This is a genomic window from Bifidobacterium sp. W8104, from assembly GCF_016100735.1.
In the GTDB taxonomy this organism is placed as follows: domain Bacteria; phylum Actinomycetota; class Actinomycetes; order Actinomycetales; family Bifidobacteriaceae; genus Bombiscardovia; species Bombiscardovia choladohabitans.
The window spans coordinates 749730-865072 of record NZ_JACFRW010000001.1 but is presented as its reverse complement, the minus strand read 5'-3'; the positions used below and the strand labels follow the sequence as shown (position 1 = coordinate 865072).

Genomic DNA, 115343 nt, shown 5'->3' with positions numbered 1-115343 from the left:
CTGGGGGCTGACGGGGATCTGGACCGCCTGGGCGCTGAAGGGCTGGGCCTGGTGGGTGAAGCCCGCCCCGACAGCAGCGCTAGGCAGACAGGTGAACCTGTGCGGCCGGAGCATCAGGATCGCCCTGATCGCCGGGCCGTGGACGCCGGTCATATCAATAGCCAGGGAGCCATGAGCGCCGTCCTGGCCGACACCAGCAGCGATCCCGGGTTCACCCCCAACGTGGACTTCGTGCGCATGGGCCAGCACGAGTTGTTCGCAGCCATCGTCAGGCCGTCCGAATCCAGCCCCTACGCCAGCGCCGACAGCCTGCCCGTCCTGCTCAAACCCTATGGCGGGCCGGGCGCCCAGCAGGTGGTCTTCAACCAGTCCTACTACTGGGAGTCCCAGTGGTGGGCTGATCAGGGCTTCCTGGTCCTGACCGCCGACGGCCGGGGCACGCCTGGTCGTGGTCCTGCCTGGGATCGGGCCATCTTCGAGGACATGGCCCAGGTGACTCTGGATGACCAGCTTGAGGCTCTGGAGGCCCTGCCGGACTTCGCTCCCGAGGCCGACCTGGGACATGTGGCCATGATTGGCTGGTCATATGGCGGCTTCCTGTCGGCCCTATCGGTTCTGCGGGCTCCCGACCGGATTCATGCGGCCTGTGCGGGCGCCCCGCCCACGGACTGGACTCTTTACGATACTCATTACACCGAGCGCTATCTGGGTCTGGACCCGGCCGTTTACCGCCGCAACGGGATCATTGATGACGCCCCCTCGCTGCGTCGCCCGCTGATGCTGATACACGGGTTTGCGGACGATAACGTTTCCGTGGCCAACACCCTGAGGCTCTCCGGCGCTTTGATGGCGGCCGGTCGTCCCCATACGGTCCTGCCGCTGACCGGCATCACCCACATGACCAATGATGAAACAGTGGCCGAGAACCTGCTTATTCTGCAGCGGGACTTCCTGCGGGAGGCCCTCAAGAACAAGACGGACTGACGGAAGGGCTGCTTGGGCTGACGCCCTGCTGGCGGTTGCTTCCGCTAGATTGGGGTTGTGCATATCCAACGAAAGCCTGACCGGACTCCAGGGTCCAATCGCGGATTCCGGCTTCCCCGCAGCTGGGGCCTGGCGGTCTCGGTGCTCTGCCTGGGCCTGTTGGTCGGACTTTCCTCGGGCCTGCTGGCAAGGTTCTTCGAGCTGACCCAGGTCGGCCTGTTGGGTTTCGCTGAGACTCCAGGGACTCCCACGGCTGAGGCGGTGCCCCCGATCAGGAGGCTGGCCTCGGTGACCCTGGCCGGACTGGTGGCCGGTCTGGTCTGGGCCTGGCTTCGGACGAGGACCAGGCTGGTTCCCTCGGTAGGCCAGGCTGTCAAAGGTGCGCCTATGCCCCCGGGACGGACTGTGGTTCATGTGCTTACCCAGATCTTTTTTGTGGCTGCTGGTGGCTCCATAGGCAGGGAGGTGGCCCCTCGCGAGGCCGGGGCCCTTCTGGGCGGTCTCTGGACCAGGATGGGCCGACGGCTGGGGCTGCGTGATCAGGACGGCCCGCTGCTGGTTGCCTCGGCTGCGGGTGCGGGATTCGCCGGTATTTACATTGCGCCTCTGACCGGCGCCTTCTTCGGCATCGAGGTGCTGCTGCGGCGGGTGGATGCCGAAGTGGTGACGGTCAATCTGGCCATGTCGGCCCTGGCCACCCTGGTCGGCGGATCCATCAAGGGGTTCGCCCCCTACTACAAGGTCGGCTCCGAGCCCTTCCAGCCCTGGCTCATGGCAGTGGTCCTCCTGATCGGACCGGTCATGGGACTGTTGGGGGCTGGATTCCGGCGGATGACCTCCTGGGCCGAAGCTCATAGGACCAATGGTCCCGCGGCTATCTGGCAGCTGACAGGGGTTGCTCTGTTGACCGGTCTGGTGGCCCTGGCCGTCCCCCAGGTCATGGGCAACGGCCGGGCTCTGACACAGATGGGCATGGATCAGCGCCTGCCTGCCGGGTTCTCCGGGCTCCAGTTGACTCAGTCCCTTGCCCTCCTGGCCCTCTTTGCGCTGGCCAAGGCCCTGCTGACCACAGCCACCATCCGTGCCGGGGCCTTCGGCGGCACCTTGACGCCTTCCATAGCCTTGGGATCCGCCATGGGTGCTGTTCTGGGGCTGTTGCTGGCTTGCCTTGTGCCCGGCCTGCCGGTCTGGCAGTGTGCCGTCATTGGCGCCGCCTCTCTGCTGGCCGCCTCCCAGCAGGCTCCGCTCATGGCCATGGCCATGCTCATGGAGGTATGCCACCTGCCGGTCATGGCCTTTATGCCCATGGGTCTGGCTGTGGCCCTGTCGATGGCGGTCTCACGTCTGTTCGTGGCCAAGTCATAAACCGTCGTCTGAGTCCGTGTTGCCCTGAGGGTCCGGCCTTGCGCGATGCCGATAGATTCCGTCCTTACTCATATACGATGAAACCAAGACTGGTCGCGTGTCTGCCCTGCCGCCTCCGGCCTTGCATGAGCATTCACAATCAGCTGACCGGTCTGGGCCAGTAAGGAAGGGTGGCTATACTCAGGCCGGACGTAAGTCCGGGGAGGATGCAGCCAATCCGCGTGGAACAGGCCAGTGCCGTGATCCCCCGGACAGACAAGAAGGAGGTGCCTGGCGGTGAAGACCGTGTTGGCCATCTTCAGGCGAGATCTCTGGCGGATACTGCGCAACCCCGTGGCCCTGGTCGTGACCATCGGCGTGGCCGTGCTGCCCTCCCTCTATGCCTGGTTCAACATCATGGCCCTCTGGGACCCCTATAGCAACGCCAAGAACCTTCCTGTGGCCGTCGTCAGCATGGACCGAGGGGCGCAATCGGCGGAAACCGGCAGGATCAACGCCGGCAGATCGGTCATCCAGGAGCTGCGCGCCAACAAAAGCCTGGGCTGGAAGTTCATGGATGATGACCAGAGAGCCATCGACGAGGTCCACTCGGGCCAGTGCTACGCGGCCATCATCATCCCTGAACGGTTCAGCGCCGACCTGGTCGGCATAGTCGAGGGGACCGGGAACAGGCCTGCTCTGAACTATTACGTCAATGAGAAGAAGAACGCCATCGCCCCCAAGGTGACCGACACCGGCGCCTCCACCATCGATCAGGAGATCAACACCGTTTTCGTCTCGGCCGTCAGCGATGCGCTGGCCGGGAAGGTTCTGCAGACCGCCGGCGATGCCCAGGGCGCGGCCGAGCAGAGCCGCAGCCAGGTGGTGGGCGACCTGGGGGACATCATCGGCCAGCTTGACCGGATGGACGGCCAGCTTGACCGGATTGGTTCCACCATGGGCCAGGCCCGGCAGACCGTGGCCGGCTCCAGAAACGACATCAAGAACCTGCAGAGTCAGATATCGGCCACCCAGGCCACCCTGAGCAAGGCCCAGGACCACATGACCAGGACCCGCGATGACAGTCTTCGCTTCTCCTCTGCCCTGAACCAGGCCCTGGCGGACGGGTCGGTACGGCTGTCCAGCGCGGTCACTGATGTGAATACGGTGGCAGGCGGAATCACCGCCGATCTGAACGCCACCCAAGACAAGGTGGACCGGGTCAATTCCGGCCTGAGCCAGCTGGTCGATGCCAACGGGAAGGCCGTGGACCGGCTCCAGTCTGGTTTGGATCAGTCCGGGCTGCATCCCGGGGATCCGGCCTATGAGAGCATCCAGCGGCAGATCGACGATCTGAAAAAGACCAACCAGCAGCAGAAGGCATCCCTGGATGCCTTCAAGAAGAACTCCTCCACGGCTCTGGACTCGGGCAAGCGGGCCGCATCGGATCTGAGCTCGGCCATGACCGACACCGGCGACTCCGGCATCAAGGCCCTGACTGCGGCCAGCCAGAGCCTGACGGGGACCACCATGCCCAACCTCCTTACCGGCCTGGACAACCTCAACGCCTCCAACGGCTCGCTTCAGGGCGCCCTGAGCAGCCTGTCCACTACGGCCGCCCAGACCGACGCCCTGCTGGACCAGCTGGACTCCACCATCGGTCAGGCCCAGTCGACCCTGTCCACCACCAGGACTTCTCTGGCTTCGGTCAGGTCCGACTTGGAGGGGGTTCGCACCGATGTGGCGGCGCTGGGGTCCTCGGCCGCCTGGAACCGGATGTCCCAGACCCTGGGGTTGAGCCCGGAATCCTTCGGGAAGGCCATGGCCTCGCCGGTTGAGCTGGCCTCGCACACGGTCTACCCGGTAAGCAACTACGGATCATCCGTGGCGCCCTTCTATACCAATCTGGCCCTCTGGGTGGGCGGGTTCATCCTGATAGCCATCTATAAGCTGGAGGTCGACAAGGAGGGCATCCGCAAGTGCACCGCCACCCAGGCCTACCTGGGCCGCTGGCTTCTGCTGGTCTTCGTCGGCTTCTTCCAGGCGCTGATCGCTACAGTGGGCGACCTGATGCTTGGCATCCAATGCAAACAGCCGGCCCTGTTCGTCCTGGCCGGGGTCTTCGCCTCCTTCGTCTACATCAACATCATCTATGCCCTGGCCGCCTCCTTCAGGCATATCGGCAAGGCCCTGGCCGTGGTTCTGGTCATCCTGCAGATACCTGGCTCATCGGGCATGTATCCCATCGAGATGATGCCTGACTTCTTCCGCAATCTGAACCCCTGGCTGCCCTTCACCTACGGGATCAATGCCATGCGCGAGACCATCGGCGGCATGTACGGCAACCACTACTGGCAGGATATGCTCCACGTCTTCTGGTACCTTCCGGTGGCCCTGCTGATCGGACTGGTGGTGCGGCGGTACCTGCTCAACCTGAATGCCCTCTTCGACCGGCGGCTGGGCGCCACCGACCTGATGCTGACCGAGCAGAACCATTCTGCTGACCGTCGTCTGAGCCTGGGCAGCCTGGCCCGTTCCATCCTGGGCGAGGGCGACTACCGTGCCGTCATAAGGCGGCGGGCGCATCGCTTCCTGGCTCTCTATCCAACGCTGATCCGGGCTGGTCTGGTCCTGGTTCTGCTGCCGGTGCTCTTCCTTATCCTGCTGTTCAGCACCGAGGCCAAGATCGTCATGCTGATCGCCTGCATCGCCTCCATCGTCCTGATCGATGCCTACCTGATCATCGTCGAGTACATCTGCGACGGCTATGTGCAGCAGCTGGGCCTGGCCGAGCGTCCCGGCTTGGACTTCCACACCCTGATCCGCCCGCGCAGGCAGGGTCCCTCGGCCGTGACCAGGCTGACCACGGCCGTGCGCGAATCAGTCATGAACCACGATGAGGAAGACGCTCACGAGGACGGTGATCGCCGATGAGGAATATCTGGAGAATCCTGCGCAAGGACCTGGCCGACGCCACCAGCAACGTCATCGCCATCATCGTCCTGATGGGCCTGATCATCGTCCCGGCCCTCTATGCCTGGTTCAACATCGCCGCCAGCTGGGACCCCTACAAGAACACCAAGGCCATCAAGGTGGCCGTGGCCAATACCGATAGGGGGTACAAGTCCGACCTGATCCCGGTCAAGATCAACGTGGGGGAGACGGTCACCAGCACTCTGCGGGCCAACGACCAGCTGGACTGGAGGTTCGTCAACCGCGACCAGGCCCTGGATGGGGTGCGCTCAGGCGAGTACTACGCCGCCATCGTCATCCCCAAGGATTTCAGCGCGGACATGATGACCCTCTTCTCGCAGGATGTGAAGCACGCCAACCTCGAGTACTACCTGAACGAGAAGAAGAACGCCATCGCCCCCCATGTCACCGAGCAGGGGGCCGACACCGTGGCCACAACCATCGACAAGACCTTCGTCAAAACCGTGGGGCAGGTGGGGATCGACCTGGCCAGCCAGGTTTTCACATACTCCCAGAGCCCCCAGGTGCAGGATTATCTGACCAGGACGACCGGCCACATCGACCAGATGTCGCAGCGGCTGACCACTGCCTCCAGCCAGGTGAATGCCTATGCGGGCCTTCTGGACTCCTCCGGAAAGATGATCGACTCCACCGGCCGGATTCTGGGCCGGTCCGACTCCGCCATGGCCGATGCCAGGAAGGCCCTGAACCAGGGAACCAAGGGGTCCAAGGATCTGGGCAAGTCCCTCTCCGGATCGGCCCAGGCGGTCGACGCCGCCCTTGACCAGGCCTCGGGCGCCTATGACACTATCGGCTCCAAGATCGACGACGCCTTCGACAAGGTGGGCCAGCAGAGCGATGCAGTCAGTAGCCAGCTGAACGATCTGAGCCAACGGATCAGAGACTCGGCAGCCGACTATGACGGGATGATCGCCAGCCTGGAAAATCTGCGCAGCACTGTGGAATCCGATGCCAATCTGACAGCGGACCAACGCCAGGCCCTGCTGACCGCCATCGATCAGGCCCAGGCCGGAATGCGCACAGCCCAAGCGTCCCAGCGCGACCTGGCCGACCGGATCAGCCAGGCCTCCCAAACGGCCAAGGAGGGCAATGACAAGCTGGGCGGTCAGCGGCAGGATCTGAAGAACAGGATCGCCCAGGCCCGCGCCTCGGTGGACCAGGTCCGCACCCAGTACCGCAAGGATCTGAAGCCCCGCCTGGACGACCTGGCCTCCTCCATGGACACCGTGGTCACCTCGACCGACCGACTGCTGACGGGTCTGGATGGAACCGTCAAGGGCGCCTCCGGGCTGACGGGCCCTATGACCAATGACATCAGCCAGGCCAAGGACCAACTAGGGGAGATCTCCCAGCGTCTGGACCAGGCCTCCAAGCGGCTGACCGACTTGGGGGGACACCTGACCCAGGCTTCTCAGGGCAAGGATATGCAGGAGGTCAAATCCCTGCTGAGCGGGGATTCCGAAACCCTAGCCGCACTTCTGTCCTCGCCGGTCGGCATCCATCGGCATGCGGTCTTCCCCGTAATGAACTACGGGTCGGCCATGACCCCCTTCTATACCATCCTCTCCATCTGGGTGGGTGCCACCATTCTGGCTGCCATGATGAAGGTGGCCCTGTCCGACAAGAAGAAGGCCTTCGTCCTGCACCTGGACTCCCTGCAGGATGCCTGGAAGAGGGCCGACGACCTGGATGAGGATTCCGAGGGCCGCCGCTCCTGGGGAGCCTTCCGCCCGGAGTCGCCAGGCAACGCCCGCCGCTTTGGCCTTCAGCTCTACCAGGAGTATTTCGGCAGGTTCGCGGTCTTCGCCCTGCTGGCCATCCTCCAGGGCTTCCTGATCGCGCTGGGAGACCTCTTCTACCTGAAGGTCCAGTGCGTCCATCCGCTGATGTTCGTGCTGGTGGCGGTCTTCGCCTCCTTCGTCTTCATGAATCTGATCTATACCCTGGTCGTCTCCTTCGGGGACATCGGCAAGGCCATCGCCGTCATCCTCCTGGTCATGCAGGTGGCTGGCTCGGGCGGCACCTTCCCCATGGAGACCCTGCCCGGCTTCTTCCAGGGGGTCTATCCCTTCCTGCCCTTCGTTCACGCCATCGGAGCCATGCAGTCGGCCGTTGCCGGAGCCTATGGCATGGAGTTCTGGCGGGAGATGGCCACGCTGGCTCTCTTCCTGGTGCCTTCTCTGCTGCTGGGGCTGGTCCTGCGCAAGCCCGTCATCCGCTTCAATGACTGGATCGTCAGAAACCTCGAGAGCACCCGGCTCATGTAGGGCCGAGTCCAACAGAAGGTGGTATAGGGTGAGAGCATGAGCGTCCAACTGGTTGAGGAGCGCCGCTACGACCAAATCATGAAGGATCGCGTCCTTCCTGACCTGGCCTCCTGTCGCAGTGATGGATGGATGATCTCCCATGATGGCGGCGAGGACGGGGGAACCTTGTTGGACAAGGCCCATCTCGGCGGCGTGGACCCCTCCCGGCTCCTGCATTACGTCTGTTATGACAGGACGCTGTTTCGCCAAGGTGCGGTGGAGTCCGGCTCGGCTCGTGTGCGCGGGGCCGTAATCATCTCCTTCGGTTTTTCGGAATTCGCCGACAAGTATCAGGAGATGGCCTGGTACTTCCTGATGCAGGGGTACTCCGTCTGTATTCCCGAGCATTGGGGGCACGGTTTCTCCGGCCGTGGTGTGAACGATCCCAGCCTGATCTGGGTGGATCATTGGCAGCGGTATGTGGCGGATCTGGCCGCCTTCTGCTCCCAGGTGGGCCAGCAGTATGCCCAGGACAATCCCATGATGCTCTATGCCCACTCCATGGGCGGCGGCGTGGCTGCGCGGATGCTGGAAACCTTCCCCTCGCTTATCGATAAGGCGGTCCTGTCATCGCCCATGATTGCGCCGCGGACTGGGTTCATGCCCTCGGTGGCCTGGACGGCGACAAACGCCGCCTGCATGATGGGCCGTTCGCGCAGCATGGCTCCGGGGTTCGGCCCATTCCTCCCCGAGCTGGACATGGGCAAGTACCCCAATGGCAGCCAGGCACGGGTGGCTTGGACCCATAAGTTGCGGGCCAAGGAGCTGCACTACCAGACCAGTGCCGCCACCTTCGGCTGGGTAAGGGAGAGCCTGGAGATGAGCCGGGCCATACTGCGGCCCGACCGGTGCAGTCGGGTGGAGACCCCTCTGTTGCTTTTCCAGGCTCAGCCCGACCGGTTTGTGCTGCCGATGCCCCAGAACCGTTTTGTCGACCAGGTTCAGCAGGGCGGCTGTCAGGCCACGCTGGTCCGCATCCCGGACAGCATGCACGAGCTCTACCAGATGCCCGACAAGGTCCTGAGGCCTTACTTGGAACGCATCTTCGACTTTTTCGACCAGCCCTGGTGGCTCGCTGACGACCGCTGATCAGACGTTGAGCAGATCGGCCAGCAGAAAGTCATCACCCTGCTTTTTAGCCGAGGTCACTTCCCTGTACAATTCCCAAGCTCTGACCAGCGCATCAGCATCATTCCAGTATTGATTCAGAAAAGGATATTTCTTGATGTTGCGAAAGTTGCGCTCGTCCCGTCCCAGCTTCTCCTTGCAGAAGAGACTGGGCTTCAGTTTACTGTTTTTTGCGCCGCGATGGTGCGACTTCCAACTGTTGTACTCGTCCAGCTTGTCCTCGCGATAGACGATCAGCATCTCGATCTCGGGATGCGTGGTGACGTTAATGGTCCTGGCGTGCTTGGCGTAAGGCTGGCGCAGCAAGGTGCGGTGGCCCAGCTGGTCCTGTATGCAGAGGATGGTCACGTTTCGCCCGTAGTCCTGGGTCAGGAAGTCCCGAGCCAGGCTCTCACCGCTTCTGTCGCGGGTTGACCAGGCATCGTCGTTGTAGGGATCGGTGATGATGCGATCCCGATCGATGAAGGTCAGGTGCTTGGTGACCAGTTTATCGACAATGACCTGCTCGGCAACGCCTTCGCATGAGAAGAGAACCGCATCGTCCCCGATGGCCCTTGCAAGTTTCTCTCGTCTGCTACGCATGATGTTCTTGCTTGGTGACCTGGTCAGCTACGTATTGACGCATGGCCTTGAGTTCGGCTGCCTTGGGAGCGGTGCCTCCGATGTAGTTGGACAGGAAGACCTCGCTGTGTTTGAGTTCGCCGCGCCTGACTGCCTCTGAGTAGTTGATCGCCTGGATGCCCTTGCGCTCGTCTTCGCCACGTCTGAGGAAGTAAATATTGTCCTTGCGCTGGATCAGGTCGAGCAGTTCCGCGTAGTGGGTCGTGAACACCAGGGTGGCGCCGTGGGGGTTGCTGGTCGTTGACATGAAGAGGTTGATGATCATGCGCACCAGCTCCTTGTTGATGCTGTTCTCGATTTCGTCGATCAGCAGATAGCCGCCGGTGCGCAGGACCCGGATGGCTACTTTGACGATTCGGGATCCGCGGACTGTGCCCAGGGAGAGCAGTCCGCCCGTGTCCATGTTGGACATGACCACCTCTTGAGAGGTGCCGGCGAATCTCAGATGGGCGCGGTGTTCCTGGTCGATGTGGAAGTAGTCGATGCTGTCATCGAAGACGTGCAGCACGGGATCGGCAATGGTGCCGACTGGGACGATGGGGAAGTACGTTTCTGGTCCGATGCGGGCGATGACCTGAGTCAGATCCGTCTTGGTTTTTGGCAGAACGATGCTGGAGTGAGGCGAGAGGTAGTCGAAAGCCTCCTTGGTCAGATAGGTGTCGGTGGATGCATCGCCTGAGGATTGGGCTGCCGGACGCCGGACCTTGATCAGTTCCGAGCGTTGTTGGAAAGCGTCTGTATTGCGAAGCACGGACTTGGGCAGGGACTTGCGTGGATACTTCCAAAGCTGTTCCTGAGAAAACTGATAAGTGCTATCTACTAGCGGGTCCGTGCTTTCATCGGCGTTGTCGTTCCGGACCGCATCCAGCTGTGATTTGAGCAGATAGAACTGCTGATTGGACTCGAATATCAAAGAGATCTGCAGGCTGGGCCCGAAAGCGCTGAGGGACCTGACGGAGGACAGCATAGGGCTGGCATCCCTGCTCAGAATGCTGACAGCCAGAGCCAGGGCGTTGAGTGCCGTGGTTTTGCCAGATGCATTGATGCCTGTAAGGCACAGCACGTTCTGCGCGTAAATGTGACTGCCTGGACTGTTCTCCAGATAAGTCAGTCCGTTGCCAGGGGTTTTCGAGCGGACCTGGTCGCGGGCGTAAAGATCCAGGGCCAGGGTCTGGTTTTCAAAGGGTTCAAGGCCCTCGACGACCATTCTGAGCAGACGCATGATAGTCACCAATATTCCTGTAGACATAAAAAGTGTCTACAGGAATATGATACGCCTGCAATTTTACTTGTTGAGCACCTTCTCTGGATCGGCATCGAAGGTATTGACGCAGTTCTGCGAGCAGAAGTAGTAGGTCTTGCCCTGGTAGTCGCGCTTGGCTGCGGCTGTGTTGGGGTCGATGGTCATGCCGCAGACCGGGTCGGTGACTTTGCCCGTTGTTGCCTGATCCTGCTGCATGTCGCCATGACGATGGAAGAGTCCCATCTCGTTTCCTTTCTCTTGGTTGTGTTCTTGGTGGGTGGAAATACTGAGGTCCCTGGTCAGGGCATCCATGTCGATTGGCTTGGCCTCCTTGACCGGCCTGGCCTTCAGGGGCGTGTGCCGAAGCCGGTTGGCGTTGAGCACCACTGATAGGGATGAGAAGGCCATGGCTGCGCCGGCGATCATGGGGTTGAGCAGGAGGCCGATGAAGGGGTAGAGCACGCCGGCGGCGATGGGGATGCCCAGGCCGTTGTACCCGAAGGCGAACCAGAGATTCTGGTGGATGTTGCGCATGGTTGCGGCAGACAGGTCGATGGCCTTGACGGCCGCGTTCAGGTCGCCCGAGACCAGGGTCACATCGGCGGACTCGATGGCCACATCCGTTCCGGTACCGATGGCCATGCCCAGGTCGGCCTGGGCCAGGGCCGGGGCGTCGTTGATGCCGTCGCCGATCATGGCCACCTTGTGCCCCTGGGCCTGGAGGGCCTTGACGATGCTCGCCTTGTCCTCGGGATGGATCTGCGCCACCACCCGGGTGACTTCGACCTGGCTGCCGACCTGCTCGGCGGTGCCTTGGTTGTCGCCGGTCAGCATGATGGTCTGGATGCCGCGCTCGTTCATGTCGTGGATGGCCTGCTTGGAGCCGGACTTGACCTGGTCGGTCACGGCCAGGACCCCGGCAAGACTGCCGTCGATGGCTACGAAGATGGTCGTGCGGCCCTGATCCTCCCAGCTGCGAGCGGTGGCGAAGAGGGATTGCGGGCCGGCTTGGTCCGCCATTTCGTCCTCAAGTTCGATTCCCTTGCCCTCAAGCAGCCTGCGGTTGCCGACAAGAACATGCGAGGTGCCCTTGCTTCCGTCAAAAGAGCCGGAGGGGAAGGTCGCATCGATGCCGGCGCCGGTGACCGAGTCGAAGTCCTCGGCCGGGACCAGATCCAGATTCCGATCCTTGGCAGCCTGGACGATGGCCTGGGCCAGGGGATGCTCGGAATTGCTCTCGGCGCTCGCGGCCGCTCTGATCAGCAGGTCCTCGTCCAGCCCCTGCACGCTCAGGGCATCAGCCAGTTCAGGCCGGCCCTGGGTGATGGTGCCGGTCTTGTCAAGGACGATGGTATCGACGTCATGTGCCCCCTGCAGGGCCTCCGCCGACCGGTAGAGCACGCCGGCACGGGCGCCGCGTCCGGTACCGATCGTCACGGACAGGGGGGTGGCCAGGCCCAGGGCGCAGGGGCAGGCGATGACCAGGACGGAGACGGCCGCCACGATTCCGTATACTCCGCGGGGCATGGGGCCGAACGCCCACCAGGCCACGAAGGTCCAGAGCGCCACCAGGATGACCCCGGGAATGAAGATTGACGATATCCGGTCGGCCAGCTTCTGGATGGGTGCCTTGGAGGTCTGAGCCGTCTTGACCAGTCGGATGATCTGGGCCAGAACCGTGTCCTGCCCTACCTGGGTGGCCTTGTAGCGTAGGGAGCCTGTGCCGTTGACGGTGGCTCCAACCAGGGAATCGCCCTCCTGTTTGAGGACGGGCATGGGTTCGCCGGTCACCATGGATTCGTCCACTGAGGATGAACCGGAGATAACCTGACCGTCCACCGGCAACTTCTCGCCTGGATGGACCTGAATCACGTCTCCGACGGCCACATCGTCGACGGCGATCTCCTGGGTGGTCTCCCTGCCGTCCTGGCCGGTCCTCACCACGGTGGCGGTCTTGGGCCTCAGTCCGATAAGGGCGCGGATGGCATCGCCGGTGCCGCGCCGGGCCCGTGCCTCCAGGATCTGGCCGAGAATCATCAGGGTGATGATGGTCCCCACGGCCTCATAGTAGGGTTCACGGCTTCCTTCAGGCAGGAGCTGCGGGGCCACGGTGACCACCAGTGAGTACAGGAAGGCCGTGGCTGTGCCCAGGGCGACCAGGGAGTTCATCTCCGGTGCCCGGTGTGCCAGAGCCAGCCATCCGGTGCGGTGGATGGGCCAGCCCGAGTAGAACATGACCGGCAATATCAGGACCAGCTGGACCCAGGGGTTCATCAGAATGTGGGGCATGGGCAGGAACATGCCGAACATGGCCGGGATGAAGACCGGGAGTGTGAAGACCAGGGCCACGATGAATCGCCTGGTCAGGTCACGGATTTCTGCCGTGCGCTCCTGATCCGCCTCGTCCTGGTCGCTGCCGCTAGTGGTCTGAGTGGGTTTGGCGGATTCGGTGGGTTCGGCTTGTGTGCGCTTGCTTTGTGCCTGTTTGGATTGTGCCTGTGCGCTGCCGGTCGTCGGTCCGTCGGTGGCACGGAGCATCCCGTGAAGCATGTTCATCCCGCAGGCGAAGGGGTAGTCGCCGGCCTTGGGCGGGGTCAGCTGGACGGTTGAGGTCTGGAAGGCGGGCAGGGTCTTGTCGATGTTGAAGTCGTTGAAGACCACATGCGAGGAGCACTCTCCGCTCTCCTGGCGGTCGAAGACCAGCTTGACCGGCCGCCCGGCCTGGACCTGGATCAGCTGGGGGCTGTATCCGCCCTTGACCGTGATGTGGACGGTCTGGACGCCGCCCTCATCCCTGGCTTGGGTGGCCTTTCTGGGCGCGAAGAAGTACCGGATGATGCCCGCCGTGATGGCCAGGGCCGCGATAAGGACCAGGATGCTACTCATGTGGCCCACTATACCCCCCAGGGGTATACTGATAGTGAATTTCGAGATGGGTTTCATGAATTCGAGTCAGCCCTGGCTCCGCCATGAAGGCCATGGGTCGACCAGAAATGGAGTGAATCGTGCCCGGATATGCCAAGGACAAAAAGCGGACCATCACCAGACTCCGGCGTGTCGAGGGTCAGGTCAGGGCCATCGAGCAGATGGTCGAGTCAGACACCTACTGCATCGACATCCTCACCCAGATCGCCGCCTCGACCAGTGCCCTGAAGTCAGTGGCCCTGACCCTGCTGGACGACCATATGGACCACTGCGTCCGCGAGGCCGCCGAAAAGGGAGGCGAAGAGGCCGACGAGAAGATGCAGGAGGCTTCCGAGGCCATCGCCCGCCTGGTCCGCTCCTAGCAGCCCTCGTCAGACAGGCTCAGTCCGCCCTGGAATAGCAGTCCATAAGCAGCGGGTATAGGCGTTCTTCCGGGAATCGTTGGACTTCCGCTTCTTTCCTGTTAGATTGAACCCCAACCCCGGGCCGTTCGGTCCTGGGGAGAACGGATCGATGAGGGAGAGGCAATGTCGGAAACAAGTTGGGATTGGGCGGCCCTGATAGTGGTCGTCATTCTCTTTGTGGGGCTGGCCCTGCTGAGCAGGAAGACCAAGGTCAACTTCAGTTGGCGGGTCATCATAGCGACGGTGTTGGGAATCCTGGTGGGTGTGGGCTTTTCCGGTCACACGACCTATGTGGGGGCATTCGGCAACGTCTGGTCCGAGGTCATTTCGGCCCTGGTGGTACCCCTCCTGCTTTTCAGCATCATCGCCAGCATCAGCCGCATCGGGGGGTCTGGTCGGTTGAAGAACATCAGTGTGAAGACCATCGTTCTGCTCCTGGTCAATACCTTCACAGCCGCCGTGATCGCCCTGGTTCTGGGACTGCTTTTCCAGGTCGGCAAGGGGTTCAATCAGGCCCTGCCCAAGGGGACCAAGTCCCACGAGGTGCCGGGAGTGCTCGATACTCTGGTCGGCCTCTTCCCCTCGAATCTTGCGGAAAACTGGGCCCAGAACCAGGTCATTCCCGTCGTGATCTTCGCCATCCTCCTGGCAGTCTCTCTGAACAAGGCCGCCTCGACCCCACGCGGCGAGCAGAGCGTGGCCCCCTTCAAGGCTTTCGTGGAAGCCGGCAATGTGGTCCTGTCCAAGGCCACCCAGATCGTGGTCGGCTTCACCCCCTATGCGGTCCTGTCCCTGATCGCCGCCGCCATTGGGCGCAGCAATCTGAAGAGCCTTCTGCCCCTGCTGGCTGTGCTCTTGGTGGCCTACCTGGGCCTGGCTATTCAGCTCTTCCTGGTCCAACCCCTGATCCTGGCCCTGGTCGGCCGGGTCAATCCTCTGCCCTTCTTCCGCTCCCTTTGGCCGGCGGGCGTGGTGGCCTTCACCTCCGAGAGCAGCATCGGCACCATTCCTGTCACGGTCCGTCAACTGCGCTCTGCCGGCGTTCCCGAAGAGACGGCTTCCTTCGTGGCCAGCCTGGGAGCCAATCTGGGCATGCCCGGATGCGCCGGACTCTGGCCCGTCCTTCTGGCGGTCTTCGCCATCAATGCTCAGGGGATTCCTTACACCCCCCTGCGCTTCGGCCTCCTGATCGTCTTTGCCCTGGTGGTTTCCGTGGGGACGGTGGGCGTGCCCGGCACAGCCACGATCACCGCCACATCCCTCTTCACCGCAGCTGGCCTGCCCGTACCCTTCATCGCTATCATGCAGCCTATTTCCCAGATTGTGGATATGGGCCGCACGCTGGTGAACGTGGCCGGTGCCGCCAATACAGCAGTCATCGTGGCCAGGACCGAGAATGAGCTGGACCTTGACCTTTACCAGGGTCGCAAGGTCTTCGACGACCAGGATATTGAAGCGGACGAGGGGATACAACAGCCAGCAGACTAGGCCCGGACGCGTTCCATCCCTGCGCACATAAGCAGGAAGGCACCCACCCCGTGCATGTCGTTGATGCTGGTGGGTCGCCGGCAGTATTCCTCATAGCTTCCAGGGCCGGTCCCTACGCAGATATCGCCGATGAGGAGGTCATCTCCCTGCCACTCAAGGCTCTTGATGACCCCCTCATACCCCTTGTTGGCCGCTTCCAGATAGGCCTTGTTCAGAATGCCTTGGCCTACGGCCTTGCAGATGGCGGCCACGAAGAGACAGGTGCAGGAGTTCTCAGGCCAATTACCCTCCTGGCCGACCTTGTCGAGAACCTGCCACCAGCGGCCGTCGGGGCCCTGATAGCGGCAGACTGCGGTCAGCAGGTCACGGACCAGTTTTCGCAGATCCTCGCGGCCCGGGTGATCCTGCGGCAGCAGTTCCAGCTCATTGACCACGGCCATGGGCACCCAGCCGATGGACCGCCCCCAGTATTCGGGCGAGAGGCCTGTCACAGGGTCGGCCCAAGGTTCCTTTCGATCAGGATCATAGGCGTGCCGCCAGAGCCCGGTTTCAGGTATGCGGGTTTTCTTCTGCATCAGGAGGGCCTGTCTGACGGCCTCGTCCACCAGATTTCTGCGTCCGAAGCGGGTACCGTATTCCACCATGATTGGGCCACCCATATAGAGCCCGTCCAGCCACATCTGCCGCGGCACTCCGTCGTTGTGCCAGAATCCGCCCTCGTCGTTCTTCGGATAGGCTTCAAGGTCGTCGGCCAACTGGTCCAGGCCGGTCTTGTACCGGGGGGATTCGAAATGGTCATAGAGAGGGAAGAGGAGGATGCCTGGCTGAATGTCGTCCAAGCATACGGGATCATGGTTGAGCACGTGGCCCTGGTCATCCATGTTGGATTCGATCCAACCCCTTATGTACTCCAGATAGGATTCGTCTTTGTTGATCAGGTAGGTTTGGTGCACTCCGGACAGGAGGACGCCCTGATGGTAGTGGAAATGGCGAATCGGCGGCAGGTCGGCCGGGTTCGGATAGGTGCGGCGGAGTGTGTCGACCGCTGCGTGGGCATACTCCAAGGGTGTTGACGGGGTCTGAACCATGGTGCCTTCCTCGTTGATGGGCTGGTTTCATTGAATATCCTACTGTCTTGCAGCCAGGACGGCCCCCTTGGAATTCCAGCCCGGAGTGTTGGAAAGGCGAGGTTGAAAGCGCCTGCAACTTTCTTGTCGCAGAACTCATTGCCTGATATTTTTAAGCCAATTCGGCGGTGGTGCTGTTCGGTTGTACATCTGCAGATACGGCATACTTTACGTTGTTTCCGCAGGCGCAACAGTCGGTGATGAGGAGGTCATCATGGCAGAGTTCTCCATGTCGAGGTTCTCTTTGAAGGGGAAGGTGGCTTTGGTGACCGGCGCCGTGTACGGAATCGGATTTGCGATAGCCTCCGCCTTGCATGAGGCAGGCGCGACCATCGTTTTCAATGCTTCAAGGCGCTCATCGGTGGACAAGGGGACCCAGGCCTACAGGCGGGCAGGCATCCCAGCCCAGGGCTATGTCTGCGACGTGACTGATGAGGATGCCGTGACTGACATGGTCGACCGGATTGACAGGGAGGTCGGCACCATCGACATCCTGGTCAACAATGCCGGCATCATCAAGCGGATCCCCATGCTGAACATGACTGTCGAGGACTTCCGCAAGGTGGTTGATGTGGACCTCACCGGGCCTTTCATAGTTTCGAAAGCCGTCCTGCCGGGGATGATCGAGCAGGGACATGGGAAGATCATCAACATTTGCTCGATGATGAGTGAGCTGGGGCGGGAGACCGTCTCGGCCTATGCGGCCGCCAAAGGCGGATTGAAGATGCTGACCCGCAATATCTGTGCGGAATACGGCGGTGCCAACATTCAGTGCAATGCCATCGGACCCGGCTACATCGCCACCCCGCAGACCGCGCCTCTGCGCGAGCGTCGGCCCGACGGGTCCAGGCATCCCTTCGATCAGTTCATCCTTTCGAAGACGCCTGCAGCCCGATGGGGCGATCCCTCTGACCTTCAGGGTCCTGCGGTCTTTTTGGCCTCGTCGGCCTCGGACTTCGTCAACGGGCAGGTGCTGTATGTGGATGGCGGCATTCTGGCCTATATCGGCAAGCAGCCTCAGTAAGGCCGGGAGTCAGAGGCTTCCGGAGTACCTGCCCGATGGGATGCAGGGGTTCAGACGGGCAATGAAATCAATCAGTGATGAGGGAGAGTAGGCAGAGCATGAAAGTAGCGTTGATTAACGAGAACTCACAGGCCCCGAAGAACGCCCTGATTTTCGCGACCTTGAAGGAGGTCTGCGACCAGAAAGGACTTCAGGCCTTCAACTATGGCATGTATGGCAAGGAGGGGGAGAGCCAGCTGACCTACGTGCAGAATGGCCTGCTGGCTTCAATCCTGCTCAACAGCAAGGCGGCCGATTTCGTCATCAGCGGGTGCGGAACCGGTCAGGGGGCCATGACGGCCCTGAACAGTTTTCCTGGCGTGGTCTGTGGGTTGGCCGTGGATCCGACTGATGCCTACTTGTTCAGCCAGATCAACGGGGGCAATGCCCTCTCCATTCCCTTCGCCAAGGGGTTTGGATGGGGAGCCGAGCTGAACCTGAAGCTGATTTTTGAGCGTCTCTTTGCCGAGCCAGCCGGTGGCGGCTACCCCAAGGAGCGTGCGGTGCCCGAGCGTCGCAATGCCGGTATCCTGCGTGATGTAAAGAGTCAGGTCTATCGTCCGTTGCCGGAGGTGCTGGAGCGGATTGACCAGGGCTTCCTTAAAGAGACTATTTCAGGCGAGCATTTTGCAGAGTACTTCATGGCCAATGCGGAGGGGGGAACGATCAAGGAGATGATTGCCGCTCGCCTGTGAAAGCCACTTGGCTGGCCGGGATATAAAAAGACGCCGTCGACAGGGAGGATTCCTTGCCAACGGCGTTTCGTTTCGTGCGAACGGAGGGAGTTGAACCCTCACGAGCATCAGCTCACTGCCACCTGAAGACAGCGCGTCTACCATTCCGCCACGTTCGCAGACAACTGGAAAGGTTAGCACGGTTGTCTGCGCGGCGCAATAAGGGCGTGTTGGCTCAGCCCTTGGATCCGTGGGCGTAGAACCTGGCCAGGGTCTCCTTCTTGTACTCGTCGAAGTAGCCGCCATCGATGGACTGGCGGATTTCGTCCAGTAGCCTGACAAAGAAGCGTTCGTTATGGATGGTGGCCAGCGTGTAGCCGTTGAGCTCATGGGCGCGAAGCAGGTGGTCGATGTAGGCCCGGGAGTAGTGGGTGCAGGTGTAGCAGTCGCAGTCCTCTTCGATGGGTCTGAAATCAGCCTTGAACTGGGCACGTTTGATGTTCCAGCGACCGTCACGGGTGAAGACTGCTCCGTTGCGGCCGCAGCGGGCCGGGGATACGCAGTCGAAGGTGTCCCCGCCGTTCTCCACACCTGCGAAGATGTCGTCGACAGCGGCGATGCCCAGCACATGCCTGGGCCGGGATTCGGGCATTTCGTCGCAGATCCAGGCACAGGTCTGCCCCAGCAGCCGTTTCTCTATGGCGCCTCCGATGCCCACGCCGTCGAAGTCCAGGGAGGCGATCTGGCGGGCGGCACGTCGGCGCAGATCCTCATAGTTGGCTCCCTGCACCACGCCGAACAGGGCCTGGTAGGGCTTGCCGGTCCGTGCCTGGGTCAGCCTGTGGTGCTCCTCCACGCAGCGTTTGGCCCAACGGAAGGTCCGCTCCACTGACTGCTCCTGGTAGGTGCGGGTATTCATCAGGGTGGTCAGCTCGTCAAAGGAGAACATGATGTCGGCGCCGATGCGGTGCTGGATGCCCATGGAGATTTCAGCCGAGAAGCGGTGCCGGTCGCCGTTGAGCGGGGACTTGAAGGTGACCCCGTCCTCGTCCACGAAGGCCAGGCGCTCCTTGCCTTCGGCGATCACCTGGTCCGACTTCATGCCGGTCACGTCCATGGCCAGGGTCTTCTTGAAACCAGCACCCAGCGAGAGCACCTGGAAGCCGCCCGAATCGGTGTAGGTGGGACCGTCCCAGTTCATGAACCTGGCCAGACCTCCGGCTTGGTCCAGAATGTCGGGACCGGGACGTTCGAACAGGTGGAAGGCGTTGGCCAGAAGGACCTGGGCACCCAGCTGCCGCATCTGCTCGGGCAGGACGGCCTTCATGGCCGCCTGGGTGGCCACGGGAATGAATGCGGGGGTGTGTATGTCTCCGTGCGGAGTGTGGATGATGCCGGTTCGGCCGTAGCGGCGGCCATCGCGTCCCAGGCCATCGACGCTGTCAGGCAGGCGGTTCAGGGTCTCGAATGAGAAAGCGGTGCGATCGCCGGGTCGGCCCGGCGTGGCTCCCAGCGGGTTGGTGATCAGGCTCATGACTCCACTGTATCCAAGACATCCAACCGTCCCGCTGCCGCCCTGTGTACAGTCGATGTGACTTTCATGCAATGTCCAGATAACATTCAGTATTTCGGCTCTAGACTTGGAAGCAATGCATGCGAGGACCCGCTTCGCCTGTCAGCCGGAAACAGCAAAAAGCGCGGGCGACGGGGTAGATTGACAAGCGTGACCGAATAGCAGGCAGCGGCATCGATCCGAAGGAGCAGAAATGGCTGAAGAGCACAAGGCCGACCCTTGGAGGGGCGGCGATGACGGTCAGTCCTGGCAGCCAAGCCACATCGAGCGCGGGGCCGCCAATCAAGAGCAGGAGACGGGAGCTTCCGCAGACCAGACCGACTCTGCTCAAGTCCCCGTGCCGGAAGAAGGGGACCAGCAGACTCAGGCCTGGGATCAGAGGCCCACGACCCCTATTGCCATGCCTGGTGGCGATGCACGGCCCACGACCACGGAAAACGGGTCGAATGGCGATAGCGGCACCGGGACTCCAGCCTCCGCTTCCAGTGGCTCGACCACAGGGCAGGATGCGCCGACGCAGCAGCAGCCTTACTATCGGCCTGCGCCCGAGTATGGAGCCTACGCGCCAGCAGGCTCGCGTCCGTCTGCCAACAATCCTGCCAACAATCAGGGTCAGCAGCAGCCCAACCAGCAGCCGAACCAAGGGTATGGCTCCGGTCCCCAGCAGGGTTTCTTCGGACAATACGGACAGCCAGGCCGGTTCGGGCAGAATGGTCAGCCTGGCCAGCCTCGTCAGAATGCCGGTCAGAACCCCCAGGGTGGCCGACCCTCCGGCCAAGGCCCCTATGCGCCCTTCGGATCCGGCGGTCCCAACGGCCGGCCCGGTCCTGCCTACCATGCCGACAGCAACATGAGCGGCACGGGCAAGTACGTCTTCACCGCCGTGGTGGCCGCCCTGGTGGCCGCCGCCCTCATGCTGGGCCTGGGCTGGGCGGCCCTGTCCAACGGATGGATCACCCTGCCTTCGTCCTCCTCGCTGAGCGGGGTCTCCTCCAACTCCTCAGGCCAGGGCACGGCCAAGGTCGAGGGAGGGCAGGCTCCTGACTGGCAGGGCATCAGCAAGCAGGTCTCCGAGTCCGTGGTCTCCATCCAGGTGCAGACCAAGAGCGGTGTGGGTGCCGGATCAGGCGCGGTCTTCGACACCCAGGGCCATGTGGTCACCAACAACCACGTGGTCGATGGTGCCCAGGAGATCCACGTCACCCTCTCCAACGGGCAGATGTACACGGCCAAGGTTGTCGGTACCGACACCACAGCCGATCTGGCCATCCTCAGCCTGGACCAGGCGCCCTCCGACCTGAAGCCAGTGAAGTTTGCTGACTCCGAAAAGCTGGCCGTGGGCGAGAACGTCATGGCCATCGGCAACCCCCTGGGCTACGAGAACACGGCCACCACCGGCATCGTCTCGGCTCTGAACCGTCCGGTCTCGGTCATGGACGAGAGCAACAACAACCCCATCGTGACCAACGCGGTCCAGCTGGACGCGGCCATCAACCCGGGCAACTCGGGCGGCCCGACCTTCAACGCGGCCGGCGAGGTCATCGGAATCAACTCCTCCATCGCCTCCATGGCTTCCTCCAAGTCCGAGGCAGGGTCCATCGGCATCGGATTCGCCATCCCATCCAACCTGGTCAAGCGGATTGCCGATGAGATCATCAAGGACGGCAAGGCCAAGCACGTCTCCCTGGGTGTCACCATCCAGAGCAGCACGGCCCAGGCCGACGGGGTCACCCGCGGCGGTGCCAAGGTCACCAATGTGGTCTCGGGCTCCCCGGCTGACAAGGCCGGCATCAAGGTCGGAGACACCATCGTGGCCTTCAATGGTCATGCGGTCAACAACAACTACTCACTGTTGGGCTTCGTCCGGGCTGCCGCCTTCGGCGACTCGGTCAAGATCACCGTGGTGCGCGACGGCAAGACCGCCGAGGTGAACGCCACCTTGGATAGCGAGGAGCAGACCGTGCAGGGCAAGCCCAGGACCAATCGGAGGAATTCGGACGGCAGTGGTCAGGACGGCGACTCCGACCAGGGCGGTTCGGGCGACGACGATGACTCCATGGATCCCTTCCGCTTCTTCTTCGGACAGTGATCCGGGACTGAACCCAGGGGCCGCATCCGTCACTTTGACGGGTGCGGCCCCTTGTCATACTCGCCGTCCATCGCTGACTCCCGCGCGGTATAGGCTTGGAATGTCAAGAGCAGAAGAGAGCCGTGATCCGGCTACGGCTGTCAGGTAGACAAGTCCGGAGCGGGGAAGTGGTCATGTCAAAAATCCTGGGTTTCGCCAAGAAGGTCCCCATGCTTTGGGTGGTTCTGATTTGCGGGCTGGTCATGGGCCTGCTCTGGCACCCCTATCGCCAGGCCGCCCAATGGCTGGTCGCCGTCCTGGTGGCCGTCTCGCTGGTCGATACCCTCAAGGGGATGATCGATGACGTGCGCCAGGGCCACGTGGGCGTGGACATCCTGGCCGTGGTCGCCATCCTTTCCACCCTCGCCGTCCAGCAGTACTGGGCCAGTTGGGCCGTGGTCCTCATGCTCTACTCGGGCGATGCCATCGAGCAGTACGCAGGGAACAAGGCGCAGAACAACCTGACCGTATTGGTCCAGGCCGCCCCTCAGGTGGCCCACGTGGTCCAGGCGGACCTGCCAGAGGGGGAGCATGCCCTTCCCAAGGAGAGCGACTGGAGCACGGTGGATGTCGATAAGGTCCGTCTGAACGACCTCCTGGTGGTCAAGCCCGGCGAGACCGTGCCTGTTGATGGCGAGCTGATCAGCCCCACCGCCACCTTGGATATGTCCACCATCAACGGGGAGCCCATGCCCCGCAGGCTCTACCAGGACGCCCAGGTCATGTCCGGAGCGGTCAATGGTTCGGGTACCTTCCTGATGCGGGCCCGCCAGCTGGCGCGGGACTCCCAGTACCAGCGAATCCTCAACCTGGTGCGCTCCGCCCAGAACTCCCGGGCTGCAGTCGTCAGAACAGCCGACCTGATGGCGGTCCCCTTCACCGTGGTGGCCTTCATCATCGCCTGCGTGGCCTGGATCATCTCCGGTGTGCCGACCCGGTTCGCCCAGGTTCTGGTCCTGGCGACCCCCTGCCCTTTGCTGATCGCCGCCCCCGTGGCCTACATGGCCGGGACCGGGAGGCTGGCCAAGGCGGGGCTGCTGATCAAGACCCAGGACGTGATCGAGAATCTGGGCCGGGTCTCGCACATCTTTTTCGATAAAACCGGCACGTTGACCGTAAAACGTCCCCAAGTGGCCAAGATCGACCTGCCTGAGGGTAGGGAGCAGAAGGTCGATACAGACCGGATTCTGGCCATGGCGGGCGCTGTGGAGTCCTACTCGGTCCACATCCTGGCCAACGGAATAGCCGAGGCCGGGGCCGCTGCCCAGGAGCGGTTGCGGGCATGGAGCAAGGGCCAGACCCATCTGCACGCGCGGGAGGTTCGGGAGGACTCCGGCAACGGGGTCCAGGGCCAGGTCGACGGCCACCAGGTCAAGGTGGGCAGGGCCCAGTTCGTGGCTGACGGGCATTCGAGCGATCTGTTCGGCCCCCTGGCGCCTGACGAGATGGCCTCCTACGTCTCTATTGATGGGGTCTTGGCCGCCAGGGTCGTCATGAAGGACGTGCCCAGGTCGGATGCCGCCCAGACCATTACCCAGCTGCGGGAGTTGGGCATCACCCGTCTATCCATGGTCACCGGCGACAAGGAGGACTCGGCCCGGATCATCGCCGACCAGGTGGGCATCACCGACGTGCATGCCGGCCTCTTCCCCGAGGACAAGACCAATCTGATCGCCAAGGCTTCCAGGGAGGAGCCCAATCGGCAGCCATTCTGGGACATCTGGCTGTCCAAATTCCTTGGTGAGTCAGTGACCAAATCCATCACCCTGATGGTGGGGGACGGGGTCAACGATGCTCCGGTCCTGGCTGCCGCCGACGTGGGCATGGCCATCACCGACGGAACCACCACGGCAGCATCCGAGTCCGCCCAGGCGGTAATCATGAACGACGACATCGCCTGCCTGCCCAGGTCGATCGCCATCGCCCGCAGGACCAAGAGGGTCATGCTCCAGGCGGTCATGCTGGGGCTGACCCTGGCCACGGTGGGCATGCTCTGCGCCGCCTTCGACCTGATTCCGGTGGTTGTCGGCGCCTTTACGCAGGAGGCCATCGATGTGGTTTCCATCCTCTGGGCCCTGACTGCGCTGATAGACCGGGACTGAGGCCATTTCGCGACGCTTGGTGAAAGTCCCGGGGATGGAGCCCGACTAACTCTGTTCCCTACCTTTGCTTTGCGTTAGGCTGACAAGCATGAGCGATATTAATGTCAATGATTCCACCATGCCCGCACCGGCCCGCGGCGAGGAAGCCGACTCACCCCTGCGCGTGGCCGTCATAGGCGCGGGGCCTGCGGGGGTCTACGCCTCTGACATCCTGCTGCGGCAACTTCGGGAAAAGGGGACAGACCTGGGTCTGGGCGACCGGGCCCGGATCGATTTGTTCGAGAAGCTGCCCGTTCCCTTCGGCCTGGTCCGTTACGGCGTGGCACCGGACCACCCCAGCATCAAGTACATCGCCGGCGCCTTGGAGAAGACCCTGGACAACCCCGAGATTCATCTCTATGCGGATGTGGAGTTCGGCAAGGACATCAACCTGGATGACCTGCTTGAGCGCTACGATGTGGTGCTCTTCGCCACCGGCGCTGTGGACGACCGCCCCCTGGAGATTGCCGGGCATGAGCTTGATGGCGTTCACGGGGCCGCCCACTTCGTCGAATGGTATGACGGCTATCCCGACGCTGACCAGGACTGGCCCCTTGACGCCAGGCAGGTGGCCGTCATCGGAGGCGGGAACGTGGCCATGGATGTCTCCAGAATCCTGATGCGGCGGGCCGACGACCTGCTGGGCACCGACATCCCTGACAATGTCTACCAGGGGATTCAGGGCAACCAGGCCCGTGAACTGCACATGTTCATCCGTCGCGGCCCGGCCCAGGCCAAGTTCTCGGTCCAGGAGCTGCGCGAGCTGGAGAAGCTGCCCGGGGTGCAAATCGTCATCGACGAGGAGGACTTCGACCTGGATCAGGAGACCATCGACCGGGCCGGTGCCGATAAGCTGACCCGGCAGATGCTGGAGGAGCTCTTCACCATCAGGGAGATGGCCGAGGACATGGCTGAGGACGGCGGCGTCGACTTCGAGGGCAATCCAGCCGACCGCCGTTTCTATATGCACTTCTATCGGATGCCTGCCGCAATCATCGGCCAGGACGGCAGGGTGACTGGCATTCGGGTGGAGAAGACCAAGGTCACGCCCGAGGGCACCATGGAGGAGACCAGCCGGTACGAGGAGTACCCGGTTCAGGCCGTCTACCACGCCATCGGCTACAAGCCTGCCGAGGTTCCCGGCATTCCTTACGACTTCTCCGGCTATACCCTCTCTAACGTCCACGGTCGCGTGACCACTGCTCCCGAGGGGCAGGACGGCCGACCCATCAATCGTCTCTACGCCACGGGTTGGGCCAAGAGGGGACCTGTGGGTCTGATCGGATCCACCAAATCCGATGCCCTGGAGACCATCGGCAACATGCTGGATGACCTGGCCGCCAGCCCGACTCGTGGCCGCTTCGCCAAGGACCGCGACGACGATTCGATTGACCGTTTCTTGGCAGACAAGGGCATCCGGCCCATCGACTTCGCCGGCTGGAAGCGGGTGGATGCCTACGAGCGTGCCGAGGGCGCCAAGGCCGGCCGCGAGCATATCAAAGTCATCGACCCCGACCAGCTCCGCCAGCTTGCTCACGGCGAGTAGGCGATCGCTCTTAGGCCTGTGTTGACAGTGACAGGACCTGGATGAGGCTCATGAATCCTCACCCGGGTCCTATTTTCTTAGTATTCAATACTGGGTGCTTACTGCAGACGGATGGGCCTCGCGTAGCTATCATTGTCATTAGAGCCCATCACGGAATCGAAGGAGCGTGACATGGCTAACTTGACTCTCTATCCGGCCACCCTCCAGTGGGCCGTTGAGGAGGGTGATGCCGATCCAGTGGCCCTGTCTCAGCGCCGAGGGCTTGGCCAGTTGCCGGATTGGCTGGAATCCAAGGAACCCGTGTCTGTATCCTTCAACAAGGTAGAGCAGCTCAGCAGGGCCCTGCATGTGCCCTTCGGTGCCTTGGTCCGGTCGGTTGTGCCCCAGCGTCGTTCTGAGCCTCTGGTTCGTTACCGGACTGTAGGCAATACGTCTGTGCAGCCCAGCAAAAACCTGCAGGACACCATCGACCAGATGCGATTCAGGCAGGAGTGGGCCAGGGATGAATTGCTTGAGTCCGGCCTGGATGCCAACCCACTGGTCGGTTCGGTGCGCGATGCCGACCATGACGATGCCCTGGCTGATGCGCTCCGCTCCACCCTTGGGTTGGATGGGCGCTCTGCCTGGGAGGGCGGCGATTCCAGCGATCGCTTCCGTCAGCTCAAGGAACGTGCCTCTAAAGCGGGCATTATGATCATGCTCAACTCCCAGGTGGGCTCCGTGAGTTCTCGAAAACTGGATCTCCAGGAGTTCCGGGGATTCGTGCTGATCGACGACATGGCCCCGCTGGTGTTCATCAACAGAAACGACTCCTTTGACGGCATGATCTTCACCTTGATTCACGAGGTGGGACACGTACTGCTGGGCACTCAGGAGCTCTTCGACGGCATTGGCGGCCAAGGGGATCGCAAGGCCACGGAGCGCGCGATAAATCGCGCAGTGGTAAAGGCCGTGATTGACGATGAGCGCTTCCGGCGGCTCTGGCAGGAGAAGTTGGACGCGGGCAAGGTGCCGGCGGACGCCGCGGAGTCCATAGCTGGCGACTTCCATCTGAGTGCCTTGGCCATGGGGATACAGGCCCATCAGTTCGGCTTGACTGACGAGGATACGCTCGAGGAACTGCGGGCACGAATGGATCGGCATCTTCAGGACAAGGCCGCTCATCATCAGGAGCAGGAAACCCATGGTAATGGCAACAGGACCAATGCCTCCAGGGTTGACACCGGTTTCGTCCGCCTGGTCAATGCCGCCATGGACGGGGGCAGACTGGCTCCGACTGAGGGCTTCGATCTGGTGGGGGTGCGCTCCCCGCAGTCTTATCAGGGATTGATTCGTGAAAAGAAGCTGATATGACCGCTACCCTCTACCTGCCTGATTCCAACATCTTCATCGCCTCCTACCGGCTCAACCATCCTTTCGACTACAAGGAGTTTCACCCCTTCTGGCGATGGATGGAAAAGCTGGCTGAGGACAAGGCGATTGCCATGGTGGATGTTGTCTACGAAGAGCTGGTCAACGAGCAAGCCGCTGATCCCGACATGCTGGATCTTTGGGTGCGTGCAATGTTCAAAGGCCGCCAAATAAGTCATAAGGACGACAGATATGCGCAGGTCTATGCGCAAATCCAGGATTATTTGGTCACCTGCGGGCAGTATACGGAAGAGTCGCGCCAATACTGGGAGCCGGAGAGCAAGGCGGATCCCTGGCTGATCGCCGTGGCCAAGGTCGAGGGAGCAGTCATCGTGACGGACGAGGCCCGGGTCCCGCTGCAACAGGGGCAGCACATGAAGAAAGAGCCCAAGATTCCTAACATCGCAGACCATTTTGGGGTAAAGACCATGAATCTTCGTCGGTTCTTCGATGTCAACGGGAGGTTGAAGAAGGTCCAATATGTTCCTCCTAAGTCTCAAGGTAAGAGAAAAGCTGTGAGCCAACCAGGCCTATTCTGAATGGGTGGTAGGGGGAGAGTGGGCTCAGCAGCCTCATCTTTTCAGCGGTCGTTCAGCAAAAATTCAGCGGTATTGTCTACCATGGAATCCATGAATGGCAAGCTGAAGGTTCACGGACATTTCAACGGCCTGAAAACGACGCTTTTGTTCGCCCTCATGTGGGCCGTTATCATGCTCATCTGGTGGCTGACCGGCGGTCGCCAGGGCACGCTGGGCATCTATATCCTCATAGGCCTGGCCACCACTTTCGGGTCCTACTGGTTCTCCGACAAGGTGGCGATCGCCTCCATGCATGCCCGGCCGGTCAGCGAGCAGGAGGCCCCCGACCTTTATCGGATCGTCCGAGAACTGTCGGGGAGGGCCGGCAAGCCCATGCCCCGCATCTACATCGCCCCCACCGACTCTCCCAACGCTTTTGCCACAGGCCGTAACGAGCGCCATGCCGCCGTCTGCTGCACCCAGGGGATTTTGCGTATCCTCAACGAGCGAGAGATTCGCGGAGTGCTGGGCCACGAGCTCATGCACGTCTATAACCATGACATCCTGACCTCTGCTGTGGCTTCGGCCATGGCCACGGTCATCACCTACCTGGGATACTCCCTCATGTATTTCGGCGGCGACAGCCGGGACAGGGATAACGATTCCGGCGTCTTCGGCCTCCTGGGTGTGCTGATCAGCTCGATTCTGGCCCCCCTGGGCGCATCCCTGATCCAGATGGCCATTTCCCGAACCCGCGAGTATGACGCCGACGAGGACGGCAGCCGGCTGACCGGGGACCCGGCGGCTCTGGCATCGGCACTGAACAAAATATCCTACGGGTCTCAGGCCGTGCCCATGCCTCAGACCGCTGGCACCCAGAGCGCCGCTGCCATGATGATCGAGAACCCTTTCTCGGTCAAAGGGTTCAGTAGGTTATTCTCTACCCATCCTCCCACCGAGGAGCGCATAGCCCGTCTGATGCAGATGAGCCAGGAGATGGGGCAGCAGACCCAGGTGAATTCCGGGCGTGGAGCCCAGGTGGGGTACTGAGAGACCAACGGGCTCATGCGCCTGTACACCTGTCAATAGCGGTGGCCCTCTCCCCGCTGCCTTGGTCGATAAATTCGGAAACGGTCAGAGGGGCCAGACATCAGGCCGGGCCTTCTGACCGTTTCCGCCTTAATGCCCTCAGCTGCGAAGAATCCAGCTTGTCATAGAGGCAACGAGGAATCGGAGGCTTTTGGTTATCCGTCTTTTAGATCTGAATTCTGCGACCATCGCAGACCACGGTTTTGACGGACCATTCGGCCGGGTTCAGGAGGAGGAGGTCGGCAGCATAGCTGGGTGCCAGCAGGCCCAGCGGAGCACCGGTAATCGGGTTGGGGCGGTCCAGCCCCAGGGCCCGGGCAGGTGTCAGCGTGGCGGCTTCCACGGCCTGGGGGGCTGGCAGGCCGATGGACTGAACAGCTCTGCCGACTGCCACATCCAGGGTCAGGGTTGAACCAGCGATGGCTCCGTTGGAGGTCAGACGGGCGTGGCCGCCCTTCACTGTTACGTCCAGGGAGCCCAGCTTGTAGGCGCCGTCCTCGCAGCCGGTAGCCTCCATGGCATCGGTGACCAGGGCTATCCGATGGGGGAAGAGCCTGAAAGCCAGGTCGACACAGGGGTCCTGCACATGGAAACCGTCGTTGATCAGCTCGGCCGTGATCCGGGGGTCCTCCACGGCGGCCGGAATGGGCCCAGGCTGACGGTGGTGGATGCCGTTCATGGCGTTGAAAACATGAGTGAGTATGTGGGCGCCGGCATTGAAGGCGCGACGGGTCTGATCGTAGTCGGCATCGCAATGGCCGACCGCAGGGATCACACCGGACCCAGCCAAGCGGGATATGGCCTCGTAGCCATGGTCGCGCTCGGGGGCCAACGTCACCTGACGTATGCAACCGTCGGCAGCTTCCAGGAAGCGGTCAAGAACCGCTGGTTCAGGATCGCGCAGGCACTTGGGATCGTGCGCCCCTTTACGGGAGAGGGCGATGAAGGGCCCCTCCAAGTGGGCACCCAGCACATCGGGCCTGGAGTCCATGACCCGCCTGACCGAGCGCAGATTTGCGCACATCGTGTCGACCGGGTTGGTGATCAGGCTGAGCACCTGCCTGGTGGTTCCATGGACCATATGACAGGCCCTGGCTGTGCGAATGGCATCGTCGCCGTCATCGAAGGAGTGAACCCAGCCGCCGTGGGAGTGGATGTCGATGAACCCGGGGGTGAGGATGAAGCCGGCTGCGTCGATGAACTCCACACCGTTCGCATTCACGTCATGGGTATCTGATCCAGGCTGGAAGGAGGGCGGCAGGTTGGGCAGGCCAGAGGCCCTCAGGGCGGATTCCAGGCTCTCCCTGCCTTGCCCGACCTGCTCAATCCTGCCATCCAGGGCCAAAATCCAGCTGTCTTCCCTGATTCCTCGGGCGTCTATCAGCCTTGCGCCTGTCAGGACAAGGGGATGGGCCGGTCCATTCAGGGATGATTCGACCGCGAGCCCCGCCGACTCGTATGCTTCCTTGGACATGTTTGGTTTGCCTTCTAGATGGACTGCCAGTCAGGCTTGTTGGCATAGGCCCACTTGTAGTAGTCGCGGTTGCGCAGGCGGGAGGCGGCCGCCTCGTCCACGATCACGGTGGCGTGGGGATGCATCTGGAGGGCGGAGGCCGGGCAGAAGGACGATATGCCGCCCTCTACGCTCTCGGCCACGGCTTCTGCCTTGCCAGCGCCGAAGGCCAGGAGGACCAGCTGGCGTGCCTTGAGGATGGTTCCGATTCCTTGGGTGATGCAATGGGTGGGCACCTGGTCCATGTCATTGTCGAAGAAGCGGGCGTTGTCGATGCGGGTCTGCTCGGTCAGGGTCTTGATGCGGGTGCCCGAGGCCAGGGAGGATCCGGGCTCGTTGAAGCCGATGTGTCCATCAGTGCCGATGCCCAGGATCTGCAGGTCGACGCCGCCGGCATCCTCGATTGCCTGGTCATATACGCGGCCAGCGTCCTTGATGGTGTCCAGGTTTCCATTGGGAACCCTCACCTTGGTGGGGTCCAGGCCCAGAGGCTCGACCACGGTCCGGTCGATGGTGGAACGGTAGGACTGAGGGTGGGTCGGATCCAGGCCCGCGTATTCGTCCAGGGCGAAGCCACGCACCTGGGAGACGTCGATCCCCTCCTTGTGGACCAGATCGGCCAGCGCCTTGTATGCCGCCAGTGGGCTGGATCCCGTGGCCAGACCCAGCACGCAGTCAGGCTTGCGCCGGATCAGGTCGGCCGTGCAGCGGGCATAGATCTCGCCGGCTTCCTCCTGGGACTTGACGATGATGATTTCGGTCATGATGCGATTTCCTTTCCTATAAAGTCAGATGGGCGACTGTCGGCTGTCATGCGTCCTGCCAGGGCGGCTCCGATGGCTGCGATGGGCAGGTCGGCTGGAGCCAAGCGCAACCGGTCGGGCAGACTCAGCGAGGCGATGAAGTGGCTGCAGGCCGCGCTCCTATTCAGATGCTCGGCGACCAAATCCAGCAGGGGTTGGCCGGTTTTGCTCATGCCGCCGCCCAGGATGATGACTGCGGGATCGATGGTCAGGGCCACGATCTGCACGGCCAGGGCGATACCATGGCCGATGATGTCCTGGACTTCCTGGGCGTGCTGGTTCCCCTGGCTTGCCTGGGCAATCAGGTCAGGCAGAGGGTGGGCGATTCCTGGCCAAAGTGATTCCACTGCGGAGCCTGAGGCCACGGTCTCCAGACAGCCGCACTGGCCGCACTTGCAGGGAAACTGGTGGGCATCCACCGGAATGTGTCCAATTTCGCCGATTGCTCCACTGGCTCCGTGCTCGATTCGGCCCCCGCGGATGATGCCCGCTGCCAGGCCGGTACCCAGGTTGATGAAGACCACAACATGGTCGTCCTGGTCAGGCAGGGCCCTGGGTCTGTCGCGCCCAGGCTCTGACGCGGGGTGTCGGGCCTGGTTCCGGGCGGCCTCGGAGTGGGGTGTGGTTCCAGGGGCCACCAGGGTGTCGCCGTCCTGCGATGCGGCTCCAAGAGCAGCGATGTTGACATCGTTCTCGACACGGACGGGCAGGCCGGTCGTCTTGGCAACGGCAGGGCCCAGAGCCATGTGGCGGATGCCCAGGTTGACTGCGTCATCCACTATTCCACGGTCGGCATCCACGCGCCCCGGGATGCCTAGGCCTACGGTGACAGGACCCCGATTTGGGCCCACCTGATTCAACAAGTGGCGGATAAGTGTCACCGTGTCGTCATGAACCGCCTGGTTGCCCTCGCGTGTGGGGATTCGATGGCAGGCCAGCAGGCGCTTGTCGCCGTCTATGGCCACGCCCTCGATCTTGGTGCCGCCGATGTCAATTCCCAGGCTGATCGGGCCAGCCTGGATGTTATCTGTATCCGCCTCGGGATGCGGGGTCGATGCTGCCATGGATTTCAGCGGGCCTGATTCTGGTCTGCATGTCCCTGTCCGCAGGCCCGCTTGATGGCCGTAGCGATGGAGACCGCCGGGTCGTTGTAGGGAATCAGGGTGGACTGGAAGGCATGGTAGAGGTCGGACTTGCCGGGCCAGACCGTGCCGATGACATGGTTGCTGGCATCCAACTGGTGCCACCAGGACCCGCCCTGGTGGTCGATCAAATAGTGGTCTACATAGCTGCAGAAGGTGGTGTACCAGTCGGCGTAGGTGGCCTTGCCGGTGACTGCGTAGAGGGTGGACGAGGTGTTCAGAGCCTCGGCCAGGGTCCAGTGCATGCGGTCGTGGACAACCGGGCGGCCCTGCCAGTCTGTGGTGTAGACCAGGCCCTCGGCTCCGTCGGCGGCCCAGCCATCCTCCACAGCCCTGGCGAACAGGTGCTCGGCTGCCTCGATGTAGTGGCGACGGTCGGCATCCTGATCGAACCTGCTTAGTGCGTACTGAGTGATCAGCCTGGCCCATTCAATCCCGTGGCCCGGCGTTGCCCCGTAAGGCTTGAACTGGTCGGCCTTGTTGTTCTGGTTGTAGTCCAGGTCGGCCTGCCAGTCGCTATTGAAATGCTCGGGGATGCGCCACTGGTTGTTCTCAGCCCAGCTGATGACCTGGTCGATGATGCGGCCGGCGCGCTCGCGGTAGTCCTCATTGCCGGTGGCATCGGCCACTGCCAGGAAGGCCTCGGTGCTGTGCATGTTGGCGTTGAGCCCCCGGTAGGGGTCAAGACGGGTGAAGCTGCTGTCCCAGGTGTCGACGGCCAGGCCCTTCTCGTCATCCCAGAAGTAGCGGTTGAAGATCTCCAGCGCCTGGTCCAGCAGGGCCTGCCCATCAGGGTCGCCGGCCAGCATGGCTGAGGATGCAGCCAGGACAACGAAGGCGTGTGTGTAGCAAGTCTTGCCGCTCTCGGGCTGGCCCTGCCAGGAGACCGAGGGGTACCAGCCGCCGTGTTCGTCGTCGTGCAGGTTGCCCTGGAGGGCCTGAACACCACGATGGACCAGATCTGATGCTCCCGGGTAGCCCAGGAGGCTGCCGATGGCGTAGACGTGGGTCATCCTGCAGGTGATCCAGGTCTGGATTCCCTGGTCTGGGTCGATGCTGCCGTCGTCATTGAGCCAGCCGGCGCCGCCTTGCTCGGTGGGGAACCCACGCCCGAAGTCCAGGAAGCCGTAGGTCTGCGAGGCCATGAAGATGCGGTTGGCTTCGTTGCCCAGCAGGTATCGGGGATTTATGGCGGACGATGAGACTCCCGAATGGTTCGGTGTCGTGGTCATGGCGATCGCTCCTTTGCTCAGCGAGGGGATGCAGCTGTTTCCGATGTCTGTTTACAGCCTAACACTTAATTGTTAGGAAACTGAACTTTTTATTGGCTGTCCCCGTGGTCTTGCTCACGATGCTAGTGCGCAGTCCTGAAAACCAGCAGCTTCAGTGCCGCAATGGCGAGGTATGGACCTGCCCGGGCAAGGAAGTTTACAATATAAGGTGCAAGCATGGATGGGCGTGATCACGGGGTTCAAGGCCCAATCCCCATGGCGGGTCCCCGTTCCCGCATTATCTATTGTCAGGCGAATCATGACCAGCAATACAGGCAACCTGTCCAAGGCGCTGCCCAAGTCGGTGCGGCACCACAACCGAGCCATCCTGCTCAGACTGCTCTACCCCGATGTCAGTATGACCAGGGCTGATCTGGCCCGCGCCTCAGGGCTGACCAGGGTCGCCATATCAGACATCGTGGCCGAGCTGCTGGGCGAGCATCTGCTCATGGAAGTGGGTTATAGCAAATCCACTGGGCCTGGCAAGCGGGGACGGCTGCTGCGCATCAATCCCGACGGGCGCAGCATCCTGGCCCTGGACCTTTCCACGCCCTACGTTTTCAGGGGGGCGGTGCTCAACCTGACCGGACAGGTGGTGGCGCGTGAGGAGATCCCGCTGACTGCTGACGGCAAGGTCCCCCTGGACTTGGTGGGGGAGTTGACTGATTCATTGATGCAGCGGGCAACCCACCCCGTCATGGGCATCGGCGTATCCAGTCCCGGCATCGTCAGTGCTGAAGGCGTGGTGGATGATGCCACCAACCTGGGCTGGGTTCAGACCGACCTGCGAGGCTATCTGCATGAGAAGACAGGCTTGGAGGTGACGGTCAACAACGATGCCAACAATGAGGTTTTGGCCGAGCGGCAGTTTGGCTCAGGCCAGTCCGACCTGTTGCTGGTCCATCTGGGCGACGGAGTTGGGGCAGGATTGCTGGTCTCTGGCGAGCTGGTGACCGGCTGCAATCGCGCGGCTGGCGAGATTGGCCATGTGGTCGTTGACCCCACAGGTCCGCAGTGTCGCTGTGGCAAGCGCGGTTGCCTGGAATCACTGATCAGCGTTCCCAAGCTGACTGCTGCAATGGACCGGGATCCTGACAATCTGGCCAGCATTCTGAGACGTGCTGGCGAACTGCTGGGTCGTGTTCTGACCATGCCCGCCGGCCTTATGGACATTCCCCGCGTAGCTGTCCTGGGCGACTCCAGGGTGGTCAACCGCATCTTCCTGAGTGCCATGGAGAAGACCATGAACGATGCCCTGGCCACTGATTTTCGGCGCCCATTAGTGGTCGACCGCTCGGCCTTGGGAGAGGATGCAGCCTTGCTTGGAGCCTGCTCCACGGTGGTGGCCGACCTGATCGAGCCTGACGGCACCGTCTGAAAGTGGATTAAAGAGCTGTCTCGCAACCGTGCCCGGAGTTGGTGATTCGCGCACATCGCCGAGACCTGCTACGATGGTGACTCGCATGCGGTTGGCCGAGGTCTGACCCCGGTAGCCGGATTTGCGGGCGTAGTTCATTGGTAGAATGGAAGCTTCCCAAGCTTCAGAGGCGGGTCCGATTCCCGTCGCCCGCTCTTGACTGGAATCCTGAGTTTTCAAGGAAAATGGTTGTTTATTTAGGTCTGACAACTGATTGATGGCAACAATATAGCGCGGATGTACAGGCCCTAGCGTTGACGCATAGCTATTGAATAGGCAAAGAAGCAGCCGACCTTGATTGTTACACAGGCGGAAATGGGCAGCTATAGGTCTTATAGTGCTCTTTTGTCTATATGGGTTGTGCGAAAGTTCAAGACTGATCGTCAACTCAATCTTGATACTGAATCTCGCGGGAGACTCCCTACGCCTTTAATCGCTTATTTGGCTGCTGTTGATATGCACCGCCCTAAATTGAAGCTGGAGAGTTGCTGACTCTACCTCTGGGTCATGGTCGGTGCATAGTCTTATGTCAGGATGAATAGATTCCGAATTTTTCTCCGACCGAACGAAGCCCAGCTTTCACGATACCATGCATTGTGCACTGCGGTTTCTCTTGCGGTTCTGGCTTTACGGCAGGTCGATGAAAGCTATTGTAGCCTATCCAGGATGTTGTCGCCGCCTGGGATGATGTAGTCGCAGTCCATGTTGATGCCGTTGCGGCCTTTCGCACACTGCTCGGCCCGGCATCTACCACCTACCCTGACCTTGACCTCGGCTTTAATCCGCTGTCAGTCACAGGGCAGCCGGCCGCGTCTGCGGAAAGGGAGTAGGGAAAATGTCTGCGGGCAAGTATAGTTAAGGGCCAAAGGCTTCATACCGTCGGGCCTCAACTCGTTAAAGAAATCCAAACATGCCCTATCTGGTGGGTATTACCGTCAGGGTCAGGCAAGGCGCGCGCATGCCGCTGTCATTTTTTGGACAGTTTGCGTTGCTCCCTAACTTTCTTGCGCCTTTCTATGGCTATAGGCTGTTGATACACATAGTCAAGTACGGAATCGAGAAAGCCTAGGATTTCTTCGGCGTCCTCTTTCGACACGGGCGTATTCAGGTCACCGTGGGCCATATCGTTGCCCAGCAGCCGGATTTCATGTGCTTCTTCGGCTAGCTGTCTGGTGATGATGGTCTTTGCTGCCAACTCGTCGATTTTCTCATACAGAGACCCGGAGGTGACGCCTTTGTCTTTGGCGGTCGCTTCCAACACAGTTCTGGCCATGAGCACTGCTGAACGGTAGGCAGAGATCGAGCAACAGGAATACGCCTCGGAAGCAACGGAAGCGATTTCCGTAGGAACGTCCTCATATTCCATCCCGACGGCTGCTTCTGGAATCCATTTAATTTCCTCACTGTCGTTCAGGAAGTCTTCTTGAGCTTGACTCACGTCGACATCCGATAGCGAAAAATTGTAATCAATCATGCCCAATGTCGCGTAGCCGCATGAGTCACACTTGAAGATGGCAAACCAAACCTCTGCATAGACAGGAGCGTTATTGAGGTCACCTGATATGAGCGACCCTTGTGGGGTCATATGCGAAAAACGGCCGCAATGCCAACAGATTCTCGAAGCCATGTCTCAATTATATAGACAGAAATAGCAATATGGACTGGGCATCTATGCTCGACCCTTGCAATAAACAGATTGCATTCACGAGACATTCGTATTTGCTGCTTCTCTTGGCTTTTGGCAATGATTCTGATCCGCTCCCTAGTACGGGCTGGAGGAGATAGGGGGTCTTGCCCGGCTTACGTCCCGGGATAGGTTTGTAGTGTGGCTGGATGGTGCTTACTGGTTCGGCTATTCACGGCAGTTGTCTACGGTGGTCTCCTTTTAGGTGTGTTGTCTAGCTGCTTGGCTGATGTCTTGTTACGGTGAGTCGGGCGAGCCATTCAGGGCGCAGAACCCCTAAGCCTAGGCGCATGGTCAAGAAGTCGTTGAAGTATGCCTGGTCGCCGGTGGCGCTGAGGACCTGGCTGCTGGCGTTGAGCAGGTAGTGCCTGCCGGGGTCTACATGTTCAGGATGATGGGGATCCGTAGATGGCTGGTGTTGGGCTGTTGGCCATGTTGGTGGCGATGAGGGGTGATGTTGAGGACTAATCTAGGCCATCAGTCCGGTTCCAGTCGTCCGTTCTCCTTTCTGGAAGTCGCCAATGGCATTGAAATTTGGATTTGGAAAGGTTTCAGCTTTGGTATGTATAAGTTGTTGATCGCATCTGATCCTGACCGATCTCCTGCCAAGGATGAAGCAGAGGCCCTTGCTCGAGCGTGTGCTGCGTTCCTTGCGAATCCAGATTGTTAGACGTTTGATGAAGCTGATTGACTTATAGGCGGTGAGCGAGCGTCAGCATCAGCGTTTACTCACAGGGGAATATCGCTGACGTCTATCGAGAGGAACAGTACCCCAGCCAGACTATGCAGCAAGATGATCAACGTCACTAAAACAAGCAGGATTTTTGTGACGACGTTCCACCATTTCCGGGCTTTGCGCGAGTTCCGTTTATACAAGGCAACTATATGGACAATGCCGCTTATCAGCCAGCAGACAAGCCCCACAATAGTGGTCGCAATTATCCTGTTCACCCAAGTGTCTGACGCAAAATCAACGGCATACGGGAATGCCATAAAGAACTGAATAGGAATTTTGCTATACCAGCCCCAGCTCATTGGCAGTAACAGAACCAAGCCTAGAAACCATAGGACAAGGTCGGCATGAGCGGGTACATGAATCGTGCGGCGAAGGTCGGTCTTCTCCGTATCCTCGCCTGTTTTATCCGCTTTCCGTCCCCTGCATGCCATAGCGGCAAGGCTACAGCATCTGTAGGTATGAAGAGCCACTTGCGGACGCTTCCTCACATTCCCCGTTAATCCTGTTCCGCTTGACCGCCAGTATTCACTGATGAGTTTCTCATCTGTGAAAGGTTTGACTGCGCAATCCCCAAGGAGAGTGACTATAACAAAAGACGGTACGAATCGTGGTGTGACCTTGTTTTGTTTCCACGTCTGATTGAGGCGTATGCGTGGGCTTTTGCTCGCCACATCCAATGTGAGGAAGTTATATCGCAGCTTGGCTTGTTGGCATGAGATTAAGGATGTGGTGCCTGTCAACTCAATCCGCGACTATGCCGACGTGACGCCTGCTGACCAGCTGATGGAGCGCTTCCTCGAAGCTATTACCAACACTTGGCGGCTTCTGGGCACGCTGCTTTCCGCATCGGCGAACCAATCGCGCCTATGGTTGCAAACAGGACCCTACTCAAACCTCTAGAATCTCAAGGTTAACGGAGATGTGTCCACCTTGCCCGAATATGCATCTACCTCAGGCCCTGTATACAAATAGGTAACTAATCAACCGTAGTTTCGTCCCACTTCAATCACCTCATAGTAATTTGCTCTGGTCATTTTATTCTCTTGCCCATAATCGAATCTTCGATACCTGACCTAAAAAGTTGCCAGCCCGGCAACAGTGGGGAAAGCCTCTCCTAACACCATCATTGATGAACAGTATTCCCGGAAATTCTGGTGTGTCGAAGCACGGTGCCCCAGGTCCGGCAGTGGAAGATGAGGGGGTACAGGGAAGTATCGAAAGGACGGCCATCATGGCTGATTATCACGTGCAATACGACGAGGATCGCGATCTCTGGACAGTCAAGCGGGCCGGGGCCTCACGCGTCTCCCGCACCTTCGCCACCAAGGCGGAGGCCACCAAGCAGGCCAAGGTCTTTGCAGACCGGTCCGGCGGCGGCGAGGTCAATATCCATAACAAGGGCGGCAACAAAATCCGCGACAAGCGCACCATAGGCAAGAAGGATCCCCGAGACATCAAGGGCTGAACGCCAACTGAACTCTGGGGCCTTCCCCGTCATAGGGCCTGTGCTGATGCCGAGCGCCGTGGGGATAAGCAACTATGCACTTCCAACCAGGCCCTTCTATCAGCCCGGCAGGATGTTGGGATGGTGAAGCATTGGCCGCCGTCGCTGGTCTGTATGCGTCCGCCCCCATAGACTGAAACCAACTGTGAAAGGTGGCGAGGTCGATGGCCGATGGATTCAACCAGCTGGATCAGCGGCTGGCGGACAGCGGGTATGACGAGGGTCTGCCAGCCTCCTATCCTCCTCGCCCGGATATTGATGAGCGTCCCATTCAGATAGCGCATGCCAACATCTGGAGTCGGTTTGCCGCAGTCACGGGACTGGTCTCGGCCCTGGCGGGCGCGGCCTTGCTGGCCCATGCCATAGCCCCCTCCAGACTGGGGGTCATAGGTCAGGTGGGCATCTCCGCCTGGGTGGGTGTCTCCGTGGCCTTTGCCCTCTTGACCATAATTTTGGTCATCATAGCCCGTCACTCAGGACCGGGCCCGAACCGGCCATCGGTGGGTTCGGCGGGCATTATTCTTTTGATTTGCGGAATGCTCTTGACCCTGGCAGGCCTGCTTATTGCCAACTCTTCCCCCAAGGGCATCATCAAGGCTCCTGCGCGTGACGAAGCGCCCACCAGCTCGCCCCAGGCCATGACCGGCGGTATCGACAAGGCTGCCGGACAGTGCGCCTCCGGCTGGCATGACATCAGCCCGGGCGGATATGTGGGCATCTCCCAAGCCCGGTATTGCACGGATACGACCATGGCCTACGTCGTCTTCGACAACGATTCGGCTGCCTCCCTGGCCAAGGGGCCTATCCGCGCCCGCGTGCCCGACCTGCTCTCCCGTTACGGAGGCGGATTGCAGCCCCAGGATCTATGGCTGCTGACCGGCAAGCGTTGGATGGTGGTGGGCAGCAAGGCCCAGGTGACCGGGCTGCAGAGCCAGTGGGGTGGCCAGGCCGAGCCGCTCATGGGCCAGCATTGAATGACCGGGCCTGTCGACTATCGTGGCAGGTATGGATCAAGCACAAAAGGATGACGGCGGATTGGTGGGTCGACCCTCCACGGTGGTGCCCGGCCGTTTTGGGCAGGAGCTCAAGGTCGAGCAGGTCCGTTGGTCCCGCAAGCAGGGCACAGCCAACCCCTCGCGGCCCATTTTTATACTCATGCACGGCTGGGGCTCCAACGAGGATGACATGGCGGACCTGATGCGCTACGTGGCCCCCTACAATGACTACGCCTCCCTGCGGGCGCCCATGGTGGTGCCAGGCAGCGAGCGTGGCATGTTCGGCCCGGGCTACACCTGGTTTCACGATATGCGCCCCGAGCAGGAGGACCTGGATCGAGATGGCTACGCAGCGGCCCGGGCAGTGGATGCCTGGGTTTCAGCCAACATCCCCGAGGACCGACCTGTGGTGGCCATGGGCTTCTCCCAGGGGGCCATGCTGGCTGTTCATCTGCTTCGGGTCAACCCTGAGCGTTACCGGGCCTCCATATGTCTGTCCGGGTTTCTGGCCCCGGGCCTGGTGCCAGGCACCGCTCCCGCGGATGAGCGCCTGGCCGGTTTGAACAAGCCGGTCTTCCTGGGGTTCGGCTCGGACGACACCACGGTGCCCAAGTACGAATTCCGCGCTCTGGCCGCCTGGCTGGACGAGCACGTTTGGCTGCACACCACCGAGTACGACCACATGGAACATGCTGTCGATATGCGCGAGATGAACGACCTTCGCCAGTGGCTGGGCGAGATCGATGTGACCTCGGGCCTTATGTAGATCGGCTCACAGGGCCGAGTCGGCATCGACCTGCATGACGTAGACATTGCGGCGCATCTTCCTGGCCGTCGTACGCGAGATCTCCCCGGATTCGACCATGTCCTGGATCTGGCTCAGCTCGATGGCATACCCTTCGCGCTTGGCCTCCTCCACCTGATCCCTGACGGCAGGTATCCCCGCGTATTCGGTCTTTCCCTCCGCCGAGGATTCGATCATCTGGTGGTTGATGATGGTGGTCAGCAGGTCTTCGGTCTTGAAGCGTCCCTTGCCCAGCTCGGAGTAAAGCTTTTCGATCAGGAAGTGGTTCATCTCCGCCTGCAGGTGGCGTCCTGCCACGTAGACCTGGTCCTTGTCAATCGGCTGGGTCAGGTGCTTCAGGCGGTGGAACTGGCTGTGCAGCAGTCCCCTGAGTCGTCTGCGAGCCGTGTAGGCCCTCCAGCGAAGTTCCCCGCCCCTGTCCAGGTGGAAGAGGGAGCCGGATATGGTGGACAGAATCCTGCGGGCGGCCTGTTCCTGGCTGCGCAGATTCAGCAGTTCCTCCTGGTCGTCTCCGCGCTCGCTGCGCTGGTCGATCAGCTGGGCGTCGGCATCCCTGTCGGCTACGGTTTCGGCCTCGGTGCTGGGTTCGGCCCCGGTCTCGTTCCCGGTGGCAGACTGCGTTGGTGCAGGTGCCTGCTCCATGCCTGGGTCTTCGCTCTTAAGCTTCTCCTCCAGCTGATCCTGAGCCTCTTCGATCCGGCTCAGCCGCTCCTCCATGTAGTCCTGCTCCCACTCCATGGTCTGCACCTGCAGGTCCTGGAAGTCCTTGGGGGAGTACTGGCCGATCTGCGACTTGAGCTTGGCGATGCGGTGGTTGTACTGCTTGATCACCTGCTGGATGGCCAGCCGGTTCTCGTCGGTAATCCTGCTTGAGAGCTCACGGACCGTGCCCCTGAGCACCTTGATTGATTTTTCGACCTGCTGGGCCGGGACCTCGCTGCTTTGTGAGGGGGCCAGAAGCGGCAGGGCGAAGTTGGCCAGCACCAGGGTGACGATGATGACCCCGGCGGCCACGAAGATCAGCTCGCTGCGCATGGGGAAGGCGGAACCGTCGTCGGTCATATAGGGGATGGTCAGGGCCAGGGAGAGGGTGATGGTTCCCTTGGGGCCGCCGAAGGTCATGACGGCAGCCGACCTGAGGAGCTTGGACGTGACCCGTGGTCTGCTGCCGGTTCCACGATCCTTGGTGAAGATCAGGACGCTGGCTGTCCAGAGGAAGCGCAGCACGATCACGGTCAGGCAGACCAAGGCGATGGTGGCCACCAGCATCCAGTTGCTGACCCGCCGGTCTCGCCAGCTGGTGCCCATGGCCGCCGGCAACAGCATGCCCAGAAGGACGAAGACTGCGCCGTTGAGGCTGAAGGAGAGCACCTTCCACACGCTGGACGAGACGATGTTGGCCTTGGAGGTATTGGGTCCCACTCCGGTGTGGTCGAAGCGGATCAGCAGTCCGGTGGAGACCACGGCCAGGACTCCGGACACATGCAGGATGTCCTGCCCGACCATGTAAATCAGGAAAGGCAGGAAGAGCTCCAGCAGGATCCGGGTAGTGGTGGTTTCCCAGCCCAGGCGGCGGGCCGACTCAAAGAGCCAGTTGACCACAAAGCCCATGATCAGACCGAAGCCGATGCCACCCACGAATTCGAGGAGGAACTCGCCCAGGGCCTTGGGCAGGGAGAAGGAACCGGTCACGGTAGCCAGGATGGCGAACTGGAAGCCGATGACACCGGTGGCGTCGTTGAAGAGCGATTCGCCGGCAAGGATTGAATGTTCGTCTGGCGTGAGGTCGGCGCTCTCCCCTAGTGAGGAGACGGCCACGGCATCGGTGGGCCCCAGGGCGGCGCCCAGGGCCATGGCCGCGGCCAGTGGGAACATGGGCCAGGCAGCGTGCAGGATAACCCCCACCATGATCATGGTCAGGGCGGCCAGTCCGATGGCCAGGGAAAGAGAGGATCGCAGTCCCTTGAGCAGCTCCACCTTGTTGATGGTGTGGGCCTCGTAGTAGAGCAGGGGCGCGATGAACAGGACCATGAACAGCTCAGGGTCCAGCCGCATCCGCGGGAAAATGGGCAGCAGGGCCATTACTGCGCCCAGGACGATTTGAACCAGCGGGGTGGAAATCCGGGGAATGAACCTGGAGATGAAGGAAGAGACGAGGACGGCAGCAAGTATGCACAGAATGAGGATGAATGTTTCCACGGGCTTCCTTTCCGCCACGCAATCCCGGGCGGGCTGCCGCAGGCCCGACTAGCAGGGTTCGTTCGACCAATGAAGGAATCTCCGAGTGCAGGGTCGCATGAGGATCGACGTCGCACAGTCCATTATACGGAATGGTGATATCCAGGAACAGCATCAATGGACAATGTGCGCCAAGTTGACACCTCAAGCCAAAATGGTGGACAGACTGCGCTCGCGATAGGCGAACATTTGTGAAAATCCGGCCCGGGGACCCCTCGTAAGCGCATGAAAGGCCGGCTCAATCGGTATACTCGTGAAAACCGGGAAGGCTCCGAACCTCCCAGAGGTGCACCGCTTGCGGCGGTTGATCATGGAGCCCCATCTCTTGACCCCGGGGACTTGCGTGCACGCTATTGTTTCCCCGATGCTTTTGGACATCCCCCGGTCCGGAAGGAAGATTGCAAGAACGACTGCAGAGGGTCGCATGCGGGGACAAATGACCGATCCGGTTTGGAAAGGCCAGGTTGACCGATGACATCATCCATGACATCTACAAACATTAAGAATCAGAGCGCAGCGGCAGCAGGGACCGACATGCGTTTCGACGACACCGATTGGCATAGCCTGGAGACTTCGGCTGTGCTGGAGACCCTGCGCACCGGGGACCAGGGTTTGGATACGCAGGAGAGCGCACGCCGACTGGAGCTCTTCGGGCCCAACAGCCTGGCCGAGGCCCAGGCCAAACCCCGTTGGAAGCTCTTCCTGGAGCAGTTCGCCGGCCCCCTGATCGCCGTCCTGATGGTCTGCGGCATCATCACCATTTTTCTGCAGCACTATGTGGACGCTGCGGCCATTTTCCTGGTCCTTTTCCTCAATGCCATCATCGGCTATGTGCAGGAGTCCAAGGCCGACAAGGCCGTAGAGGCCCTGACCACCCTGTCCACCCCCACCACGCGGGTGGTGCGTCAGGGCCGGATGGAGCAGATTGACGCCGACCAGCTGGTGCCGGGCGACCTGGTCCTCCTGGAGAGCGGCGATCGCATCCCCGCCGACCTGAGGCTGATCGAAGCCCTCCACCTGCGCATCGACGAGGCCATGCTGACGGGCGAGAGCGAGGATGCCAAGAAGAATACGGACCCCGTGGACCGCGATGCAGCCCTGGGCGACAGGCACTGCATGGCCTTCTCGGGCACCATGGTCACCAGTGGCCGTGGCCGAGGTCTGGTGGTGGCCACCGGCTCGGACACCGAGCTGGGCGAAATCAACGATCTGGTCCATGTGGCCAAGGGTCGCACCCCCCTACAGCGGATAATCCACCGCACCGAGGTGGCCATCGCCGTCGCCGTCATTCTGGTGGCCATCTTCGTCTTCATCGGCGGAGCCATCCTCAACGGCGACGCTACGGGGGCCTTCCTGTCTGCAGTCTCCCTGGTGGTGGCCTCCATGCCAGAGGCCCTGCCCATCGTGCTGACGGTGGCCATGGCCTTGGGAGTTTCGAGGATGGCCGAATACCATGCCATCGTCCGCTCTCTGCCGGCCGTTGAAACCCTAGGTTCCATCACCGTCATCGGCTCGGACAAGACCGGCACGCTGACCCAGAACCGTATGACCGTGGAACAGTTCACCCTGGGCGGCGGCCAGCCCGTCCCCGTCGAGGGCCTGGACCTGGGCAAAGCGGCTGTATCCGACGACGACCGTATGCGTGGTCTGGCCGCACTTGCCCGGGCCGGGGCTCTGACCAATGAGGCCCACCGGCAGCCGAATGAACAAGGCGGCATCGAATACAGCGGCGACGCGGTCGATATGGCCATGGCCCGCCTGGCCGACCAGACCGGGGCCGTGACCACCGAAGACCTGGAGGCTCCTATCGTCATGGAGACCCCCTACGAGCCGGAGCTGCTCCACTCCATGACCATCCGCCGCAGCCCTGACGGCACCCTGACCCAATACGTCAAGGGCGCCCCGGACGCGGTCATGGCCATGAGCCGAACCATGCTGGACCCGGATGGCCAGGTTGTTCCCCTGGACACCCAGGCCGTCCACAAGTCCTACGAAGCCATGGGCTCCCAGGGGCTGCGCGTCATAGGCGTGGCCAGCAGGGTCCTTTCCCCTGACCAGGATCCCGCTTCCCGCCGTCGACCAGACGATCTGACATTCCTGGGGCTTGAGGGCATGCTCGACCCGCCTCGACCCGGCGTGCGCGAGGCCATCGCCGACTGCGCCGGGGCCGGCATCCGTGTGGTCATGATCACCGGCGACCACCCGGTGACCGCAGCCGCAATAGGCCGCCGACTGGGCCTTGAGCACACCGACCAGGCGCTGACCGGTAGCGAGATGCTGGAGATGAGCGACGAGGTCCTCCGGGCCCGTCTGCGCGAGACCTCCATCGCCGCCCGCGTCTCCCCCCAGGACAAGCTGCGCATTGTGGAGGCCTTGCAGGATGAGGGCCATGTGGTGGCTGTGACCGGCGACGGCGTCAACGACGCCCCGGCCCTGAAGGCCGCCTCGGTGGGCATCGCCATGGGTCGTTCCGGCACCGACGTGGCCCGGGAGGCAAGCGATGTGGTCCTGACCGACGACAACTTCGTCACCATCACCCAGGCCGTGCGCCAGGGGAGGGTCATCTTCAAGGCCATCCGCGGATCCGCCTACTTCCTCCTGTCCACGGCTGCAGCCGCCATGATCGCCGTCGGGGTCAATGTGATCTCCGAGGAGCCCCTGCTCTTCCTGCCCCTGCAGATGCTCTGGATCAACTTCGTGACCAACGGTGTCCAGGATATTGCCCTGGGATTCGAACCAGGCAACGGGGATGAACTGGAGTCGCCCCCACGTTCGTCTGGAGAGGGCCTGCTCTCGCGGGTGCTCTGGGCGCGACTGGCCGTCTGCGGGCTCTGGATGGCCACCTGCATCCTGGTCCTCTTCCGCCTCAACATCAACGCGGGAATGGATCTGGCCCACGCCCGGACCATCGCCCTGACCCTGCTGGTCCTCTTCAACTTCTTCGTCGCCATGTCGGCCAGGTCCGAGAACAGGTTGATCTTCCAACTCAATCCCTTGGACAACACCTTCCTTCTGGTGGCCTCGTTCGTGGCCCTGGGCATCCATGCGGGGGCCATGTATCTGGCTCCGGTTGCAGGCGTACTGGGCATGGCCCCTTTGAGCGCAAGCCAGTGGCTTATCTGCCTGGTGATCGGGCTGACGGTTCTGATCTTCAGCGAGGGCGACAAGATGGTTCGTGCCTTCCTGGCCAAGCGTGGCATCGACACGTCGGGGCGGCCCAAGGGCCATCTGCACCATGTGCGTCGCCGCATCGCGGGCATGATCAACTGAACCGACCTGTCGGGCTGGACTGTCAGACTGAACCCGTGCAAGAACGGTGGAAGGCGCCCATGGAGGAGGCCCTGCGGCTGGCCGGCATAGCCGGAGACCGGGGGGATGTGCCCGTGGGCGCCTTGGTCTTAGATGCCTCGGACCGGGTCATCGGTCGGGGCTTCAACCAGCGGCAGGCCCTGGGCCGTCCCCTGGCCCACGCCGAGATGGAGGCCATCGGGGAATCCGACGCGGGCTGGGATTTGGCTGGGTGCACCATGGTCGTCACCCTGGAGCCCTGCCCCATGTGTGCAGGAGCCCTGATGGCCTGCCACTTCAGCAGGGTGGTCTTCGGCGCCTGGGACCCCAAGATGGGGGCCTGCGGGTCGGTCTGGGATCTGCCCCGTGACCCGCACACCGGAACGAAGGTCGAGGTGCTGGGCGGTGTGTGCGAACAGGCATGCGCCGGGATCCTTGCCGGCTTCTTCGCCCGGCACCGCCGGGACTGAGTCTCGTTTTCAGCGGCGGTTGTGATTGGCCCTGTACCGCTGGAAGGCCGGGGTGACTTGGAGAGCCGCCCAGATGCAGCGCAGGACGATCAGGCAGAGGTAGGCGGCGAACAGGTTTGCGCCCACTCGCGCGCTGACCCCTGAGGCCGCCCAGGTGCCCACCGGCGTGGTCAGAGCGGCCACGATTCCCAGAAGCAGCCCCTGACCGGCGTGAACCAGGTGGTGGCGCAGGTTGGTGAACGTTCCCGACAATGAACTGGGCAGAATGGCCAGCAGGGAGGTTCCCCTGGCGATCAGGTCGCTGGCGCCCAGCAGGGCTAGGGCCGGTACTGCAATGGCTCCGCCCCCAACGCCCAGCAACCCTGACAGGGTTCCGATCAGGACGCCGACCAGCAGAATGATCAGGGCCACCGCCGGACTCAGCCGGATGCTGCTCTCCCTGGAGGGCGTGGACAGCAACTGCTGGGCAATGACTGCCATCAGGAAGCACACGTAGAGCCACCTGAGTATCACCTCAGGAAGCCGGTCCAGCAGCCAGGTGCCGATCTGCGCCCCAATGACCGTGCCCACGGCCAGCAGCAGGGCCGCCAGCCAGTCCACATGCCCTCCAAGGGCGTAGGAGGCCACGCCGGCCAGCGACATGGGGATCATGGAGGCCAGTGAGGTGGCCGAGGCCTGCCGTTGCTGCAGTCCGGTCCACACCAGGGCCGGTACGATGATCGATCCGCCGCCGATGCCGAACATCCCCGACAGGAATCCGCTGATCACGCCCACCAGGACCAGGATGGCCAGGGTCCGCCGGTCCATCCTGCCGGCTCCGCTCTGCTCTTTCTGCATGGGTTCCAGCCTAGGTCGACGTTTTCTCCGGGATGACAGGATGTCCGCGTATGCGGCCAAGTCCTCCAAGGTGCAGGAATCCGGGCGTATTCCAGTCCTTATGTCCACCATGCGACCGTTGCCTCGGTTCCCTTCTGCCGTCTCGGCATACTGCTTGGTATCCCCCGGGCCGGTCCCCGGAGGTGCGTTGCCTAATCAAGAGAACAAAGAGGGTGTGTTTCGATGCGTTATACGGTCATCGGTGCCGGAGCCATGGGCTATCGTCTGGGCGTGCTGCTGCAGGAGCAGGCCGGCCTGCAGGTGGATTTCGTGGATACCTGGATGCCCAATATTGACAAGGTTCATGACCAGGGAGGCGTCTATGTTTCCCGCGATCATGAGAATCGGCATTTGGTGCCCGTCAACATTTACACCCCCGAGGACTACAAGGGCGACCCCGACGTCTGGATCGTCATGCTCAAGCAGATGCAGCTTGAGGGGGTCCTGGAGCGTTGCGCACCGCTCTTCCGCGACCATCAGGTGGTCTTCTCGGCCATGAATGGCTGGGGGCACTTCGACAAGCTGCTCAAGTACTTCCCCAAGGAGCGCATCTACGGCGGCACGGCCATGATCGGCACGGTCCTCAATGGGCCGGGCGACGTGGACTTCATCGGCAAGTCCGGGGGCGGTTCCATGCACCTGTGTGCCATGACCGAGCAGACCACCGACCTGGAGCGCCGGATGGCCGAGGACTTCAAGGCCGCCAACCTCAACCCCATCCTGACCGAGAACTTCGAGGGCACCTGCCTGGCCAAGATCATCTTCAACTCGGTGGTCAACACCATCTGCACCATGTACCAGATCACCATGGGCCAGTTCATCTCCTACCCGGGGGCCAAGGACATGTCCCGCCAGCTGATCGACGAGGCCTATGACGCCTGCGAGCGGGCCGGCAAGCAGTTGATTCAGACCCGCCAGGAGACCCTGGACGAGGTGGACTACGTCAGCCGCGTGGGCAACCCGCTCCACTACCCCTCCATGTACCAGGACATGTCCAAGGGCCGTCCGACCGAGGTGGACTACATCAACGGCTACCTGGCGCGCCTGGGCCGCGAGCATGACTACGTCTGCCGGACCCAGGAGTTCCTGACCCACGGTGTCCACCTGGCCGAGCTGGCCTTCCGCGTCCACCATGAGGAGCAGTCCGATCAGGGGTGATGCCAAGGGGCTACTGAGCAGATTTCCATGAATTACTTTCCCAAGTAAGAAAAACACGCACTTCCAGACAAGTTAGCCGCGGGCCCCTAGCATGGAGCCTGATTTATCAGTGTCGGCGACCGGCATCGCCGGGCTTATGGCGGAGGTGTCATGGAGGATCATCGCGACGGCCCAAGGATGGGGTCTTATCGGAGCAAATCGAATCCGGGGGTTCCCCTCAGGTTGGTTTACATGGAACAATCCGGGTTGTCCCTTGCCGTCCTCTTCCCGGGGAAGGGTCTGCCGCGAATAGTTCACTGGGGCGATCCAGTGGCCGATCCGCAGGCCCTTCTGGGAACCTACGACGCTCTGGCCCCGCAGCGGGTCTCGGGAGGCCTGGATCTGACGGCCTGGCCCAGCATCCTTCCGACCCAGTCCGAGGCTTGGACCGGACAGCGCCGACTGCGTATCAGCCGCGGCGGTGTTGAGGTCTTTTGCTGCTTCCAGGTGGAATCAGTCGATCTGGGTGCAGAACCGATCCGGCCTGACGACTCCGCTGTCCCGACGCTGAAGGTTCAGGCCCGTGACCGGAACCAGGGCGTGGGGCTGACCTGGCGTTGCCAGGTGCTTCCGTCCGGCCTCGTCAGGCAGCGTGCGGACCTGTTCAACCTGGACACGGCCAGAGATCTGGATGTCAACGGCCTGGAGCTGGCTTTTCCTTTGCCGGCCGAGGCAACCGAGATTCTGACCACCACCGGTCACCACCTGCGCGAGCGCAGTCCACAACGTCAGCCCTTGACCGTAGGCCGTCTGGAGCGTCCAAGCCTGGTGGGCCGGCCGGATTTTGACTCCTCCCTGGTCATGTGCGCTGGTCGACCCGGGTTCGGATTCGAACATGATGAGGTATACACAGTCCACTTGGGCTGGAGCGGCAATGGTCTGCTCAGCGCCGAGAGGATTCCTTCGACTCCCGCATCGCTGGGCGGCGGCGAGATTCTGATGGCCGGGGAGATCACGCTTCCTCCTGCTGGCGGTCATTCCGACCAGCCGGCGTATTCCACGCCCTGGCTCTATGGTTCCCGGGGCAAGGGGCTGGACCAGGCGGCCAATCGGTATCATGCTTTCCTGCGGTCCCTGCATCCTGGGTTGGCCTCACGTCCCAGACCCGTCACTCTGAACACCTGGGAGGCGGTCTACTTCGACCAGTCCTATGACAAGCTGGCTGCCCTGGCCGAACAGGCCGCCCATGTAGGTGTGGAGCGCTTTGTCGTTGATGATGGGTGGTTCCAGGGCAGGCGTTCGGATGAGTCCGGGCTGGGGGACTGGTCCATCGATCGGCAGGTATGGCCCGAGGGGTCTAAGAGCCTGGAGGCCCTGGCTGCCAGGGTGCATCAGCTGGGAATGGAATTCGGCCTCTGGTTCGAGCCCGAGATGATCAGTCCGGACTCAAACGTCTTTCGCGAACATCCTGACTGGGTCATGTCCCCGAGGCCTTCCCGGCTGCCCGTCGCAGGACGTAACCAGCAGGTCATGGATCTGACCAATCCCGATGCCTTTGCCTATGTGTTCGAGGCTATGGACTCGCTCATTGCGCTTATGGACATCGACTACATCAAATGGGATCACAATCGCTACGTGACCGAGGCCTGCTCTCCCCGGTCGGGACGTCCTGCCGTGCATGCGCAGACCGAAGCGGTCTATGGAATCATGTGCGACCTGAAAACCAGGCATCCCGGCTTGGAGATAGAGTCCTGCGCTTCAGGGGGCGCCCGCATCGATCTGGGCGTATTGCAATATGCCGACAGGGTCTGGGTTTCGGACTGTGTTGATCCGGTCGAGCGGGCCGACATCCAGCGGTACACATCCCTGCTGGTGCCGCCGGAGATGATGGGTGAGCATGTGGGTGATTCCCCAGCCCATTCCACCGGCCGCGCCACCTCGCTCGGTCTGCGTGCTGCCATGGCTTTCTTCGGTCATATGGGCGTGGAATGGAACCTGCTTGCCGTGCCCCGGGATCAGCTGGATGAGTTGGGGCGCTGGATCGATTTTTACAAGCAGTGGAGGCATATGCTGCATACCGGTCATGTTGTACATGGCGATGCACCAGACCCGGCGGTCCGCTTGGATGGGGTGGTCTCTGCTGACGGATCGCAGGCACTCTACCGCTTCACCCAGTTGACCTCTTCGGTCAATTACCCCCCGCAGCCCTTGGCGCTTCCCGGCCTGGACCCCAAGGCTGACTACCGGATCAGGCCCTTGGACATCTGCTGTGACCTGGATCGGATCGGCAACGGACAAAGCCCTCTGGGCTGGTGGCGTCCCCAAGGCGTAGTCCTCCCGGGTGCGGCCTTGGGCGCTCAGGGAATCCGGCCACCGGTCATCCATCCGGCGGAGGCAGTGATTTTTGAAGCGAGCCGTATCTGAATCCGTCCAGCCGCTTCCTCGCTCATTCGGGCTTATCGGTCTCTTCGGGACCCTGCAGGTACCGGGCGATTGCTCTGGCCGCGGGGGCTTGGGCCCAGCGGAGCCAGTCGCCGTCGATGATCTTCACGGGGACATCGACCATCTGGCTGTGGCGGAATGAGGCCGTGCCCTTGCGTACGGATTCGGTACACCTCTTCATCAGATAGGAGGTCTCCCCGCCCACCAGAACCTTCTCGGGCAGGGCCACGTTGGCCACCAGGGCGATCAGCACCCCTAGCCGATAACCGGTCAGATTGAGCAGGGTCTCCGCCTGCGGCATGTCCTCCTCCAGGTCTTTGACCAACTTGTCAAGGCCGGCGGCCTGGCCGATGGCATGCGAGTACTGCTCAGCCAGGGATCCTGTAGTCAGGCACTGGGCGCAGCCGCGATGGCCCAGATAGCAGACCGGTCCGTCCGGATCCACCAGCTGATGACCGATCAGCCCAAAACCTTCATCTGGTGAGGAGACGGGCATGCCGTGCTCGCTTAAGGCATAGCCGATGCCGGATCCCATGGTGATCAGAGCGAATCGATCCAGCCCGATGCCCTCGCCGAACCATCCTTCGTACAGGGCCAGGGCATCCAGATCGTTGAAGACCAGACAAGGCAGATCACATGTGTCCTCCATCTGGGCGGCAAGATCAACGGGCTCGCTCCAATGCAGGAAGGGGGCGTAGGTGACGACCCTGTCCTGCTCCGCCCGTCCGCCCAGGGAGACGGCAAGGCCGGAGGGGCTGGGCAGCCCGGCCTGGCTGATTTCGCGCATGCAGTCCTGCGTAAGGTTCGACAGCATCCTTACGACTTGGCCCGGGCTTCGTTGTCGAATGTGATGGCTGTGGGGCCGGCCGACGGGTCGGCAGGCCAGGTCCGTCGCCGTGGCCAGCGCAGTGCCACCGTGAAGATTGATGCCAATGAAGGTCTTGGCTTCCCGGCGGATGACCAGGGCCTGCTGCGGTCTTCCTACGCTGCCGGGACCATGCTTGCGGCCATCCTGCCTTCCTGGTTCGTCTGCCTGTGGTAGAGTGCCGGCTTCCCTGATGACCCCGCGGTGTGTCAGATCGTTGGTGATGCGCGATACGGCACCCTGGGTCAGGTTGAATCGCCGCGCCAGAGCCACTCTGGAGATCGGGCCGTGCTGGAGGATTTCAACGGCGATGCGGTGGGTGTATTCGGAGGCTGTGAACCAGGCTGGGAACGACCGTGCCTCTCCTGAGCGGTCGGTGTTCTCGTGGTGGTTGGATCTCTGGTTGTCTCTGTCGGCCACGGCGCCTCCTTACGGACAAACCCCATACACTGAACAGCCTATCCTAATTACTTTCTTAACGAAAGGAACTCGCCGGGACTGGGAATGAAATATCCCGGCCCCTTATGCTGGTCCGCAGAAGCATCTAGGTCATTGCTGCCCGTGCGGATGGTAAAGGAGCCAAATATGAAGGATATCGGCAGTAGGGAAGGATTCGGGCTTGGTCGAATGACGACCTGGATTCGTAACGGAGTCGCCTCACTCCTGGCTCTGTTGACCATCGTGGCCATGGCGGGCTGCGGCTCAGCAGGTTCAGGCGTGGTCACCCTGGACTTCTTCCAGTTCAAGTTCGAGGCTGCGGACCAATTCAAGGCCATGGTGGCACAGTTTGAGAAGCAGAACCCTGACATCCGGGTGAACATCAACAATTCGGCCGACGCCCAGACGGATCTGCGCACTCGTCTGGTTAAAAACCGGGTGCCCGACGTCATCACCTTCAACGGTGACATCAGCTTCGGCATGTTCGCGGCATCCGGGGTCTTCCATGATTTCACTGACGATCCCCTGGTCAAGGAGCTCAATCCGGGCATGGTGTCGATAGCCAGAAATCTGGTCCAGACCAAGGATCCTTCGGCCAAGCGCCTGTATGGTCTGCCCTTTGCAGGCAACGCCAGCGGGTACATATACAACAAGACGCTTTGGCGAAAGGCGGGGGTCGACCCTGACAATCCGCCGCGTACCTGGTCGGAGTTCGCGGCAGTCATGGACAGGTTCAGGGATCAGGGCATCGAACCTGTGCAGGGCACTCTCTCCGATTCCTGGACCGCCCAGGCTCCCTTGGCGTCTCTGGCAGGGACCCTGGTCCCTGAGAGCAGGTACAGGGATCTTCTGGCTGGAAAAACCGATTTCAAGACCCTGTGGACACAGCCGGCTCGGCGCGAGGTCGAGCTCTTCAGCCATTCCACCGGTGACAAGGGCGTCACCTACCAGCAGGGCACTCAGAATATGGCCAAGGGCAAGGTGGCGATCCTTCCCCTGGGAACATACGCCATACCGCAGATCAGGATGATCGATCCGGATGTGGACCTCGGATTCGCCCAGATGCCGGCCAATGATTCCCCCTCTCAGCAGATACTGACGGCTGGCGACGACGTCATGCTGACCATGGGCGCCAACACCAGGCATCCCAAGGAGGCCATGCAGCTGATCCGTTATCTGATGCAGCCCCGGCAGCTGCGCACGTATGCAAAGGCCCAGACGGCCTTCACGCCGACCAGAAAGGTGGAGGCAGGCGATCCGGCCCTGAACGGGGTTCTTCCCTTCTTCCAACAGAACCGCTTGGCCGACTTCTGCGACCATTACATCCCCTCTTCCATCAATATCGGCGGCTATCTGCAGACCATGGTCACCAAGGGGGATGTGGATGGCTTCATCGGTTCCATGCAGAACGAATGGGACAAGGTCCAAGCAAGGAACTTCCAATGATGAAAGGTCAGGACTCAGACATGGCACAATCCAAGACTGTCGGCGTCCACACTGCTGACGTAACAGCCAAGGCCAGAAAGCGGCCTTCAAGGTTCTCCAATCGCAAGGTGGACCGCGCCTTCTACTGGATGGCGGTCCCCGCCGCTCTGATTTTTGCGCTCTTCCTCTATGTGCCCTTCCTCCAGGGTGTGGCCTACTCCTTTACGAATTCCCAGGGATACGGGCGTTTCTCATGGATCGGCTTCAAGAATTACGGCGCCCTCTTCCGTGATGGCCGCGTGGGTCACGCCTACCTGTTCACTCTGTTGATCGCCATCCTGATCACCCTGTTGGTCAATTTCATCGCCCTGTTCATCTCGGTGGCGCTGAATGGAAAGATCGCCTTCAAGAACGGATTCCGGGTCATCTATTTCATCCCCTACACGCTCTCGGTTCTGGTCATCGGCTATGTCTTCAAATACATCTTCATGACGCCCCTGCCGGCTCTGGGCAAGGCCCTGGGCATCGGCTGGCTCTCCCAGTCCCTGCTGACCAGCGAGCACTATGCATGGATCCCCATCGTCTTCCTCTCGGTCTGGCAGGCGGTGGCTTATTCAACCCTGATATATCTGGCGGGTCTGCAGACCATCGACTCGGAGGTCTATGAGGCCGCCTCCATCGATGGCGCCAACGAGTGGCAGAAATTCTGGAGGATCACCTTCCCCCTGATCGGCCCGTTCTTCACCATCAATCTGGTGTTGACTCTGAAGAATGCCTTCAACACCTTCGATCAGGTGGTGGCCCTGACCGCAGGGGGACCAGATTCCAAGACCGAAACAGTCACCTACCTCATCTACAAGGGCGGCCTTACCGGAGGGGAGTACGCCTACCAGACAGCGAACGCGGTCATGTTCTTCATCGTCCTGGCCGTGATTGCGTTCATCCAGCTGGGCATTTCCAGAAGAGGGGAGAAGATCTGAGATGGCACAGACAGCGCTTATGCAGCCGCAGACATCGGCACAATCAGCAGGAAGAGGGGGAAGACGGCATTTGGGATCCCCGGGGTCGCGCCTCAAAAGGGTCAACTGGTGGCTGACGGCCACCGTGGCTGTCCTCTCCCTGACGATTCTTGTGCCGCTCTACTTCACCGTGGTCACGGCTCTGAAGACCCCTGCGGAAGCCGGAACCTTCAGTCTGCCCTCTTCCTGGCAGTGGCACAATTTCGCCGATGCCTGGAACAAGGTCAACTATCCCAAGGCCGCGCTGAATTCGGCCATCGTCACGGTCTGCGCAGTGGCACTCACCCTGCTGACCAACACCTTCGTGGCCTATGCCGTGGCCAGGAATATGGACAAGCGCTTCTTCCGCTTCCTCTACTACTTCTTCATCGCGGCCATGTTCGTCCCCTTCCCCGTGGTCATGCTTCCCATCGCCAAGCAGTTCGGCAGCTGGCACCTGGACAACGTGCCCGGTCTGATCCTGCTCTACGTGGTGTTGGGCCTGGGCACCAACCTCTTCATCGCCACGGGGTTCATCCGATCCATCCCCACTGCTCTTGAGGAGGCCGCCCGCCTGGACGGCGCAGGTACCTGGAGGATATTCTGGACCATCATCTTCCCGCTGATGGGTCCGATCAATGCGACCATCGCCATCACCACGGCCCTCTGGGCCTGGAACGATTTCCTCATGCCGCTGATCGTTTTGACGGATCAGACCAGCCAGACCATCCCTCTGGCGCAGTATGTCTTCAGCTCCCAGTTCGCCACCAACTATCCGATGGCCTTCTCCAGCTACCTGATGGCCCTGGCGCCCATCCTGATCGTCTACCTGTTCGCACAGAAGTGGGTCATCAGCGGCGTCATGAGAGGAGCTGTCAAGTAGCCTCGCCATGACAGGCAGTCAGGTCAGCCTATAGTGGAGGTCACAGAACAAGGAAGTCCAGGAACCCAATCTTCGTGAGGAGGACCATGACCCAGAAAGAACGCATGCAGCTGCCCGATCGGGTACGGACCAACGGAGCCACCCCCAATCCCTGGTGGGCCAACGCGGTGGTCTACCAGATCTATCCGCGGTCCTTCCAGGACACCAACGGTGATGGCTACGGCGACCTGCCGGGCATCACGCAGCGGCTGGACTACCTGGCCGACCTGGGCGTGGACGTGATCTGGCTCAGTCCGGTCTACAAGTCCCCCCAGGACGACAACGGCTACGACATCGCCGATTACCAGGACATCGACCCCATCTTCGGCACTATGGACGATATGGACGAGCTTCTGGACCAAGCCCACCGGCGGGGGATCAAGGTGGTCATGGACCTGGTGGTCAACCACACCTCGGATGAGCACGCTTGGTTCCAGGCCTCCCGCAACAAGGAGGACCCGCACGCCGACTGGTACTGGTGGCGGCCCGCCAAGGCCGGCCACGAACCCGGCACCCCTGGCGCAGAGCCCAACAAATGGGGGTCCTACTTTGGAGGCTCCGCCTGGCAGTACGATCCGCAGCGCGGCGAATATTACCTGCACCTGTTCTCCAAGAAGCAGCCCGACCTCAACTGGGAGAACCCCCGGGTCCGGCAGGCCGTCTTCGACATGATGAACTGGTGGATGGACCGGGGCATCGACGGATTCCGCATGGATGTGATCGTCATGATCTCCAAGACCGTCGACTCCGAGGGCCGCCTGCCCGGCGAGGACGGATCGGCCATCGCTGACGGTCCCGTGGGGCCTGAGGGGTACTCGTCCTCGGTGCCCTTCTGCGTGGACGGCCCCAGGCTGGATGAGTTCCTCCAAGAGATGCGCAGCCAGGTCTTCCAGAGTCGGCAGGGTTACCTGACCGTGGGGGAGGCTCCCAGTCTGGCGCCTGCCCGCAGCGGGCAGATCACCGACCCGGCCAACCACGAGCTGGACATGCTCTTCCTCTTCACCCAGACCGAGGTTGACACCGGGGACAGCAAGTGGGACATCCGTCCCTTCCGGGTTCCCCGGCTCAAGGCGGCCATGGACGAGCAGCAACAGGCTGTGGCCAAGGCCGGATGGGCCAGCCTCTACTTCGACAACCACGACCAGCCCAGGATCGTCTCCCGCTGGGGCGACACCTCCAGCGAGGAGCTGCGCTCGCGTTCGGCCAAGGCCCTGGGGCTCCTTTTGCACATGCACCGGGGGACCCCCTACATCTATCAGGGCGAGGAGCTGGGCATGACCAACGCCGGCTTCACCAGCCTGGACCAATACCAGGATCTGGAGTCCATCAACCTCTACCACCAGCGGGTCGACCAGGCGCACGAGCAGGATCCGGAGTCCATGATGGCCGCCCTGGCCTATATGAGCCGCGACAACGCCCGCACCCCCATGCAGTGGGACTCCACCAAGTTCGCCGGCTTCACGGCTCCATACGCTCCCAAGGAGCCCTGGCTGGCCGTCAACCCCAATAGGGACAAGGTCAACGCCAAGACCGAGCTGCGTGACCCGGACTCGGTCCTGGCCTTCTACCGGGAGCTGATCCGCCTGCGTCATACCAATCCGGTCGTGGCGGCCGGCGGCTTCACCCTTCTGGATCCGGATGCGGACCAGATTTACTCATTCACCCGTTCCCTGGACCAGGCGCCCGAGCCCAAGTCGGGACCCGAGGCTGCCAGCGTTCTGGATGCCCTGCCCTGTCAGCGCCTTCTGGTTGTGGTCAATCTGAGCAGCCGCCCGGCCTCACTGCCGCCTGAAACCGCCGCACTTCTGGGCCTGGACCAAACCGGATTCACCTCCATGGCCCTCGGAGCGGTGGACCCCGATCGGATCCTCATATCCACCTACAGACCGGAGCAAACCGCCAGCTCCCTGCTGACCGGCCGCCTCTCCCCCTGGGAGGGCTTCGTCTACCGACTCTGAGGAAAACCCCGCCGTCGGCACGCTTTCCAGGCTAGAGTGGAAGTCAGCGATGCCCTGATGGGCCTGTGCGGACCGGTTGGGTCCCCGGGTCCCGGGGCGATGGGTTCGCGCTGTGGTCAATCCCGACGATTCCGGCGCGGACGGGAAAAGAAAGCGGGTTGCATGTCTCGTCTGATCATCGTCTCCAACCGTTTGCCCATGTCCTTGCAGGCACAGGAGGACGGTTCTTACACCTTGCGCCAGAACGTGGGGGGACTGGCCACGGCCATCGGCCCCTATCACCGTTCCCATAAGGACTGCCTCTGGATCGGCTGGAGCGGCATCGATCCTCAGAAGTACTCGGAAAAGGAGCTGGACCGCATCCGTCAGGCCTACCGGGAGAGCCGGTGCATTCCTATATTCCTGAGCAAGGAGGAGCTGAACGGATACTACGCCGGGTTCTCCAACAACACCCTCTGGCCGCTCTTCCATGACTTCTCGCATGAGGCCGTCTTCCGCCAGGAGGACTGGGAGATGTACCGCAAGGTCAACATGCGTTTCGCGCAGGTGGTGGAGCCGCTCATCCGCAAGGGCGACACCATCTGGGTCCAGGACTACCACCTGATGCTCCTGCCCAAGATGTTGCGCGAACGTTACCCCGATGCCTCCATCGGCTGGTTCCTGCACGTGCCCTTCCCCAGCGCCGAGATCTTCCGCTCCCTGCCATGGAGCCGCGAGATCCTGGAGGGTGTCCTGGGCGCCAACCTGATCGGCTTCCATACGGTGGACTTCTCCGCCAGCTTCCTGGCTTCGCTGCACAGGCTGCTGCCCGAACTGCCGGTCAACCGGGACGGCGTGGTCGAAATGCCTGACGGCCACCGAGCAGCCATCGACGCCTTCCCCATCGGCATCGACTACAACCTCTACCGGCGTACCGCCCACTCCGGCCTGGCCCGGGCCATGCGTCGAGGAATCGACGAGGTCTGCGGCAAGTCCCCCCGTCATCGCTACCGCACCTCGGTGACTGCCGAGGGCGTGGCGGCCAACGAAGCCGCCACATCGGACGCCAACTGGTGGAGCCACTACATGGAGAAGGACATCCCCGAGTCCACGCTGGCCAAGCAGGCGGCTTCCTCGGTGGGCAGCCGCTCCAACAAGGTCATCGTTTCGGTGGACCGGCTGGATTACACCAAGGGTCTGCCCGAGCGGCTTCAGGCCTTCGGCCGCATGCTGGACAAGTACCCTGAATGGGTGGGCCATGTCACCTACTACCTGCTGGCCACCCCCTCGCGTGAGGTCGTCGAGTCCTATCAGCGGCTCAAGGCCCAGGTGGACCAGTTGGTGGGGGAGATCAACGGCCGCTACTCCCTGCTGGCCTGGACCCCCATCCACTACATCACCCGTTCCCTGTCCATCAAGCCTGTCTGCGGCATCTACACGGCCGGCGATGTAGCCCTGGTCACCCCCCTGCGTGACGGGATGAACCTGGTGGCCAAGGAGTACCTGGCCTGCCATGACGGACGCGACGGCACCCTGGTCCTGTCGGACATGTGCGGGGCTGCCGACGAGCTGACCGATGCCTTCATCGTCAATCCCTACGATATCGACATGGTCTGCGAGGCCCTGCACAATGCCCTGGAGATCACCCCCGAGGAGTCCAAGCGGCGCAACATCCGCATGCAGGCCCGACTCAAGGTGCGCACCGCAGCCAACTGGTGCACCTCGTTCCTTGACTCCCTGCGGCAGGTGTCCACTCCGGGCATGACGGACAGGAGGCTGCGTATGGATCACCACAACGCCATCGTTCATCAGTGGGACGGCGCCCATCGTCGTCTGGTCCTGTGCGACTATGACGGGACGCTGACCCCGCTTGTTCGCCGTCCTGAGCGGGCCAAGCCCACCCAGGCCCTTCGCCGCCTGCTGACCCAGGTGGGAAGCAATCCCGATGTGGACTTCCTGCTGGTCTCCGGCCGCAGCCATCAGATCATGCAGGACTGGTTCGGCGATCTGCCGGTGGGGCTGATTGCCGAGCATGGCGCCTGGAACCGCAACCTGCCCGGCAGCGACTCGGAGGAGTGGCAGCGGGCGAAGGGCCTGCCCGACTCCGATACCTGGCAGAAGGTGATCCGGCCCATCATGGATGAGTCGGCCACCAGGGTCCCCAACTCCTTTGTGGAGAGCAAGTCCGATGCGGTGGCCTGGCACTACCGGATGAGCGATGCCCAGGTGGCCGACCAGGAGCGCCAGGATCTGCTCCGTCGTCTGCGCGGAGTAGTGGTCGGCCTGGGGCTGATGATCATGGAAAATTCCAAGGTCGTCGAAGTCACCCCTGTGGCCACCAGCAAGGGCCAGGCCATCCTGCCCTTCGTCAACAGCGGCGACTACGACTTCATAATGGCTCTGGGTGACGATGAAACGGACGAGACCATGTTCGCCGTCATGCCTGATAAGGGCTGGACCATCAAGGTCGGGCCCGGCCAGACCAAGGCCCGGCTGCGGGTCAACGATCCGACCGCGGTCACTCTGCTGCTGGCCGACCTGGGTGCCGGTGTGGCCCGTGATTCCAATGAGCCCGTGGCTTCCCATGACTTCCGCGACGACCATACCGTGGTCGACGAGGCGCATGCCCAGCTCACTGACGACAAGTAAGACAGGCGACCACTGCCATCACCGGTGACCCCAGCCATCACCGGTGACTGTTCGTGAAGTCCGTCAAGTTCACGGGCGGGCTGGTGGCTCGCTTGGTTATCGGTCTGCTTGTTTCAGGTTTGCTCTCATAATTGTCCGGTCTTCGGGTGCCCAAACGTCCGATTGCCCACATGTTTTGGTTTTCGACACGTTTGGGTGTCCACCATGTTGACGGCTGACCCTATTGGTCGGGCCCGGCCGACCATACTTGGAGCATGGATACTTCAACAATCACCGCCTGTCTTCAGGCCGATCACGCCGCTGATCTGCGCAAAGCCGCCCAACGTCTGGAAGGTGTAGCCCGCCATACTCTTATCGAGCAATCCGATGACCTGGGTGCTCGGATTGGCCATCGCGTTCTGCTCAAGCCGGAGAATCTGCAGCTGACCGGATCTTTCAAGATTCGCGGAGCTTACAACAAGGTGGCCTCGCTGAATCAGGACGAGCTGGACCGCGGCATCGTCACCGCTTCCGCTGGCAATCATGCCCAGGGGGTGGCTTTTGCCGCACGCAGCCGGGGCGCGAAGGCCACCATCGTCATGCCCCGGATCACGCCGCCCCTCAAGGTCGATGCCACTCGGGCCTATGGTGCCGAGGTTGTCCTGCAGGGTGAGGTCTTCGATGAAAGTTCTGATTATGCCTTGGGGCTGGCACGTGATCGCGGCATGACCTTCGTTCCGCCCTTTGACGACTACGAGGTCGTCTGCGGCCAGGGGACCATCGCCATGGAGATTCTTCAGGACGTGCCCGATGTCACCGATATCGTGGTTCCCCTGGGTGGGGGCGGGCTGGGCGCTGGCGTTGCGCTCGCCGTAAAGACCTTTAAGCCTGAGGTCAGAGTCATTGGAGCCACCCCAGTCGGATCTCCGGCCTGGCGTGAATCCCTGACAGCTGGTCATGTGGTCTCAGCGGATCAGATGCGTACGGCCGCCGAGGGCGTGGCCGTCAGGCGTCCCGGCGATCTGAACTACGCCCTGCTCAGCCGCTATATGGATGATCTGGTCCAGGTAACCGAAAGCGACATCTCCGAGATGATCCTATTCATGCTGGAGAAGCACAAACTGGTGGTCGAAGCAGCTGGCGCCGTCTCTCTTGCTGCGCTGGGCCAGTTGGATCTGCAGTCCGAGGTCTTCCGGTCGGCCCCGGGGCCGCATGTGATCGTCCCCATCATCTCGGGCGGCAACATCGACACGGTCACCATGGGTGCGGTCATCCAGCGGGGAATGATTTCCCGCGGACGCATCATGCAGTTCGGCGTGGAGTTGCCCGACGTACCTGGCCAGCTGGTCAAGGTGGCTACGGTCCTGGCCGACCTGCGTGCCAATGTGATCGAGCTCAACCACGATCAGTTCAAATCCTCCGGCCACTATGACAACGGCGTGCTCTTGGAAGTGACTGTGGAGACCAACGGCCCCGATCACATCACCCAGATCCTGGATACCTTGCGCAGTCGAGGCTTCCAGGTCCATCAGAACTACTGAGCACTATGTCCCGATTGGATACGGTGCCTGTGCCTGGCATCCGATGTTCGGGGACAATGATGGACAATGATCATCGCCGAGAGAACAGTCGGAATCGCCGACGCCTTTGCTGGGCTTGGCTGATGGGACTTGCTGGTTCTTAAAGGGCCATTCTATGGCGATTCTTGTGCTGGCTTGCGTCTTATCACAGGCGGAGTCCCTTCCCCGGAGTCGCCACGGTCTGCGGGTGGAGGGTGTGGGTATATCAGCCTATTTCGATGATCGACGTACAGATTTGCTTTATTTCCTCATTGTGTGTTGAGATGATGACGGCAGCGCCTTGTCGGGCAAGTTCGCACAGTATGCGTATTACGACGTTGGCGTTGTCCTGATCCAGCGCAGAGGTCGGTTCGTCTGCAAGAATGACATTCGGCTGTTTGAGCAGGAGCCTGGCGAGGGCGATTCTCTGTTGTTCCCCGCCCGATAGGGTGTATATCTTTTTCTTCTGTGAGCCATTCATCCCGACGATGTCAAGCACGCTTTCGATTCGTTCATCCCATTCTTTGCGATGCTCGCGCTTCTTCATTTTGAGGGGAATCTGCAGGTTATGCGACACGTTCCACTGTTCGACAAGACCATAGTTCTGGAATAGAAATCCTATGTTTTCGCGAAGACACACTCGCTGCCCCTTCCGGCTCTTATGCAAATAACCGGAGCGGAATGTCCCTTCGCTGTAAGTGACCGATCCTTCATCGAAGTCCTCCAACAAGCCGATGCAGTTGAGCAGGGTCGTCTTGCCTGCACCGGACGGCCCGCTCACTGCGATTATGGAACCAGGTCCAGCGTCGAAAGACAGTCTCGACCATAACGTGTGTTCCGCAAATTTCTTGGTAAGTCCTTCGACTTCCAATGTCGGCTGCCTGCCTGCGTCTGTCATATGCATCTCCCTCCGCACCGTGGATTCACGGGCGTTTAATGTCGTCAGCACGGAACCTTGATTCGTATACCGATACGGTAATGGCCATGATGAGGCTGGATACAGCGAAGAGCAATGTTCCAGCCACCAGATCCGTAACCTTGTTCATCGAGCCGATAATGCCGACTGCCATGAGGGTCAGCAGCATCCCGATATTCTGCATGATAAGAAAGCTTCCATGTCTTCTGAAAAACCCGTATCCATGGATGAATTGAACGAAGGAGAGTCTGCGTCGTCTCGCACAATACGCGGCCGAGCACACAAGGATGGCCATCATGGCAGCGGCCAGACCGAACGATATGGCTATGATGTCCCCACGTTGCTCGTTCCGGGATAATGACAGCGTATACGCCACTGAGTCTTTGGCGTTATCAATACCCTGGAAGTATCCGGAGATTCCATAATGGTCCAGCTTGCTTTGCAGGAGTTCCGGATCGGAGAACAATACACTATCTCTTGATGTGTATGACAGGTATGCCATGGGGCTGATCAACCCTGACGATGGGGATGTGACGGCTACCACTGGATCTTTCAAAGACAGCCTCTGCTGATCTTCCGCAGGCATGAACTGCGTTCCCGAGAAGAGGGATATGTCTTGGCCCGAACGTGTACGGACCAAGACGCCGTGGGGGTTGCAGGAAGTTGGTTTCTGTTTCTGGGCAACATCCTCTTGGCACATTCCCTTGAAATATTCGATGTATTCCTTCAACAAGGCTCCGGAGTCCCCTTTATATGATGAAGGCACCAGGAGTGTGAAAGCCCCGATATCTGTTCCAACCACTTTAACTGGTTTCCCATCAAGTCCGGCAATGGGTTGTTTATCGAGATAGTTCGGACTCACTATCATTGAATCGGATCCGTCCGGTTTATAAGGATCATTGTTCCCATCAGTGGAAAAAACGGAGTCACCGTTATACCCGACCAACATCGCCTTCCCCCTGCCGTCAAGATCCTCGATCACTTTCATCAGGGGAGGCGCTGCCCGGAGCATATCCTCCTGTGTGATGTTGATTTTGATTGAAAACCTCAGGACATATTGATCCGAGATGCGAGACCACTGTGCCAAGGACCGGCTGGTGCTCTGTACCGCGCTGATTCTATTCAGAGAACCGCTGATGGTGCCAAAGAGAACAGCCACCACCATGAACTGGGCAAAACCCGCGATGATGCCATCACGGAGTTCGTTACCCTCTCCGTTGAGAACGGCGGGTATTCGATTGCGGAATGTACTGGCACCACCTAAAGCCAACGCCAGGAAGACAAGATACGCCGTCAATACGGTCACGGCGATCAACAGCGCTCGAAGGAGTCGCCAAATCTGGTGGAAGTTATTGATAAACCAGAGGAAAGGCAATCCCACTAAGGCAATCGTCACCAATCCCACGGCGAGTGTGGCGAGCAGTGACACCAGCTCGCCGACGAGTATCCTTCCGCTGGTATAACCGTGCATCGCCTTGACCGCATGTATCTTCCTGTTCCTGGATAGGGAATACGCGGTGGACACCACCAATGTGATGGCGATGATAGCGACTCCCGCCCAAAGGCCACCCTTCCCTAACGCATATATCGTCGCACCTATCCAGAGGCCTCGTGACCAGAGGCTTTGTGGTTCGTCAACCGCTATCCGGGAACGTGACAAAGCCTTGACGAGCTGTTCCATATGCGAACTATCCGCATTGGTCGCATAGCTTCCGCGCAAGTCCTGGGTTGTAATCTCTTTATAAGAAACTACTTTCGTTGACTGGTCACGCGTTGAAAAGGAAGGATAATCGTACCCTCCATTTCGTTGAAAAGACTTTTGGTCACCCACAAAGGCCACGAGAACACGAGATTTCATTGAGTCGCGAAATGAAGGTTGGATCTTGAAGACATTAATCCCCAAAGTTTTTGAAGCTTGAGCAATCGCACGCACAGCATCCGCCTTCGTCGCGGTATCAACCCTCTCGACGGTGAAAGAGGTACCAGTACCCGCAGGAAGCTCCTGGTCGATAGTGATAAGCATCTCGAATGTCACCACTATGGTGAGAATCAAGGAAGCCCAAATCGTCAACCGTTGAATCCAGTGAATTCGCAAATCACCTCACCCACCCAAAACAAAGAGCAGACACATGCCGGCCGACAAGGTAGGAGCTGCCATTCATGAAGCAACAACTTTCCCAAACTTCCTCATAGTCTTCTCCTTTGAAAGCAAATATGAGGCGAAAACGTTCTACCGCTGACTATTCTACTCCATAAACACAGCTAACTCATTCCGGCCTCTCACACATTGAGACTGCTCTCATGTCACTGACACCGATGTGGAAATCCGAACTGGTACGATGACGCCACCACTCCTGGAACAATACCCCTGCCGGAATTCGGACAACACATAAAAGACCAGTTTGCTTGGTTACACTCACACCATGAGCATGGGATGTTTAGTGGATGCAGTGCGGAATCATGTAGAGAATGTCGCTGGTGATGACACTGGTGGGGATGGTGGCGGTCAGCCAGTTGCGGGTCTGATGTCAGCCGAGCCGGTTGCTCATCCGTCTGATCTGCTCGCTGGCCTGTCTATCGAGTGAGACCAGTGCCTCGTCGAGGTGTCGTGTGACGTCGTGGGCGAGCGAGTCGAGCCCGCTGTTCTGCTTGCTCTGCAGCCTCAAGAGTCCCTCGTTCACGTACCGCTGCCGCTGCTCGTCGTGCATCTTTCTGAGCTGTGTTTCGTTCCTGCTCGCCGTTTGCTCCACGTTCTCCTCGAACGCCTTGTAGCCAAAGAGGATGACCTTCCTTGAGGCTTCGCTCTGCCTGTTGCCTGAGTCCTCTAATCGCTGCAAGCTGGTCAACAGCATCTGGTTGACCTGTTCCATCGTGGAGGTTATCGTCTCCAACTACTCCCTGAGGTTCACCTGGCGGCTGGTGACGAGCTGTATCTGCGCGCCCTGGTAGTTCCTGAGCTCCTCGAGCACCTGCCTCGTCTCGCACAGTCGTGCACTCAGGTCCTCCTCGTTGCTCTGGTTCGGGTTCTTGTCCATGTCTCCTCGTTTCGTCCAGCAGCGATTGCAGTTCTCCGGCCACGCTCTTAAACTGTTCGCGCAGCTTCTCAATGAGCGTCTCCCCAATGACCGCGAAGCGAAGTCATCCACCGTCAAAATCAAAATCAAAAATTCAAGTTTTCTAGTATAGGTATATAGGGGATCTCTGATTAGATTTAATGCGCGTGCGGCTAAGAGGGTTTGCTGCATTCAAAGTCCCTCAAATTATATTCAAGGTCCATCTCTTGAATCTGGTCTGATTGTGGCTTGTCTGTACGTGATTGCTGTCTGCGCTGGTTGGTGCATTTGGGGTGTGTTGATGATGGTGGTTTCGTGATTGCTGGTGGGTCTGATGCTTGGGTGGTTACGTTTGGTGGGCTGTGATTGCTGGTGTTTTATGGATGTGGTGGGCTGGTTTCGGGCCCTTTCTGGGATAACGGTGAAATGCTCGTTTCTGACTGCGGTAGTTCTTCCGGCGCGCACGTCCGGCTCTGTTCTTTCCTGCCGGCTCCGGCAGGCTTGTACCGCATGCATGGAGGTGGAGAATCTGTCCACCAGGAGGATGGCCCAGGACCGGCTGGTTGTCCTGGACATGCCCTGCGGGATCGCCTACGCGCAGCCAACCGCATGACCGCATAAACGAAGGCACCCCCGGACCCGTCATTCATGGGTTCCGAAGGCGCCCTTGCGTCCTGGTGCGGTGGCCATCAGGCGGTTGTCGGCTGCTTGTCTGTGGCCTGGACGTCCCGAGCGACGGCCTTGCGGATGATGGCCGACTTGGGGATGCCCCCCTCTTGGTCAGCCGGCTGGCCTTGTCGTCCAGGTCCTTGGGCACCCTGACCCTTCAGGTGCGTCGAGCGGTCCGTGCCTCGGCCCGCCGCTCCTCCAGCTTCTCCAGATTCGCCAGACTCTGGGCCATGAGCGATGCGGCCTGCTCGTCGGTCAGCAGCGGGGCGCCGGGGTCCCGCCGGACGGCGGCCTCCGGGTGGTGGATCAGCTCCCCCCGGTCGGCTGCGCGAATCATCGCATCGATGTCCTCCTGGTTCTCGGATGTGACTTGCTTGGCCATTTTGCGCTCCTTTCCCTTCCTGCACGCCTGTCCCTCTCCGCCCTCACCGGGTGGCCTCGGCCCGGCGCAGGCGCATCTGGTCGAATTCCTCCTGGAGGTCGCGGAAGAACTCGTCCTCATCCACTCCGCGGTTCGGATCCTTGCGTCGTACGGAGCCTGGTATGACGTCCAGGCGTTCCCCGCGTTCGGCCTTGGCGTTCATCTCCTCCATCAGCCGGCGCTCTTGTTCCGTCTTAGGCTCGTACTCGTATTCGTTCATGGCTATTCTCCTGTACCCAATAACATGGCTTTTTAAATTATTGGTTGGTGTGGTCTGGCCGTCTATCGGTCGTGCTTGTGCAACCTGATCAGCCGCCGCCACACGTCGGTGACGGTCATGATCTGGAAGGCGACGAAATCCCCGGGCTCGGCTTCTGGAGTCGATTTGCCGTCCTTCTTCTGGACAGAGGTTCGCTTCCTGATGCAGAGTATCCGCGTGATAGGAGTGCCGGGGTTCCAAAACGACGCTGACAGGGGACCGGTACAAATGGAGTTTGTCTGTAGTGAGACGGAAGACGGCTCAAGGATTGCCATAGTGGGCCCTGCAGGTTCTTGCAGGGCCCATCAGAAACCTGCAGATCGCAGATCTGTTCCAGTAATTGCGCGGAGCGATTGGGGAATCATCCTTGTCCGGCGATGGTTTTGTCGACGAGTTTGGGCAGTGCCTCTTCGATGGGTTCGTGGATGAGTCGGGTTGCCAGAGAATCATACTGGGTTGAACCCATGTTCATGATGGTGATTGGCACACCTGCCTGGGCTGCCACCGGCACCAGTGAGGCCGCCGGATACACCTCCAAGGTGGAACCGATCACCCAGAATTGATCGGCCTGGCTGGCTAGCCGCATGCTCTTTTCCATGGCTCCCTCGGGCAGGGCCTGACCGAAGTAGACCACATCAGTCTTGATGATGCCATTGCATGGCATGTTGCCCTGGTAGGGCATGGACTTGTGGCAGTGCGGATCGGGCTCCTGATCAAGCTTGGCCATGATGTCGGCAGTACGATATGCCTGGCCGCACTTCATGCAATGGGAGCTGCCGATGGTTCCGTGAAGGTTGACGATGACGTCCTCGGAGTTGCCGGCTTTCTCGTGAAGGGCATCGAAGTTCTGCGTAGCCAGCAGGTTCAGCATACCTGCCTGCTCCAGCCTGGCCAGTGCCTTGTGGGCTACTCCGGGCTGGGCCTTCCAGACTGGCGACTCCTTCTGCCACCGCCATGAATACTCCCGCTGCTTCTTGTCGCTCATGAACAGGTCCAGGTCATAAACGTTCATCTGATCAGGATGCTTGGTCCAAACCCCGTCAGGCCCGCGGAAATCCGGTATGCCGGCGGAAGTCGAGATGCCCGCACCGGTCAGTACTGCAATTGTTGTGCTCATACACCCGTCTTACCATCTGTTAATAGACTCTATGAGTCGAAGACCGACATGGTGCGCGAATATGCACCTATATCAACATTGACGTCTGTGAGTTGTGGATGAGTGGCATTTGAGGGCAGAAAGAGAAACGCGCACTGGACATGGCTGCCTATGGCCAGAATTCAGAACGACCACGAAAGGGCTATGCTGACACGCCGACCCAGCTGTGGCCTGATTATTGCCTTGTGAATAAAATGTGCGCATGAAGCGGGGGCTGTGAGCTGAAGGCCCATCTTCGTGAGACTCGAAGTTAGGAAGGAGCATGTAACGACACGCCGTTTGAGGCCTTGTTATTACTTGTTTTGAGGGTGTTTATGGAAGGGCCGAGTTGCGTTTTGGCTGGCTCGTGGTAAGTTTATCTCTTGCTGCCCGGCAGTGATGAGAACTCTTCGGAGGGCTTGGAGCTGTTGGTGTGGTGGTGGTTTGAGAACTCAAGAGCGTGTTTGTGCTACTTATAGCTTTTTGATTGCCAGTCCGATGCCCGCCCGGCTGTTGTCGGGTACGTGGGAGCGTTGTGAGGGGTGTCGGGGTTTTTCGTGGGTTGGTTTCCTCCTTATGGAAGCCGGCCCGTCAATTATTGATGTGAGTCGTTTCGGCTTCTTCATGGTTTTTTTGTGGAGGGTTTGATTCTGGCTCAGGATGAACGCTGGCGGCGTGCTTAACACATGCAAGTCGAACGGGATCCGCCAAGCTTGCTTGGTGGTGAGAGTGGCGAACGGGTGAGTAATGCGTGACCAACCTGCCCCATGCTTCGGAATAGCTCCTGGAAACGGGTGGTAATGCCGGATGCTCCGCACTGTCGCATGATGGTGTGGGAAAGGGTTTACCGGCATGGGATGGGGTCGCGTCCTATCAGCTTGTTGGCGGGGTGATGGCCTGCCAAGGCTTCGACGGGTAGCCGGCCTGAGAGGGCGACCGGCCACATTGGGACTGAGATACGGCCCAGACTCCTACGGGAGGCAGCAGTGGGGAATATTGCACAATGGGCGAAAGCCTGATGCAGCGACGCCGCGTGCGGGATGACGGCCTTCGGGTTGTAAACCGCTTTTGATTGGGAGCAAGCGAGAGTGAGTGTACCTTTCGAATAAGCACCGGCTAACTACGTGCCAGCAGCCGCGGTAATACGTAGGGTGCAAGCGTTATCCGGATTTATTGGGCGTAAAGAGCTCGTAGGCGGTTCGTCGCGTCTGGTGTGAAAGTCCATCGCTTAACGGTGGATCGGCGCCGGGTACGGGCGGACTGGAGTGCGGTAGGGGAGACTGGAATTCCCGGTGTAACGGTGGAATGTGTAGATATCGGGAAGAACACCGATGGCGAAGGCAGGTCTCTGGGCCGTCACTGACGCTGAGGAGCGAAAGCGTGGGGAGCGAACAGGATTAGATACCCTGGTAGTCCACGCCGTAAACGGTGGATGCTGGATGTGGGGCCCGTTCCACGGGTTCCGTGTCGGAGCTAACGCGTTAAGCATCCCGCCTGGGGAGTACGGCCGCAAGGCTAAAACTCAAAGAAATTGACGGGGGCCCGCACAAGCGGCGGAGCATGCGGATTAATTCGATGCAACGCGAAGAACCTTACCTGGGCTTGACATGTGCCGGACGGCCGCGGAGACGCGGCTTCCCTTCGGGGCCGGTTCACAGGTGGTGCATGGTCGTCGTCAGCTCGTGTCGTGAGATGTTGGGTCAAGTCCCGCAACGAGCGCAACCCTCGCCTCGTGTTGCCAGCACGTCATGGTGGGAACTCACGGGGGACCGCCGGGGTTAACCCGGAGGAAGGTGGGGATGACGTCAGATCATCATGCCCCTTACGTCCAGGGCTTCACGCATGCTACAATGGCCGGTACAACGGGATGCGACATGGTGACATGGAGCGGATCCCTGAAAACCGGTCTCAGTTCGGATCGGAGCCTGCAACCCGGCTCCGTGAAGGCGGAGTCGCTAGTAATCGCGGATCAGCAACGCCGCGGTGAATGCGTTCCCGGGCCTTGTACACACCGCCCGTCAAGTCATGAAAGTGGGCAGCACCCGAAGCCGGTGGCCCAACCCGCAAGGGGGGGAGCCGTCTAAGGTGAGGTCCGCGATTGGGACTAAGTCGTAACAAGGTAGCCGTACCGGAAGGTGCGGCTGGATCACCTCCTTTCTACGGAGATTATGGAAATCCCCTGCGTGTGATGCGTGGGGGTCGTGCCTGCGGGTCCGGCCGGATGGCCGGATGGTGTGGGCGTGCTGGCGTGGAACGGTCTTGAGGCTGTGGCATGGATGCGCTGTTGGGTTCCCGGACCGCCACCCTTGTGGGTGGTGTTCCCGTCGCCCGTCGGGTTCCTCATGGGGTGTTGCCCTGTGGCGGGTCCCGTCGGTGTGCTGGTGGTTTGAGAACTGGATAGTGGACGCGAGCGGATGGCCGGCTTTCGGGCTGGCTGTCTGCTGTATTGTTTCGTCCGAGCCCACATGGTGGGTTCGGGTCGATCGTTTTGTGATCGTTTAGTGTGATGATTTGTCGTCTGGCAGTTCGCAGTTGTTGTTGTCGTGGCATGGCCTGTGGTCGTGTTGTCGGCAAGGGCGCATGGTGGATGCCTTGGCAGACAGGACCGATGAAGGACGCGTGGGGCCGCGATAGGCCTCGGGGAGCCGCCGACAGGGCTTTGATCCGAGGGTGTCCGAATGGGGTAACCCGCCGGCCGTGATGGGCCGGCACCGCATTCGTGCGGGGGGTACGCAGGGAAGTGAAACATCTCAGTACCTGCAGGAAAGGATATTCCGTGAGTAGTGGCGAGCGAAAGCGGATGATGGCCAAACCGGTGCCGTGTGAGACCCGTCGGGGGTTGCGGCATGGGTGTTGTGGGACTTGGCGTCCGGGCTCCGACGGGCCCGGCGGCAGTGATAAAGCGGCGTGTGAGGCGAACGGGATTGAATTCCCGGCCGTAGAGGGTGATGGCCCCGTAGCCGAAGGCGCGCCGCCTGCCGGTTCTTGTTCCCAAGTAGCGCGGGACTCGTGGAATCCCGTGTGAATCGGCCCCGACCGTGGGGTAAGCCTGAATATTCCTGTCTGACCGATAGCGTACGAGTACCGTGAGGGAAAGGTGAAAAGCACCCCGGGAGGGGAGTGAAAGAGTTTCTGAAACCGTGTGCCTACAATCCGTCGGAGCCCTTCGGGGTGACGGCGTGCCTATCGAAAAATGAGTCTGCGAGTCAGTGGTGCGTGGCGAGGCTAACCCGTGTGGGGCAGCCGTAGCGAAAGCGAGTCCGATAAGGGCGTTCCAGTCGCGTGTCCTGGACCCGAAGCGGGATGATCTAGCCCTGGGCAGGTTGAAGCGCGGGTAAGACCGCGTGGAGGACCGAACGGACCTGGGTTGAAAACCGGGCCGATGACCTGGGGCTAGGGGTGAAAGGCCAATCAAATTCCGTGATAGCTGGTTCTCTCCGAAATGCATTTCGGTGCAGCGTCGCGTGAGTGCCTCCATGGGGTAGAGCTACTGGATGCTTGAGGGCCCGTATCGGGTACCGACAGCAGCCAAACTCCGAATACGTGTGAGGTGTATCGCGGCAGTGAGTCGGCGGGGGATAAGCTCCGTCGTCGAGAGGGAGACAGCCCAGATCGTCGTCTAAGGTCCCCAAGCGCGTGCTAAGTGGGAAAGGATGTGGAGTCGCATAGACAGCCAGGAGGTTGGCTCAGAAGCAGCCATCCTTGAAAGAGTGCGTAACAGCTCACTGGTCTAGTGGTTCCGCGCCGATAATGTAGCGGGGCTCAAGCACGCCACCGAAGACGCGGCAGCGCAGTTCGCTGTGCTGGGTAGGAGAGCGTTCCGCGTGGGGTGAAGCGGCGGCGTGAGCCGGCCGTGGACCGCGTGGAAGTGAGAATGCAGACATGAGTAGCGAGAGGCGGGTGAGAATCCCGTCCGCTGGATGACCAAGGGTTCCGGGGCCACGTTCGTCGTCCCCGGGTGAGTCGGGTCCTAAGGCGAGGCCGACAGGCGTAGTCGAATGGATGAAGGAGTCGATATTCTCCTACCGGCGTCGAGCCGTCCAATCCAAGACGTGGAAGCATGCCCTTACCTGTGTCGGGTGGTGGTCTTCGGACCGTCCGATGGCATGGGACCGGCGTGTGGATGCGTGGCGGGTAGCGCAGGAGTGACACGGAACGGGAGCCGGGCCGCGGTGGTGGTTATCCGTGGTCAAGCATGCGGCGCGTCGGGCAGGCAAATCCGCCCGGCATGAGCGCGAGGTGTGATGATGGGGGGTCTTGTGCCCCGAATCCGGTGTGCCGTTCCGTCGAGAAAAGCTTCGGCGTGAGGATTGGCGCCGCCCGTACCCCAAACCGACACTGGTGGTCAGGTAGAGTATACCAAAGCGATCGAGCGAATCCTGGTCAAGGAACTCGGCAAATCACTCCCGTGCCTTCGGTATAAGGGAGGCCCCGGCCGGTGAGGCGCTTCGCGCGCGGAGCCGGCTGGGGCGGCACAGACCAGGGGGTAGCGACTGTTTACCAAAAACACAGGTGCATGCGAAGACGTAAGTCGCTGTATATGCACTGACGCCTGCCCGGTGCCGGAAGGTTAAGAGGATCCGTCATCCCTCTTCGGAGGGGGCAGCGGTGAATTCAAGCCCCGGTAAACGGCGGTGGTAACTATAACCATCCTAAGGTAGCGAAATTCCTTGTCGGGTAAGTTCCGACCTGCACGAATGGCGTAACGACTTCCCCACTGTCTCGACCAGGAGCTCGGCGAAATTGCAGTACGAGTAAAGATGCTCGTTAAGCGCAGAAGGACGAAAAGACCCCGGGACCTTTACTATACCTTGGTATTGGCGTTAGGTGCGGACTGTGTAGCATAGGCGGGAGGCTTCGAAGCGGGTGCGCCAGCATCCGTGGAGCCGTAATGTGAAATACCGCTCTGTCCTCATCTGGCCTCTAACCTCGGCCGGTCATCCCGGCCAGGGACAGTGCCTGGCGGGTAGTTTAACTGGGGCGGTTGCCTCCCAAAGAGTAACGGAGGCGCCCAAGGGTTCCCTCAGCCCGGTTGGCAATCGGGTGTCGAGTGCAATCGCACAAGGGAGCTTGACTGCGAGACCGACGGGTCGAGCAGGGACGAAAGTCGGAGATAGTGATCCGGTGCCGGCGTACGGACGCGGCATCGCTCAACGGATAAAAGGTACCCCGGGGATAACAGGCTGATCATCCCCAAGAGTCCATATCGACGGGATGGTTTGGCACCTCGATGTCGGCTCGTCGCATCCTGGGGCTGGAGCAGGTCCCAAGGGTTCGGCCGTTCGCCGATTAAAGCGGCACGCGAGCTGGGTTCAGAACGTCGTGAGACAGTTTGGTCTCTATCCTCTGCGCTCGTTGGAATCTTGAGGAGCCCTGCCCATAGTACGAGAGGACCTGGGTGGACGAACCTCTGGTATGCCGGTTGTCGCGCCAGCGGCACGGCCGGTTGGCTACGTTCGGATGGGATAACCGCTGAAAGCATCTAAGCGGGAAGCCCCCTCCAAGATAAGGATTCCATGAAGCCTTAAAGCTTCTGAAGACCCCATGCAGAACACATGGTCGATAGACCGGACGTGGACACCCCGCAAGGGGCGGAGCCGACCGGCACTAATGGTCGAGGACAACACAACACCCACCCCTGGAGGGGTGGCGGCATCAACCCCTACTGCGGATACGACCTGCGGCAATATGCACGGAAGGCCACAGGCGATCGAACACGGAACACGCGTCCACCATCCGGTCCCCGAACCACCAGAAGACCCCATGCCCTTCGCCTGAAGGGGATGGATGAAATTGAAGATTCGCGGCGGTCATGGCCTGGGGGAGACGCCCGGTCCCATTCCGAACCCGGAAGCTAAGACCCAGCACGGCAATGGTACTGCACCCGGAAGAGTGTGGGAGAGTAGCACACCGCCGCCATTACACGGAAATATCGGAGGCATCTTCAGGAGGAAATCCTGAAGATGCCTCCTTTTTTCATATTTGCATTTGCCACAGGCCTTAAGAGTCTTCCTCATTACACGATTCTCAAAGAAAATCCATGGAATCTGGTTTAACGGAATATGAAAGGCACGCACGTACCCAGGCTGTCTTGCACGTAACCGGTCTGCGATTTGATATTCGAAAGCATTGATCCGGAACCCCTGGTTTGCTTTGCCGCCTGTTGTTCACGGCCCGGGACACCTAGAATGAAAAGCAGCCAAATCAGGCATGCAAACACATAGACAACGAAAGTGGATGAGCATGAGCACAAGAATCATTCTTGTAGGAGCCACCGGCAGAGTGGGTGCATTGGTCCTCGAGGACCTGGTCCGTGCCGGACATGAGGTAGTGGCATGCGCACGAGGAGCCTCGAAGATTCCGGCCAGCCAGCAGGTGGAGTCCATGACACTGGACCTGCGCGACCCGCTCTCCCAGATAACCGACGCATTCCGTAAGACGCAAGCGGATGCCGTTGTCTTCACCGCAGGCTCGCGCGGCAAGGACATCAACCAGATCGACGCCCTGGGAGCCATGAAGACCATAGAGGCCGCCAAAGCGGTCGGCATTACCAGGTACGTCATGCTGGGAGCCATGTACGCAGCCGACTGGCTGCGCTGGGAGCAGCCCCAGGTCAAGCCCGCCATTGACGCCCTCGCTGATTACTACGTGACCAAGAACATGGCCGACCAGTACCTGATCAGTTCCGGACTGGCCTACACCATCATCGAGCCAGGCAGCCTGACCGAACAGGACGGCACAGGAGCCATCCAGGTAGAGCCGGACGGCCCCGGACCCATACCGATCGCGGATGTTGCACAATGTTTGGCCGACTGCTTCGACCTCCCCCAGACCACAGGCAGGGTCTACAACATCATCGCAGGCGGCACGCCCATCAGACAGGCCCTGACCGCGACGCGGTGACAGACCCTGCCAATTCTTCAAGAGCAGCTCGGACGCCAAACGACGCCAAGCCGAAACGTGTATATACAGTAACGGTAATGGTACCTTGGTTGCAATGCTTGTCGCTGCTGATCGCGCGCTTGCACACTGCGCCCCTGTGATCTTCGGGAAGATGCGGTTGGCTTGGATACAGGGAGGATCTTAAGGAGGTCGTCGATGAACATCACCAATTTTCGGGATCTGGGTGGCATGCGGACCATCCATGGCCGCCGGGTCCGTCCCCACGGGTTCATCCGGTCCGGGCAGCTGGTCGGCCTGGACGAGGAGACCAGGAGGGATCTGGTCGACCGCTACCGGGTGACGCAGGTCGTGGACTTCCGAAGGCCCTTCGAGATACAGGAAAGTCCGGACGACAGGATCGACGGTGTGACCTTCACCAACATCGACCTGCTGGAGCAAAGTGGTACCAACGGCGCCAGCTTGGACGATTTCGCCTCGCTGGGTTTAGCGGATCAGGTCAACGGCCACATGCTGAATGTCTACCATGACCTGGTCATGAATTCTGCGGCCCAGCAGGGGTATGGGAAGTTCCTGCGCATTGTCGTGGGCAACACCCAGGGGGCCACCCTCTTCCACTGTTTCGCCGGCAAGGACCGGACCGGGTTCGCCGCGGCCCTGGTGCTCTGGCTGCTGGAGGTGGACGACGACCGGATATTCGCTGACTATCTGAAGACCAACCAGGAGAGGGTCGCGGCCAACAATCAGCTGCTGGACCAGTTCCGCGCCAAAGGCTTCGACCAGGATTCACTGGACGCACTGCAGATTGCGCTCTGCGTCAAGAAAGAATACCTGGCTCATGCCCAACAGACCATGCTCGAGGCATACGGGGATGTCTTCGCCTACGCCCAGCAGGCTCTAGGGTTCGGACCCGACCAGGTGGAGGCCCTGCGCAGCAACCTGCTGGAATAACCACACAGGGCTTGAGCTGGCTGGGACGGGTAGACTCGAGCCTAGACGTCTATTACGAGGAGGACATTGTGCGATACATGAATTTAGGACGGTCAGGATTCCGGGCCTCCCGTGTGGCCCTGGGGGTCATGCGGATCGATCAGAAGAGCCGTGAGGAAGCGCGGACCATTGTGGAGACGGCCATGAATGCGGGCGTGGACTTCTTCGACACAGCAGATTGCTACCACGCCGGGGCCAGCAGCCGTGCCTTGGGACAAGCTTTGAAGGATCTGAGCGTAGACCGGGACAGCGTGGGCATCCAGACCAAGTTCGGCATCTTCCGCAACCCGGACAGCGACCAGATCACCCGCTATGACTTCTCCAAGGATCATCTGCTGAAGGCCCTGGATGAGGAGCTGGTCAACCTGCAGACCGACCACGTCGACTTCGTGCTCCTGCACCGGCCCGACACCCTGGTCGACTTGGATGATCTGGCTGAGGCTTTCAATAAACTGCAGTCCAGCGGGAAGGTTCGACACTTCGGCGTCAGCAATGTCAACCCAATGCAGGTGGAGCTGCTGCAGAGCGCTGTAAGTCAGCGGCTGGAGGTCAACCAGCTGCAGTTCGGTCTGGGACATACCGGCATGGTCGACCAGGAGATTCACGTCAATATGGGCGACGACCCCAGCCTGGACCATGATGGCGGTCTTCTGGCCTATTCGCGGCTCAAGTCCATGACCATTCAGGCCTGGAGCCCCTTCCAGACCGGATACTTTGACGGGGTCTTCCTGGACAATCCCCGCTATCCCGAACTCAATGCCGAGCTGGACAAACTGGCCAAGCAGCATGGGGTGGCCAAGAGCGCTATTGCTGTGGCCTGGATTCTGCGGCATCCCGCCGGCATACAGGTGCTCCTGGGATCCATGAACCCTGAGCGCATCACCCAGATGGCCACTGGTGCGGATGTGGATCTGACAGCTCAGGAATGGTACGACCTCTACCTGAGCGCCGGTCACGATCTGCCCTGATCCCCGGCTGTAGGGTCGCTCGCGTCCGCATGGTTTCTGCTCAGTTTTACCGTTTCGGATTATGAAGGATTGCGTCCTGCCAGTTTGATTCTGCATCAATCTTCTTGCGTAATCTGGCAGGGCTTGCTCGGCTGGGCATCAGGCGGCGTGAGTACAAAAGATGCACAGAAGGATAGTCGGATCGGTTTCGAGGTAGTCGTACGCTGTCATGCATTATTTCACCCCACGACGTTGCGCTGCTACGTCCAAGATCATGTATCACGATCGGGTCAAGGCCCAGCAGGCCGCCGACCGCAGCATGGTCGAACGCGCCGTTCTTCTATGGGTCTACCGCTGTGACTACTGCGGTAGCTGGCATCTGACCAGCCACGAGCCGGGCTCCTACCAGCGCATGAGGGCGGTCTCGCGAGCTTCGAAACCACACAGCCGCAAACGTGGGTACAAGCCTCGTCGCAGGTGAGGCAGTCATTGCCCTGCAGCCCATGCATTCCTGGTGATTACCAAGCTGATTCTGGTTGATTCCGCTGGCCCCGAGCAGCAAGATTGGATTCCGCTGATTTCGCTGCTCGGGGCCGATCGGACTTTATCCCTCCACCAACCAGGCCGGTGAGCTTGTCGGGTGGGCCATACGCCTGTGCGGCTGGCAGGGATTTCGTTGCCTAGCAGGCCGGGTCGAAGCCCTGTCGGCGGATTGAATCCAGCATGGGTTCATGGCCGGAGGCAGGGTTACGAACCTTGTCGGCCATTATGGCGCTGAATGAGCGGTGGGGATCGTCCATGTGCCGGATGTCGCGATAATAGCGGGTGACCGTCTGGTCGAAGTCTGCCAGGGCATCCTTCATGTCTGCATCATCATCGGCCCGCTGATAGGTGTTGGTAAAGATTTGCGCCTGACGAGGCATCCTTGGCTTGGGATCCGGATCCTGGGCCGGGTGTCCGATGGCAAGACCCAGCACCGGATAGACCAGTTTGGGTAGTTTCAGCAAATCGATCAATTTGTTCGTGTCATTGATGACGCTGCCCAGAATGACTCCGCCCAGGCCCAGCGCGTTGGCGGCGGTCTCCATGGCGTGTAGGGCCAGGACAGCATCGTTCTGCGACTGCAGGAAGACATAACCGGTGTTGAGCAGGGTGGTATCCGGGTCCAGATCATCGGCGAATCGCCGGACCAGGTCGGCATTACGGCGCTGGTCTGCCAGGAAGATGTAGAGCAACGGGGCTTCGGCGACATAGCGCTGATGGGCCATATCGGCAATGGCAAGTGCCTCATCATGATCCGTGACCCTGATGGCCGACCATTCGTGGAAGTAGCGGCTGGTCGCAGCATGTTGGGCCGCCTGCTCCAGCAAGGCGACGGTCTGGTCGTCAACGGGTTCTTCAGTGAATCCGCGGATGGAGCGCCGCTCAAGCAAGGTTCGTATGGTGGGATTATCGGCCGGATTCGTGGCCGGGGTTTTCTGCGCGTTTGATAAGGTCATTTTGACATTCTGACCGTCAATGCCTTCCAATGCAAGACCTTGTCGTCAAAATCACGCAATCAGCGTTATCTGGATCGGTCTGGTTATCGGTCAGCGTCCCTTGCTTTCAGCGCTGGTGACGACGGTCGATCAGAGCCTGGGAACCCCGCTCGGACAGACCTGAGACCAAGGCGATAACGGCTGCCGACAGAACGCTGAAGAGAAGACCGTCAGTAGCACTCTCCTGATCCTCTTCAGGGCTGTCCACGCCTCCGTTGCGTTTGCGGACCAGTCCGCTCCAGAAGGCCTGGAAGAGTTTGCCTGCCAGCAATGCAGCGATGCCGGGAAGCGCGAACTTGACCAGCTTGTCTGTCAGCGAGTCCGGATCTGATTCAATAGTGTTGCGCATGTCATTCACCTTGCCGTCCACCTGATGAAGCATGCCGACCACTTGGTCGGCCATCCCGCCAGGTTCCCGTCCTGAGTCCGTCATAGGTCCATTATCCCACACGCATGGGGTTAAAATACCATGCATGGATACTGTGAAAAACGCGGCGGGCAATGATGCCTCGGCTGAGAGTGAGGGCTACGCCGTGCTGTTACGGCATGGTCAGACTATTTGGAGCAAAACAGGACAGTATACGGGACGCACTGATATTCCCTTGACTGACCAAGGGTGTGAGCAAGCTAGAGAGGCTGGTCGGAGGCTGGCCAAAGCCTTCCCCAAGGGCTTTGATGCTGGTTGTGTTTTTTCAAGCCCCCTGCAACGTGCCAGGCAGACAGCCGAACTGGCCGGCTTTCCTGATCCGACACCGATGGACGAGATTCTGGAGTGGGATTATGGTCCGGCCGAAGGGCATCGTCCTCAAGATGTGGTGGCTAGTCTCGGCCGTGACTGGAAACTGTGGGTCGACGGCCCGCAGGCCTTGGGCATCAACGAACTGACTGGTGACCGAGTGGTCGTTCTGCCTTCAGGCAATCGTGTTCCAGTGCACGTGACCCGCGGTGAAAGTCTGGATCAGGTGGCCGCTCGTGCGCGAGAGATAGTCAAATGGCTTGAACCCCAGGTATACGCGGGGCGGCATGTGCTCCTGGTGGCGCACGCCCATATCCTGCGCATCCTGACCACGCAGTGGTTGGCCCTGGACCCAAGCAAGGCCCAGTTGTTCAGGATGAATACGGCGCGTTACGGTGTTCTTGGCATCTACCAGGGAGAACGCGTGCTCAGGCAGTGGAATGTGTGAGTCATCATCCGAATGGAACTCTCTCGAATATTTGATGCTTCTAGTCTGTTGTCCAGATAGATGCGGTGTGCACAGAACCCGATAAGCTTGTTAGTGCGAGGGTATGTCATCGATGGACGGGGACGAAAGACAGGTCGGACGCCGCTATCGACCGGTATCATTGCAACTTCAACGATTCAATGATATGAGTATGCTGATGCATCCACTGATGTTTCGGTTGTTGTGACGATTAAGCCCTATGACCGCACAGGATCATTAGGATGGACTGGGATGGTTACATTGCAAGATGTCGCACACGCGGCAGGGGTGTCGATCGCGACCGCTTCGTGGGCTGTCAATGACAATAAGGATGTCAGAATTCCTGAGGAGACCAAGAAGCGCGTAAGGCGTATAGCGAAGAGCATGGGGTACAGAAGAAACGCCCTGGCAAGCGGCTTGGCGCGCGGGCGGTCCGACTCAATCGGATTCATCAGTGACGGGGTTGCTACTTCTCCGTTTGCAGGTCAGGTCATCCGCGGTGCTCAGGATGAGGCTTGGCGCAATGGCAAAATACTGTTGGTGGTCGATACCAACGGCGATTCGCGTATAGAGCACAGCGCGCTTTCATTCATGCTGGAGAGGCAGGTTGAAGGCATCGTCTATTCCAGTTGGGTGCATCACGAAGTAGTCCCTCCTAAAGAATTAAGGCAGGTCAATTCGGTTCTGGTGAATTGCTATGACCGTGACAGTACATACCCGGCAGTCGTGCCAGATGAGGTACAGGGTGGTTTGACCGCAACCAATCTGCTCATTGCTGCGGGTCATAAACGGATAGCGTTCATCAATCAGTCGGAATCTTCACCTGCTTCGGTTGGGCGTTTGCGGGGATATCGTCAGGCATTGGAACAGGCGCAGATTTCCTTCGACCCCTCCTTGGTGATTCTTGCCAAGGCCGATCAAGAGGGTGGGTATGGAGCAGTGGACGCGCTGATGAAGACAGGGGCTACTGCGGTATTCTGCCATAACGATAGAACGGCCATGGGCCTGTACGACGCTTTGAGGGAGCGTGGAGTGCGTGTTCCCGATCATCTTTCGGTCGTTGGGTTCGACAACCAGGAAGTGATTGCGGCCCACCTTCATCCTGGCCTAACAACCGTGGCTCTTCCCCAATACGATCTCGGTGTACTTGGAGTGCGCATGCTGCTTGAGCCGTCGTCGGACAGGAAACACTCAAAGGATGCGGAAAGTGCCCCCGCTGTAAGACCAGGGCCCAAGGATTTGCAGGAATATCAGCCGGTGCATGTCTCTTGCCCCTCAGTGGTCAGGCGCTCTATTGCCGTGCCGGCGCGCTGACGGTTTTACTTAATAAGTAGGCCTTGCACTCAGCAACACATCCGCCTGCGACAGGCTGGACCGTGATTTGACAAAAACAGGGAAGTAGCTATTCTGGATAGTGCTTAAGCGATTAAACAAGGGAGAATAATCGCAGATTCATCGATCACGGCTGATCGAAACGACAAGAACAGATTGGATTGACTCAGTGAACACGCTATACTATCAAGCCCCGGGATATTGGGTGGGGGATTGTATGCCTTTCGGCGAGGGCGACACCTTTTACATCTTCCACCAACGCGACGATAGGGATCCTGAGCCGTTAGGAAAGCCGTTCGGGTGGTCCCTGGTTACGACAAAGGACTTCATCCATTATGAAGATCATGGTGTGGTAATCCCACACGGTGGTGAGCGTGATCAGGATCAGTTCATTTATGCCGGCTCTGTTTGCAAAGTCGATGATTGCTATCACATCATTTACACCGGCTACAACAGAAATATCGAGAACGAAGGAGGGCTTTCTCAGGTTCCGATGCATGCTGTCAGCAGCGACCTGTATCACTGGCGCAAGGTGGACGAACCATTGCCCTTCCTGCCTCAAGATGGGTATGACCCCTCTGATTGGAGAGATCCTTGGGTGGTCAGGGACGATGAGCAAGACCGGTATCTGGTCTTGCTGGGCGCTCGACAGCCCGGTCCGAAAACAAGACGAACCGGCAGGACAGTCTGCTTTTCATCACCGGATTTCATGAATTGGAAATTTGAGGGCGATTTTTGGGCCCCGGGACTGTATACGATGCATGAGATGCCGGACCTGTTCAAAATGGGAGACTGGTGGTATCACATAGTCACCGAATACAGCGACAGACACGGGATGACCTATAGGATGTCACGGAGCTTGAATGGGCCTTGGCTGCAGCCGCCGGACGACGGTCTGGAAGGAAGCGCATATTATGCCGCACGAACCTTCGCCTTGAACGGCCACCGTATCCTGTTCGGTTGGGTTGGGACCAAGGAAGGTGATCAGGACATTGGTAACTATGAGTGGGGTGGCGCATTCGTGCCTCATGAGATCTTCCAGCGGCCGGACCATACTTTAGGCGTTAAGCCAGTCACTACACTCTGGGACGGTTTCATCGATCGGAAGCGTATCGACGACTTTGTCATGCAAGGTAACGATGGAAGGGTGCAAAGCAGGATTGCCGACCATCTAGGTAGCCCCTTCGCCTTTGAAGCCGATGTCAGATTCGCCTCCTCCACCCGCTCTTTCGGGCTCGTCTTGGAGGAGGATCCGGAGACCGAAGCAGGCTATCAGTTCCTGTGCAAGGTTGACGAGAACCGATGCACGTTTGAGGGAAGTCCGAACTTTCCCTGGTTCAACACTATGAATATAGGTCTGACCAGACCTGTGCGCCTGGATGCAGGCAGCACCCATCACTTGCAAGTCGTTGTGGACGATACGATTGCCACCTTATATATTGACGGGGTGGCCTTGAGCACCAGAATGTACCGGTCCAGCGGTGGGTCCGTCGGTATGTTCGTAACCGACGGTTCTCTCAAACTCTCGAATGCTTGGATATCAAATACGGTAAGGAGATGATGGTTGTGGAACGGTAAAGGTGTATGCGATGACGGGGAACATCGTTGAGGCTGATAACAATTGCTTAAGCGCTTATGCTAAGCATGCACACAGGATGTGATGATGAGTCAAGGCTTCCAATGGAGGAAGGCATGAATACAGTCAGGAAAACGACGGCCGTAATCGCAGCCGCGGTACTCACAATGGGCGTTCTCTCGGGTTGTGGAGGAACAGGATCCAGTAGCAGCTCGCAAGGTCGGGTCTACTACATGAATCAGAAAGGCGAAAACAATGAACAGTTCGTCCAGCTAGGAAAGCTGTTCACTAAGGATACAGGCATACCATTCGATATTACGACCGCTTCCCCAGGCAATTATGAACAAACCCTGAAAAGCGAACTCGCCAAGACAAATGCACCGACGCTTATTGGCCTGGACAACAATGACTTTCCCAACTGGGTGGATTATTGCGATGATCTTTCCGGGACGCGCATGTACAAGGATCTGCAGAACCGTGATTATGTGCTCAAAGATGGCGATACAGTCAAGGCCATTCCTTTTGTGCTTGACCGGTATGGCATTATCTACAATCGTGCGATTCTGAAAAAATATTTCGCCGCAGACTGGGCGAGCATTCACTCCGAACAGGAAGTCCGAGGATTTGATGCTCTCAAAAAAATGGTCGAAGAGATTCAGGCTCATAAAAGCGATCTAGGCATCAAAGGAGCATTCACCTCTGCTGGATTCGAGGCCAGTTCACGGCCTAGGTACGGCGACATGCTGCCGCATATACCGGTGTTTTACGAATATCGAGATCAGAACACGACGGTGATTCCTTCAAAGGTATCGGGCAAGTATGTGCCTAATCTCAAGAAGATATTCGATTTGATGATCAAGAACGAGACGGTTGCGCCAACACAGCTTTCAGGCGCGACCCTGGACGATGCTATTTCGGAATTTGCGCTTGGTGATGCGGCTTTCATCGAGATGGGATCGTGGGCGTATCCACAGCTGCGCGGCAAGAAAGTCTCGGATAAGGATATGGGAGTTTTTCCGCTGTATATGGGAATCCCGGGTGAGGAAAACTCCGGGTTAACGATCAGCTCCAACTATTTCGCCATTAACAGCAAAGCCTCGCAAAAAGACAAAGACGCTACCAAGAAGTTTCTGGACTGGATGCTCGATAACGATGGAGCCAGAAAAATCGTCACTGACACCATGGGCTTCGAGACTCCTTTCAAATCCTATGCCAAGGCGGGTTTCAAAACGAAGAATCCCATACTGCGTGCCAATGATGTTTATGCCAAGCGGAACTGTTATGACTTGGTCATCCGCCCGCTTCCCACGGCTCAATGGGCTTTGACCATGGCCGATGCGATGTTGGAATACGCACAGGGGACTGGACCATGGTCCAAGGTTGAATCGTCCTTCGTCGATGGGTGGACATCCGAGTACAACACGGTTCACAAGTCGTGAGGGAAGCTTGACTGCGCCGTAATCGGAGTGGAACTGGCGCGGTTGTGCATGAGTAAAGGATATACACGGTACGCATGCCGCGCGAACACGGGATGTCTGTTCGGCGGGATGCGCACCGGTATGGATGAATCATTGGATTCTGTCTCGGAGGTTGATAATGATATCGATGGCCGGCAAGACGATTTCCCGTTGGTGGGCCTTGTTCGTCTTGCCTACGTTTGTGGCATTCGTGATTGGATTCGTCATCCCCTTCATATTGGGGATTTGGCTGAGTCTATGTCGTTTCACGACTATTGCAGATGCCAATTTCATAGGAACGAAAAACTACGCTGCAGCCATATCGGATCCTGAATTCTGGCATGCTTTGTGGTACACGGCCTTGTTTACGGTGGTCACTACGGTAATCGTCAATGTGTGTGCCTTCGCGATCGCCAGTCTGCTAACGAAGGCGATAAGGGGAGCGAATCTTTTCCGGTCGATCTTCTTCATGCCCAATCTGATAGGTGGCATCGTGCTCGGCTATATCTGGATGCTGTTGCTCAACGGTGTCCTCCAGCATTGGGGTAAGTCCATCACCTTTTCAGGTACGTACGGATTCTGGGGAATGGTATTGCTGATGTGCTGGCAGCAGATCGGTTACATGATGATTATCTACATCGCCGGGTTGCAGACCCTGCCCGGTGATGTCATCGAAGCTGCATCGGTTGATGGAGCCAGCGGCGCCCAGACCCTGTTCCATATCACCATTCCGCTGATGATGCCATCAATAACCGTTTGTACGTTTTTGTCGATCACCAATGGCTTTAAAATGTTCGATCAGAATTTGGCTCTGACCAATGGAGCACCGTCCAATTCTTCAGAACTGGTTGCGTTGAACATTTATAGGACATTTTACGGACGGGCTGGGTTCGAAGGAGCAGGCCAGGCCAAGGCGGTTATTTTCTTCGTCATCGTGGCCCTTGTCGCTATCCTGCAGAACAGGCTTACCGCTCGCAAGGAGGTAACCGCATGAGTGCCAAGGCCAAACATTCAGGCTGGTGGACACTGTTCTTCACGCTGGTGTGCCTACTGTGGGTATTCCCGATAGTGCTGGTTGGTATCAATTCCTTCAAGGACAAAGTCTATATCACTCATGATGCCTTCTCCATTCCGCTGGGCGACATGTTCGCGGGCCTCGACAATTACCGAAAGGGCATTGAACAGACCAACTTCTTTGCCAGTTTTGGATGGACGGTAGTGGTAACGGTAGGATCTGTCGCACTGATTCTGCTATGTACTTCGATGTGTGCCTGGTGGATCGTCCGGGTGAACAATCGTACGGCAAAATCGCTTTATCTGGTCTTCCTCTTCAACATGATCGTTCCCTTCCAGATGGTGATGTTCACCCTGTCCAAGATGGCCGACATTATAGGGCTCAACACGCCTTGGGGCCTGTGGATCATATATCTTGGGTTCGGCTCCGGACTTCCGGTGTTCATATTCACCGGAGTGGTCAAGGGAATCCCCCAAGAGCTGGAGGAGTCGGCCATGATTGACGGGGCGAGTGTCCCCAGGACCTTTTTTGAGATTGTCGTGCCCATCATGAAACCCTCCATAGTGTCAGTGGCGATTCTGGAAGCCATGGGAATCTGGAATGACTTCCTGCTGCCCTATTTGACCTTGGACCTGCGGAAATATCGGACCATCAGCATTGCAGTGCAATATCTCAAAGGCGGTTACGGGACTGTCGACATGGGAGCGATGATGGGATGTCTGGTCATGGCTATCATTCCCATAGTCATTTTTTATGTGATCTGTCAGAAGTACATCATCAGTGGAGTGTTGGCTGGTGCTGTAAAGGGCTGAAACTGCAATTCCTCCATGGTCCCTGGGCTGCTTTCTTAGGCCCGGGGACCATTTTCATTCCTCCGACAGGCTGTTTGGCTAGCCTGGTTGCAATACCGCGGACGGTATGTGCTGAGCAGGAGCCTCAGTCTGCCTGTCTGCATCATCGGAGGATTTTGTAACAGTAGAGCTGATTTTGAATTGCAAACGGTGTCATTAATATATGTCATCTCTTCGTCTCTAAGACTTGCCGCAGATTGAAGGATAGTTGCTGTTTCTCCAGTGATCGTAAAGGCTGAGTAATGATTTGCAGGCAGACAAGTTTCTTATTATGATAACGTGTGCAATACAAGTAGTCGCTTGGCGCTATGCCATTGATGGCGATTCGGTGTTGGTAATGGCCTTTCCGGGCAAGGACGGGGAAGGCCACTGTCAAAGCAGACCGGGCCGAGGCGAGGTTTGGCATCAATGGCGAGAATGGAGGAACTGCCCAATGACGGAATTGACTGAGCCAAGAGCATCAATATCAGCAGCCGAGTTTGCTGAGGGGGTTCGCAAACGACTGGTTCAACGCTGGGGAGTCGATGAGGCTGCAGCATCGCCGGTTCAGATTTATCAAGCAGCTTCTCAGCTGGTACGCGATTGTATGGCGACATCTTGGAAGTGCAGCAATCGACGCATGGCCGAAGGCACGACCAGGACTGTGGGCTACTTGAGCGCAGAGTATCTGCTGGGGCGGCAATTGCCCAATGCTCTTCTGGACGCAGGGCTGACTGATCAATTTAATGAAGCCATGCAGGAATTGGGTTTTGAACCCGATGATGTCATCGAAGCAGAGCATGAGCCCGGTTTGGGCAACGGCGGATTGGGCAGGTTGGCAGCCTGCTTTATGGATTCTTTGGCCTCGCTTGATCTGCCGGCCATCGGGTATGGTATTCGGTACCGCTATGGCATATTCGAGCAGGTCTTCGATGCGGATGGCAGACAGTTGGAAAAGCCCGATAACTGGTTGTCTGCCGGCGATGCCTGGGGATATCGACAGATGGAGAGAGCGCAACGGGTTGCTTTTGGAGGACAGGTTACGGGGCAGGATGGCCACAGGGTTTGGCGCCCGGCCTGGTCGGTTCAGGCGGTTCCTTATGACTATCCGATCCCTGGTTATGCATCCGGGCGTATAAATACGCTTCGTCTCTGGCAGTCTGAAGCATATGACGGCTTTGATCTGCAACGCTTCAACCAGTCGGACTACGATGGCGCGGTACAGGCTCAGGTGCGAGCGAATACCATCAGCGCGATCCTTTATCCCGAGGATTCCACTGCGGACGGCAAGCGTCTCAGATTGGAGCAGCAGTATTTCTTTGTCGCTGCATCCTTGGGCGATGCCATAGCGACCTTCTACCATGGTCAGGATCATCCTGATCTGAGCACTCTGCCTGATCATATTTGCTTCCAGTTGAACGATACGCATCCAGTCATTGGCATCGCCGAACTGATGCGCATCCTTTTGGATGACTTCGGCTATGAATGGACGCAGGCGTGGGAAATCACACAGAGGACTTTCAACTATACTTGTCATACCCTCTTGCCAGAGGCTTTGGAGGAGTGGCCGCGCTCGCTTCTTGCGGAATTGTTGCCCAGGCATATGGAGATCATCGAGCGCATCGATGCTGATTTTGTCAAATATTTGAGGGACGAACAGGTTGATCAGGAGCGGATTGATGCCATGCGTATCATCACGCAAGGTGAGGATCCTACAATCCGCATGGCCTATCTGGCTACGGTTGGATCCACCAAGGTCAACGGTGTTGCACAACTGCATTCCCGACTTCTGCAAGAGGTCACGCTCAGGGACTTTCACACAGTTTATCCCGGCAAATTCACCAACGTAACCAATGGAGTGACTCCTAGACGCTTCATGCGATTGGCCAATCCGCGGCTCTCGGATCTGATTACGGAAGGTTTGGGAACTGATTCTTGGGTTGCCGACCTTTCCAAGCTGTCTGGTTTGGAACCGCTGGCCGATGATGACGACTTCGTGGCGCGCTTCATACGCGTCAAGGATGACAATAAAAGGGATTTTGCTCTCTACGCTCAACGACGGTATGGCTTCAGCCCCGACCCCTCAACCATGTTCGATGTCATGGTCAAGCGCCTGCATGAGTACAAGCGGCAGTCGTTGAAAATACTGGCCGTTATTGCTGATTACGCCGATATGATCGCCGGAAGATCCGACAATGATCGGGTGCAACCAAGAACGGTTATTTTCGGTGCAAAAGCAGCTCCTGGTTACGCCATGGCCAAGCTGACCATCCAGCTGATCAACAATGTGGCCAGAGTCATCAATGCGGATCCAAGGACCGATGGACTGCTTAAGGTGTATTTCCCGGCAAACTACAACATCAGCATGGCAGAACACCTGATTCCCGCCACTGACCTTGATGAGCAGATTTCGCAGGCCGGCAAGGAGGCCAGTGGGACAAGCAACATGAAATTCGCGCTCAATGGGGCTCTGACTGTCGGAACTTTGGACGGGGCAAATGTGGAGATACGCGAGAAGGTGGGTGCAGAGAACTTCTTTGCTTTCGGGCTGAACGTGGATCAGGTGCATGCTTTGGATGCTGAGGGATATGCTCCTATGGCATATTATGACAAGGATGCTCGTCTGAGAGCTGCTATTGATATGGTGGCATCAGGAGCCTTTTCGCATGGTGATCGTGATACTTATCGCAAGCTTGTCCAGGATTGGCTGAAGCACGATCAATTCATGGTCATGGCTGACTTCGGAGCCTACATGGATGCTCAGCGCAGGATTGACCAAGCATACAGACAGCCCGATCAGTGGGCTCGCAAAGCCATACTCAATATCGCCCGATGTGGCTCTTTCAGTTCCGATCGGGCAGTGGAGGATTATCTGACCCGGATTTGGATGCCAGGGACACGCAGATAAGCGGGGCCTGACGATTGCAGGAAGGTCACCGGGGAGGTTTGGTTGTATCCCTGAGGATCAGGTGCGTGGGGAACATTTGGTAAAGTTCCCCCGCATCCTTTCCTGTGATCAGGCTGAGTATCTTGTCTGCTGCCGCCCTGCCCATGGCGTAAGGATCCTGTTGTATGGTGGTCAGTCCAATTGCGTCGCTGTAGGTGCTGTCGTCAAAACCGATAACGGATAGATCGTCAGGGACTTCTCGGCCATAGCGATGAAGACGGTAAAGAATTGGTATAGCCAATTCATCAGTTTGGAAGCATACAGCTGTCGGCGCTGGTTCCAGTGCCAGGAGTTGGGACAAGGCTGAGTTGTAGACATCTTGCCCGAGAGGACATTGTATGGCCGTGGCCTCATCCTGAATGTCCGCCTTGCGACAGGCATCCATAAAGCCTTCAAGCCGCTCGTCAGCCCTATAGCGGAAGGGTGAACCGTGCCCTGCCCTAATGAATGCTATTCGTCGATGGCCTAGGCCGATCAGATGGTTGACAGCCAGACGCATGGAGTCGCGGTCGTCGATATAAACGGCTGCGTCAAATTCCTTGATGGCCGGGATGTTGATGCCTACGATAGGCACATCCATGTTCCCTAGCCTGGCGATTTCATCCGGCTCTATGTTGAATGAGCAAACCACTACCGCATCCGCGTTCCGACGAACCGGCAAATCGGAAAAAAACCGGCTGCGTGCTTCAAAGGTATTCATTGTATAAATGGAGATATCGTAGCCTGATTGTTGAAGAACATCATTGAGGCCCGCGAAGACATGGCTGTTGAACCATTTGGTCACACTGTCGCTTATGAGCATGGCAATGCGCATGGATTGTCCTGACTTCAGCGCTGCTGCCGATCTTGATATGCTAAAGTCCAACTGACGGGCAATTGTGAGGACTTTGGCGCGTGTTTTCGCGGAAACCAGCTGTGGACGAGTGAAAGACCGGGATACGGTGGAGACTGATACGCCGGCTTTCCTGGCAACGTCCTGGATGGTGGATTTCACTGGGTGCCTCCGATTGCCGAAGAGGAGACGTCCGCTGGGGATGCCGTTATGGTGCAGCACCTCATTCGAATCCTCCTCCATGATCCAGTTCGATGTGACGGAGCCTGTCCTCGTATCTGATAGATAACGATAGCAATTTCCTTCTTCATCTACTTCATCTTTATTATAGAACCTGGGATGCAGATCTAACCCGTCGCAGATGTTATATCCGGGAAATAGCGCGTTTGCAGTCTTTATATAGGTTTTGAAATCGATCGCACGAATGCTGTTGATGCCACCGTGTGAAAGGCTGACGCATTGATGACAACGATTGAATTATAGAGAATCCGGAGTCTTGTGGGCTTAAAAGAGTCATGTTGAGCCGAATCATAGAACGGACATGTCGATGAAATGACTTAGCAAATCGCATTCCGTCATCCCTTATTGCTATCGTTTGCATTTTTCCGTTTTTTGTGGACAATGGAAGATAGGTCGAGTTTCAGTTCGGCACGAGTCGCTGGCTGGACACAAGTGACAGCGAGGAATTCGACTGAACAAGAAAGAAAGGTTCGATGATGAATCACACGATAACCAAGGGAATTGGTCTATTGGCGGCTCTGACTTTGTCTGTCGGAGCCTTGGGCGCCTGCGGATCGACTCAATCGGCTGATGGTGGTAAGACAGCCGCTGGAAAGGTCTTCTTCCTGAATTTCAAACCAGAAGCAGCAGATCAGTGGAAAGCGATCGCAGAAGAATATACCAAGGAAACCGGCGTCAAGGTTGATGTGCAAACGGCGGCCTCCAATACATACGAACAGACGCTGAAGTCGGAGATGGCCAAATCGCAGGCTCCGACCTTATTCCAGGTGAATGGGCCCGTGGGCCTAGCCAGTTGGAAGTCTTATACGGCAGACATGTCCAAAAGCGAAGTGTATCGTCAACTGACCAATCAAGACCTGGCGCTCAAGTCGGATGACGGTCAGCAGGTCCTGGGAGTTCCTTATGCCATGGAGACCTATGGGCTGATTTACAACAAAGACATCATGGGCAAGTACATGAAGTTGCCTGATGCCAAGGTCAAGTCCGTGAAGGAGATAAATTCATTTGACAAGCTCAAGGCGGTTGCTGATGACATTCAGCAGCACAAGGATGAGCTTGGCGTCAAGGGTGCCTTTACCTCGGCGGGGTTCGACTCTAGCTCCGATTGGCGCTTCAAGACGCATTTGGCCAATATTCCTCTCTATTACGAACTCAAGGAAGATAAGATCACCACTCAGCCAGAATCCGTCAAGGGAACTTATCTGCCTCAGTTCAAGCAAATCTTCGATCTTTATCTGAAGGATTCCACCACTGATCCCAAGCAGCTGAGCTCCAAGACCGGGGATGACGCCAATTCGGAATTTGCTCTTGGAGAGGCCGCTCTATATCAGAACGGAACCTGGGCATGGACTGATTTGGAGAAAGCAGGTATGTCCAAGGATCAGATCGGCATGATGCCCATCTACATCGGCGCTCCCGGCGAGAAGGATCAGGGTCTGGCGACAGGTTCGGAGAATTACTGGTGCATCAACAAGAAGGCCTCCAAGGATGATCAGCAGGCGACGGAGAAATTCCTGGCTTGGATGATAACCTCCGAAAAGGGCAAGAAAGCCATGAGCAGCGACATGGGCTTTACCACCCCCTTCAAGAGCTTTGATGATGTAAAATCCGACAATCCTCTGGTTCAGGAGGCAGTCGAAGACTCCAAGTCCGGCAAGACCCAGGTTAGCTGGAACTTCACCATGATGCCCTCCGAGCAGTGGAAGAATGACCTGGGCAACGCCCTTCTGGAGTACGCTCAGGGCACCGGCAACTGGGATAAGGTCAAGTCGGCGTTCGTAGACAATTGGGCCAAGGAGTATCAGGCCAATCGTCAGGCCTGATATATAGAGCGTCGGCTCTTCCATTTGCTTGCTGAAATGAGCAGCTGCCCGTCATAGACTTGTCCGAATTTCTGAGGAATGGTCATGGCGGGCTTGGATGGAGTCGGGGAAGGAATGGACGACCCATGGTAGTCAGATCGATACGGCGTTGGTGGGTCCTTTTTACCGTGCCCACAGTAGTGGCCTTCATAGTCGGATTTATTGTCCCCTTTCTTATGGGTGTGTGGTTGAGCCTGTGTCGTTTTACTACGGTGACTGATGCACGATTCATCGGGTTGACCAATTACCGTGCAGCGCTGGCTGACGGGGAATTCTGGCACGCTTTGGTCTATACCGTCGCTTTCACCATAGTGACGACTGTTGTTGTCAACGTAGCTGGATTCGCGGTGGCCTACATGCTGACAAAGGCGATTCGAGGGGCGAATGTGTTCCGCTCCGTCTTCTTCATGCCGAACCTGATCGGCGGCATCGTGCTTGGATACATTTGGCTGCTGCTGCTCAACGGCGTGCTCTCCCGATGGGGTCGATCCATCACCTACTCGGGAATGTACGGATTCTGGGGAATGGTGCTCCTGTACTGCTGGCAGCAAATCGGATACATGATGATCATCTATATTGCCGGTCTGCAGGCTCTTCCCGGTGATGTGCTGGAAGCCGCCTCGGTCGATGGTGCCAATAGTCGGCAACGGCTGATGTTGATTACGCTACCCCTGATGATGCCGTCGATAACTGTGTGCACCTTCCTGACAGTGACCAACGGGTTCAAGATGTTCGATCAGAACCTGGCATTGACCAATGGCGCGCCTTCGAACACCTCTGAGCTTCTGGCGCTGAACATTTACCGGACGTTTTATGGCAGGACCGGGTTTGAGGGCGTCGGGCAGGCGAAGGCGGTGGTGTTCTTCGTTATCGTGGCGCTGATTGCGCTGATACAGAACCGGCTTACCACCAGCAAGGAGGTAACGGCATGAGTGAGAAAACGAAAAGATCCGGCTTATGGAGCGTCTTTTTCACTCTGGTATCCATACTGTGGGTGTTTCCTCTGGTGCTGGTGCTGGTCAATTCTTTCAAAAACAAGGCATATATATCGCGCAATGCCTTCTCGATACCCGTAGGCAGGGCATTCGTTGGTTTGGAGAATTACCGGCGTGGCATCGAACGGACCGACTTGATTGCCAGCTTTGGATGGACGGTGCTCATTACGGTTGGATCGGTGCTGTTGATTCTGATCTGCACCTCCATGTGTGCATGGTGGATCGTCCGCGTCGATAATTGGGCGGCCAGAACCTTGTATGTCCTGTTCCTGTTCAACATGGTCGTGCCCTTCCAGATGGTCATGTTTACGCTGTCCAAGCTGGCGGACATGCTGGGGCTTAATACACCTTGGGGATTGTGCCTTGTCTATCTTGGATTCGGGGCTGGTCTGGCCGTTTTCATTTTCACTGGCGTCATCAAGGGCATTCCCCGGGAGCTGGAGGAGTCAGCCATGATTGATGGAGCAAGTATTCCACGTACTTTCTTTGGAATCGTGGTGCCAATCATGCGGCCCTCGATCGTTTCAGTCGCCATCCTCGAGGCTATGTGGATATGGAATGACTTCCTCTTGCCATATTTGACCTTGGACATGCGCAGGTTCAAAACGATGAGCATAGCCATCCAGTACCTTAAAGGCGGTTATGGCAGTGTGGATATGGGCGCCATGATGGGATGCCTGGTGCTGGCAATCATCCCGATCGTTATCTTCTACCTGATTTGCCAGAAGTACATCATCAAAGGTGTGCTTGCCGGAGCAGTGAAGGGGTAGGCCGATGTTTCAGACATGGGGGCCTGCCCGGCTGTTCCTCCCTGGGGCGGGCTCCTGTGCCGATCATCATTGCATGGAGGTTTGATGGGTTTTCTTTCTCCCGATTCAGGGTTTATGCGCGGATTGTCGGATCTGGCGGATGCCATCTGGATCAACATGCTCATGCTGGTTACGGGTCTGCCCTTGGTTACCATTGGTGCGGCTTTGTCGGCAGGACATTACGCTGCTCGAAGGTCCCTTCAGGGGCGAGGCCATGTAACTGCCGATTTTTTCCATGCCTTTCGAGTGGAATTTATGCAGTCCACGTGCATATGGCTGATATTGGGTCCGATCGGTTGCCTGCTGATATGCGGATGGCTCCTGGTGCGCGTACCCCTCTTGCTGATACCTGGATTCGCCCTGGGGCTGCTATGGGCCATCGTCTTCGAATGGGTCTGGTCGCTGCAAGCCGGTTTTGAAAATACTGTCCTGAGGACCATGCTGAATGCACTGGTCATTGGCGTTGTCAATTGGCCGCGCACAGCGGCTTTGGTCGTCATGGACTTGGCGTATTTACTGCTTTTGGCCGTCTGCTGGCTTCGTCTTCCCCAGGGGCTTTTTCTTCTCGTGGTTCTAGGGTATGGAACACTTGTCATGCTCCATACGCCGATCCAGAAACCCACCCTTGACAGGTATCGGACCGGCAATTCGCAATCCTGATGGCCGTGAAATACCTGTATACATAAACATGTATACGATTCCATCAAATTGACTCGGATGTAAATGAAAAGGCGATGCAATGCCAATTAAGGAATGACAACGATTGCAAGAACAATCTTGGTGGCCGTTGAACCTCGTGCGATTGCTCCCGGTATTCGACCTGCTGCCAAAGTAAGCAAAGGAGATCAACTATGTCACGGGGCGACGGTCCGGGGGTAATGCCATTGGGACGCCAGGAAGGTACACGTTGCGCAGGGTGGAATGAGGTCGAATCATGAGTGCGAAAGCAGTGCAGTCATTGCCTGACACTACAGGCGCATTGGCACGTCTTGCCGCTTTGTGCGGTGTCGCTGCTGAATATGAGGATCAGCAAGGCGAATTGCAGCATATAGATGCCGATGTGCTCGTCAGAGTGCTGGGGGCAATGGGCGTTCCCGCCAAGAGCGATGCGCAGATCGGTCTATCGCTGAAGCGCATACTTCGTGACCGGAATGAACAGCTGTGTCCGCCGACCATCGTGCAGACCGTGGGCAATGCTGTCAGGGTGCCGCTTCGTGCAGCTGCAGGTTCCGTGCGAGCTTCGTTGAAGCTCGAGGACGGAACAGATCAATCATCGTCGCTGGTCATCACGTCGGGAGGCGGCCCGGATGACGGTCGATCCCTCTTTCTGGTTTTGGACGGCAGGATTCCGATTGGGTACCACGAGCTCACCGTATCGGACGGCATGCGGAGCGCAGTGTCGACGGTGATTGCTGCGCCGGGACATATTGATCTGCCGGCTGCGGTTGCCGAGCATCCACGATGGGGCTGGATGGTTCAGCTGTATTCGGTGCGCTCGCCGCAATCCTGGGGTGTCGGCGATTTCGGGGATCTACGTAGGCTTCTTGTGGATGCTGCTGATAAGACCAAGGCTGATTTCATGCTGATAAATCCCATCCATGCCGCCGAGCCAGTGCCTCCAATGACGCCTTCGCCGTATTTCCCGGCCTCTCGTGTGTTTATCAATCCCCTCTATATTCGACCTGAGCTGATCGACGAATACCAGAATCTGCCGGCAGGGGATAAGCATGGTATCCGTACGCTCCTGAAGCAGGTATCAATGGATGACACCAATCCCGATCTCATTGACAGGGATCATAGCTGGAAGTGCAAAGAGGCAGCCTTGCGGATCATCTATGACAAGGGTGAGCTGAGTCAGGAACGTGCTGGACAGCTGAAACAGTTTATTGATTCCGGTGGCGTTGAGCTCAAGGACTTCGCCTTGTGGTGCTTGGCATACCAATGCTGGGGCAGGCCTGAGTCCGGACCCGACTCATGGTTTCATAGACTCGGCCCGGATTCTGTCGCCGTCAGTAACCTGCTGCAGGAGCATCATGACGACTTCGATTTCTATGTCTGGATGCAATGGGTTGCTGATCAGCAGCTGGAACGGGCGCAGAGGGCTGCCCGGGATGCCGGCATGGCTATTGGTCTGATGGAAGACATGGCTGTTGGTGTCAATCCTCTTGGAGCCGATGTCTGGACCCATCCGGAATCTTATGCATCCGGTGCTACGGTGGGCGCCCCGCCAGATGATTTCAATCAGCAGGGGCAGAATTGGATGCAGCCGCCGCTTGACCCGATGAGCTTGCAGCGGACCGGGTTTCTGGCCTATAGGCAATTGGTCCATGCCATGTTCGCTCATTGCGGGGCCGTCCGCATCGATCATGCCTTGGGCTTGTTCCGACTTTGGTGGATTCCTGATGGGTTACCTGCGAGCCAGGGAGCCTACGTGTCCTATGATCAGGATGCCATGCTGGCGGTCTGGGCCATTGAAGCGACTCGTTCCGGAGGGATGGTCATCGGGGAGGATCTGGGTGTCGTCCCCCGTTACGCTTCGCAGGCTCTGGCTGAACGTGGCATTCTGGGCACCGTCATTGAGTGGTTTGAGCAGCAAGATGGACGGTTTACAGATCCGGCACAGTACCGTCAGTGTGCATTGGCGGCCGTGACTACGCATGATCTGCCTCCCACGGCTGGATATCTTCGTTATGAGCATGTGCGACTCAGAGAGAAGTTGCACCTGCTGAACACGTCGCCCGCCAGTTTTGAACATGCCGCCAAGCAGGAGCATGCGGCCATGCTGCGCTTTCTGCAGGACCATGGCTGGTTGGATAAGGCAGCTGCCAGTGATGAGGACGGCCATATGCAGGAAATTGTGCAGGCTATGCACCGTGCCATTGCCGAGTCCCCCTGCCTGCTCAAGGTCGCCGCGTTGGTTGATGGGGTGGGCGAGGCTCGTTCGCAGAATCAGCCTGGCACAGTCGATGAATACCCCAATTGGCGCGTTCCATTGGCTGATGAACATGGGCAAGCAGTGAGTGCTGACAAGGTGTTCGATATGGCCCGTGTCCGCGCACTTGCCGGGATTATGCAGAAAGGGTGAGCCGGACTCCTGTCATCCCGGTATTTGCTCGTTTTTCAGTAGCGTTCTTGACAATGGGAATAATATTTGCCAGAAGAAGTTGAGTGATGTAGGCTCAAGTTTCGGAGTGGTCATGATGGCTGCTTGTCCGGGTCGACGGAAGTCGGCCATCGGGACCACGAACGAAGCGCGAGCGGAGAACGTGAACGTCGAGGTGCGGGGTCAGACCCTACGCCCCATTTCATCAGGAGGTAACGAGTATGGCACGTGCAGTTGGCATTGATCTGGGAACCACCAATTCCTGCATTGCAACCCTTGAGGGCGGCGAGCCCACGGTAATCGTCAACGCTGAGGGCGCGCGGACCACGCCGTCGGTGGTGGCATTCAGCAAGTCCGGCGAGATTCTGGTCGGCGAAGTGGCCAAGCGCCAGGCGGTCACCAACGTGGACCGGACCATCAGCTCGGTCAAGCGCCACATGGGCACCGACTGGTCCGTCGAGATCGACGGCAAGAAGTGGACCCCGCAGGAGATTTCGGCCCAGATCCTCATGAAGCTCAAGAGGGACGCCGAGTCCTACCTGGGCGAGCCCGTCACCGACGCGGTCATCACCTGCCCTGCATACTTCAACGACGCTCAGCGCCAGGCCACCAAGGATGCCGGCAAGATCGCCGGTCTGAACGTCCTGCGTATCATCAACGAGCCCACCGCTGCAGCTCTGGCCTACGGTCTGGAGAAGGGCAAGGAGGACGAGCGCATCCTGGTCTTCGATCTGGGCGGCGGCACCTTCGATGTCTCCCTGCTGGAGATCGGCAAGGATGACGACGGCTTCTCCACCATCCAGGTCCAGGCCACCAACGGCGACAACAAGCTGGGCGGCGATGACTGGGATCAGAAGATCATCGACTGGCTGGTCAGCGAGGTCAAGAACAAGTACAACGTGGATCTGTCCAAGGACAAGATCGCCCTGCAGCGGCTCAAGGAGGCCGCCGAGCAGGCCAAGAAGGAGCTGAGCTCCTCCTCGTCCACCAGCATCTCCATGCAGTACCTGGCCATGACCCCCGACGGGACCCCGGTCCACCTGGACGAGACCCTGACCCGGGCGCACTTCGAAGAGATGACCTCCGACCTGCTGGGCCGCTGCCGCACGCCTTTCAACAACGTGTTGCACGATGCCGGCATTTCGGTTCAGGACATCGACCATGTGGTGCTGGTCGGCGGTTCCACACGTATGCCCGCCGTCAAGGACCTGGTCAAGGAACTGACCGGCGGCAAGGAAGCCAACCAGACCGTCAACCCCGATGAGGTTGTGGCCGTCGGCGCTGCCGTGCAGTCCGGCGTCATCAAGGGCGACCGCAAGGACGTCCTGCTGATCGACGTGACCCCGCTCTCCCTGGGCATCGAGACCAAGGGCGGCATCATGACCAAGCTGATCGACCGCAACACCGCCATCCCCACCAAGCGGTCCGAGGTCTTCTCGACCGCCGAGGACAACCAGCCCTCCGTGCTGATTCAGGTCTACCAGGGCGAGCGTGAGTTCGCCCGCGACAACAAGCCTCTGGGGACCTTTGAGCTGACCGGCATCGCTCCAGCCCCGCGTGGCGTTCCTCAGATCGAGGTCACCTTCGACATCGACGCCAACGGCATTGTGCACGTCTCCGCCAAGGACAAGGGCACCGGCAAGGAGCAGTCCATGACCATCACCGGTGGCTCCGCCCTGCCCAAGGACGAGATTGATCGCATGGTCAAGGAGGCCGAGGCCCACGAGGCCGAGGACAAGCAGCGTCGTGAGGATGCCGACACCCGCAACGCCGCCGAGTCCGCTGCCTACCAGACCGAGAAGCTGGTCAACGACAACAAGGACAAGATCTCCGACGAGGTGGCCAAGGAGGTCACCGACAAGGTCAACGCTCTGAAAGAGGCTCTGAAGGGCGAGGACATGGACAAGATCAAGAACGCCCAGAGCGAGCTGATGACCTCTGCCCAGAAGATCGGCCAGGCCCTCTACGCCCAGCAGGGCTCCGCTGACGGTGCAGGCGCTCAGGGCGCTGCAGGTGCCTCCGGTGCCGCCTCGGGTGCAGGCTCTTCCTCGTCCGCCGATGACGACGTGGTGGATGCCGAGGTCGTGGACGACGACGACAAGAAGAAGGACGGCGAGTGACATGTCGGCCTTCGACAAGGATGATGCCGGGCCACTGAAGGGTGACCCGGCCGCCGCCGGCGGACCGGACGGGAACGAGGCCAAGGCCTCTGACGCCGCCTCGACGCCCGACCAGGAAGCGGCTCGCGGACGTCACGCCGACAAGGGCGCAGCAGACGGGAGCCAGGCTGCCGGACAGACCACGTCGGATTCCTCCGCCAAGGACGCGTCGTCAGCGGATGCTCAGGCTGATGACAAGACTGATGCCGACTCGGCCAATGAGGAGAGCACCGACAAGGGATCAGACGGGCTGACTCCTCTGGGCCAGGCCAAGAAGGAGGCCGCCGATTATCTGGAGGCCCTCCAGCGCGAGCGGGCCGAGTTCGTCAACTTCCGCAACCGCGCCAAGAAGGAGCAGGACATCTTCCGTCAGCATGGCATCGTGGATGTACTGACCGCCCTTCTTCCGGCCCTTGATGACATTGACCGAATCAAGGAGCATGGGCAGATGGACGACTCCTTCCAGGCCGTGGCCAAGAAGATCGACAAGACCTTCGAGAAGTTCGGTGTCGAGAAGTTCGGTGAAAAGGGCGAGGACTTCGACCCCACCAAGCATGAGGCCATCCTGCACAAGCCGGACCCCGAGGCCAAGAAAGAGACCGTTGACACGGTGGTCGAGGCAGGCTATCGGATCGGCGACCGGGTGATCCGGGCCGCCAGGGTAGTGGTGACCTCGCCCGGGCAGTAGCAGGGACGGTGATTGCGGACCTTCCGCAGGCTGAATCGACGCCTTCGCATGCGGCGGCTGGTGGGTATGGTCCTGCCCGCCGCCGCACGCGAAAGGGCGGATTCCAATTCGATATATTCGTAGCTTATGAGGAAAGGAGACATGGATGGCTGAGAATGAATGGCTGAGCAAGGACTATTACAAGGTCCTTGGTGTCTCCAAGGACGCCAGCGAAGCGGAGATCACCAAGGCCTACCGCAAGCTTGCCCGCAAATACCATCCCGATCTCAATAAGACCAAGGAGGCCGAGGAGAAGTTCAAGGACATCTCCGAGGCCTACGACGTGCTCAGCAACAAGGAGCAGCGTCAGAAGTACGATGCCATCCGCCAGTTCGGCATGGGGGGAGCCCGGTTCGCCGGAGGCTCAGGCCAGGGCGGCTTCAACACCGATGCATTCTCGGACATCTTCGGCTCCATGTTCGGCGGGGCCGGGGCGCCGGGAGGCACCCGCATCCGTTTCGGCGATGGTTCGGGACAACCCGACTTTGCTGACATCTTCTCCTCCTTCGGTGGGGGTGCCGGCGGTGGAGGTCGGACCACTTACCAGGAGACCAGGCCCAGGCCCGTCAAGGGTGAGGATCGCAACTCGAAAATCGGCCTGTCCTTCCGTCAGGCGGTCAAGGGGGCCACGGTCTCCCTGAGCGTGGGCGGCAAGCGCTTCAAGACGCATATCCCCGCTGGGGTTCGCAACGGCCAGCGGATCAGGTTGGCTGGCAAGGGTCGGCCCGGCAGGGACGGGGGCGCCAATGGCGACCTCTACCTGCAGATCAGCGTCCAGCCCAGCCAGCGGTTCACCATGAAGGATAGGGATCTGGTCATGACCCTGCCGGTGACGGTCTCCGAGGCTGCCCTGGGGGCCAAGGTCCAGGCCCGGGACATCGACGACCAGGTCATCACCTTCAGGATTCCGGCCGGCTCCTCCAGCGGCGACGAGATCCGCATCGCCGGCAAGGGAGTCCAGGACAGGCGCGGCAAGGGCGACCTGGTGGGGCGGCTTGAGATTCGCATGCCCGGTCGGTTGGGCATGGCTCAGAAGAAGGCCATGCGTGACTTTGCCAAGTCCAGCGGTGACTTCGACGAGCAGATCGCCGGGGAGCGCATGAAGATATGACAATCCGGATGCCGGATTAAGTCGGAACGAACAGCGGGGAGGAGTGATGATCATGGTCAGGGTGGATCCCGAGACCAGGCGGATTTATCTGGCCTGCGCTCGCGGCCTGGTGGCCGGGCACATCAGCCTGGATGCTGCCGACGATGCCGGCTTGGACATTGAGTTGCCGGTCTTCACCGTCGGCCAGGTCGGGCAGTTGGCCAACATCCATCCGCAGACTCTGCGCCAATACGACCGGCTGGGTCTGATTGTGCCGGAACGGACCGAGGGGGGTGCGCGCCGATACTCCCTGCGGGATCTGGACCGGCTGGGTCAGGCCCAGCATCTGAGCCAGGACGAGTCCATCAACCTGGCCGGGGTGACCAGGATCCTGGCCCTGGCCGAGGAGAATCGCCAGCTGAGGCGTCAGTTGCGCCGCTCCCACCAGTCACAGGGATCCAGCATGTTCGCGGCCGCTGCCGACGGCCGGGTCGTCGAGGTCAGGCGGTCCAGCAGGGCTCGGCTCTGGCGGCAGGACACGACGCATGACGAGGCCGATCCGACCGAGTCCAAATCGCTGATCGTCTGGAGCGTACGCTCCTGAGACAGGTGAGTGGCCTGTGCTATGGTGTACAGGTTGGCCGCTCGCCCAAGAGCTGCGGCTGACTGTCGCCTGAATGCTTTGAGTACGGGGAAACCGCTTGCGCGAAATTCGTCATTCTCTGCTTTGCACGCGGCCTGCGAACTGTCGACCGACAGTACCGTTTTCTTCCCTGTTGTGAAAGGTCATTGTGACTGCTTCATCCATGCCCGATTCCAATTCATCCAATTCCGGACAACCCGCCGCGGAGCCCGTGACCTTCGACCAGCTGGGTGTACCTGAACCCTTGGTCCGCGTCCTGCGCAAGGACGGCAAGACCAGCGCCTTCCCCATCCAGCGGGATACCTTGCCCGATGCCCTGGCTGGCCGTGACATCCTGGGCCGGGGCCGGACCGGTTCCGGCAAGACCCTGGCCTTCAGCATCCCTCTGGTGGCTCGACTGGCTGCCGACGAGGGAGGACGGGCCACCCATGGTCGCGGTGGAGCCGCTGGATCAGGCAGTCTGCCACGCCCGCGCGGTCTTGTCCTGGCTCCCACCCGCGAGCTGGCCAATCAGATTGATGAGGTTCTCAATCCGCTGGCCCAGGCCTACGGCATGCGGACCTGCACTGTCTATGGCGGGGTAGGCCAGGGCCGTCAGGTCGATGCGCTTCGGCGCGGTGCCAAGATCGTGGTGGCTTGCCCCGGTCGCCTGGAGGATTTGCTCCGCCAGCGCAAGCTCAGCCTGGAGGACGTGGAGATCGCCGTGCTGGACGAGGCCGACGAGATGGCCGACATGGGCTTCCTGCCTGCCGTGGAGCGGATTCTGGCCCAGGTCAGACCGGGCGGTCAACGCATGCTCTTCTCGGCCACTCTGGATCATGGAGTGGATGCCGTGGTCAAGCGTTTCCTCAAGGATCCCAAGATTCACGAGGTGGATTCCGCCACCCAGCATGTGGATCTGATGACCCACCACATCTTCGAGACGACGCAGGCTGCTAAGCACGACCTGGTCCGCACGCTGGCCGCAGGGCAGGGCAAGAGGATCCTGTTTACCCGGACCAAGTTCCAAGCCAAGAAGCTGGCAAAGAATCTGATTGACAATGGCATCCCTGCCGTCCAGTTGCATGGCAACCTCTCCCAGGGGCAGAGGGACCGGAACCTCAAGGCTTTCTCGGAGGGCCTGGTCCGGGTCATGGTGGCCACCGATGTGGCGGCCAGAGGCATGGATGTCAGCGGGGTGGATCTGGTGGTCCAGGTGGACCCTCCGGCCGACTACAAGTCTTTCCTCCACCGTTCCGGGCGCACGGCAAGGGCTGGCCACTCCGGCGACGTGGTGACGGTCGTCCTGCCCGATCAGCGGCGAGATACCCGGCGGATGCTGCGTATGGCCCATATAGATGCCAAGCCGGTCGGGGTCACGGCCAACTCCCAGGAGGTAGGCGATCTTGTGGGACCCCATGCCCCCCTGGTTGAGGGCTGGTCCTTGGAGGCCGCCATAGCGGAAACCCGAGGATCACAGGACGGCAAGCAGGCCGGTTCTCGTGGTCGTCGATCCGGCGGGCCCGCCCGTAGGAGACGGGGGTACGATCGGTTCGACAGGCGGCCGAGGGGCTCTGGCCGGGGACGTGACGGTGATGGAAGGAATCCCCATCGCAAGTGGGCTGACGGGCTTGACGAGGATCGCCCCTTCGACGGGCGTAGGCGGCACGGGCATGCCGACTCCGATCAAGCCGTCCAAGCCGGTGGCCATCGAGGCAGGGGCAATCGTGGCCGTGCGGGCACAGCTCGTGGGCGGGGTCGCCACGATGGCGGTCGTTTCGACGACGGCGGTCGCACCTACCGCAACGGTGATCACAGGCACCGCGGAGGCAGACGGAGACGGGACAATAATCCCTTCCGTCAGGTCAAGTCCCGCTGATTGCTCCCGCTGTTCTATCGGCGTGACCGGTCAGACCGCATGGGTCAGGCCATGTTCCCTTCGCAGCTCTCCCGGAGTTGGACCTTCACGGGGAGTTCGGTGGAAATGGGTGGTTCCTCCGGTGAGTTCAGGCGCCTGACCAGGGTGGAGACGGCGGCCCGGCCCAGTTCGACCATGGGCTGTCGGACCGTGGTCAGGCGGGGCTGTGAGACGGAGGCCTCCTTGATTCCGTCGAACCCGGTGACGATGACCTGGTCGGGAACGCTTACACCCGCATCAGATAGGGCCCTCAGTACCCCAAGTCCCATCTGGTCGTTGGCGCACACCAGGGCCTGGGGGAGGGTGCCCTGCCTGACCAGGCTGGCAGCGATCTGATAGGCGACGGACTGCGAGAATTGCCCTCTGTAGATCGGCGCGGCCGAGGGTTCCAACCCCTCTGACCTCAGACCCTCACAGAACCCTTCGTAGCGTTTGCCATTGTCTGGGGAATCATCCATGCCCGCCATGTAAGCCATCCGCTGTACCCGGTGTTTCTCGAACAGGTGCCTGACCAAGGTGTACATGCCCTTGCGGTTGCTCACGCGGACCAGATCGAATTCGCTTTCCTGGTTGAATGGAGCATTGGCGATCATGACAACGGGCAGGCGTTTGCGCAGGAAGGACAGGACGCTGTCAGGCACGGACCTTGCCAGGACAATCAGACCATCCACCTTTTCCGACATGGTGCTGATCAGCTGGGGGATGTCGTCACCCTTTCCCCTCAGGCCGATGCTGACCATGAGGCTGAGGCCCTGCCGCCAGGACTCCAGTTCGCACCCCCTTAACACCTCGTCGAAGTAGAGGGAATCCGTATTGTCTTTCTGATCGTGGGGTGGATCGACGACGATGTCGGCGGCATCCTCGCTGACCAGTTCGAAGTCGCTGATCTGGTCCAATTGATCGATGTTTGGCAGAAAAAGGCCTATGGTGTTGGTCCGTCGGGCGGCCAGGCTCCGCGCGCTGCCGCTGGGGAGATAACCCAGGAGGTTTATGGCTTTGAGCACAGTCTGTCTGGTTTCGGGCCTCACCATCTCTGGTGTGCGCAGGACCCTGGAGACGGTGGCGATGGATACGCCGGCCTCGCGGGCGACATCGTACACGGTCGGTTTCCTTGCCATCCGCTTTCCTTTCTTTCATACATCCCATACAGCATATCATCGAAACGTGCAGTTGATTGCAAGATTTGATAGCGCTAACATTAATGCTCCTTATCTGGGAATATAGGTAACTATATAAGTAAATGAAGGAATCCCCACGCTTGAAAACTCCTGATGGGAATGATTTGCACATTTAAATGTAAGCGCATACAGTAGAGAGCACGATGGTTGATCCGGTCCGGTCAGAGGATGCCGTGCAGGTCCGGGAACCCACCCGTGCATGCGCGTGCCGACTACACCCCGATAGCAGAGGACGGATTTGGCCCGTGAATGTCAATGCAGACAAAGGAGACATATGAGACGGAAAACAGTGGCGGTGAGAATCCTTGCAACACTGGTTGCAGGGGTCACCCTCCTGGGACTGGGGGCATGCGGAAGTAAGTCCGAGGCAACGCAGCAGGCTGCCGCAGGCAATCAGATCCTCTTCGGCGGTGACAGTGGCAGTCCAACTTTCACCCGTAATTTCAACCCATTCTCGACCAGCAAGAGGATAGGCATCAACTTCATCTACGAACCCCTCGAGGTGGTCAACAGCCTCGATGGGACCTCAACCCCCTTCCTGGCCAGCGGGCATAAGATCGTGGACCCCAAGACAGTCGAGTTCCAGATTCGTGACGGGGTCAAGTGGAGCGACGGCAAGCCCTTCTCGGCGCAGGACGTGGTCTTCACCTTCAACCTGGTCAAGAAGGATGCGGCCATGGACTCCCTGGGGGTCTGGCAGCACATCTCCTCCCTTGAGGCCTCAGGGTCCAAAGTGACCTTCCAGTTCAAGGACAACGATGTGCCTGCGGTGTCGATCGTCAGTCAGCAGAACATCGTCCCGGAGCACATCTGGAAGGGTGTGAAGGACCCCCTCAAGTGGACCAATGAGAACCCCGTCGGGACCGGCCCGTATAAGCTGGACACCTTCAAGCCCAACCAGTACACCCTGGCGAAGAACAAGGACTACTGGCAGGCCGGGAAGGTTGCGGCCGACACCATCGTTCTGCCCGCCTCCAACAAGCAGCTGGACCTGGTCAACAAGAAGTATGACTGGGCCTACTCCTTCATCAACAACGTGGACAAGACCTGGGTGGGCGCCGACAAGCAGCACAACCACTACTGGTTCCCTCCGGGGGGTACGGTCTCCCTTTACCCGAACCTGACCAAGGCCCCCTTCAGCGACGTGAACTTCCGCAAGGGCCTCAGCTATGCCCTTGATCGCGACAAGATCGCCAAGGACGCTGAGGAAGGCTATGTGGATGGTGCCACCCAGACCGGCCTCATCCTGCCCAACCATGACAAGTGGGTCAACGATTCCATTCCCAACAAGGGAAAGGTCTCCCAGGACGAGGCCCAGTCCCTGGAGTACTTCGCCAAGGCCGGCTACAAGAAGCAGGGCGACCAGTTGGTGGACTCCAACGGCAAGCAGCTCGAGGTCAACATCACCGTGCCCAGCGGCTACACCGACTGGCTGCGCGGGGTGCAGACCATGCAGGGCCAGTTGACCAAGCTGGGTATAGCCGTCAAGCTCACCCAGCCCCAGCCGGCCGCATACACGCAGGCGCAGAACAACGGCGACTATGATCTCCTGATCTCCTCCTTCGGAGGCACCGGCAGCGTCTTCCAGGACTACAACGGCCTGCTCAACAGTGAGTTCGCGGTTCCCGTGGGTCAGTCAGCCAACGCCAACTTCGAGCGTTACAAGAACCCCAAGGCCGATGAACTCCTGGCCCAGCTCAAGCAGGCGGCCGATGAGAAGTCCCAGAAGGCCATAGTCGACCAGCTCCAGCAGATCGTCTACGACGATGTGCCGGTGATTGGTCTCTTCTACGGCGGTCTCTGGGGCCTGTTCAGTACACGGAACTACACGGGTTGGCCCAGTGAGGACGACCCCTACACCTCACCCAGCACCTGGACCCAGTCGGTTCTCATGGTGGTAACCCATATCAAGAAGGCCTGAGAGGCCGGGCCCATAAGGGCAGAAGAGGAGCGGGCTGGTTCGGTGGCGGTCCTGCCGGGCCGTCGGGACGGCCGGTCCCTCCTTGTCTGCCTACTGGGCCGCCCCCCGCCCCTGACGGATGAAAGGTCGTCACGTGCGATATTTTTTCGGGAAAATTGGTCTATTCTTCGTTACCCTCTGGGCGGCCATAACCGTCAACTTTCTACTGCCCAGGATGATGCCTGGATCACCTGCCGACGCGGCCATAGCCAAGTTGTCCCAGAACGGGCCGGTCACCCCTGAGGTCAGGGCTTCCATAGAAGCCCAGCTGGGCATGCCCAAGGGCAACCTGCTCAGCCAGTACTGGCAGTATCTGGGGGATGTGGTCCACCTGAACTTCGGCGTCTCATACAGCAACTTCCCGCAGAACGTATCGGACCTGGTGGGGGCTGCCCTTCCTTGGACCCTGACACTGGTGGGGCTGGTCACGATTGTCTCCTTCATCATCGGGACTGCACTCGGGGCCCTCATGGCCTGGAAGCGGGGGACCGCCGTGGATGTGACCGGTACGATTTCCAGCTCCTTCCTCTCGGCCTTCCCCTCCTTCTGGCTGGCCCTCATGCTCCTCTTCTTCCTCGGTTACAGGGCCGGCATCTTCCCGACTTCCGGCGCCTACTCGTCCACCGCGATACCCAACTTCTCGATGGACTTCATATCTGACGCCGTGGAGCACTCCATACTGCCAGCACTGACCATCCTGCTGACCTCCCTGGGCAGCTATGTGATGGGCATGCGCAACACCATGATCAACACATTGGGGGACGATTACGTCACCTTTGCCGAAGCCAACGGCCTGCGCCAGCGGACGGTCATGCTCAAGTACGCGGCCAGGAACGCCCTCCTTCCCAACCTGACCTCCTTTGGTCTGGTCCTGGGCGGCGTGGTCGGCGGTTCCCTCCTGGTCGAGCAGGTCTTCAACTATCCGGGGGTCGGCCTCCTGCTCTATCAGGCCGTGACCAACCAGGACTACCCCCTGATGCAGGCCATCTTCCTGATGATCACCATCAGCGTGCTTGTGGCCAACTTCATCGTGGACATTCTTTACGGGGTCCTTGACCCGAGGACGAGGAGGTGAGGGCGATGACGAACAGCATCGTCAGCACAGGGATGCAGACTTCCGCACAAGGGGATGGGAATGACCCCCAAGGGCCGCAGGCCCGTACCGCCAGGGACCGGAATCCCGTCCTCCGGGCCCTGGAGGTGATAGGCAAGGGGTTCAGGACGGTCTGGGAGGTGCCCAAGGCCAGGTTCGGCCTGGTCCTGTTGGCCCTGATCGTCCTTTCGGCTCTGTTCGCCCCTTGGCTCAGCCCCTATGACCCAAAGGCCGGCGATTTCGAGGCCAGCATCGGACCCAGCGCCCAGCACTGGCTGGGTACCACCAGCAACGGGCAGGACGTCCTCTCCCAGCTCCTGTGGGGCGGGAGGGTCTCTGTCATGGTGGCCATGGTCTCCGGTCTCCTATCCACCTGCATCGCCGTGTTGGTGGGCCTGAGCTGGGGCTACATCCGCTCCTTCGCCGGGGAGTTCGTCGGTTTCATCGTCAACCTATTCCTGGTCATCCCCTCCCTCCCACTGATGATCATCATCGCCGCCTACCTCCAGAACGGAGGCATGAGCGTGATCATACTGGTCATCGTCCTGACCGGTTGGGCCTGGGGGTCCCGGGTCCTGCGCTCGCAGACCCAGTCCCTGCGTTCCAGGGACTTCGTCACCGCAGCGGCCTTCAGCGGGGACAGCTCTTGGCGGATCATCTTCCATGAGATCTTCCCCAACATGCTCTCCCTGATCATCAACAACTTCTTCGGTGCGGCCACCTCCGGCGCCCTGTCGGAAGCAGGCCTGGAATTCCTGGGCCTGGGTGACTCGACCACGGTCAGCTGGGGCACCATGCTCTACTGGGCCCAGAACAACAATGTGATCTTGACCGGCCAGTGGGCACTCCTGCTGGCGCCAGGTCTCATGGTCGCCCTCCTGGCGGTCTCCATGACCTTCATCAACTTCGGTGTGGACCGCCTGAGCAACCCCCGTCTGCGTGAAGGGAAGGCATGATGGAACTGCTACGTGTCGAGAATCTGTCCGTCGAATATGACAGCCCCGACCAGGAACCGGTCAAGGCGGTCGAGGACGTGAGTTTTTCGCTGGACCAGGGTGAATTCGTGGGCCTGGTCGGTGAGTCGGGGTCGGGCAAGTCCACCCTGGGCTTCGCCGTCACACGACTCTCAAAGCCGCCGGCCCGGATCAGCAAGGGGCGTGTGCTCTTCGGGGGCAAGGACATCACCACTCTCAGCCAGGAGGAGCTCCGCAGACAGCGGTGCGGCGGATTCGCCATGGTCCTCCAGTCGGGCATGAACGCCTTGAACCCGGTGCGGACCGTACGCAAGCACTTCGTGGACATCTACAAGGCCCACGGGAACGTGGAGAAGAAGGATTACGAGGCGCATTCCAGGCAGCTCGTAGAGAAGGTAGGTCTGCAGGACTCCGTGCTTAACGCCTACCCGGGTGAACTGTCGGGCGGCATGAGGCAGAGGGTCTCCATATCCCTGGCCCTGGCCTTGGAGCCCAAGCTCATGGTCTTCGACGAGCCGACCACCGCACTGGATGTCCTGGTCCAGCACGAGGTGATGGGGACCATCCGGGAGCTGCAGAAACAGGAGGGCTTCACCGCCATCCTGATCAGCCACGACCTCGGTGTGGTCCTTGAGTCCACCCAAAGGGTCCTGGTCATGCACAACGGACGGATCGTGGAGGATGCCCCCAGCGAGCGGATCCTGACCGATCCCCAGGACGACTACACCAAGATGCTCCTCAGCCATTATGGTGATCCCAGAGCCGAACACGTTTCAGTGCCCGGCTTGAAACCTCGTGATGAGGCCGAGGCCTCCGGCTCGGTTGGTGGAACCACTTCGCAGGCCGACGATGAGGAAGACATGACGGTCACGGTGACCGGCGTCTCCAAAATCTACCCCTCCCGCAAGCGGGGTGAGGATTCGGTGACCGCCGTCGACAATGTCTCCTTCACCCTCTCCCCGGGTCAGTCCTTGGCCCTGGTCGGGGCATCCGGATCCGGCAAGTCCACCATAGCCAAAATGCTCACCGGGGTGGAAAGGCCGACATCAGGCAACATCACCCTGGGCGGCAGGCGGGTTGATCAGATGAAGCGGCGCAAGGATCTGAGGTCCCTGCGTTCCGACATCCAGATGATCTTCCAGGACCCCTATTCGGCCCTCAACCCCCTCCACACGGTGGAGTACACGCTGACCAGGCCCATCCTCAATTACACGGACCTGAGGGGGGACGATGCGCGTAGGCGGATGTTGGAACTGCTGGACACGGTGGGCTTGACCCCTGTGGAACAGTATGCCGCCAAACTCCCCCACCAGCTGTCGGGAGGGCAACGCCAAAGGGTGGTCATAGCCCGGGCGCTGGCCAGCAACCCCCACGTCCTGGTGGCCGATGAACCGGTCTCCATGCTGGACATGACCCTGAGGGCCGGAATCCTGGCCCTCCTTGACGACCTGAGGGTCCGGTTGAACGTGAGCATGCTCTACATCACCCACGACCTCCTGTCGGCCCGACTGATCACCGATTCGATCATGGTCCTCAACAAGGGCACGGTGGTGGAGCGGGGACGGACGGCCCAGGTTCTTCAGCACCCTGAAAACGACTACACGATCAAGCTGCTCGACGCCATCCCCAGCCTGCGCACGCAGGCCTGAGGGCAGAAAGCCACAGGAGAGAAACAATGATATCCCACCATGTCGTGGACAGGGGTGTGCCCTTTGGGGACCTACCCCTGCCGGAGAACATCGAGCCCATGGTCATACATGCCCCCGTGGGCGACCTGACTGCCCTCCATGCCCCCAAGGGGGTAAGGGGGGTGCGGGGAGTGGCCATGATGATTCCTGGCTTCACAGGTTCCAAGGAGGACTTCTACCAGATCAGTTCCATCCTGGGAGAGGATGGTTGGGATGTCTGGTCCTACTCGCAGAGGGGGCAGGCAGACTCGGTGGCCCCTGAAGGGAGGAAGGCCTATGACAGGGGGGCCACGGCCGGTGATGCCTTGGATGTAGCCCGTGTCCTGATCGAGCACACCGGGGCCAAACGGGTCCACCTCCTGGGACACAGCTTCGGCGGGGTGGTGGCCCAGGCGGCCCTCCTGGCCGACCCTGACCTCTTTGCCAGCCTTACTCTCATGTCGTCCGGCCCCCACGGTTGGCCGGGCCGGAAGGCGGACCTGCGTCAGCGACTCCTGGACCACCCTGGTGGGGATCTGTGGAGGCTGGATAACCCGGACAGGGCCAGCCTGCCGGACGAGGAGCTGAATCCACAAGACAGATTCCAGCGTCTTCGGGCAGAGCGGACCAGCCGGGACCAGCTCATCGGGACCATAGACCAGCTGGCCGACCTGCATGACAGAACCGAACAGCTGGCTGCCACCGGCCTGCCCATGATGGTTTTCCATGGCGAGCACGACGACTTCTCCTGGCCCCAGGACTGGCAGGCCAGGATGGCCCGCCTGCTGGGCGCACGCTACGAGGTGATTGCGGGTGCCGGCCACTGTCCCAACATCGACAGGCCTGAGGAGACGGCGGTCCTCCTGGACGACTTCTGGACTTCTGCACAGAACGAACGGTGAATTTCAGCAGGAACAAGCCCATCAGCAATGAAAGCGGGGAAGATGAACACAGAGACTCCACGCGGCAAGTCTCCCGATCGGGGCGCAGGTGACGGCGAGGGAGGCGGGGACCGGATGCGGCGGCCCCAAGGCATGACCGTCGAGAGAGGGGACTTCTCGGCTTCGTTCAACTTCAACGGGGACCTGACACTGATCAATGCGGGGGGCATCCAGGTCACCCAGTTCAGGCCAGGCATCCATGACCGTCCCCTTGCCGGTCTCTGGCTCCGCCGCCATCGGGAGGGGCGGATCGATTCCATCCAACTGACCGGATCAAGTTCCCGGGCCTCCTTCGATCCAGCAGCCGGCAGCCCAGTCTGGGAGGGGAGGGACATGGGCGTCCGTTGGTGGGTTCGACTTGTTCCAAGCGCCATATCTCCTGCGCTTTCCCTGGCTCTTCCATCAGGTGGCGAAGGCGGCGGGACTGGCAGGGGGGCGTCCTGGACCTGGGAGGTGTCGGTCACGATCGACCAGGGTGGCTCGACTTCCGGTATTGAGAGGCAGGAATGTGATGACGCCGTCTTGCCTGACGATCTGTGGGACCTGGTTTCCGCCCAGGACCTGGCCTTGGTGGAGCCGTCCATGGCTGCCGGCGCCGAGTCCTACATCTCCCAGTACATCGCCTACCATGTGCAGGACGTCCCCGATTCTGGCAACGTCCTGTCAGCCCGGCAGACGATGGGTTGCGCCCCTCGGCTCCCCCTGTACGTCACGGGAATCTCACAGGGGTGCAGGGCATTCATGACTGACGGTTACGACTTCTACGGGCTTGGTGCGCGTCTGGACGGTCAGCCCGCGGCCCTCGGCGATGCCGACTGGGACCGGGGGGGCGTAGACCAGTATGAGTTCGCCATGGCCTGCCTCCTCTCTCCCAGGGCGCCGTTGACCCAGGGAGGCCTCACCTGGCAGGTGTGGAACACGGCACTGTCCGATTACAGGGGTGACCTGGGCAAGGCCTGCGCCGCCTGTGCAGAGGCCTTTGAGCAAAGTCGGAGTCGTGCAGACAAGACCGAGGCCGATGACGGTCCGTCCACCGGCTCCCACGACACCTTACCTGCCTCTCCCGTTGCCCCGCAGGCTGAGTCGGCAACCTCATTCCTGGTCTCTTCCGCACTGCTGAATGGCGACCCCCTGCCTGAGGATGAGTTCAGCCAACTGGGCGGAGGGCCCGTCCGCCAGCCGGAGGCGGACCAGACAGGTCATCTGCTCTCTTACTTCGGAGATGATGTCTGCCATGTGGTAAGCGCACGCAAGGAACTGGAGGTGGACCGCTCCCACGGGCAGATTCTCCTGTCCGGCAACCCGGATACCGACCCGTCACGGCCCACCATGGCCGCCACCACCTACGCCGGGGGTGTCTTCGCTTCCCAGGTGGTCCTGGGCAACACCAACATGAACCTGCTGGTTTCCGTCCAGAAGACCGGTCTGGGCCTCCTGCGCTCCCGGGGGGTCCGCATCCTGGTCCAGGTGGATGGAACCTGGCGCCTCTTGGGTGTTCCTTCGGCCTACATCATGGATTTGGGCGGATCCCGCTGGGTCTACCGCCTGGAAGGCAGGACCCTGACGGTGTCCACCATCGCCCACCTGGACAGGGCCGCCATCGACATCCATTTGGAGGCCGACGGTCCGATCCGGGCTCTGTTGACCGTCAGCCTGGACGATCCATCCACCTGGATCCGGAGGTTCGCTCCTGCCGATGTCGCCCGGGGGATGGTGGGGGCCATTTCCCTTACCCCTGCACCGGGCAGCCTGACGGCTGAACGTTGTCCGGGACTGAGCTATGTCATCTCATCGCCCGATGCAAGGGCCGGGGATGACGGTCCCCTCTTCGAGCCGGGCGCAGGGGTCCACACCACCGATCCGGCCATGGTCACCTTCCTGTCGGACGGGGGCCGGGCCCTGTCCGTCACCATCGCCGGATCCATGAATGGTGGCGCAAGCGAGGAGAGCACACCCGATACGGCCCCCGCCCCCTCCGAACGGGAGCTCCTCCATGCCCATTACCTGGCCATGACCTCTTTCATGCAGGGACTGCATGTGGCAGGGGAGGGAAGATTCGCCGAATTCAACGACCTCCTGCCCTGGCTGGTGCAGAACGCCCTGGTTCATTTTCTGTCACCCCACGGGCTGGAACAGTATGGGGGCGCCGCCTGGGGTACACGGGATGTCTGCCAGGGCCCTCTTGAACTGGCCCTGACCTTCGGTCATACCGACCTGGCCCGGACCATCCTCCTCAAGGTCTTCGCCCACCAGAACCCCGACGGCTCCCTGCCGCAGTGGTTCATGTTCGACCAGTATGCGGACTTCTACCAGCACGATTCCCACGGGGACATCCCCGTCTGGCCCCTGCTGGCGCTGGCTGAGTACGTCGAAGCAGGCGGTAGGTTGGACATCCTGGATGAGCCCGTGGCTTTCTGGCAGGATGATGCCACCCACCCCTGCGCATCAGTGGGACCAGTTGGAGATGCAAGCCCGGTCAATCCAGGTAGCCCCTCTTCCGGCCTGCCCACGGTGGCCGACCATCTTGCCCGGACGCTGGACTATATCCAGTCGCATAGGGTCCCGGACACCGACCTCTTCTGCTATGGCGAGGGGGACTGGGACGACACCCTTCAACCGGCCCAGGAGTCCATGAAAAGACAGATGGCCTCCACATGGACCATCGCCCTCCTCTACCAGGCCTGCTGCGGACTGCAACCGCTCCTGGAGGCCGCCGGCCGGACCGACCTGGCCTCCCGCTTTGCCGGGGAGGCCGGCAGAATCAAGGACGACTTCGCCGATAACTTTATATTCCAAGGGGTCCTGGCCGGATACGTCAATTTCGTCGATGGGCAACCCCGCCCGGTCATACACCCCTCGGATACCAGGACCAAGATACGGTACAGGTTGATTCCTATGACTCGCTCCATCATCGCTGGCCTGCTCACACCTGACCAGGAGGCGGACCATGAGAGAATCATCGAAGGCAATCTTCATTATCCGGACGGAGTCAGGCTCATGGATTGCCCGGCCGCCTTCCATGATGGAGTGACCAGGGTTTTCAAGAGGGCCGAACAGGCCGCCAACGTGGGCCGGGAGATTGGCCTGATGTATACGCACGCCCATGTGCGTTACACGGAGGCCCTGGGCCTACTGGGCAGGACACGCCTGGGTCGGGAACTCCTAAGAATCAGCCCGGTGGGCCAATTCCGCCGCCTGCCTACAAGCGAGCCCAGGCAACGCAACTGCTATTTCGCTTCGTCGGATGCCGACTTCCCCGACCGATACACGGCCGCCTCCCAATGGTCGAGGCTCAAGGAGGGGGCCAAGGACCCCGTAGGTGTGAGGGGAGGATGGAGGATTTATTCCTCCGGCCCCGGCATCTACTGCCGACAAGTGGTCCAGCACCTCTTCGGCCTCCAGTTGCACGATGGGCTGGTTGTCTTCGACCCGGTCCTGTCCCAGGAAGATGACGGACTGGAGGTGACCATGACCCTGTTCGGCCAGCCGCGTACCATCCGCTACCATGTGGCTGGTGGGCCGGTCGCTGGACCAGGAGACACCGGCTCAGAGGGTACAGGTTGGGACCGCTTGAGGGTTGAGGCCGATGGACACAGGCTTGAGGGCCGGATCCTGGATCTGCCTTACCGCAGGGGCGGATTGGTTGTGACGCAGGGCCAGTTGGCCGGAGCTGACCATATCGACATCTTCCTCACAGTCGACGGACAGACCGTAAAGTAAGTGCCGACACCCATGCCTGCAAGGGAGGTGGCTGGGCGGTCAGCTGTTCGGCAGCAGGTCGTCCGCCTGCCTTTCTCGGCCAAGTGGGCAGGGTGTCTGTACACGCAGAGCGACAGTCTGCGATTTGCGGGGAAGTCGGTGTCGCTATCTTCGCGGTGTCGTGCACCTACCGGCAATCGAATCGCGTAAGGGAATCCAGCTGTCTGGAAGGTGCAGGCAGGGTCAGCCCACCAAATCCAACAAGGAAGGTACATAACATGCCAAGGCCTACATACACGTTTCCACAGGACTTCCTCTGGGGGGCGGCCACGGCTGCCCACCAGATAGAGGGCAACAATATCAATGCCGACTGGTGGGAGCGTGAGCACCGGCCGGACAGCGACCTCAGCGAGCCTTCGGGGGATGCTGACGACAGCTACAACCGTTACGCGGAAGACATATCCCTCCTGGCCGACAGCGGATTGAAC

The 115343-nt window shown here is 59.9% G+C and carries 82 protein-coding genes, 2 tRNA genes and 3 rRNA genes (2 of these 87 cut by a window edge); 61 read left to right on the top strand and 26 right to left on the bottom strand.

Annotated features, from left to right (window positions below; translation table 11 throughout):
• The 5 genes from H3U89_RS03275 to H3U89_RS03255 all read left to right on the top strand — a co-directional run.
• Positions 1–984, top strand: partial view of a S9 family peptidase gene (locus H3U89_RS03275; protein WP_198178511.1) — the 3' end only. It extends 1425 nt beyond the left edge of the window; 984 of the gene's 2409 nt are visible here — the last part of the coding sequence; its start codon lies off the left edge, out of view; its stop codon occupies positions 982–984.
• A gap of 57 nt (positions 985–1041) precedes the next feature.
• On the top strand, positions 1042–2349 hold the full coding sequence (locus H3U89_RS03270) for a chloride channel protein (RefSeq protein ID WP_198178512.1): 1308 nt from the start codon (positions 1042–1044) through the stop codon (positions 2347–2349).
• A gap of 276 nt (positions 2350–2625) precedes the next feature.
• Positions 2626–5262: a YhgE/Pip family protein gene (locus tag H3U89_RS03265; RefSeq protein ID WP_198178513.1), complete on the top strand. Its 2637-nt coding sequence runs from the start codon at positions 2626–2628 to the stop codon at positions 5260–5262.
• Positions 5259–7589, top strand: a complete 2331-nt coding sequence (locus H3U89_RS03260; RefSeq protein ID WP_198178514.1) for a YhgE/Pip domain-containing protein — start codon at positions 5259–5261, stop codon at positions 7587–7589. The genes H3U89_RS03265 and H3U89_RS03260 overlap by 4 nt, the downstream gene beginning before the upstream one ends.
• A 36-nt stretch (positions 7590–7625) precedes the next feature.
• Positions 7626–8717, top strand: a complete 1092-nt coding sequence (locus H3U89_RS03255) for an alpha/beta fold hydrolase (RefSeq protein WP_198178515.1) — start codon at positions 7626–7628, stop codon at positions 8715–8717.
• On the opposite strand, the gene H3U89_RS03250 is transcribed toward H3U89_RS03255, so the two are convergent.
• The 3 genes from H3U89_RS03250 to H3U89_RS03240 form a co-directional block, all read right to left on the bottom strand.
• Positions 8718–9338, bottom strand: a complete 621-nt coding sequence (locus tag H3U89_RS03250; protein WP_198178516.1) for a hypothetical protein — start codon at positions 9336–9338, stop codon at positions 8718–8720.
• The gene (locus H3U89_RS03245; RefSeq protein WP_232345721.1) at positions 9331–10599 is read right to left on the bottom strand and encodes an AAA family ATPase; all 1269 of its coding nucleotides are present in this window, start codon (positions 10597–10599) and stop codon (positions 9331–9333) included. Before H3U89_RS03245 ends, H3U89_RS03250 begins: the two co-directional genes overlap by 8 nt.
• Positions 10600–10662: 63 nt before the next feature.
• Positions 10663–13506 (bottom strand): heavy metal translocating P-type ATPase, encoded by a 2844-nt coding sequence (locus H3U89_RS03240; protein ID WP_198178518.1) that lies wholly within the window; start codon positions 13504–13506, stop codon positions 10663–10665.
• A gap of 119 nt (positions 13507–13625) precedes the next feature.
• On the opposite strand from H3U89_RS03240, the gene H3U89_RS03235 reads away from it, so the two are divergent.
• Together H3U89_RS03235 and H3U89_RS03230 are read left to right on the top strand one after the other, a co-directional pair.
• Positions 13626–13907: a metal-sensitive transcriptional regulator gene (locus tag H3U89_RS03235; protein WP_029679038.1), complete on the top strand. Its 282-nt coding sequence runs from the start codon at positions 13626–13628 to the stop codon at positions 13905–13907.
• A gap of 165 nt (positions 13908–14072) precedes the next feature.
• On the top strand, positions 14073–15437 hold the full coding sequence (locus tag H3U89_RS03230) for a dicarboxylate/amino acid:cation symporter (protein ID WP_198178519.1): 1365 nt from the start codon (positions 14073–14075) through the stop codon (positions 15435–15437).
• Here H3U89_RS03230 and H3U89_RS03225 read toward each other — a convergent pair.
• Positions 15434–16525, bottom strand: a complete 1092-nt coding sequence (locus H3U89_RS03225; protein ID WP_198178520.1) for a glycoside hydrolase family 88/105 protein — start codon at positions 16523–16525, stop codon at positions 15434–15436. The genes H3U89_RS03230 and H3U89_RS03225 overlap by 4 nt on opposite strands.
• A 253-nt stretch (positions 16526–16778) precedes the next feature.
• Between H3U89_RS03225 and H3U89_RS03220 the strand changes: the two genes are divergently transcribed.
• Complete coding sequence (locus tag H3U89_RS03220) at positions 16779–17588, top strand: gluconate 5-dehydrogenase (RefSeq protein WP_198178521.1); 810 nt, start codon at positions 16779–16781, stop codon at positions 17586–17588.
• 98 nt (positions 17589–17686) lie between these two features.
• Positions 17687–18322 (top strand): RpiB/LacA/LacB family sugar-phosphate isomerase, encoded by a 636-nt coding sequence (locus H3U89_RS03215; RefSeq protein WP_198178522.1) that lies wholly within the window; start codon positions 17687–17689, stop codon positions 18320–18322.
• 75 nt (positions 18323–18397) lie between these two features.
• Here the strand turns inward: H3U89_RS03215 and H3U89_RS03210 are convergent.
• Together H3U89_RS03210 and tgt are read right to left on the bottom strand one after the other, a co-directional pair.
• Positions 18398–18480, bottom strand: a tRNA-Leu gene (locus H3U89_RS03210).
• Positions 18481–18536: 56 nt separating this feature from the next.
• The gene (gene tgt, locus H3U89_RS03205; RefSeq protein ID WP_198178523.1) at positions 18537–19835 is read right to left on the bottom strand and encodes a tRNA guanosine(34) transglycosylase Tgt; all 1299 of its coding nucleotides are present in this window, start codon (positions 19833–19835) and stop codon (positions 18537–18539) included.
• A gap of 232 nt (positions 19836–20067) precedes the next feature.
• Between tgt and H3U89_RS03200 the strand changes: the two genes are divergently transcribed.
• The 6 genes from H3U89_RS03200 (at position 20068) to htpX (ending at position 28667) form a co-directional block, all read left to right on the top strand.
• Positions 20068–21963, top strand: a complete 1896-nt coding sequence (locus H3U89_RS03200) for a S1C family serine protease (RefSeq protein WP_198178524.1) — start codon at positions 20068–20070, stop codon at positions 21961–21963.
• Positions 21964–22136: 173 nt separating this feature from the next.
• The gene (locus H3U89_RS03195) at positions 22137–24104 is read left to right on the top strand and encodes a heavy metal translocating P-type ATPase (protein ID WP_198178525.1); all 1968 of its coding nucleotides are present in this window, start codon (positions 22137–22139) and stop codon (positions 24102–24104) included.
• Between the two features lie 118 nt (positions 24105–24222).
• The gene (locus H3U89_RS03190) at positions 24223–25689 is read left to right on the top strand and encodes an FAD-dependent oxidoreductase (protein WP_198179409.1); all 1467 of its coding nucleotides are present in this window, start codon (positions 24223–24225) and stop codon (positions 25687–25689) included.
• Between the two features lie 171 nt (positions 25690–25860).
• Positions 25861–27042: an ImmA/IrrE family metallo-endopeptidase gene (locus H3U89_RS03185; protein ID WP_198178526.1), complete on the top strand. Its 1182-nt coding sequence runs from the start codon at positions 25861–25863 to the stop codon at positions 27040–27042.
• Positions 27039–27638 carry a DUF4411 family protein gene (locus H3U89_RS03180; protein ID WP_198178527.1) on the top strand — a complete coding sequence of 200 codons (600 nt, stop codon included), beginning with the start codon at positions 27039–27041 and terminating at the stop codon, positions 27636–27638. The genes H3U89_RS03185 and H3U89_RS03180 overlap by 4 nt, the downstream gene beginning before the upstream one ends.
• Before the next feature lie 90 nt (positions 27639–27728).
• A complete protein-coding gene (gene htpX / locus H3U89_RS03175) occupies positions 27729–28667 on the top strand; it encodes a zinc metalloprotease HtpX (protein ID WP_045934854.1) in 939 nt (312 codons plus the stop codon).
• A 205-nt stretch (positions 28668–28872) separates the two neighbouring features.
• Here the strand turns inward: htpX and nagA are convergent, their stop codons facing one another.
• From nagA to H3U89_RS03155, 4 genes are read right to left on the bottom strand one after another with little or no spacing between them, the layout of a single operon-like run.
• Positions 28873–30180 carry an N-acetylglucosamine-6-phosphate deacetylase gene (gene nagA / locus H3U89_RS03170; RefSeq protein ID WP_198178528.1) on the bottom strand — a complete coding sequence of 436 codons (1308 nt, stop codon included), beginning with the start codon at positions 30178–30180 and terminating at the stop codon, positions 28873–28875.
• A gap of 14 nt (positions 30181–30194) precedes the next feature.
• Positions 30195–30983 carry a glucosamine-6-phosphate deaminase gene (gene nagB, locus H3U89_RS03165; protein ID WP_198178529.1) on the bottom strand — a complete coding sequence of 263 codons (789 nt, stop codon included), beginning with the start codon at positions 30981–30983 and terminating at the stop codon, positions 30195–30197.
• Entirely contained in the window at positions 30980–32086 is a 1107-nt protein-coding gene (locus H3U89_RS03160) for an ROK family protein (RefSeq protein WP_198178530.1), read from the bottom strand. Before H3U89_RS03160 ends, nagB begins: the two co-directional genes overlap by 4 nt.
• A 5-nt stretch (positions 32087–32091) precedes the next feature.
• A complete protein-coding gene (locus H3U89_RS03155; protein WP_198178531.1) occupies positions 32092–33396 on the bottom strand; it encodes an AGE family epimerase/isomerase in 1305 nt (434 codons plus the stop codon).
• Positions 33397–33694: 298 nt separating this feature from the next.
• On the opposite strand from H3U89_RS03155, the gene H3U89_RS03150 reads away from it, so the two are divergent.
• Both H3U89_RS03150 and H3U89_RS03145 read left to right on the top strand, forming a co-directional pair.
• A complete protein-coding gene (locus H3U89_RS03150) occupies positions 33695–34813 on the top strand; it encodes an ROK family transcriptional regulator (RefSeq protein ID WP_044097946.1) in 1119 nt (372 codons plus the stop codon).
• Between the two features lie 123 nt (positions 34814–34936).
• A tRNA-Gly gene (locus H3U89_RS03145) sits at positions 34937–35007 on the top strand.
• Positions 35008–35819: 812 nt separating this feature from the next.
• Here the strand turns inward: H3U89_RS03145 and H3U89_RS03140 are convergent.
• A complete protein-coding gene (locus H3U89_RS03140; protein ID WP_081709115.1) occupies positions 35820–36479 on the bottom strand; it encodes a DUF4145 domain-containing protein in 660 nt (219 codons plus the stop codon).
• A gap of 786 nt (positions 36480–37265) precedes the next feature.
• Positions 37266–37703, bottom strand: a complete 438-nt coding sequence (locus tag H3U89_RS03135) for a hypothetical protein (RefSeq protein ID WP_198178532.1) — start codon at positions 37701–37703, stop codon at positions 37266–37268.
• A gap of 800 nt (positions 37704–38503) precedes the next feature.
• Here H3U89_RS03135 and H3U89_RS03130 point away from each other — a divergent pair.
• From H3U89_RS03130 to H3U89_RS03120, 3 genes are all read left to right on the top strand, one after another.
• On the top strand, positions 38504–38737 hold the full coding sequence (locus H3U89_RS03130) for a DUF2188 domain-containing protein (RefSeq protein WP_144085876.1): 234 nt from the start codon (positions 38504–38506) through the stop codon (positions 38735–38737).
• Positions 38738–38940: 203 nt separating this feature from the next.
• Positions 38941–39750, top strand: a complete 810-nt coding sequence (locus H3U89_RS03125; RefSeq protein WP_198178533.1) for a hypothetical protein — start codon at positions 38941–38943, stop codon at positions 39748–39750.
• Positions 39751–39781: 31 nt separating this feature from the next.
• A complete protein-coding gene (locus tag H3U89_RS03120) occupies positions 39782–40537 on the top strand; it encodes an alpha/beta hydrolase (RefSeq protein ID WP_198178534.1) in 756 nt (251 codons plus the stop codon).
• A gap of 6 nt (positions 40538–40543) precedes the next feature.
• Here the strand turns inward: H3U89_RS03120 and H3U89_RS03115 are convergent, their stop codons facing one another.
• Positions 40544–42775, bottom strand: coding sequence for a cation:proton antiporter domain-containing protein (locus H3U89_RS03115; RefSeq protein ID WP_198178535.1), 2232 nt, complete (start codon positions 42773–42775; stop codon positions 40544–40546).
• Positions 42776–43297: 522 nt separating this feature from the next.
• Between H3U89_RS03115 and H3U89_RS03110 the strand changes: the two genes are divergently transcribed.
• Both H3U89_RS03110 and H3U89_RS03105 read left to right on the top strand, forming a co-directional pair.
• Positions 43298–46084 (top strand): cation-translocating P-type ATPase, encoded by a 2787-nt coding sequence (locus H3U89_RS03110; protein WP_232345475.1) that lies wholly within the window; start codon positions 43298–43300, stop codon positions 46082–46084.
• A gap of 59 nt (positions 46085–46143) precedes the next feature.
• Positions 46144–46572, top strand: coding sequence for a nucleoside deaminase (locus H3U89_RS03105; RefSeq protein ID WP_198179411.1), 429 nt, complete (start codon positions 46144–46146; stop codon positions 46570–46572).
• Positions 46573–46581: 9 nt separating this feature from the next.
• On the opposite strand, the gene H3U89_RS03100 is transcribed toward H3U89_RS03105, so the two are convergent.
• On the bottom strand, positions 46582–47520 hold the full coding sequence (locus H3U89_RS03100) for a sulfite exporter TauE/SafE family protein (RefSeq protein WP_269748836.1): 939 nt from the start codon (positions 47518–47520) through the stop codon (positions 46582–46584).
• A gap of 111 nt (positions 47521–47631) precedes the next feature.
• On the opposite strand from H3U89_RS03100, the gene H3U89_RS03095 reads away from it, so the two are divergent.
• Entirely contained in the window at positions 47632–48606 is a 975-nt protein-coding gene (locus H3U89_RS03095; RefSeq protein WP_198177007.1) for a ketopantoate reductase family protein, read from the top strand.
• A 177-nt stretch (positions 48607–48783) separates the two neighbouring features.
• Entirely contained in the window at positions 48784–51009 is a 2226-nt protein-coding gene (locus H3U89_RS03090; protein WP_198179413.1) for an alpha-galactosidase, read from the top strand.
• Positions 51010–51031: 22 nt separating this feature from the next.
• Here H3U89_RS03090 and H3U89_RS08490 read toward each other — a convergent pair whose 3' ends face one another.
• The gene (locus H3U89_RS08490) at positions 51032–52312 is read right to left on the bottom strand and encodes an ROK family transcriptional regulator (protein ID WP_198178538.1); all 1281 of its coding nucleotides are present in this window, start codon (positions 52310–52312) and stop codon (positions 51032–51034) included.
• 207 nt (positions 52313–52519) lie between these two features.
• Here H3U89_RS08490 and H3U89_RS03080 point away from each other — a divergent pair, with 207 nt between their 5' ends.
• The 6 genes from H3U89_RS03080 to ilvA all read left to right on the top strand — a co-directional run bounded on the left by H3U89_RS03080 (position 52520) and on the right by ilvA (position 61781).
• Complete coding sequence (locus H3U89_RS03080; RefSeq protein ID WP_198179415.1) at positions 52520–53776, top strand: ABC transporter substrate-binding protein; 1257 nt, start codon at positions 52520–52522, stop codon at positions 53774–53776.
• Positions 53777–53796: 20 nt separating this feature from the next.
• The gene (locus tag H3U89_RS03075) at positions 53797–54735 is read left to right on the top strand and encodes a carbohydrate ABC transporter permease (protein ID WP_198178539.1); all 939 of its coding nucleotides are present in this window, start codon (positions 53797–53799) and stop codon (positions 54733–54735) included.
• A gap of 1 nt (position 54736) precedes the next feature.
• Positions 54737–55636 (top strand): carbohydrate ABC transporter permease, encoded by a 900-nt coding sequence (locus tag H3U89_RS03070; protein WP_232345471.1) that lies wholly within the window; start codon positions 54737–54739, stop codon positions 55634–55636.
• An 86-nt stretch (positions 55637–55722) separates the two neighbouring features.
• Complete coding sequence (locus H3U89_RS03065) at positions 55723–57633, top strand: glycoside hydrolase family 13 protein (RefSeq protein ID WP_198178540.1); 1911 nt, start codon at positions 55723–55725, stop codon at positions 57631–57633.
• Positions 57634–57795: 162 nt separating this feature from the next.
• Positions 57796–60261 carry a bifunctional alpha,alpha-trehalose-phosphate synthase (UDP-forming)/trehalose-phosphatase gene (locus H3U89_RS03060; RefSeq protein WP_198178541.1) on the top strand — a complete coding sequence of 822 codons (2466 nt, stop codon included), beginning with the start codon at positions 57796–57798 and terminating at the stop codon, positions 60259–60261.
• Between the two features lie 254 nt (positions 60262–60515).
• The gene (gene ilvA, locus H3U89_RS03055) at positions 60516–61781 is read left to right on the top strand and encodes a threonine ammonia-lyase (protein ID WP_198178542.1); all 1266 of its coding nucleotides are present in this window, start codon (positions 60516–60518) and stop codon (positions 61779–61781) included.
• 244 nt (positions 61782–62025) lie between these two features.
• Here the strand turns inward: ilvA and H3U89_RS03050 are convergent, their stop codons facing one another.
• From H3U89_RS03050 to H3U89_RS03020, 7 genes are all read right to left on the bottom strand, one after another.
• Positions 62026–62697 (bottom strand): ATP-binding cassette domain-containing protein, encoded by a 672-nt coding sequence (locus tag H3U89_RS03050; RefSeq protein ID WP_198178543.1) that lies wholly within the window; start codon positions 62695–62697, stop codon positions 62026–62028.
• Positions 62698–62722: 25 nt separating this feature from the next.
• Entirely contained in the window at positions 62723–64753 is a 2031-nt protein-coding gene (locus H3U89_RS03045) for a bacteriocin-associated integral membrane family protein (RefSeq protein ID WP_198178544.1), read from the bottom strand.
• A 490-nt stretch (positions 64754–65243) separates the two neighbouring features.
• Entirely contained in the window at positions 65244–65585 is a 342-nt protein-coding gene (locus tag H3U89_RS03040) for a hypothetical protein (protein WP_198178545.1), read from the bottom strand.
• Positions 65586–65606: 21 nt separating this feature from the next.
• On the bottom strand, positions 65607–65750 hold the full coding sequence (locus H3U89_RS03035) for a hypothetical protein (protein WP_015021173.1): 144 nt from the start codon (positions 65748–65750) through the stop codon (positions 65607–65609).
• Positions 65751–66594: 844 nt separating this feature from the next.
• Positions 66595–66819 (bottom strand): hypothetical protein, encoded by a 225-nt coding sequence (locus H3U89_RS03030; RefSeq protein ID WP_198178546.1) that lies wholly within the window; start codon positions 66817–66819, stop codon positions 66595–66597.
• Positions 66820–66862: 43 nt separating this feature from the next.
• A complete protein-coding gene (locus tag H3U89_RS03025; protein ID WP_198178547.1) occupies positions 66863–67078 on the bottom strand; it encodes a hypothetical protein in 216 nt (71 codons plus the stop codon).
• Between the two features lie 400 nt (positions 67079–67478).
• On the bottom strand, positions 67479–68234 hold the full coding sequence (locus H3U89_RS03020; RefSeq protein WP_198178548.1) for a Sir2 family NAD-dependent protein deacetylase: 756 nt from the start codon (positions 68232–68234) through the stop codon (positions 67479–67481).
• A 650-nt stretch (positions 68235–68884) separates the two neighbouring features.
• On the opposite strand from H3U89_RS03020, the gene H3U89_RS03015 reads away from it, so the two are divergent.
• From H3U89_RS03015 to H3U89_RS02985, 7 genes are all read left to right on the top strand, one after another.
• A 16S ribosomal RNA gene (locus tag H3U89_RS03015) occupies positions 68885–70409 on the top strand.
• Between the two features lie 403 nt (positions 70410–70812).
• A 23S ribosomal RNA gene (locus H3U89_RS03010) occupies positions 70813–73882 on the top strand.
• A 172-nt stretch (positions 73883–74054) separates the two neighbouring features.
• Positions 74055–74171 (top strand): 5S ribosomal RNA (gene rrf, locus H3U89_RS03005).
• The 16S, 23S and 5S rRNA genes sit together here, the layout of an rRNA operon.
• Positions 74172–74495: 324 nt before the next feature.
• Positions 74496–75155: an SDR family oxidoreductase gene (locus H3U89_RS03000; RefSeq protein WP_198178549.1), complete on the top strand. Its 660-nt coding sequence runs from the start codon at positions 74496–74498 to the stop codon at positions 75153–75155.
• 195 nt (positions 75156–75350) lie between these two features.
• Positions 75351–76103, top strand: a complete 753-nt coding sequence (locus tag H3U89_RS02995) for a tyrosine-protein phosphatase (RefSeq protein WP_198178550.1) — start codon at positions 75351–75353, stop codon at positions 76101–76103.
• A 68-nt stretch (positions 76104–76171) separates the two neighbouring features.
• Positions 76172–77110: an aldo/keto reductase gene (locus H3U89_RS02990; protein WP_198178551.1), complete on the top strand. Its 939-nt coding sequence runs from the start codon at positions 76172–76174 to the stop codon at positions 77108–77110.
• 208 nt (positions 77111–77318) lie between these two features.
• On the top strand, positions 77319–77570 hold the full coding sequence (locus H3U89_RS02985; protein WP_198178552.1) for a hypothetical protein: 252 nt from the start codon (positions 77319–77321) through the stop codon (positions 77568–77570).
• Between the two features lie 199 nt (positions 77571–77769).
• Here H3U89_RS02985 and H3U89_RS02980 read toward each other — a convergent pair whose 3' ends face one another.
• Positions 77770–78588 carry a nitroreductase family protein gene (locus H3U89_RS02980; RefSeq protein WP_198178553.1) on the bottom strand — a complete coding sequence of 273 codons (819 nt, stop codon included), beginning with the start codon at positions 78586–78588 and terminating at the stop codon, positions 77770–77772.
• 106 nt (positions 78589–78694) lie between these two features.
• Positions 78695–79060, bottom strand: coding sequence for a DUF4235 domain-containing protein (locus H3U89_RS02975; RefSeq protein ID WP_198178554.1), 366 nt, complete (start codon positions 79058–79060; stop codon positions 78695–78697).
• A 40-nt stretch (positions 79061–79100) separates the two neighbouring features.
• Here H3U89_RS02975 and H3U89_RS02970 point away from each other — a divergent pair, with 40 nt between their 5' ends.
• From H3U89_RS02970 to H3U89_RS02940, 7 genes are all read left to right on the top strand, one after another.
• Positions 79101–79811 carry a histidine phosphatase family protein gene (locus tag H3U89_RS02970; protein WP_198176990.1) on the top strand — a complete coding sequence of 237 codons (711 nt, stop codon included), beginning with the start codon at positions 79101–79103 and terminating at the stop codon, positions 79809–79811.
• Between the two features lie 270 nt (positions 79812–80081).
• On the top strand, positions 80082–81143 hold the full coding sequence (locus H3U89_RS02965) for a LacI family DNA-binding transcriptional regulator (RefSeq protein ID WP_198178555.1): 1062 nt from the start codon (positions 80082–80084) through the stop codon (positions 81141–81143).
• 235 nt (positions 81144–81378) lie between these two features.
• Positions 81379–82722, top strand: coding sequence for a glycosyl hydrolase family 32 (locus H3U89_RS02960; protein WP_232345469.1), 1344 nt, complete (start codon positions 81379–81381; stop codon positions 82720–82722).
• Positions 82723–82853: 131 nt separating this feature from the next.
• Positions 82854–84176: an ABC transporter substrate-binding protein gene (locus H3U89_RS02955; protein WP_198177594.1), complete on the top strand. Its 1323-nt coding sequence runs from the start codon at positions 82854–82856 to the stop codon at positions 84174–84176.
• Between the two features lie 157 nt (positions 84177–84333).
• Positions 84334–85188, top strand: a complete 855-nt coding sequence (locus H3U89_RS02950) for a carbohydrate ABC transporter permease (protein WP_045934904.1) — start codon at positions 84334–84336, stop codon at positions 85186–85188.
• On the top strand, positions 85185–86021 hold the full coding sequence (locus H3U89_RS02945) for a carbohydrate ABC transporter permease (RefSeq protein ID WP_045934905.1): 837 nt from the start codon (positions 85185–85187) through the stop codon (positions 86019–86021). Before H3U89_RS02950 ends, H3U89_RS02945 begins: the two co-directional genes overlap by 4 nt.
• Before the next feature lie 472 nt (positions 86022–86493).
• A complete protein-coding gene (locus H3U89_RS02940; RefSeq protein WP_198178557.1) occupies positions 86494–88947 on the top strand; it encodes a glycogen/starch/alpha-glucan phosphorylase in 2454 nt (817 codons plus the stop codon).
• A 25-nt stretch (positions 88948–88972) separates the two neighbouring features.
• On the opposite strand, the gene H3U89_RS02935 is transcribed toward H3U89_RS02940, so the two are convergent.
• Complete coding sequence (locus H3U89_RS02935; protein ID WP_082069302.1) at positions 88973–90061, bottom strand: LacI family DNA-binding transcriptional regulator; 1089 nt, start codon at positions 90059–90061, stop codon at positions 88973–88975.
• Positions 90062–90531: 470 nt separating this feature from the next.
• Here H3U89_RS02935 and H3U89_RS02930 point away from each other — a divergent pair, with 470 nt between their 5' ends.
• The 10 genes from H3U89_RS02930 to H3U89_RS02885 all read left to right on the top strand — a co-directional run bounded on the left by H3U89_RS02930 (position 90532) and on the right by H3U89_RS02885 (position 103304).
• A complete protein-coding gene (locus H3U89_RS02930; RefSeq protein WP_198178558.1) occupies positions 90532–91881 on the top strand; it encodes an ABC transporter substrate-binding protein in 1350 nt (449 codons plus the stop codon).
• Positions 91882–92006: 125 nt separating this feature from the next.
• Complete coding sequence (locus tag H3U89_RS02925) at positions 92007–92852, top strand: carbohydrate ABC transporter permease (protein ID WP_198176984.1); 846 nt, start codon at positions 92007–92009, stop codon at positions 92850–92852.
• Complete coding sequence (locus H3U89_RS02920) at positions 92849–93685, top strand: carbohydrate ABC transporter permease (protein ID WP_198178559.1); 837 nt, start codon at positions 92849–92851, stop codon at positions 93683–93685. Before H3U89_RS02925 ends, H3U89_RS02920 begins: the two co-directional genes overlap by 4 nt.
• Positions 93686–93769: 84 nt before the next feature.
• Positions 93770–94384 (top strand): YesL family protein, encoded by a 615-nt coding sequence (locus tag H3U89_RS02915; protein ID WP_198176982.1) that lies wholly within the window; start codon positions 93770–93772, stop codon positions 94382–94384.
• 274 nt (positions 94385–94658) lie between these two features.
• Entirely contained in the window at positions 94659–96809 is a 2151-nt protein-coding gene (malQ, locus tag H3U89_RS02910) for a 4-alpha-glucanotransferase (protein WP_198178560.1), read from the top strand.
• A gap of 239 nt (positions 96810–97048) precedes the next feature.
• Positions 97049–98947 carry a molecular chaperone DnaK gene (dnaK, locus tag H3U89_RS02905; RefSeq protein ID WP_198178561.1) on the top strand — a complete coding sequence of 633 codons (1899 nt, stop codon included), beginning with the start codon at positions 97049–97051 and terminating at the stop codon, positions 98945–98947.
• A 1-nt stretch (position 98948) separates the two neighbouring features.
• Complete coding sequence (gene grpE, locus H3U89_RS02900; protein WP_232345467.1) at positions 98949–99674, top strand: nucleotide exchange factor GrpE; 726 nt, start codon at positions 98949–98951, stop codon at positions 99672–99674.
• A gap of 145 nt (positions 99675–99819) precedes the next feature.
• Positions 99820–100824: a DnaJ C-terminal domain-containing protein gene (locus H3U89_RS02895; RefSeq protein WP_198178562.1), complete on the top strand. Its 1005-nt coding sequence runs from the start codon at positions 99820–99822 to the stop codon at positions 100822–100824.
• Between the two features lie 52 nt (positions 100825–100876).
• Positions 100877–101407 carry a heat shock protein transcriptional repressor HspR gene (locus tag H3U89_RS02890; RefSeq protein ID WP_198178563.1) on the top strand — a complete coding sequence of 177 codons (531 nt, stop codon included), beginning with the start codon at positions 100877–100879 and terminating at the stop codon, positions 101405–101407.
• Positions 101408–101609: 202 nt separating this feature from the next.
• The gene (locus tag H3U89_RS02885) at positions 101610–103304 is read left to right on the top strand and encodes a DEAD/DEAH box helicase (protein ID WP_232345719.1); all 1695 of its coding nucleotides are present in this window, start codon (positions 101610–101612) and stop codon (positions 103302–103304) included.
• A gap of 44 nt (positions 103305–103348) precedes the next feature.
• On the opposite strand, the gene H3U89_RS02880 is transcribed toward H3U89_RS02885, so the two are convergent.
• Positions 103349–104461, bottom strand: coding sequence for a LacI family DNA-binding transcriptional regulator (locus H3U89_RS02880; protein WP_198178565.1), 1113 nt, complete (start codon positions 104459–104461; stop codon positions 103349–103351).
• Between the two features lie 334 nt (positions 104462–104795).
• Here H3U89_RS02880 and H3U89_RS02875 point away from each other — a divergent pair, with 334 nt between their 5' ends.
• From H3U89_RS02875 to H3U89_RS02845, 7 genes are all read left to right on the top strand, one after another.
• On the top strand, positions 104796–106442 hold the full coding sequence (locus H3U89_RS02875) for an ABC transporter substrate-binding protein (RefSeq protein ID WP_198178566.1): 1647 nt from the start codon (positions 104796–104798) through the stop codon (positions 106440–106442).
• Between the two features lie 217 nt (positions 106443–106659).
• Positions 106660–107556, top strand: a complete 897-nt coding sequence (locus H3U89_RS02870; RefSeq protein WP_232340501.1) for an ABC transporter permease — start codon at positions 106660–106662, stop codon at positions 107554–107556.
• Between the two features lie 5 nt (positions 107557–107561).
• Positions 107562–108530 (top strand): ABC transporter permease, encoded by a 969-nt coding sequence (locus H3U89_RS02865; protein WP_198178567.1) that lies wholly within the window; start codon positions 107562–107564, stop codon positions 108528–108530.
• Entirely contained in the window at positions 108530–110197 is a 1668-nt protein-coding gene (locus H3U89_RS02860) for an ABC transporter ATP-binding protein (RefSeq protein ID WP_198178568.1), read from the top strand. The genes H3U89_RS02865 and H3U89_RS02860 overlap by 1 nt, the downstream gene beginning before the upstream one ends.
• A 26-nt stretch (positions 110198–110223) precedes the next feature.
• On the top strand, positions 110224–111117 hold the full coding sequence (locus H3U89_RS02855) for an alpha/beta fold hydrolase (RefSeq protein WP_198178569.1): 894 nt from the start codon (positions 110224–110226) through the stop codon (positions 111115–111117).
• A gap of 42 nt (positions 111118–111159) precedes the next feature.
• Positions 111160–114876, top strand: a complete 3717-nt coding sequence (locus H3U89_RS02850) for a hypothetical protein (RefSeq protein ID WP_198178570.1) — start codon at positions 111160–111162, stop codon at positions 114874–114876.
• 257 nt (positions 114877–115133) lie between these two features.
• A protein-coding gene (locus H3U89_RS02845; RefSeq protein ID WP_198178571.1) for a glycoside hydrolase family 1 protein crosses the window boundary here: on the top strand, positions 115134–115343 show its 5' end (the start). Its footprint extends 978 nt past the window's final position; only the first 210 of its 1188 coding nucleotides appear in the window; its start codon is at positions 115134–115136; its stop codon lies off the right edge, out of view.

What these genes read in the sequence shown, in the direction of transcription:
- H3U89_RS03200 (WP_198178524.1), top strand. Translation starts at nt 20,068, where the DNA reads ATGGCTGAAGAGCACAAGGCCGACCCTTGGAGGGGCGGCGATGACGGT.
- H3U89_RS03060 (WP_198178541.1), top strand. Translation starts at nt 57,796, where the DNA reads ATGTCTCGTCTGATCATCGTCTCCAACCGTTTGCCCATGTCCTTGCAG.
- H3U89_RS02925 (WP_198176984.1), top strand. Translation starts at nt 92,007, where the DNA reads ATGGTAGTCAGATCGATACGGCGTTGGTGGGTCCTTTTTACCGTGCCC.
- H3U89_RS03130 (WP_144085876.1), top strand. Translation starts at nt 38,504, where the DNA reads ATGGCTGATTATCACGTGCAATACGACGAGGATCGCGATCTCTGGACA.
- tgt (WP_198178523.1), bottom strand. Translation starts at nt 19,835, where the DNA reads ATGAGCCTGATCACCAACCCGCTGGGAGCCACGCCGGGCCGACCCGGC.
- nagA (WP_198178528.1), bottom strand. Translation starts at nt 30,180, where the DNA reads ATGTCCAAGGAAGCATACGAGTCGGCGGGGCTCGCGGTCGAATCATCC.
- H3U89_RS03120 (WP_198178534.1), top strand. Translation starts at nt 39,782, where the DNA reads ATGGATCAAGCACAAAAGGATGACGGCGGATTGGTGGGTCGACCCTCC.
- H3U89_RS02955 (WP_198177594.1), top strand. Translation starts at nt 82,854, where the DNA reads ATGAATACAGTCAGGAAAACGACGGCCGTAATCGCAGCCGCGGTACTC.
- H3U89_RS02865 (WP_198178567.1), top strand. Translation starts at nt 107,562, where the DNA reads ATGACGAACAGCATCGTCAGCACAGGGATGCAGACTTCCGCACAAGGG.
- H3U89_RS02870 (WP_232340501.1), top strand. Translation starts at nt 106,660, where the DNA reads ATGCCTGGATCACCTGCCGACGCGGCCATAGCCAAGTTGTCCCAGAAC.
- H3U89_RS03155 (WP_198178531.1), bottom strand. Translation starts at nt 33,396, where the DNA reads ATGACCACGACACCGAACCATTCGGGAGTCTCATCGTCCGCCATAAAT.
- H3U89_RS02875 (WP_198178566.1), top strand. Translation starts at nt 104,796, where the DNA reads ATGAGACGGAAAACAGTGGCGGTGAGAATCCTTGCAACACTGGTTGCA.
- H3U89_RS03035 (WP_015021173.1), bottom strand. Translation starts at nt 65,750, where the DNA reads ATGGACAAGAACCCGAACCAGAGCAACGAGGAGGACCTGAGTGCACGA.
- H3U89_RS03000 (WP_198178549.1), top strand. Translation starts at nt 74,496, where the DNA reads ATGAGCACAAGAATCATTCTTGTAGGAGCCACCGGCAGAGTGGGTGCA.
- H3U89_RS03230 (WP_198178519.1), top strand. Translation starts at nt 14,073, where the DNA reads ATGTCGGAAACAAGTTGGGATTGGGCGGCCCTGATAGTGGTCGTCATT.
- H3U89_RS02965 (WP_198178555.1), top strand. Translation starts at nt 80,082, where the DNA reads ATGGTTACATTGCAAGATGTCGCACACGCGGCAGGGGTGTCGATCGCG.
- H3U89_RS03095 (WP_198177007.1), top strand. Translation starts at nt 47,632, where the DNA reads ATGCGTTATACGGTCATCGGTGCCGGAGCCATGGGCTATCGTCTGGGC.
- dnaK (WP_198178561.1), top strand. Translation starts at nt 97,049, where the DNA reads ATGGCACGTGCAGTTGGCATTGATCTGGGAACCACCAATTCCTGCATT.
- grpE (WP_232345467.1), top strand. Translation starts at nt 98,949, where the DNA reads ATGTCGGCCTTCGACAAGGATGATGCCGGGCCACTGAAGGGTGACCCG.
- H3U89_RS03090 (WP_198179413.1), top strand. Translation starts at nt 48,784, where the DNA reads ATGGGGTCTTATCGGAGCAAATCGAATCCGGGGGTTCCCCTCAGGTTG.
- htpX (WP_045934854.1), top strand. Translation starts at nt 27,729, where the DNA reads ATGAATGGCAAGCTGAAGGTTCACGGACATTTCAACGGCCTGAAAACG.
- H3U89_RS02985 (WP_198178552.1), top strand. Translation starts at nt 77,319, where the DNA reads ATGCATTATTTCACCCCACGACGTTGCGCTGCTACGTCCAAGATCATG.
- H3U89_RS03140 (WP_081709115.1), bottom strand. Translation starts at nt 36,479, where the DNA reads ATGGCTTCGAGAATCTGTTGGCATTGCGGCCGTTTTTCGCATATGACC.
- H3U89_RS03100 (WP_269748836.1), bottom strand. Translation starts at nt 47,520, where the DNA reads ATGGTGGACATAAGGACTGGAATACGCCCGGATTCCTGCACCTTGGAG.
- H3U89_RS02880 (WP_198178565.1), bottom strand. Translation starts at nt 104,461, where the DNA reads ATGGCAAGGAAACCGACCGTGTACGATGTCGCCCGCGAGGCCGGCGTA.
- H3U89_RS03215 (WP_198178522.1), top strand. Translation starts at nt 17,687, where the DNA reads ATGAAAGTAGCGTTGATTAACGAGAACTCACAGGCCCCGAAGAACGCC.
- H3U89_RS03105 (WP_198179411.1), top strand. Translation starts at nt 46,144, where the DNA reads ATGGAGGAGGCCCTGCGGCTGGCCGGCATAGCCGGAGACCGGGGGGAT.
- H3U89_RS02980 (WP_198178553.1), bottom strand. Translation starts at nt 78,588, where the DNA reads ATGACCTTATCAAACGCGCAGAAAACCCCGGCCACGAATCCGGCCGAT.
- nagB (WP_198178529.1), bottom strand. Translation starts at nt 30,983, where the DNA reads ATGACCGAAATCATCATCGTCAAGTCCCAGGAGGAAGCCGGCGAGATC.
- H3U89_RS03075 (WP_198178539.1), top strand. Translation starts at nt 53,797, where the DNA reads ATGGCACAATCCAAGACTGTCGGCGTCCACACTGCTGACGTAACAGCC.
- H3U89_RS03020 (WP_198178548.1), bottom strand. Translation starts at nt 68,234, where the DNA reads ATGAGCACAACAATTGCAGTACTGACCGGTGCGGGCATCTCGACTTCC.
- H3U89_RS02850 (WP_198178570.1), top strand. Translation starts at nt 111,160, where the DNA reads ATGAACACAGAGACTCCACGCGGCAAGTCTCCCGATCGGGGCGCAGGT.
- H3U89_RS02860 (WP_198178568.1), top strand. Translation starts at nt 108,530, where the DNA reads ATGGAACTGCTACGTGTCGAGAATCTGTCCGTCGAATATGACAGCCCC.
- H3U89_RS03050 (WP_198178543.1), bottom strand. Translation starts at nt 62,697, where the DNA reads ATGACAGACGCAGGCAGGCAGCCGACATTGGAAGTCGAAGGACTTACC.
- H3U89_RS02890 (WP_198178563.1), top strand. Translation starts at nt 100,877, where the DNA reads ATGGTCAGGGTGGATCCCGAGACCAGGCGGATTTATCTGGCCTGCGCT.
- H3U89_RS03180 (WP_198178527.1), top strand. Translation starts at nt 27,039, where the DNA reads ATGACCGCTACCCTCTACCTGCCTGATTCCAACATCTTCATCGCCTCC.
- H3U89_RS03025 (WP_198178547.1), bottom strand. Translation starts at nt 67,078, where the DNA reads ATGAACGAATACGAGTACGAGCCTAAGACGGAACAAGAGCGCCGGCTG.
- H3U89_RS02855 (WP_198178569.1), top strand. Translation starts at nt 110,224, where the DNA reads ATGATATCCCACCATGTCGTGGACAGGGGTGTGCCCTTTGGGGACCTA.
- H3U89_RS03125 (WP_198178533.1), top strand. Translation starts at nt 38,941, where the DNA reads ATGGCCGATGGATTCAACCAGCTGGATCAGCGGCTGGCGGACAGCGGG.
- H3U89_RS03040 (WP_198178545.1), bottom strand. Translation starts at nt 65,585, where the DNA reads ATGGAACAGGTCAACCAGATGCTGTTGACCAGCTTGCAGCGATTAGAG.
- H3U89_RS02950 (WP_045934904.1), top strand. Translation starts at nt 84,334, where the DNA reads ATGATATCGATGGCCGGCAAGACGATTTCCCGTTGGTGGGCCTTGTTC.
- H3U89_RS03065 (WP_198178540.1), top strand. Translation starts at nt 55,723, where the DNA reads ATGACCCAGAAAGAACGCATGCAGCTGCCCGATCGGGTACGGACCAAC.
- H3U89_RS02940 (WP_198178557.1), top strand. Translation starts at nt 86,494, where the DNA reads ATGACGGAATTGACTGAGCCAAGAGCATCAATATCAGCAGCCGAGTTT.
- H3U89_RS03135 (WP_198178532.1), bottom strand. Translation starts at nt 37,703, where the DNA reads ATGGCATGCAGGGGACGGAAAGCGGATAAAACAGGCGAGGATACGGAG.
- H3U89_RS02975 (WP_198178554.1), bottom strand. Translation starts at nt 79,060, where the DNA reads ATGACGGACTCAGGACGGGAACCTGGCGGGATGGCCGACCAAGTGGTC.
- H3U89_RS02885 (WP_232345719.1), top strand. Translation starts at nt 101,610, where the DNA reads ATGCCCGATTCCAATTCATCCAATTCCGGACAACCCGCCGCGGAGCCC.
- ilvA (WP_198178542.1), top strand. Translation starts at nt 60,516, where the DNA reads ATGGATACTTCAACAATCACCGCCTGTCTTCAGGCCGATCACGCCGCT.
- H3U89_RS03240 (WP_198178518.1), bottom strand. Translation starts at nt 13,506, where the DNA reads ATGAGTAGCATCCTGGTCCTTATCGCGGCCCTGGCCATCACGGCGGGC.
- H3U89_RS03030 (WP_198178546.1), bottom strand. Translation starts at nt 66,819, where the DNA reads ATGGCCAAGCAAGTCACATCCGAGAACCAGGAGGACATCGATGCGATG.
- H3U89_RS03190 (WP_198179409.1), top strand. Translation starts at nt 24,223, where the DNA reads ATGCCCGCACCGGCCCGCGGCGAGGAAGCCGACTCACCCCTGCGCGTG.
- H3U89_RS02930 (WP_198178558.1), top strand. Translation starts at nt 90,532, where the DNA reads ATGATGAATCACACGATAACCAAGGGAATTGGTCTATTGGCGGCTCTG.
- H3U89_RS02915 (WP_198176982.1), top strand. Translation starts at nt 93,770, where the DNA reads ATGGGTTTTCTTTCTCCCGATTCAGGGTTTATGCGCGGATTGTCGGAT.
- malQ (WP_198178560.1), top strand. Translation starts at nt 94,659, where the DNA reads ATGAGTGCGAAAGCAGTGCAGTCATTGCCTGACACTACAGGCGCATTG.
- H3U89_RS03160 (WP_198178530.1), bottom strand. Translation starts at nt 32,086, where the DNA reads ATGGCAGCATCGACCCCGCATCCCGAGGCGGATACAGATAACATCCAG.
- H3U89_RS03150 (WP_044097946.1), top strand. Translation starts at nt 33,695, where the DNA reads ATGACCAGCAATACAGGCAACCTGTCCAAGGCGCTGCCCAAGTCGGTG.
- H3U89_RS02995 (WP_198178550.1), top strand. Translation starts at nt 75,351, where the DNA reads ATGAACATCACCAATTTTCGGGATCTGGGTGGCATGCGGACCATCCAT.
- H3U89_RS03195 (WP_198178525.1), top strand. Translation starts at nt 22,137, where the DNA reads ATGTCAAAAATCCTGGGTTTCGCCAAGAAGGTCCCCATGCTTTGGGTG.
- H3U89_RS02895 (WP_198178562.1), top strand. Translation starts at nt 99,820, where the DNA reads ATGGCTGAGAATGAATGGCTGAGCAAGGACTATTACAAGGTCCTTGGT.
- H3U89_RS03070 (WP_232345471.1), top strand. Translation starts at nt 54,737, where the DNA reads ATGGCACAGACAGCGCTTATGCAGCCGCAGACATCGGCACAATCAGCA.
- H3U89_RS02960 (WP_232345469.1), top strand. Translation starts at nt 81,379, where the DNA reads ATGCCTTTCGGCGAGGGCGACACCTTTTACATCTTCCACCAACGCGAC.
- H3U89_RS03185 (WP_198178526.1), top strand. Translation starts at nt 25,861, where the DNA reads ATGGCTAACTTGACTCTCTATCCGGCCACCCTCCAGTGGGCCGTTGAG.
- H3U89_RS03220 (WP_198178521.1), top strand. Translation starts at nt 16,779, where the DNA reads ATGGCAGAGTTCTCCATGTCGAGGTTCTCTTTGAAGGGGAAGGTGGCT.
- H3U89_RS03250 (WP_198178516.1), bottom strand. Translation starts at nt 9,338, where the DNA reads ATGCGTAGCAGACGAGAGAAACTTGCAAGGGCCATCGGGGACGATGCG.
- H3U89_RS03255 (WP_198178515.1), top strand. Translation starts at nt 7,626, where the DNA reads ATGAGCGTCCAACTGGTTGAGGAGCGCCGCTACGACCAAATCATGAAG.
- H3U89_RS02935 (WP_082069302.1), bottom strand. Translation starts at nt 90,061, where the DNA reads ATGGAGGAGGATTCGAATGAGGTGCTGCACCATAACGGCATCCCCAGC.
- H3U89_RS03245 (WP_232345721.1), bottom strand. Translation starts at nt 10,599, where the DNA reads ATGCGTCTGCTCAGAATGGTCGTCGAGGGCCTTGAACCCTTTGAAAAC.
- H3U89_RS02920 (WP_198178559.1), top strand. Translation starts at nt 92,849, where the DNA reads ATGAGTGAGAAAACGAAAAGATCCGGCTTATGGAGCGTCTTTTTCACT.
- H3U89_RS03110 (WP_232345475.1), top strand. Translation starts at nt 43,298, where the DNA reads ATGACATCTACAAACATTAAGAATCAGAGCGCAGCGGCAGCAGGGACC.
- H3U89_RS02945 (WP_045934905.1), top strand. Translation starts at nt 85,185, where the DNA reads ATGAGTGCCAAGGCCAAACATTCAGGCTGGTGGACACTGTTCTTCACG.
- H3U89_RS03080 (WP_198179415.1), top strand. Translation starts at nt 52,520, where the DNA reads ATGACGACCTGGATTCGTAACGGAGTCGCCTCACTCCTGGCTCTGTTG.
- H3U89_RS03260 (WP_198178514.1), top strand. Translation starts at nt 5,259, where the DNA reads ATGAGGAATATCTGGAGAATCCTGCGCAAGGACCTGGCCGACGCCACC.
- H3U89_RS03225 (WP_198178520.1), bottom strand. Translation starts at nt 16,525, where the DNA reads ATGGTTCAGACCCCGTCAACACCCTTGGAGTATGCCCACGCAGCGGTC.
- H3U89_RS02970 (WP_198176990.1), top strand. Translation starts at nt 79,101, where the DNA reads ATGGATACTGTGAAAAACGCGGCGGGCAATGATGCCTCGGCTGAGAGT.